Genomic DNA, 115343 nt, shown 5'->3' on the forward strand with positions numbered 1-115343 from the left:
TACCGCGTGATCGCAGCGCCCAAGGTGATCGAGCTGTTCCTCGACGAGGAGAGCCAGCACCTGGCGGGGCTGTCGGATTTCATCGGCAAGCCGATATCGCTGCAGAGCGAAAGCGCGATGGGGCAGGAGCAGTACGACATCGTGCTGCTGTAGGCCGGGGTGGCAACCCCGGCTAGGCGGACAACAACGCCAACGCCTGTGCCGCGACGCGCTCCGGCGAAATTGCCGGCAGGCAATCCGCCCGGCTTTGCCGATGGTCCTCGCAGCCCGCCTTGCCGCACGGCACGCAGTGCAGGTCCGACTGCAGCAGCGTCACCTGGCCCACGGTCTGCGCGAGCGCCTGCCGCTGGAACACCACGGGCTGCTCCGTCGCCGGCCAGGGCGCCCAGCGCTGCGGATTGGTGGGGCCGAAGATCGCCAGCACCGGCACGCCGCAGGCGGCGGCGAGGTGCGACACCGAGGTGTCGGGACCGATGTAGAGCGCCGCGCCGCGCAGCAAGCCCGCCACCTGGTTGAAATCGAGCAGGCCCGCATCGATGGCGGAGCCCGCGAGCGACGCCACCGCGGCCCGGTCGCCGGCGCCGGGTCCGCCGGTCAGCACAACCTGGCGGCCCGCGCGTTCCAGCAGGCCGATCAACTTGCGGAAGTGTTCGATCGGCCACTGCTTGTAGGGCCACATCGAAGGCGCATGCACGACCACGTAGCCCTCGAGCAACTGCCGCTGCAGCGGCTCGGGCAGCGGCCGGCTTGCCGGGCCGACCAGCTGCGGCGCCCCGCCTTCGCCCAGCAAGGCCATCTTTTCGGTGACCACGTGCACGTTTCCGAGGTCGCCGGGGCTGTGGACCACGCGCTGCAGCAGCTTTTCCTTCCACCAGTTGCTGCCGCTGCGTTCGGGCAGCACGCCCACGCGCTCGCGCGCCGCCACCCAGCCGATCAGGTGCGCGCGGTCGCCGGGGTCGGCGACCAGGGCCAGGTCGTAACGGCGCCAGAGCCGCCGCGCCAGGGCCAGCGTGCCGCGCAGCCCGGGCCGGGCCGGCACTTCGATCAGGTCGCTGACGTCCGGATTGCCCCGCAGCATGCCGAGCGTCCCCGAGAAGCCCAGCACGTCGACGCGTGCCTGCGGCCAGCGCCGCCGCACTTCGTGGATCAAGGGCGTGGTCAGCAGCACGTCGCCGATCTGGCGCGTGACGACCACCAGCACGCTGCGCATCGGATCAGGCGCGATCGATGCGGCGCACGAGCAGCCACGCCAGAAGCGTTACGTAGAGGTGGGCTTCTATGAAATCGTACAGCATGGAGTTGAAGGCGGCGCCAACAGCGAAGGCCAGAGCGACGCAGGCTGCGGCGCCCGTCCAAGGTTGTTCGGTGCGCGACGCGCGCTTGCCTAGCCACAGCGGCCAAGCCACCCATCCGAGAAACAACACCAGGGCGGGGAGTCCGCCCGCGCCGAGTTGTAGTAGGTACTCGTTGTGTGGATTATCGGAGTGGGATCCGAGCGCGTCGGGTTCGTTGGGCCGTCGTTCTAACGCCGACTTGCGGAAAGCCTCCGTGTAGCTGGCCCAGCCGGTGCCAAGAAGCCAGTGGTCGTGCGCCACCCCGACGGCGTTTTGGAACATTTCAATCCGGATCTGCGTGGAAACGACGTTACGGCTAGCAACGGGGTTCCCGCTCAATACCGATACCGTCTCGACGACGCGAGTGCGCACGCCGGTCGAGCAGGCGGCCACCAGCAGGGCTGCCACCAGCATCCCTACCGTCGCTGGATAGCGCCACCGCGACGGCGCGGCCCGATAGGCCGCGCAGCAGGCCAGCACCAGCAAGGTTAGCTGGCCGGTACGCCCCTCGCTAGCGAACAGCACCGTCAAGGCCAAGTAGCTTGCCAGTGCATAACCGGCTCGCGCTGGAATGCGCCCCATGCGCGCATGCTCTACCAAGAGGTATGCGCAGATTGACAGGCCGAAGCCGAGTGAGATGCGGCGGATGTCGATCGAGTGGTCCAGGCGCAATTGCAGCCAGGCGAAGAAAGGCGGCGACTTCGGCAGTAGCTGCAACGATGAGATCCAGATGCCCAGTGAGGCCACGACTGCCCCCGCCAGGAGTGCGATGATGAAGACGTGAGGCCTGCGGGCGACGCGAAACACCGCCCATGCGACTGGAAATACCAGTAGCTCGTGGTACGCATTGAACGCCCGACCTCCGCTAGCGGGCGATCCGTCGCCGATAAAGGAACGTAGGGTGACATAGGCGAGAAAGAGCAAGCCCCAGCCCACGAACGGCTCGCGCCAAGGCAGTGCTTCCACGATCCGGCGAGGAGCCAGGCAGCACGCCAGCAAGACCAGGAACATCGAGATGTAGACCCCGGCCGTGGCGAATAGCGCGAAGAATCCCAGGCTGGCGAGGCTGAAAGTCATCAGCCCCCGCGAGGCGCGTTGGTTCCAAGCCTCCTGGGGCAAGGAAAGCTTGTCCATTACTGCAGTCAAGGCTGTGCTCCTTCGAGCTCGTAGTCGGTGCGTGCGGCCCGGTCGTCTCGGTAGACCCGCCGCACCAGCAGCCAGGCCATGACTGCCACATAGAAATGGGCCTCCGTGAAATCACGCAGGACCGAGTTGAAGAGCGCGCTGACGGCGAAGGCCAGCGACACGCAGCCCACCGCGCCGGCCCACGGGCCTTCGCTGCCGCGCTCGCGGATGGCGCGCCACATCGGCCAGGCCAGCCACAGCCCGAACAGGATGAGGCCGACGATGCCGCCGGCGCCGAGTTGCAGCACGTATTCGTTGTGCGGATTCACCGCGCCCCCGCCCACGCCCGGCTGGCCCTGCGCTTCGTGGCGCTCGACCGAGGTCTCGCTGAACACGCGCGGGTAGCGCGCCCAGCCGGTGCCCAGCACCCAGTGCTCGCGCACCACCTCCAGGCCGGTGCGCAGCAGCTCCGTGCGCGACTCCGGCGCAGCCTGCGCGCCGCTGCCGCCGGCCTTCATCTCCGACCAGGTCTCGCCCATCCGCGAGCGGATGGAACCGGAGCTGAAGCCCACCATCAATCCGGCCGCCAGCGTGGCGGCGAGCACCGCCAGTCGCAGCCGCGGCGGCGCCGCGCGGAAGGCGGCGCACAGCGCCAGCACCAGCAGCACCACGTGGCCGGTGCGGCCGTTGGTGGCGAAGAGCAGGGTCAGCGCGATGAAGCCGGCCAGGCCGTAGCCCGCGCGCGGCGGCAGCCGGCCCAGGCGCGCATGCTCGAACAGCAGGAAGGCGCACACCGCCAGGCCGAAGCCGCCGGAGATGCGGCGGTAGTGCAGGAAGGTTTCCAGCTCCGGCGACAGGGGCGCGAGCCAATGCGCCGCGGCCAGCACCACCGCACCGAGCATCAGGCCGTTGACCAGCGCATTGGGCCGCCGCACCGAGCGCAGGATGGCCCACAGCAGCGGCAGCAGCAGCAGCTCGCGATAGCGGTTGACGGCGTCGAAGGTCTCGCTGGACAGGCCGCTGTCGGCCAGCGTGCGCACGGCCACCCACGCCAGCAGCACCAGTCCGATCACGCCGACCGGCTCGCGCCAGGCCGCGCGCTCCAGCACGCGGCGCGGCCGCAGCAGGCACAGCAGCAGCAGCACGCCCAGCGCGATGTTGATGCCGGCCGTGGAGAACAGCACGAAGAAGCCCAGGCAGGCCAGCGCCGCCGAGAGGGCCGCCTGGTAGAGGCGCTCGCCCCTGGCCGGCGACAGGTCGATTCCGCCCGCGACGCCGGCCAGCCTCAAGGCAGGGCTCCGTCGGACTGGTGCAGCGCATGCAGCCGGGCGTAGAGGCCGCCGCGGGCGATGAGTTCGGCATGCGTGCCCAGTTCGGCCACGCGGCCCTGGTCCAGCACCGCCACGCGGTCGGCGTGTTCGATGGTGGACAGGCGGTGGGCGATGATCAGCGTGGTGCGACCGGCCATCAGGCGGCGCAGCGCGTCCTGCACCATGCGCTCGGACTCGTTGTCCAGCGCCGAGGTGGCTTCGTCGAGGATCAGGATGGGCGCGTCCTTGTACAGGGCGCGGGCGATGGCCAGGCGCTGGCGCTGCCCGCCCGACAGCGAAGTGGCGTTGTGGCCCACCTGCGTGTCCATGCCCTGGGGCAGCTGCGACAGCAGTTCGCCGAGGTTGGCCGATTCCAGCGCGTGCTGCACGCGCTCGCGATCCACGGCCTGGCCCAGCGCCACGTTGGCCGCCAGCGTGTCGTTGAACATCACCACGTCCTGGCTGACCATCGCGAACTGGCCGCGCAGCGCGCGCAGGTCCCAGTCGCGCAGGTCGTGGCCATCGAGCAGCATGGCGCCGCTGCCGATGTCGACGAAGCGGGGCAGCAGGTTGGCGAGCGTGGTCTTGCCGGAGCCCGAAGGGCCGACCAGCGCGATCACTTCACCGGGCGAGATTTCCAGCCACACGTCCTGCAATGCGGCGCGGCTGGCATCGCGGTAGCGCACCGTCACGCCGCGCAGCTCCAGGTGGCCTTGCGCCCGCTCGGGCGCGTAGGTGCCGCCGCTTTCCGGCTCGGTGTGCTCCACCAGGTCGAAGGAGCGCTCCAGCGCCGCCAGCGCCCGCATGATGGGGCTGGCCGCCTCCGACAGGCGCTTCACCGGCGAGATCAGCATCATCATCGCGGCGACGAAGGCCGCGAAGCCGCCGACCGTCATGTTCTCGCCGGTCTGCCACAGGGCGATGCAGATCACGCCCGAGAGCGCCGCGGCCGCCAGCATGTGCATGGTCGGCGTGATGGCCGCATTGGCGACGGCGGACTTCATGGCCAGGCGCCGCAGCGAATTGCTCAGGGCCTGGAAGCGCTGCGCCTGCGCGGGCTGCGCGTCGTGCAGGCGCACCACGCGGTTGGCCAGCACGTTCTCCTCCACCGCGTAGGTGAGCTCGATGGTGGCGGCCTGGCTGCCCTTGGCCAGGCGGTAGAGGCGCTTGGATGCGGTGCGCATCACCCAGGCCACCGCCGGGCCCATGATGCCGACGATCAGGGTCAGCTGCCAGTTCAGGTACAGCAGGTAGCCGAGCAGGGCGACCAGCGCGAGGCTGTCCTTGACCAGGCCGGTCAGCGCGTTCACCAGCAGGCTGAAGCCGTTCTGCACTTCCGCCACGATGGCGTTCGAGAGCGAACTCGCCGATTCGCTCTTGAACAGGTCCATGCGCGCATCGAGCAGCCGCGCGAACAGGGCGCGGCGCAGCGAGAACATGCCTTCGTTGGCGATCTTGGCCAGGGCAATGTCGGCGATGAAGCCGGCCGCGCCCCGGATGGCGAACAGGCCCAGCAGCGCGGCGGGCACCATCCACGGGTTGAAGGTGTTGCGGTTGAAGCCGTGATCCAGCAGCGGCTTCATCAGCGCCGGCATGGCGGGCTCGGTGGCGGCACCGACGATGGTGGCCACGAGCACGACCAGCCAGAGCCGGCGCACGTGCGCGATGTAGGGAAAGACGCGGCGGATGCGCTGGATGAGGCTGGCTTCGGGAGCGGCGGGAGCCGCGGGCGCGGGCTGCGCCAGGACGGTCTCAGGCACGGCGGAGGGCGCGGGCATAATTGGAAGCCATGTGCGAATTATCCCGCAAACGATGACGCGCCTTTCGGTGGTCATCGTCGCCAAGAACGAGGCGGCCAACATCGTGGATTGCGTTCGCTCCTGCCGCTTCGCCGACGAAGTCATCGTCGTCGATTCGGGCAGCACCGACGGCACGCCGGACCTGGCGCGCGCCGAGGGCGCCCGGGTCCTGGTCACGCCCGACTGGCCCGGCTACGGCCCGCAGAACAACCGCGGCATCGACCTCGCCACCGGCGACTGGTTCTTCTCGCTCGATGCCGACGAGCGCATCAGCGAGGCGCTGGCCGCGGAGATCCGCGCCGCCATCGCCGACACGAGATGCAACGGCTTCCGCGTGCCGCGCAGCTCCATGTACGTGGGCCGCTTCATCAAGCATTCCGGCTGGACGCCCGACTACACGCGCCGGCTGGCCAGGCGCGGCCTGGGGCGCTTTACCGAGCACTACCTGCATGCGAACCTGCAGGTGCAGGGCGAGCTGGGCACGCTAAAGAACCCGATCATCCACTACAGCTTCCGCGACCTCGAGGCTGTGCTGGAGAAGCTCAATCGCTATTCCAGCGCCAATGCGCGCGACATGGTCACGGCCGGCCGCAGCGGCTCGATGTCGCGCGCGGTCGCCAGCGGCCTCTGGGCCTTCATCCGCACCTACTTCCTGCAGCTGGGCTTCCTCGACGGCCGCTGGGGCTTCATGCTGGCGGTGTCCAACGCCGAAGGCACCTACTACCGCTACCTCAAGCTCTGGCTGCTGCAAAGCCAGGAGGCGGGCAGGTGACCGGATGAGGACGGCCTTCGTCGTCCTCACCTACAACCGCGCCGACGCGGCCCTGGCCGTGTTGCGTGCGCTGGCGCCGCAGTGCACGCCGGAGCACCGCGTGGTGGTCGCCGACGACGGGTCGCGCGCCGAGAACGTGCAGGCGCTGCGCGACGGCCTGCCGCGGTTCGCCTGCAGCGTGCAGCACGTCTGGCATCCCGACGTCGGCTTCACCGCTTCGCGCGCCCGCAACCTGGGCGCGGCCACCGCCGCTGCTGCCGGCGCCGACTACCTGGTGTTCCTGGATGGCGACTGCGTGCCCAATCCGCGCTTCGTGCTGCACCACGCGCGGCTGGCCGAGGCCGGCCACTTCGTCAACGGCAGCCGCGTGCTGCTGAGCCCCGCGCTCACGCAAAAGGTGGTCGCCGGCGAAATCGATTTGTCCCAATGCGATACTGCCGCCTGGCTGCGCCTGCGCATGGCGGGCGACGTTAACAAATTGACGCATCTTCTGCAGTGGCCCGGAGCCCCGTTTCGCGTCCAGCCGCGTTTCAGGTGGAAGGGCATCCGCAGCTGCAACTTCGGCGTGGCCTGGGGCGATTACCAAAGGGTGAATGGATTCGACGAGACCTTCGCAGGCTGGGGACACGAGGACGCCGACCTGGTCCTGCGGCTGCACAACGCCGGCCTGCGGCGCAAGAACGGCTTCCTGGGCACCGAGGTCTGGCACCTGTGGCACCGGGAGCAGAGCCGGGCGGACGAGGGCGGCAACCGGGCGCGCGTCACGGCGCGCACGGAAAGCGGCATCATCCGGGCGGAGCGCGGGCTGGCCGAAGCACTTCACCAGCCGGACACCATCGTCACTGAACTGAACCGATGAAGAACGAACCAAGCAGCATGAACCTGACCAAGCAATGGCGCCGCCGCGACCTGGGCGGCCTTCTTGCCGCCGCCACCGCGGGGCTGGCCGCCGGGCCGGCGCTGGCCCAGTTCCGGGTGGAAGTGACCGGCGTCGGCCTGACGCAGTTGCCGATCGCGATCGCGCCTTTCCGCGGCGACGCCGACGCGCCGCAGAAGATCGCCGCCATCGTGCAGGCCGACCTCGAGCGCAGCGGACAGTTCCGCGCCATCGACGGCAGCGGCGCGGCGCTGGATGAAACCAGCCGGCCGGACGTGAGTCCGTGGCGGCAGAAGGGCGCCGATTCGCTGGTGGTCGGCAGCACCGCGCGCCTGGCCGACGGCCGCTACGACGTGCGCTTCCGGCTCTGGGACACGGTGCGCGCGCAGAGCGTCGCCGCCGACGGCGTGATGGTGGTGACGGCGGACCTGCGCCTGGCCGCGCACCGCATCGCCGACATGATCTACGAGAAGCTCACCGGCGAGAAAGGCGTGTTCTCCACGCGCATCGCCTACGTCACCAAGGCCGGCAACCGCTTCAACCTGTGGGTGGCCGATTCCGACGGCGAGAACGCGCAGTCCGCGCTGGCCAGTCCCGAGCCGATCATCTCGCCGGCCTGGTCGGCCAACGGCCAGCAGCTCGCCTATGTGTCGTTCGAGTCGCGCAAGCCCGTGGTCTACGTGCACGACGTGCCCACCGGCCGCCGGCGCCTCATCGCCAATTTCCGCGGCTCCAACAGCGCGCCGGCCTGGTCGCCCGATGGCCGCACGCTCGCCGTGACGCTCACGCGCGACGGGGGCTCGCAGCTTTACACGATCCCGGCGGCGGGCGGCGAGCCCAAGCGGCTCACGCAATCGAGCAGCATCGACACCGAGCCGCTGTATTCGGCCGACGGCCGCACCCTCTACTTCGTGAGCGACCGCGGCGGCGCGCCGCAGATCTACCGCATGCCCGCCAATGGCGGCGAGCCGCAGCGCGTCACCTTTACAGGGAATTACAACATTTCGCCCGCGTTGAGCCCGGACGGAAAGTGGCTGGCCTACATTTCCCGCGTCGGCGGCGCATTCAAGCTGCAGGTGATGGAGCTTGCGAGCGGCAACGTGCAATCGGTGACGGACACCGTCTCCGACGAAAGCCCGAGCTTCGCCCCGAACGGCCGGCAGATCATCTATGCCACGCGCCAGAACGGCCGCGAAGCCCTGATGACCACCACCCTCGACGGCAAGATCAAGGCCAGCCTTCCCGGGCGCAGCGGAGACATCCGCGAGCCGGACTGGGGCCCCTTCCAACGTTGATGACGAATTCTGTGCAGGAGGTTTTTGGAATGAACAAGCGTGTGTTGCTGGCGGCCGCGATGGCCGCGCTGCTGACGGCGTGCTCCAGCGGCGTGAAGCTGGACGACGTGCCGGTCGAGGACCGCAACAAGGCCGGCGTGGTTGCGCCCGAAGGCGCCACCGGCCCGGGCAGCCAGCGGGGCGTGGAGCAGGTGCGCGTCGACCCGCTGGCGGGTGACCGCGCGGGCCCGCAGAACGTGGCCCGCATCATCTACTTCGACTACGACAGCAACGAGATCAAGCCGCAGTTCCAGCAGCTGATCGAGGCGCATGCGCGCTACCTGAAGGCGAGCGGCGCGCGCCACGTCGTGATCGAAGGCCACACCGACGAGCGCGGCGGCAGCGAATACAACCTGGCCCTCGGCCAGCGCCGCGCCGAAGCCGTGCGCCGCGCGCTGGGCCTGCTGGGCGTGGGCGACGCGCAGGTCGAAGCCGTGAGCATGGGCAAGGAGAAACCGGCCATCGAAGGCCACGACGAATCGGCCTGGCAGCAGAACCGCCGCGCCGAAATCGCCTACCGCTAAATGAGCAGCACGATGAAACGCACTGCACTGGCCGCCGCGCTGGCTGCCGCCTCGCTATTCACCGGCGGCGCGCAAGCCGCGCTGTTCGAGGACGACGAGGCCCGCCGCGCCATCCTCGAGCTGCGCCAGCGCGTCGAGCAGCAGCGCCTGACGCTGTCCGACGAACTGCGCCGCTCCAACGACGAGAACGCCTCGCTGCGGCGCAGCCTGCTGGAGCTGCAGAACCAGATCGAAGGCCTGCGCGCCGAGCTGGCCCGGCTGCGCGGCAACGACGAATCGCTCGCGCGCGACGTGGCGGACCTGCAGCGGCGGCAGAAGGACATCGCGCAGGGCGTGGACGAGCGCCTGCGCAAGTTCGAGCCGGTGCAGGTGACGGTGGACGGGCGTGAGTTCGCGGCCGACCCGGCGGAGCAGCGTGACTTCGAGGGCGCGCTCGCGGCCTTCCGCAAGGGCGAGTTCCCGGCGGCGCAGGCGGCGTTCACCGAGTTCCTGAAGAAGTACCCCGGCAGCGGCTACAAGCCGACGGCGCTGTTCTGGCTGGGCAACGCCCAGTACGCGAACCGCGACTACCGCGGCGCCATCGCGAACTTCCGCGCGCTGCTGCAGCAGTCGCCCGACCATCCGCGTGCGCCCGAGGCCGTGCTGTCGATCGCCAACTGCCAGATCGAGCTGAAGGACAGCGCCAGCGCGCGCCGCACGCTCGACGACCTGGTGAAGGCGTATCCGCAGAGCGAAGCGGCGAGCGCCGCGCGCGAGCGGCTGGCTAGGCTACGCTAGGCTTCGCCTAGCTCGCAGGGGCTGGGTTTTAGAGGCTGGAGGCTAGGGGAAGGCAGCAAAGCCCGTCCCTAGAACCTAGCCTCCAGCACCTAGCCCCTAGAATTCCCCCATGCCCGAGCTGAATGCCCTGGCCGCGAAGGTTCTCCTCGCGGCCTTTTTCCTGTCCTTCGTCTTCGGCGCGATCGCCCAGCGCACCCACTTCTGCACCATGGGCGCGCTCAGCGACGCCTACAACATGGGTGACACCATGCGGCTGCGGCAATGGGCGCTGGCCGCGGGCATCGCCATCCTCGGCTTCTGGGCGCTCGCTGCGGCCGGCCAGATCGACCCGGCGAAGACCTTGTACAGCGGCAACCGCTGGATCTGGCTGTCGGCCGTCGTCGGCGGCGCGCTGTTCGGCTTCGGCATGGTGCTGGCGTCGGGCTGCGGCAGCAAGAACCTGATCCGCCTGGGCAGCGGCAACCTCAAGGCGCTGGTGGTGTTCCTCGTGCTGGGCATCTCGGCCTTCGCGACGCTCAAGGGCATCACGGCGGTGCTGCGCGTGAACACGGTCGACCGCGTCGCCGTCGATTTCGCGGCACCCGCCTTGCTGCCGGTCGGCCTGGCGAGCGTGGCCGGCCTGTCGCTGCCGACCGCCAGCCTGGTCGCGGCGCTGGTCTTCGGCGGCGGACTCGCCTTGTGGGCCCTGCTGGGCCGCGGCTTCCGGACCTTCGACAACCTGCTGGCTGGCCTTGGCATCGGCGCCGTGATCGTCGGCGCCTGGTGGGTCTCGGCGCACCTGGGCCACGTCGCCGAGCATCCCCAGACGCTGGAAGAAGCCTTCCTGGCCACGAACTCGGGCCGCGCCGAAGCCCTGAGCTTCGTCTCGCCGATCGCCTACACGCTCGACTGGCTGATGTTCTTCAGCGACAAGAGCAAGCTGCTCACGGTCGGCATCGTGTCGGTGGCCGGCGTGGTCGCCGGCTCGTTCGTGATGGCGCTGGTGGGCCGCGACTTCCGCTGGGAAGGCTTCGGCGGCACCGAAGACGTCGCCAACCACCTCGCCGGTGGACTGCTCATGGGCGTGGGCGGCGTCACCGCCATGGGCTGCACCATCGGCCAGGGCCTGAGCGGCATCTCGACGCTGAGCGCCACCAGCTTCGTGGCCGTGGCCGGCATCGTGCTCGGGGCGCTCGCGGCCTTCCGCTACCAGATCTGGCGCATCGAGCGCACGGCATGACGCATCTCGACGAGGAAGCCGACCTGCAGCGCCGCTTCGGCGGGCTGGAGCGGCTGTACGGCATGGATGGCGCCGCCGCCATCCGCCGCGCGCACGTGGCGGTCATCGGCATCGGCGGCGTCGGCTCCTGGGCGGCGGAGGCGCTGGCGCGCAGCGGCGTCGGCGCGCTGACGCTCGTCGACCTCGACCACGTGGCCGAATCCAACATCAACCGCCAGATCCATGCGCTGGCCAGCACCATCGGCCAGGCCAAGGTGCAGGCCATGCGCGAGCGCATCGCGCAGATCAACCCGCGCTGCACCGTGCACGAGGTCGAGGAATTCGTCGAGCCGCTCAACTGGCCGCAGCTGCTGCCGGCCGGTGTCGACGCCGTCATCGACGCCTGCGACCAGGTCCAGGCCAAGGCGGCCATGGCGGCCTGGGCGCGCGACACCAAGGCCTTGTTCATTGCCTGCGGCGCGGCGGGCGGCAAGCGCCTGGCGCACCAGGTGGACATCGACGACCTGGCGGCCACCACGCACGATCCGCTGCTGGCGCAGCTGCGCTACCGGTTGCGCAAATTCCACCGCGCGCCGAAGGAAGGCAAGAAAATCGGCGTGGCCTGCGTGTTCAGCCGCGAGCCGGTGGCGCCGCCCGATCCGTCCTGCGCCATCGAGGGCGACGGTTCGCTCAACTGCCATGGCTACGGCTCGGTGGTGAGCGTGACCGCCACGTTCGGCCAGTGCGCCGCGGGCTGGGTGCTCGATCGCATCGCGACCGGCCGGAAACCCGCAAAACTCCCGCTATAATCGTGGGCTTTGCTGCTGCGAAAACAGCGGTGAAGGCGTGGGACGTTAGCTCAGTTGGTAGAGCAGCGGACTTTTAATCCGTTGGTCGCAGGTTCGAATCCTGCACGTCCTACCAAGGTTCGAAGGACCGGTCAGAAATGGCCGGTCCTTTTTTGTTTCCGTCATCCCCGCGGAGGCGGGGACCCAGGGCTTGCGCATTCCGTACGCGTCATCCGGAGCGGGGCAGACCCGCCAGCCTGTCGATAATGACAGCTGCATGATTCCAAGCAGTACCCTCCCTCCCGGCTTCATGGTGGTCCACGGCAACCACCCCGAGGCGCTGCGCGACCTGATGGTGGCCTGGATGGACCGGCACCCGCTCGCGCCGCTGGAAAACGAGGTGGTGCTGGTGCAGAGCAACGGCGTCGCGCAATGGCTCAAGCTGTCGCTGGCGGCGAATCGCGACGAAGGCGGCATCGGCATCGCCGCCGCCTTGCAGACGCAGCTGCCTTCGCAGTTCACGTGGCAGGCGTATCGCGCGGTGCTGGGGAACGAACTCCCGGCTGCGTCGCCGTTCGACAAGGCGCAGCTGGTGTGGCGCCTCATGCGCCTGCTGCCTTCGCTGCTGGACCGGCGCGACTTCGCGCCGCTGCGGCGCTTCCTCGAGCGCGACACCGATGCCCGCAAGCTGTACCAGCTGGCCGAGCGCATCGCCGACCTGTTCGACCAGTACCAGGTCTACCGGGCCGACTGGCTGGCCGAATGGGCGGCCGGCTACGACTTCATCGATACCAGCCGCAAGGGCCGCATTCTCGTGCCGGCCGAACAGGTCTGGCAGCCGCAGCTGTGGCGCGCCCTGTTGAAGGACGTGGGGGCCGAGGGCGCCGCCACGAGCCGCGCCGAGGTGCACCGCCGCTTCCTGTCCGTGGCGGCCAAGGGCGGCGAGCGGCCGGCGGGCCTGCCGCGGCGCGTGAGCGTCTTCGGCGTGTCCTCGCTGCCGCAGCAAGGCCTGGAGGTGCTGGCCGCCCTGGCCAACTGGACGCAGGTCCTGCTGTGCGTGCACAACCCCTGCGAGCACGACTGGTCGCACATCGTCGCCGACCAGGACCTGCTGCGCAGCACCCGCGTGCGCCAGCAGCGCCGGCCCGGCACGCGCGGAGAAGTCGCGGAAGAAGCGCTGCACCTGCACGCGCAGCCCTTGCTGGCGGCCTGGGGCAAGCAGGGCCGCGACTTCATCCGGCTGCTGGATGCGCACGACGACCGCGAGAGCTACGCGCCGCGCTTCGCTGCCATCGGCCGCCGCATCGACGTGTTCGAGCGCAACGGCGGCGACTCGCTGCTGCGCCAGCTGCAGGACGACATCCGCGACCTGCGGCCGCTCGCCGAGACCCGCGAGACCTGGCCGGAGGTCGACCCGCAGCGCGATCGCTCGCTCGCCTTCCACGTGGCCCACGGCCCCCAGCGCGAAGTGGAAGTCCTGCACGACCAGTTGCTGGCCGCCTTTGCCGCCGATCCCAGCCTGCGCCCGCGCGATGTCATCGTGATGGTGCCGGACATCGCAACCTATGCGGCGCACGTGCAGGCGGTGTTCGGCCTGGTGGAGCGCAACGACCCGCGCCACATTCCCTTCACCCTGGCCGACCGCGGCCAGCGCCAGCACGATCCGCTGCTGGGTGCCCTGGAGAAGCTGCTGGGCCTGCCGCAGTCGCGCCTCGCCGTGAGCGACGTGCTGGACCTGCTGGAAGTGCCGGCCTTGCGCCGACGCTTCGGCATTGCCGAAAGCCAGCTGCCGCTGCTGCACCGCTGGATCGCCGCCGCGCGCATCCGCTGGGGCCTGCATGCGCAGCACCGGCACAGCCTGGACCTGCCCGACGGCCTGGAACAGAACTCCTGGGCCTTCGGCCTGCGCCGCATGTTGCTGGGTTATGCGGTCGGCGCGGGCGACCTGTGGGAAGGCATCGCGCCGATGGACGAGATCGGCGGCCTCGACGCCGCGCTGCTCGGCCCGCTGGTGCGGCTGCTGGACGCGCTCGAGGCGCACTGGCGCCTGCTGGCCAGCGCCGCTGCGCCGGCCGAATGGGGCCAGCGCCTGCGTGGCGTGCTGCACGATTTCTTCGAGGGCGAAGACGGCAGCGACGAGGGCTTCACGCTGCTGCGCCTGGAGCAGGCCTTGCAGGAGTGGCAGGAGGCCTGCGCCGACGCCGCGCTGGCCGAGCCGCTGCCGCTGGCCGTCGTGCGCGAGCACTGGCTGGCGCGCATGGAGCAGGGCGGCCTGAACCAGCCTTTCTTCGGAGGCGGCGTCACCTTCGCCTCGCTGATGCCGATGCGCGCCATTCCCTTCCGCTGGATCGCGCTGCTGGGGATGAACGACGGCGACTATCCGCGCAGCCGCGTGACCATGGATTTCGACCTGATGGGACAGGACTACCGCCCGGGCGACCGCTCGCGGCGCGAGGACGACCGCTACCTGTTCCTCGAGGCGCTGCTGTCGGCGCGCGAGCACCTGCACATCAGCTGGGTCGGCCGCAGCATCCGCGACAACGAGGAGCGGCCGTCTTCGGTGCTGGTGGCGCAGTTGCGCGACCACGTCGCGGCGGGCTGGCGCGCGGCCGACGACGGCGACTTGCTGAAAGCGCTGACCGTGCAACACCGGCTGCAGCCTTTCCATCCTTCCTATTTCGACGGCGCCTCGCCGCGCCACTTCAGCTACGCCAACGAGTGGCGCTCCACCGTCGTGGCACCGGAGGAGGGAGCGCGCGGCCTCGAAGTCGGCGCGCAGGTGCCGCTGCCGCCCCTGCAGCGCAACACCTCGCTCACCCTGAAGCTGCTGTCGCAATTCCTGAAAGACCCGATCCGCGCCTTCTTCCAGCAACGCTTGGCCGTGCGCTTCGACGAGGACGACCCGGTCAGCAAGGACCAGGAGCCCTTCATCTTCGACGGCCTGGAGAACTGGCAGCTGCAGGACGCGCTGATCCAGGCGCAGAAGGCGGCGGTGGATGCGGGCGCGGAGCGCGAGCCGGCGCTGCAGGCGCAGCTCACGCGCCTCGCCGCGCAAGGCGAACTGCCGCTGGGCGATTTCGCCGAGAGCGCGCGGCTGGCGCTGGTCGAGCCGATGGACAAGCTGTTCCGCGAGTACGGCGATGCCTTGCGCGCGTGGCCGCAGGCGCTGCCCGACGCGCCGCTCGACTACCTGCCGCCGGGCGCCGAAGCCGCGCAACGGCTGGAGGACTGGCTCGGTGGCCTGCGCGGCGACGGCGCCGGCGCCCGTGCGCGCCTGGTGCTGGAGTCCAGCAGCCTCATCGCGCTGAACCGGTGGCGGCACGACCGGCTGCTGCCGCACTGGGTGGCGCACGTCGCCGGCCACCTGCAGGGCGAGCCGCTGGCCACGGTCGTCGTCAGCAAGGCGGGCACGGCGCGGCTCGCGCCCTTGACGGTCCAAGCCGCGCGTGACTACTGGGACCGGCTGCTCGAAGCCTGGGAGCAGGGCATGCGGCAGCCGCTGCCTTTCTCGGTGCAGCCGGCTTCCGCCTGGCTGCGCAAGGGCGAACGCGAGGCGGCGCAGCAAGCCCACGAGGAACAGCGCGAGCGCAATGCCTACCTGGCCCGCGCCTTTCCGCGTTTCGACGCGATGCTGGCCGACGACGGCCTGGAACACTGGGCCGAGGCCTTGCTGCGGCCGCTGGTCGATGCGCTGGGCGCGCCGCCCCGCAGCGAGGGCGAAGCATGACGACGCCCCGCCTGCTCGATCCCCTGGCCTTTCCGCTGCGTGGCAGCGCGCTCATCGAGGCCAGCGCCGGCACCGGCAAGACCTTCACCATCGCGGCGCTGTACCTGCGGCTGGTGCTGGGCCACGGCGGCGACGCGGCCTTTGCGCGCCCGCTGGTGCCGCCGCAGATCCTGGTGGTGACCTTCACCGAAGCGGCGACCAAGGAACTGCGCGACCGCATCCGCGCCCGCCTGACCGAGGCCGAAGCGTATTTCCGCGAGGACCCGGTGCGCGAGGACGACCTGCTGCACGCGCTGCGCGGCAGCTATGACCCCGACCAGTGGCCCCAATGCGCGCAGGCCCTGCGCCTGGCTGCCGAATGGATGGACGAGGCGGCGGTCTCCACCATCCACGGCTGGTGCCACCGCATGCTGCGCGAGCATGCCTTCGACAGCGGCAGCCTGTTCACGCAGACGCTGGAAACCGACCAGGACGAACTGCTGGCCGAGGCGGTGCGCGACTACTGGCGCACCTTCTTCTATCCGCTGCCGGCGCCGGACGTCGCCACGGTGGCGGACTGGTGGCCCGCGCCCGCCGCGCTCGCCGAGGCCGTGCGCAAGCTGCTGGAGCATCGCGACGCCCTGGAGCCGGGCCAGGAGCCGGCCGGCGCGCTGGCGCACGCGCGCGAGCATTGCGCGCGCGAACTGGCCGAACTGAAGGCGCCGTGGGCGCGCTGGGTGGACGAACTCGAGCAGCACCTCGATGCCGCCGTGGCCGGCCAGCGGGTCGACCGCCGCAAGCTGCAGGCGCGCTACTACCAGCCCTGGCTGCGGCAGCTGCGCGAATGGGCTGCCGGCGAGGCGACCTGGCCGCTGGAACCCAAGAGCACGGCGTGGACCCGACTCACGACCGAAGGCATCGCCGAGATCTGGAAGATCCCGCCGCCCCTGCAGCACGACGCACTGGAAGCGATGCACACCTTGCGCGAACGCCTGCAGTGCCTGCCGACGGCGCATGCCGGCATCCTCGCGCACGCCACGCACTGGATCGCCGGCCGCCTCGCGCTGGAGCAGGAGCGCCGCGCCGAAATGGGCTTCGACGACCTGCTCACGCGCCTGGACGCGGCCTTGCAGGGACCCAACGGCGCGCGGCTGGCGGCCCTGATCCGCGAGCAGTTCCCGGTCGCCCTGATCGACGAATTCCAGGACACCGACCCGCTGCAGTACCGCATCTTCGACGCCGTCTACGGCATCGCGCGCAACGCGCAGGACAGCGCGGTGGTGCTGATCGGCGACCCGAAGCAGGCGATCTACGCCTTCCGCGGCGCCGACATCTACACCTACCTTGCCGCAAGACGCGCCACCGAGGGCCGGCACGCCACGCTGGGCACCAACTTCCGTTCGACGCGCGAACTGGTCGAAGGCGTGAACCGCTTCTTCCTGCAGGCCGAGGAGCGTGCGCAGGGACGCGGCGCCTTCCTCTTCCGCGGTGGCGACGACAACCCCTTGCCCTTCATCGCCGTGGGTGCGCATGGGCGCGAGCAGCAGTGGCTGGTGGACGGTGCGCCCGCGCCGGCGCTGACCTGCTGGTGGCGCGGCGAGGGCGGGAACTACACGCAGGCCATGGCGGCGTCCTGCGCCGGCGAAGTGGTGCGGCTGCTGCAACTGGGGCAGCAGGGCTGCGCGGGCTTCGCCGAGCCGGGCCAGCCCTTGCAGCCACTGAAGCCCGGCGACATCGCGATCCTCGTCAATACCGGCCGCGAGGCGCGGGCCATGCGCGTGGCGCTCGACGAACGCGGCGTGCGCAGCGTCTACCTCTCGGACCAGGACTCCGTGTTCGCCAGCCCGGTGGCCGGCGACCTGCAGCGCCTGCTGCAAGCTTGCGCCGAGCCCGATGACGACCACGTGCTGCGCGCCGCGCTGGCCACCGCCCTGCTGGGCCTGCCGTGGGCCGAACTGGACGACCTGAACCAGGACGACGAGCGCTGGGAAATGCGTGTGCTGCAGTTCCGCCGCTACCGCGACCAGTGGCGCAGCCAGGGCGTGCTGCCCATGCTGCGCCGCCTGCTGCACGACTTCGCGGTGCCGCAGCGGCTGCTGGCCGCGGGCGACGAACGCGGCCTGACCGACGTGCTGCACCTGGCCGAACTGCTGCAGGAGGCCAGCGCGCTGCTGGAGGGCGAACATGCCCTGGTGCGCCACCTGGCCGAGCAGCGCCGCGACATCACGGTGGGCAATGAAAGCCGGCTGGTGCGGCTGGAAAGCGATGCCGACCTGCTGAAGGTCGTCACGGTGCACAAGTCCAAGGGCCTGGAGTACCCGCTGGTGTTCCTGCCGTTCGCCTGCGCGGCCCGGCCGGCGCGTGCCGAAGACCTGCCCTTGAAGTGGCATGACGCGGAAGGCGCGCTGCGGCTTTCCCTGACCGCGGACGACCAGGCGCTGGCGCGCGCGGACGAAGAGCGTTTGGGCGAGGACCTGCGCAAGCTCTACGTGGCCCTGACCCGCGCCCGCTACGCGACCTGGATCGGCGTGGCGCCGGTGAAGGAGTTCGAGCGCACCGCGGTGGGCTACCTGCTGCAAGGCGGCGCGCCGCTGGCGGACACCCTGCAGGCGCGGCTGGGGAACGGTCCCGCGGTCGCCGTCGTGGCGGCGCCCGAACCCACCGACGCGCGCTACCGGCCGCCGGGCCGCGACGTGGTGCTGGCCGCCGAACGCGTGCCGCCGCGCGCCGCGCGCGAGCACTGGTGGATCGCCAGCTACTCCGGCTTGCGCGTGGGCGAAGAGATCGTGGCCGACTCGCTGGTCGAAGCGGAAGTGGCGGCGCTCGCTGCGCCCGAATCGGCGATCGAGGCAACCTACCTGGAAAGCCGGGCCGACACCGGCGAAGAGGAGGCCCCGCCCGCGAGCGGCGGCCTGCACGACTTTCCACGCGGACCCAGCCCCGGCAGCTTCCTGCACGCGCTGCTCGAATGGGCCGGCCGCCAGGGGTTTGCCACTGCCGCGGCCGCGCCGCGTGAACTCGCCGCCTTCATTGCCCGGCGCTGCCAGGCGCGCGACTGGGGCGAGTGGGCGCAGCCCTTGTCGCAGTGGCTGCAGCAATGGCTGGTCGCGCCGCTGGACCTCACGGCACTCGGCGGCCGGCCGGTCAGCCCCGCGCAGCTGCACGTTCAGCAGGTGGAGATGGAGTTCTGGTTTGCCGCCAGCCACGTCGACGCCCGGGCGCTGGATGGCCTGGTGCGCAGGCACACGCTGGGTGGCGCCGCGCGCCCCGCGCTCCTGCCGCAGCAGTTGAACGGCATGCTCAAGGGCTTCATCGACCTGGTGTTCGAGCACGAGGGCCGCTACTACGTGGCCGACTACAAGTCGAACCGGCTCGGTCCGGCGGATGGCGACTACACGCCGGCCGCGATGCGCGCCGAGGTGCTGAAGCACCGCTATGAACTGCAGTACACGCTCTACCTGTTCGCGCTGCACCGGCTGCTGCGCGCACGCCTGCCGGACTACGACTACGAACGCGATGTCGGCGGGGCGGTGTACCTGTTCCTGCGCGGGCACGCGGCCCCGGGTGGCGGCCTGCATCTGGAGAAGCCGCCGCTTGCGCTGATGGAAGCGCTGGACCGCCTGTTCAGCGGCGCGGAGATGGCCGCATGAAGGCGATGCTGGAACAACTCGCGCGCTGGGTCGAGGCCGGCTGGCTGCGCGACCTCGACCAGGCCTTTGCCGCTTTCCTGGCGCGCGAAGCGCCCGATGCCGATCCCTTGCTGCTGCTGGCCGCGGCGCTCGCGAGCCACCAATTGGGGCGCGGCCATGCCTGCCTGGAACTGGCGGCGACGCTGGCCGATGCGGCTGCCACGCTTGCCTTGCCGCCGGAGGACAGCGAGTCGATCGAGCCGACCCCGGCCGACCTGCTGGCCAAGGTCTCGCTCAAGAAATGGCAGCAGGCGCTTGCGCATCCGCGCCTCGTCGGCGCCGGCGCGGGCAACACGCCGCTGGTGCTGGAAGGCACGCGCTTCTACCTGCGCCGCTACTGGCAGCACGAGCGCACCGTGCAGGAGGCGATCGCGCTGCGTTTGTCCCAGGTGCAGAAGGCGGCACCGGACGGCCGCGCGCTGCGCGCCGCACTGGACGCCTTGTTCCGGCCCGTGGCGAACGGCGAGACCGACTGGCAGAAGGTCGCCTGCGCGCTCGCTGCGCGGCAAGGGTTCAGCATCGTCACCGGCGGTCCGGGCACCGGCAAGACGACCACGGTGGTGAAGCTCCTGGCCGTGCTGCAACACCTGGCGCTGGGCGAGGGCGGTGGCCGCCTGCGCATCCGGCTGGCCGCGCCCACGGGCAAGGCGGCCGCGCGCCTCAATGCCTCGATCGCAGGGACGGTGCAGGGCCTGCCCCTCGCCGGCCTGCCGGACGCGGAGACCCTGCGCGCCGCCATTCCCACCGAGGTGACGACGGTCCACCGTCTCCTCGGCAGCCGCCCCGATACGCGCCACTTCCGCCACGACGCGCGCAACCCGCTGCCGGTCGACGTGCTGGTGCTGGACGAAGCCTCGATGGTGGACCTGGAGATGATGGCGGCCGTGCTGCTGGCCTTGCCGGCGCAGGCGCGGCTGGTGCTGTTGGGCGACAAGGACCAGCTCGCCTCCGTCGAAGCCGGGGCGGTGCTGGGCGCGCTTTGCCGCCGCGCCGATGCCGGCCACTACACGCAGGTGACGCGCGACTGGGTGCTGGCGGCGACGGGCGAACGCATCCCCGACGCCCTGCTGGACGCGGACGGCGCTCCGCTGGACCAGGCGGTCACCAAGCTGCGCAAGAGCCATCGCTTCACCACGGCGAGCGGCATCGGACGGCTGGCCGATGCGGTCAATGCGGGGGACATCGCCGGCGTGCGCAAGCTCGAACGCGACCCGCCCGCCGACATCGCCTTCGCCACGCTGGGCAGCGACGATGCCGCCTTGCGCCGGCTCGTGCTGGAGGGTCCGCAAAGCTACCGCCACTACCTGGAGGTCATGGGCGCGCAGCAGCCGCCCTTGAACGCGCAGCGGCCGGCTTTCGACGCGTGGGCCGCGCAGGTGCTGGCCGCCTATGGCGCGTTCCAGCTGCTGTGCGCCGTGCGCAAGGGGCCGCAGGGCGTAGAGCGCCTCAACCAGCGCGTCGCGGCGATGCTGCACCACGCGGGTCTGCTGCGCGCCGCCGGCGGCTGGACGCTGGGCCGCCCCGTGATGGTGACGCGCAACGACTACGCCCTCGGCCTCATGAACGGCGATGTCGGCATCACGCTGGCCTTGCCGCAGGAAGTGGACGGCGTGGTGGACTGGAAGCTGCGCGTGGCCTTCGCGGCCAGTGACGGCAGCGCCGGCATCCGCTGGGTGCTCCCGAGCCGCCTGCAGGCCGTGGAGACGGTGTTTGCGATGACGGTGCACAAGTCGCAGGGTTCCGAGTTCGCGCATGCGGCGCTCGTGCTGCCCGATCGCATGAGCCGCGTGCTGACGCGGGAGCTGGTCTACACCGGCATCACGCGGGCGAAGCAGCGCTTCACGCTGGCGCAGGCCGGCGATGCGGCGGTGCTGGAAGAGGCCGTCACGCGGCGGATGGAGCGCGCGGGCGGATTGCTGGCCTGACGCGCCTCTCGCGATTTCGTGAAATGCTCGTCACTTGTAACGGCGAGCGGCATGGCAACATTCGGGTTAAGTACAAAACCCTAAAAGCCTTGCATGAAAGAGTTCGATCCCGCGGACCTCGAAGTCCGCATTGCCGACCTGCTCGTGGCCACCGCCGACGGGGCCGATGAAGACCTCGATGCGCCCGTGCAGGACGTGCTGAAGCTCCTGCGCAGCAACCTGCAGATGGACGTCGAGGTGGAGCAGGCCGGCCAGCTGATCACCGTGGGTGCGTCCGATGAACTGGAAGCGTCCTGGTGCCAGCGCGTCGTCGACGGGCGCCTGCCCCAGTACATCGAAGATGGCGCGAAGTACCAGGCCGAGGGCCAGGCGCCGGCCACGCCCTTTCCGGTCGGCACGCACCTGAGCGTGCCCATCGTGCTGAGCAGCGGCGAGATCTACGGCACGCTGTGCTGCTTCAGTCACCACGTGAACGGGCGGGTGAACCACCAGGACCTGCGCACGCTGGGGTACACGGCACAGCTCGCCGCCGATCGGATCGAGCAGGCGCGCGAGCGGGACGAGTAGCAGGCAGCCGCGGTTCGCCTGCGGGTCACCACGGCCTACGGAGCGCGCGCGGAGAGCCGGGGTTGCCACCCCGGCCTACGAAACGACGGATCGCGCGGTCGCGCCAACGACGGTCCCCGTCGGGCGTAGGCCGGGGTGGCAACCCCGGCTGCCCCGTTGCGCCCGTAGGCCGTGGTGAGCGGCGAAGCCCGAACCGCGGCTTCGCCGCCCGAAATCAGCCCCCCGCCTCGGCCGCCTCGATCTGCCCGCTCACCGCCAGCCAGCGCTCTTCCAGCGCCGCCAGTTCGTCGGTGATGGCTTTCAGCCGCTTGCCCGCTTCGGCGATCTGAGCCGGCGACAAGGGCGTCGCCATCCGCGCTTCGATGCCGGCCTTCTCCTGCTCCAGGCTGACCATGCTGCGTTCGGCGGCTTCCAGGTCCTTCTTCAGCGGCTTGAGGCGCGCGGCGAGCTGCTGCCGCTGCTGCGCCGACTGCTGCCGCTGTTCCTGCGAATTCGCGCGCACGGCCGGCGCGGGCGCCGGCACGGGGGCGGCCACCACCGGCGCAGGCGCCGGTGCCGAAGCCGCCGGCTTGGCCCTGGCTTCGTCGCGGATGCGCTTGGCTTCGTCCAGCAGGTACTTCTGGTAATCGTCCAGGTCGCCGTCGAAAGGCGCGATGCCGCCGCGGCCGACCAGCCAGAACTCGTCGCACACCGAGCGCAGCAGCGCGCGGTCGTGGCTCACCAGCATCACGGTGCCTTCGAACTCATTCAGCGCCATCGCCAGTGCCTCGCGCGTCGCCAGGTCCAGGTGGTTGGTCGGCTCGTCCAGCAGCAGCAGGTTGGGCCGCTGCCACACGATCATGCACAGCACCAGCCGCGCCTTCTCGCCGCCGCTCATGGAGCCGACGGTCTGCTTGACCATGTCGCCGTTGAACAGGAACTGGCCGAGGAAGTTGCGCAGGTCCTGCTCGCGGTCCGACAGGCCCAGCCCGGGGCCGAGCTCGCGCGCCAGCCGCGTCATGTGCTCCAGCGGCGTGTCCTGCGGGCGCAGCACGTCCAGCTCCTGCTGCGCGAAGTAGCCGATCGCCAGGCCCTTGCCCTCGGTGATCTTGCCGGCCAGCGGCGGCATGGTGCGCGCGATGGTCTTCACCAGTGTCGACTTGCCCTGGCCGTTGGCGCCCAGGATGCCGATGCGCTGGCCGGCCATGACGGAGCGGCTGACGTTGCGCAGGATGACCTTGGGCGGCGCGCCTTCTTCACCGGCGTAGCCGAAGGACGCATCCGTGATCGCCAGCATCGGGTTCGGCAGGTTGGCCGGTTCCTTGAACTCGAAGGTGAACTCCGCGTCCGCCAGCACCGGCGCGATCTTCTCCATGCGCTCCAGCGCCTTGACGCGGCTTTGCGCCTGCTTGGCCTTGCTGGCTTTCGCCTTGAAGCGGTCGATGAACTTCTGCAGGTGGGCGATCTTTTCCTTCTGCTTGGAGAAGGCGGCCTGCTGCTGTTCGAGCTGCTGCGCGCGCAGCGTCTCGAAGCCGCTGTAGTTGCTGCCGTAGCGCGTGAGCTGCTGGTTCTCGATGTGCAGCGTGACGTTGGTCACCGCATCGAGGAATTCGCGGTCGTGGCTGATCACCACCAGCGTGCCCGCATAGCGCTGCAGCCAGCCTTCCAGCCAGACCAGGGCGTCCAGGTCCAGGTGGTTGGTCGGCTCGTCCAGCAGCAGCAGGTCGGAGGGGCACATCAGCGCGCGCGCCAGCTGCAGGCGCATGCGCCAGCCGCCGGAGAAGCTGTTCACGGGCCGATCCAGTTCGTCGACGCGGAAGCCCAGGCCGAGAATCAGCGCCTGCGCGCGTGGCACGGCATCGTGCTCGCCGGCATCCGCCATGTCCGAGTGCGCGTGGGCGATCGCCATGCCGTCTTCGCTGGCCTCGGCGCGCGCGAGCGCCTCGCGCAGCGCCATCAGGCGGACGTCGCCGCCCAGCACGAAGTCGGTGGCGGGCTCGTCGGTCTCGGGCATGTTCTGCGCCACCTGCGCCAGCTGCCATTGCGGCGGCACGAAGAAGTCGCCGCCGTCCTCGTGCAGGCTGCCATTGAGCAGGGCGAAGAGGGTCGACTTGCCGGCACCGTTGCGGCCCACCAGGCCCACTTTCTCGCCGGGATTGATGGTGACGCTGACGCGATCGAGCAGGACCTTGGCGCCGCGGCGCAGGACGACGTTGCGGAGGGTGATCACTTCTTGGTCAACTTCGCAAAAGCCTGCTCGAAGTCGGCCACGAGGTCGGCGGTCGCCTCGATGCCCAGCGAAACGCGGATCAGCGACTCCGCGATGTCCATGCTTTGCCGCATCTCCTGTCCCATCTCCCAGAAGATGGTGCGCGCCGCGGGCAGGGCCAGCGTGCGGTTGTCGCCGAGGTGGCTGGACTTGATCACCAGCTGCAGGGCGTCGAGCACGTCGTTGGGATCGCAGCCGTCGACCGTCTCGAAACTGAGCAGGCCGCCGAAGCCGCCGAACAGCTTGCCGGCACGCTCATGCTGCGCATGGCTTGCGAGGCCTGGATAGTGCACCTTGGAAACCAGCGGCTGCTTCTCCAGGCATTGCGCCACCGCCAGCGCATTGGCGCAGGTGCGGTCCATGCGCAGCGTCAGGGTCTCGGCGCCGGTGGCGATCCGGTGCCCATGCTCCGCCGACAGCGTGCCGCCCAGGTCGCGCAGGCCCTTCTTGCGGATCTGCAGCAGGCCCCAGGCAGTGGGCGGGCCCTTGCGGTACACCGGCAGCAGGTTGGGGTACTTGTCCCAGTCGAACAGGCCGGTGTCGGACACTGAGCCGCCCAGCGCGTTGCCGTGGCCGCAGATGCCCTTGGAGAGCGAATGGATCACCAGCGAGGCGCCGACCGCCTTGGGGCGGAACAGGTGCGGCGTGGTCAGCGTGTTGTCGACGATGTAGACGATGCCGCGCGGCGTGCAGAGCTTGCCGATGCCTTCCAGGTCGGCGACCTGGGTGCGCGGGTTGGCGATGGTTTCGGTGAACACCATGCGCGTGTTGGGGCGCAGCGCCTGTTCCACGTTCTTCGCGTCGGTGGCATCGACCAGCGTCGCTTCGCAGCCCATTTGCTGCAGCGTGTTGAACCAGCTCGCGGTGTTGCCGAACAGGAAGCGGCTGGCCACCACGTGGTCGCCGGCCTTCAGCAGCGCCATCATGGTGGAGACGATCGCGGCCATGCCGGTGGCGAAGCTCACCGTGCCGACGGCTTCTTCCATCAGCGTGACCTTGGCTTCCAGGGCGGCGGTGGTGGGGTTGCCCTGGCGGCCGTAGACGTAGCCGCTCTTTTCGCCCTGGAACACCGACACCAGGTCGGCCGTGCGCTCGTAGCCGTAGCCGGTGGCGACGTGCAGGGGCTTGTGGGTGGCACCGTGCTCGATGCCGGCGGCGCGGTCGGCGTGGAGGATGCGGGTGGAGAGGTCGCGGGTCATAGACCCGTATTTTCGCACCGCAGCAATGAAGGGGTCAGGCCAGGGCTTCTTTCGTGAGCAGCAGCACCTGGTCCTCGCCGGCGCTCGTCTCCAGCCAGACCGCTTCCAGCCTGGGAAAAGCCTGCTCGAAATTCGCCCGCTCGTTGCCGATCTCCAGCACCAGCACCCCGTGCTCGCTCAGGCGGCTGGCGGCCTGCTGCAGCAGCGTGCGGATGAAGTCCATGCCGTCGGCGCCGCCATGCAGCGCGAGCTCGGGCTCGGCGCGGTACTCCGCCGGCAGTGCCGCCATGCTCTGCGCATTGACGTAAGGCGGGTTGCACAGGATCAGGTCGTAGGGCCCGGGCAGGGCGCTCAAGCCGTCCGACTGCAGCAGCTTCACGCGCGCCTGCAGGCCATGCTTTTCGACATTGATGCCGGCCACGGCCAGCGCGTCCTCGGAGATGTCCGCGCCGTCCACCTCCACGTCGGGATAGCACATGGCCGCCAGCACCGCCAGGCTGCCGTTGCCGGTGCACAGGTCCAGCACGCGCTCGGTGCGGTCGCTGAGCCAGGGGTCGAGGATGCCTTCGGCCAGCAGCTCCGCGATGAAGCTGCGCGGCACGATGGCGCGCTCGTCGACGTAGAAGGGCACGCCTTGCAGCCAGGCCTCGCGCGTCAGGTAGGCGGCGGGCTTGCGCGTCGCGATGCGCTGGCGCAGCAGGTCGCGCGCCGCCGCCTCTTCGTGCGGCAGCAGCACGCGCTCGGCATGCGTGTCGAGTTCGTCGAGCGGCAGGCCCAGGTGCCACAGCACCAGCCAGACCGCTTCGTCGAAGGCATTGGTGGTGCCGTGGCCGAAGCTCACGCCGGCGGCGTCGAGCTCGCCCGCCAGCTGTTCGACCAGCGTGATGAGCTTCATGCGCGGTCCAGGTTCTCGATGACGCGCCGGTAGATGGCCGTCAGCGGCTCGAGGTCCGCCACACGCACGTGCTCGTCGATCTTGTGGATGCTGGCGTTGATGGGACCGAACTCGATCACCTGCGGGCAGATGCGCGAGATGAAGCGGCCGTCGCTGGTGCCGCCGGTGGTGGAGAGCTCCGTCTCCAGCCCGGTCTCGGCGCGGATCGCCTGCTGCACGGCGCCCACCAGTTCGCCGGGCGTGGTGAGGAAGGGCTGGCCGCCGACCACCCACTTCAGCTCGTAATCCAGGCCGTGCTTGTCGAGGACGGCATGCACGCGCCGCTGCAGGTCTTCCGCCTTGCTGACGCTGGCGAAGCGGAAGTTGAAGTCGATCACCACCGAGTTGGGGATGATGTTGGTCGCGCCGGTGCCGCCATGGATGTTGCTGACCTGGAAGCTGGTGGGCGGGAAGAAGTCGTTGCCGCGGTCCCATTCGGTGCGGGCCAGTTCATCGAGCGCCGGCATGGCCTTGTGGATCGGGTTCAGGCCCAGTTGCGGATAGGCGATGTGGGCCTGGATGCCCTTGACCGTGAGCTTGCCGCTCAGGCTGCCGCGGCGGCCGTTCTTGATCATGTCGCCCAGCTTCTCGACCGAGGTGGGCTCGCCGACGATGCAGAAGTCCAGCTTCTCGCCGCGCTTTTCCAGCTGTTCGCAGACGACCACGGTGCCGTCGACGCTCGGACCTTCTTCGTCACTCGTGACCAGGAAGGCAATGCCGATGTCCGGATCGGGGTTGCGCGCCAGGAATTCCTCCACCGCCACGGTGAAGGCCGCAATCGAGGTCTTCATGTCGGCGGCGCCGCGGCCATAGAGGAAGCCGTTGCGGTGGCTGGGCACGAAGGGATCGCTGGTCCATTGCTCCAGCGGGCCGGTGGGCACGACGTCGGTGTGGCCGGCAAAGACCAGGGTGCGGCCGCTGCGGCCGGGCCGCTTCGCCCAGAGATTGGTGACGCGGAAGTCGGCCGGGCCGCTGGTGATGGTCTCGCAGTGGAAGCCCAGCGGCTTCAGGCGGGCAGCGAGGATGGGTTGGCACTGCCCGTCCTCGGGCGTGACGGAGCGCTGCGCGATGAGCTGCTCGGCCAGGTGGAGCGTCTTGGACATCCCGCAAGTGTACGGGCGGCCCTGCGCGCCCTCAGTGCTTCACGTCGAGCGTGATCTCCGTGAACGACGGTTCGTCGTCCAGGTCCGCTTCGCTGTCGCCGTCGTTGCCGGTGTTTTCCGCGCCGGCCGAGGTGTTCTGCAGCCGCCATTGCAGGTTGGTCGGCGAGTCGGCGTAGGCCAGGCCTTCCTTCTTGTCGACGCTGCCGTCCATGATCAGGCGGGCGATGTCCATCTCGAAGGTCTGCGAGCCCTCGGCCATGGACTTTTCCATGGCTTCCTTCACGCCGGAGAAGTCGCCCTTCTCGATCAGCTCGGACACCAGCTTGCTGTTCAGCATCACTTCCACCGCCGGCGCGCGGCCGCCGCTCACGGTGCGCAGCAGGCGCTGCGAGACGATGGCCTTCAGGGCCGCCGCCAGGTCGCCGAGCATGGTCGGGCGCACTTCCACCGGGTAGAAGGACAGGATCCGGTTCAGCGCCTGGTAGCTGTTGTTGGCGTGCATGGTCGCCAGGCACAGGTGGCCCGACTGCGCGTAGGCAATCGCGGCCGACATGGTCTCGCGGTCGCGGATCTCGCCGATCAGGATGACGTCGGGCGCCTGCCGCAGCGCGTTCTTCAGCGCGGTCTGCAGCGACTGCGTGTCGCTGCCCACCTCGCGCTGGTTCACCACCGACTTCTTGTTCTGGAAGATGAATTCGACCGGGTCCTCGATGGTGAGGATGTGGCCGGTGACGCTGGCATTGCGGTGGTCCATCATCGCCGCCAGGGTAGTGCTCTTGCCGGCGCCGGTGGAGCCCACCATCAGCAGCAGGCCGCGCTTTTCCATGATCAGGTCGCCCAGGATCATCGGCACCGAGAGCGACGCCAGCGGCGGGATCTCGGTGGCGATGTAGCGGATCACCGCGGCGATCGAGCCGCGCTGGCGCATGGCGGAGAAGCGGAAGTTGCCGGCGCCTTCCACGGCGTAGGCCATGTTCAGCTCGCCGGTCTGGTCCAGTTCCTCCATGCGGTGGGCCGGCAGCACCTCGGCCAGCAGCGAACGGGTGGCGTCCGGCGGCAGCAGCTGGTTGTTGATCGGCAGCGCCTGGCCGTTGATCTTGATCATCGCCGGCGCGTTGGCCGAGAGGTAGACGTCGGACGCCTTCTTCTCGGACATCAAGCGCAGGATCCGCTCCATCGTTCCCATGGCCATGGCACTTCCTCCCTGGTAGTTAGTCGCGCAGCAGGTCGTTCAGGCTGGTGGAGGCGCGCGTCTTGGCATCCACCGTCTTGACGATGATCGCCGCGTAGGTGTTGTAGGCGGTGCCGTCGGCCGTCTTCTTGGGCATGCTGCCGCTGATCACCACGCTGCCGCTGGGCACGCGGCCGTAGATCATTTCGCCGGTTTCGCGGTTGAAGATGGGCGTGCTCTTGCCGATGTACACGCCCATGCCGATCACCGAGTTCTCTTCGACGATCACGCCTTCGACGACCTCCGAGCGGGCGCCGACGAAGCAGTTGTCCTCGATGATGGTCGGGTTCGCCTGCAGCGGCTCCAGCACCCCGCCCAGGCCCACGCCACCGGACAGGTGCACGTTCTTGCCGACCTGCGCGCAGGAACCCACGGTGGCCCAGGTGTCGACCATGGTTCCTTCGTCCACGTAGGCGCCGATGTTGACGTAGCTGGGCATCAGGATCGCGCCCTTGGCGATGAAGCTGCCGCGGCGGGCCACGGCGGGCGGCACCACGCGGACGCCGGTGGCCGCCATTTCCTCGGGCGACAGGTGCGAGAACTTGGTCGGCACCTTGTCGAAGAAGGCCAGTTCGCCGGCCTTCATGATCACGTTGTCGTTCAGGCGGAAGGACAGCAGCACCGCCTTCTTGATCCACTGGTGCACCGTCCATTGGCCCACGCCTTCGCGGGTGGCCACGCGCAGTTTGCCGATGTTGAGGTCAGCGATCACGTGTTCCACGGCTTCGCTGATTTCCTTGGAGGCGGAGCCGGCCGAGAGGGTGGCGCGGTTTTCCCACGCGGAGTCGATGATCTGCTGGAGCTGCTGGGTCATTGGAGTCTTCTTAACGCTTGCTTTGGACGAATTGCACGATGCGCTGCGCGGCTTCCAGGCATTCGGCGGTGTCGGCCACCAGGGCCATCCGCACCCGCCCGGCGCCGGGGTTCACCCCGCCGGCTTCGCGCGCCAGGTAGCTGCCCGGCAGCACGGTCACATTGTATTGAGCCAGCAGGTCGCGGGCGAAATCGGTGTCGCTTCCACGCACCCCGGCCCACAGGTAGAAGCTGGCATCGGGCAGCTTCACGTCCAGCACCTTGGCCAGCACCGGTTCCACCTCGGCGAACTTGCGGCGGTACTGCTCGCGGTTGTCGACGACGTGGGCCTCGTCGTTCCAGGCCGCCACGCTGGCGGATTGCACGATCGGGCTCATCGCGCTGCCATGGTAGGTGCGATAGAGCAGGAAGGCCTGGATGATCGCTGCATCGCCGGCCACGAAGCCGCTGCGCATGCCGGGCACGTTGCTGCGCTTGGACAGGCTGGTGAAGGCCACCAGCTTGCGGAAATCCGTGCGACCCAGCTGCGCCGCCGCTTCCAGCCCACCGAGCGGCGGCTCCTCGCGGAAATAGATCTCGCTGTAGCACTCGTCCGACGCGATCGTGAAGCCGTACCGGTCCTGCAGCGCGAACAGTTTTTTCCATTCCTCCAGCGGCATCACCGCGCCGGTGGGGTTGCCGGGCGAGCAGACGAAGATCAGTTGCGTCTTCTCCCAGGTGGACGCGGGCACGCTGTCCCAGTCGACGGCGAAGTTGCGCTTGGGGTCGCTCGGCGCGTAGTACGGCTCGGCGCCTGCCAGCAGGGCCGCGCCTTCGTAGATTTGATAGAACGGGTTGGGGCAAACGACCACCGCAGGCCGGGTCGGGTCGATCACGGTCTGGGCAAAGGCGAACAGGGCCTCGCGCGAGCCGTTCACCGGCAGGACCTGCCTTGCCGGATCGACCTGCAGGCCGTAGCGCCGCTGCAGCCAGCCCGCGCAAGCCTGGCGCAGTTCCGGCGTGCCGGCCGTGGGCGGGTAGCCGGACAGGTCGTGGCCGGGCGTGTCCATGGCCTTCGCCAGGGCATCCTTGATGAAGCGCGGCGTGGGGTGCTTGGGCTCGCCGATCCCCAGGCTGATGGGCCGGTAGGCGGGATTGGGCGTGACGCCGGCAAACAGCTGCCGCAGCCGCTCGAAGGGGTAGGGCTGCAGGCGGGACAACAAGGGGTTCATGGGGCGATTATCCCCGGGCCGGGTTCCGGTATCGCATCACGATACTCTTCGTAGCCACCGGCGCTTCCGCTGCGCAATTGCGCTACGCGGGCCGGCCCGCGACGGCACATTCGCGGCACAGGCATGTGCCTGGGTCACCTGGATTCCCATGAAGCTCCTTCTTCCCGCCGCCCTGCTGGCCGGCGCCGCGCTGGCAGGCTGCTACGTGGTTCCCATGGCGCCGGCCACGTCGGTTCCCGGGCCCACGGCGGTGGTGCCGATGGCGCCACCGGCGCCCATCACCTTCGCGGCGCGCCTCTACCCCGCCAACGACCAGGCCGCGCAGTACGGCATGGTGACGGCGGTGGTCAACAACGACCTGAACGGCCGCGGCTACTTCAGCACCAACATCGGCGGCGAAGCCTTCGCCGGCGAGGCCACCCGCGCCGCGGGATCGCAGAAGGACGGGGTGGCGAACGGCAGCGGCAACCGCGGGGGCTACATCAACTGCCGCTACACGATGAACACGCCGTCGCTGGGCACCGGCAACTGCCGCCTGAACAACGGCGCGGTGTTCACCATGCACGTGGGCGGAGGCTAAACCGGCGGCGCCTCGAACTTGAGGTGCCCGACGTAGACCAGCGCCTGCAGGCTGCGCACCGAGGGCACGTCGCCCTCGCGCATGTGCAGCAGGTCGGCGGGGCTGAGGAAGCGCGGGTCGGTCTCCGTCAGCGGCAGGCCGGCCCGCCGGTAGGCTTCCAGCACGAACTGCGAGCAGAAGAAGCGGTCGCTGCGCCCCAGCCCCAATTGCACGGCGCCCACGCCCTGCATGCAGTACTCGCGCACAAGCGCGGGCGTCAGGGGCAGTTCGCACAGGCGCCGCTCGATCGAGAAGGGCGCCTGCAGCATCACGCCCACCAGGTTGTAGTGCGTTCCCACGGTTTCCTGGACGAAGGCATGCATCCTCTCGACGTGCTCGGGGCGCACGCCGGGGTGGCGGAAGGCCACGACGGTCGATTCCTCGGCCAGCAGCGCGGGCAGGGCGCGCCTGCGGATGCCTTCGCCCACGGCCTCGGCGACCTGGCCATCGCCGACATAGAGCGAAGCATGGCTCACCGGCGACAGCGTCAGCAGGCGGATGCCCACCGAGGTGAAGGCGTTGGCCGAGGACAGCAGGATGTCGCCCGGCTGCAGCAGCTGCGCATCGACCGCCACCCCGCCGTTGGAAGGATTCAGTCCCGGGTGCTGCACCTGCAGCCGCGGCCTGGTGTCGGGCAGGTCGTCGGCGTAGAAGCGGGTGGCGCAGCCGGCCAGCAGGCAGAGGGGAGCGGCGGCGAGCAAGCGACGGCGAGAGGGCATGGGATTCATTCTAGGGAGGCTTGAAGCCGCGGCCGCAGTGGCTATTCTTCCTGGTCCGATCGACCAAGGAGAACGTCATGCAGCTGTCGCAAGCCAGGGTCACCACCATGCTGCCGGTCAAGGACATGGACCGGGCACGGGCCTTCTACGAGGGCAAGCTCGGGTTCCGCCCGGACGGCGGGCCCAGGGTGGACGGCCGGTACCAGTACGTGCTGGCCGACGGCGCCACCATCGCGCTGATCCCCCGCGAGGGCGGCACCAAGGCCGAACACACGGCCCTGAGCTTCCAGGTGCGCGACATCCGCGACGGCATCCGCACGCTGGAGCAGGCGGGCGTGGTGTTCGAGGACTACGACCTGCCCGGCCTGAAGACCGTGGAGCACGTCTGCGTGCTCGGCTCCGAAAAGGCCGCCTGGTTCCGCGACACCGAGGGAAATTACCTGTGCCTGCACGAGGATACTGCCTGAACAGGCAGGAGGACTTCGTTACTACCGGCGACGGGGGCGGGGCCGGGGCGCACGGTATCATCCCCGCTTCCATCGGAAGTCAGCGGGCAGAGGGTTCGTGCGTCTCACATCGATCAAGCTTTCCGGGTTCAAGTCCTTTGCCGAACCCACGAATTTCATGTTGCCCGGCCAGCTGGTCGGCGTGGTGGGCCCCAACGGCTGCGGCAAGTCCAACATCATGGACGCCGTGCGCTGGGTGCTGGGCGAGTCCAAGGCGAGCGAACTGCGCGGCGAGTCGATGCAGGACGTCATCTTCAACGGCACCACGCACCGCAAGCCGGCCTCGCGTTCGTCGGTCGAGCTGGTGTTCGACAACGCCGACCACCGCGCCGGCGGCCAGTGGTCGCAGTTCGCCGAGATCGCCGTCAAGCGCGTGCTGACGCGCGACGGCACCAGCAGCTACTACATCAACAACCAGCCGGTGCGCCGGCGCGACGTGCAGGACGTGTTCCTGGGCACCGGCCTGGGCCCGCGCGCCTACGCCATCATCGGCCAGGGCACGATCAGCCGGATCATCGAGTCCAAGCCGGAAGAACTGCGCCTCTTCCTGGAAGAGGCCGCGGGCGTGTCGAAGTACAAGGAGCGCCGCCGCGAGACCGAGAACCGGCTGCACGACACGCGCGAGAACCTCACCCGCGTGCAGGACATCCTGCGGGAACTGAACGCCAACCTGGACAAGCTGGAGAAGCAGGCCGAGGTGGCCGCGCGGTACAACCAGCTGCAGGCGGACGTCACGCTGAAGCAGCACCAGCTGTGGTACCTGAAGCGCGCCGAGGCCGAGGCCGACCAGGCCAAGATCAAGGCCGACGCCGACAAGGCCATCAACGACCTCGAGTCGCGCGTGGCCGACCTGCGCCGCATCGAGAGCGAGCTCGAGACCGTGCGCCAGGCGCACTACGCCGCCGGCGACCAGGTGAACCAGGCGCAGGGCCAGCTCTACGAAGCCAGCGCCGAAGTCGGCCGCCTGGAAGCCGAGATCCGCTTCGTGGTGGAAGGCCGCCAGCGCGCCGAACAGCGCCTGGTGCAGTTGAAGGAACAGACCGCCCAGTGGGCCGCCCGCAAGGAAGAAGCCGAAGCCGAGACCGAGAACCTGGCCGCGCTGGCCATGCAGGGCGAGGAGATGGCGACCACGCTCGCCGCGCAGGTGGAAGAGCAGGGCATGCAGCTGCCCGACCTGGAAGAGGCGCTGCGCCAGGCCCAGGCCCGCTCGCTGGAGCAGCGCGGCGCCGTCACCCAGGTGCAGCAGCAGATCCAGGTGCTGGCCGCCGACCAGCGCAACATCGAGGAGCAGTCGCGCCAGCTGAACCAGCGGCGCGAACGGCTGGTGACCGACCGCAACGCGCTGGCCGCGCCCGACGAGCAGCGCCTGGTCAACCTGCAGCAGCAGCTGGGCGCGGCGCAGGAAGCATCCGAGACCGCGGCCGCCCGCCTGCACGAATTGCAGGAGCAGGTGCCGCAGCTGGATGAAGACCGGCGTGGCCGCCAGCAGGACGTGAACACCCAGGGTGCGCGCCAGTCCGATCTGTCGGCGCGCATGGAAGCGCTCAAGGCGCTGCAGGAAAAGGTCCGTACCGACGGCAAGCTGCAGCCTTGGCTGGCCAAGCATGGCCTGAACGGCCTGCAAGGGCTGTGGACGAAGATCCACATCGAGCAGGGCTGGGAAAACGCGCTCGAAGCAGCGCTGCGCGAGCGCATGAACTCGCTGGAGGTCTCGCGCCTGGACATGGTGCGCGCCTTCGCCAACGATGCGCCGCCCGCCAAGCTGGCCTTCTATCACGCGCCGGCCGCCGCCGCCCCCGAGGGCGCCAGCGCGCTGCCGCGCCTGGCCGACCTGCTGCGCCTGAACGACGCGGGCCAGAAGGCGCTGCTGTCCGACTGGCTGCATGGCTGCTATACCGCCGCGACGCTGGAAGACGCGCTGGCCGCGCGCGACAAGCTGCAGCCCGGCGAATCCATCTACGTGAAGTCGGGCCACGCGGTCACGGCGCACAGCGTGAGCTTCTACGCGCAGGACTCCGAGCAGGCCGGCCTGCTGGCGCGCCAGCAGGAGATCGAGAACCTCGAGAAGCAGCTGCGCGCGCAGGTGCTGATCGCCGAGGAGTCGCGTTCCGCCCTGGTGCGGGCCGAGGCCGCCTACAGCGACGCCTCCCAGCGCCTGCTGACGGCGCGGCGCGAAGCCACCGAAACCCAGGGCCGCGCGCACGAGCTGCAGGTCGAGACGCTGCGCCTCACGCAACTGGCCGAGCAGACCCGCGCCCGCAGTGAACAGATCGCCGGCGACCTGGCGGAAGTCGATGCGCTGCTGGAGGAACTGCAGGAGCGCCGCGTGTCCGCCGAAGGCCGCTTCGAGGAACTGGACATGCAGCTGGCCGACAGCCAGGAGCGCCATGCCCAGCTCGACGAGCGCGTGATCGAGGCCGAGCGCAAGCTCGCGGAAGCGCGCGAGCAGCACCGCAGCCTGGAGCGGCAGGCGCAGGAAGCGACCTTCTCGCAACGCGCGCTGGAAGCGCGCAAGGGCGAGCTGCAGCGGGCGATCGAGACGGCCACGCAGCAGGCGGCCGCGATTGCCGGCGAGCAGGAGCGGGCGCAAAGCGAGCTGTCGCGCCTCACCGATGCCGCGGCGCAGGCGGGACTGCAAGGCGCCCTGCAGGTCAAGATGGAGCGCGAGCAGGCGCTGGGCGCCAAGCGCAGCGAATACGACGACCTCACCCTGAAGCTGCGCGCGAGCGACGAGCGCCGCCTGCAGCTGGAGCGCGAGCTCGACCCGCTGCGCCAGCGCATCGTCGACATGCAGCTGAAGGAACAGGCGGCGCGCCTGGGCCTGGAGCAGTACACGACGCTGCTGACCGACGCGCAGGCCGACCTCGAGGCCGTGGGCAAGTCGATCGAGGAAAAGAACGTGCGCCTCTCGGGCCTGCAGTCCGAGATCGACCGCCTGCACCGCGAAGTGGCGGCGCTGGGCGCGGTGAACCTCGCGGCGCTGGAAGAGCTTTCGACCGCGCGCGAGCGCAAGCAGTTCCTGGACGCCCAGTCGGCCGACCTGAACGAAGCGATGGTCACGCTGGAAGACGCCATCAAGAAGATCGACGGCGAGACCCGTGAACTCCTGGGCAGCACCTTCCAGACCGTCAACGAGCACTTCGGCCGCATGTTCCCCGAGCTGTTCGGCGGCGGCAACGCGAGGCTGGTGATGACGGGCGAGGAGATCCTCGACTCCGGCGTGCAGGTGATGGCGCAGCCGCCCGGCAAGAAGAACCAGACCATCCACCTGCTCTCGGGCGGCGAGAAGGCGCTGACGGCCATCGCGCTGGTGTTCGCCATCTTCCAGCTGAACCCCGCGCCTTTCTGCCTGCTGGACGAGGTGGATGCGCCGCTGGACGATGCCAACACCGAGCGCTACGCCAAGCTGGTGAGCGCGATGAGCAAGGGCACCCAGTTCCTGTTCATCAGCCACAACAAGATCGCGATGGAAATGGCCGAACAGCTGATCGGCGTGACCATGCAGGAGCAGGGCGTCTCGCGCATCGTGGCGGTGGACATGGAGTCCGCCGTGTCGATGGTCGAAGCAGCATGAGCGGATTCACCGTCGGCCTCGCCATCATCGGCGGGCTGGTGCTCGCCGCGCTGGTGGCCTGGAACGCCTGGGTCACGCGGCGCAACACGCCGCGCCAGCCGGACCTGCCGACCACCATCCAGGCGACGATGCCCATGGACCGGCCCGACGGCCCGATCGAGCCGACCCTGGACGCGGAAGAGGAAGAAGGCCCGCTCGGCGCGCTGCCCCTGCCGGAGAAGAAGCCGGGGCTCGACAACCTGATCGACGTGCTGGCCGGCATTGCCGTCGACGCGGCCGTGGCCGGCGAAGCCGCGCTGGCCGCGCTGCCGCCCACGCGCCGCGCCGGCAGCAAGCCCTTTGCCATCGAAGGCCGCAACGAAGTGACCCAGGAATGGGAAACGCCGCGCGCCGGCGAGCGCTACACCGCCTTCCAGGCCGGCGTGCAGATGGCCAACCGCAACGGCGCGCTGAACGACATCGAGTACTCCGAGTTCGTGATGAAGGCGCAGGCCTTTGCCGATGCGATCAACGGCTCGCCCGAATTCCCGGAGATGCGCGACGAGGTGGCGCGGGCGCGCGAGCTGGACCAGTTCGCCAGCTCGCACGATGCCCAGCTCAGTTTCACGCTGCGGGCGCGCAATGCCGCCTGGAGCCCGGGCTACGTCAACCAGCATGCCGCACGCCAGGGCTTCGTCGCCGGCGTGATTCCGGGCCGCATGGTGCTGCCCGCCAGCGCGCCGGGCGGGCCGGCGGTGCTGGGGCTGTCGTTCTCGACGGCGGCCGCGCTGGCGGACGACCCCGCGCAGTCCGCGATCCGCGAACTGACCCTGAGCCTGGACGTGCCGCAGGTGCCGCGCAGCGAGCAGCCTTTCGTGCGGATGCGCGATGCGGCGATCGCCCTGGCCGCCGCGATGGACGGACTCATCACCGACGACGACGGCCGCGTGATCCCGGCCGAGGCGCTCGACGTGATCGGCAACGACCTCGAGCAGCTGTACGACACGCTGGATGCGCGGGATCTCTCCGCAGGTTCGCCGCAGGCGCGGCGCCTCTTTTCCTGACCATGGCGATTCCGGCCGGAGACCAGGAGCGCGCCGACGCCTTGCGCGAGCTGCTGCACCACCACGCCCACCAGTACTACGTGCTCGACGCGCCGTCGATTCCGGACGCCGAATACGACAAGCTGTTCCGCGAGCTGCAGGCGCTGGAGGAGAAGTACCCCGAGCTGCTGACGCCCGACTCGCCGACCCAGCGCGTCGGCGGCGCCATCCTCGAGGGCTTCGCCAAGGTGCGACACCAGGTGGCCATGCTGTCCATCCGCACCGAGACCGACATCGAGGCCAGCGGCGCGCAGAACTTCGACCTGCGGGTGCGGCGCGAACTGGGCTTGAAGGAAGGCGACCCGCCGGTCGAATACGTCGCCGAGCTGAAGTTCGATGGCCTGGCGATGAACCTCCGCTACGAGGACGGCCGGCTGGTGCAGGCGGCGACGCGCGGCGACGGCGAGATCGGCGAAGACGTCACGCAGAACATCCGCACGGTTGGCCAGGTTCCGCTGAAGCTGCACGGCAAGGACATCCCGCCCGTTCTCGAGGTTCGCGGCGAGGTCTACATGCGCCGCGACGACTTCGAGAAGCTCAACGAGCTGCAGCGCGAGAAGATCGCCAGGGGCGCGAAGAACGAGAAGACCTTCGTCAATCCGCGCAATGCCGCGGCCGGGGCGGTGCGGCAGCTCGATCCGGCCATCGCGCGCCAGCGGCCCTTGAGCTTCTACGCCTACGGCTGGGGCCAGATCGAAGGCGGGCCGACCTTCGAGACCCATTACGAACTGCTGCAGGCGCTCAAGGCCTGGGGCCTGCCGGTCTCGGAGCGTACCGTGCTCGCGAACGGTGCCGACGACCTCATCGCCTACCACCAGGCGGTGGGACGCGACCGCGACGGCCTGCCCTTCGACATCGACGGCGTGGTCTACAAGGTGAATTCGCTGGCCTTGCAGAAGCAATTGGGCTTCGTCACGCGCGAGCCGCGCTGGGCGGTCGCCCACAAGTTCCCGGCGCAGGAGCAGCTGACGACCGTGGAAGCGATCGACATCTACGTCGGCCGCACCGGCAAGCTCACACCGGTCGCGCGGCTGCAGCCGGTGTTCGTCGGCGGCGTCACGGTGACCAACGCCACGCTGCACAACGAAGACGAGGCGCGGCGCAAGGACGTGCGCGTCGGCGACACGGTGATCGTGCGGCGCGCGGGCGACGTCATTCCCGAAGTGGTTTCCGTCGTTGCCGAGAAGCGCGTGCCGGGCGCGGCGCAGTTCACCATGCCGCATACGTGCCCGGTCTGCGGCTCCGCAGCCGTGCGCGAAGAGGGCGAGGCCGACTACCGCTGCACGGGGGGGCTTTTCTGCGGCGCGCAGCGCAAACAGGCGATCCTGCATTTCGCGCAGCGCCGCGCGCTGGATGTCGAAGGCCTGGGCGAGAAGCTGGTCGACCAGATGGTGGAGGCCGGCGTCATCCGCACCTTGCCGGACCTGTACCGGCTGGGGCTGGCCAACCTCGTGGCCCTGGAGCGCATGGGCGAGAAGTCCGCGCAAAACCTGCTGGCGGGCCTGGAGCAGTCGAAGAGCACGACGCTGCCGCGCTTCCTCTACGGGCTGGGCATCCGCCACGTCGGCGAATCGACCGCGCGCGACCTGGCGCGGCATTTCGGCAAGCTCGACGCGATCATGGAAGCCGGGGTGGAGCGCCTGCTCGAGGTGCCCGACGTAGGCCCCATCGTGGCGGAAAGCGTGCATGCCTTCTTCCAGCAGCCGCACAACGTCGAAGTGATCGAGCAGCTGCGCGCCTGCGGCGTGCATTGGGAAGAAAGCGAGCCGGTGGCCCAGGCGCCCAAGCCCCTCACGGGCAAGACGGTGGTCCTCACCGGGACCTTGCCCACGCTGTCGCGCGACGAGGCCAAGGAAATGCTGGAAGCCGCCGGCGCCAAGGTGGCCGGGTCGGTCAGCAAGAAGACCGATTACGTGGTCGCGGGCGCGGAAGCAGGCAGCAAGCTGGAGAAGGCGCAGGCGCTCGGGGTGGCGGTGCTGGACGAAGAGGGACTGCGGAAGCTGCTGGCCGGGGCGGCCTGAGCAGCTAGATCGTCGGCGGCCGGTGTTCGGGCCGCCGCCACAGCCAGTACAGCAGCGCCGCCATCGCGGCCACCAGCCCGATGGCCGCCAGCATCCACTTCTGCGGCGCCACCATCAGCAGCGTCGCGGCGCTGGCGGACATCATCACGGTGGCGATCCACTTGCCCGAACGCGGCACCACGCCGAACTCTTCCCAGTCCAGCAGCAGGTGGCCGAAGCGCGGATGCGTGTGCAGCCAGCGGTGCAGCCGCGGCGAGCTGCGGGAAGCCGCCCAGGCCGCCACCAGCAGGAAAGGCACCGTGGGCATCACCGGCAGCACGATGCCGATGACTCCGAGCAGGATGCAGACCCCGGCCAGCGCCAGCAGCAGCCAGCGCGCGGGGCCGCTGAGCGTGCGGGTGTTGGCAGAGGGTTCGTTGGCCATGGAAGCAAGATAGCAGCAGCCCCGGGTACGCGTGGTGCGCAATCGCACATGCCCATAAGGAAAGGCGGAAATGTGGAATGCGTCCGGCCGAGCTGGGCAGTCGTGGGGTCGGTCCGGGATCAGGGGCCGCGCCGGGCCACAGTTGCGTCCGGCCTTCGATGGAGTGCAAACTGGGCGAAAACGGCGGAGGAACTCATGACCTTGCTGGATCTTCGTGCCTTGCGCAAGCATCGTGGACTCAGCCAGGCATCGCTGGCGAAGGCGATCGGTCTTTCGCAGAAGCGGGTGTCGGCAATGGAACTTCGCCCAGGTTCCATCACTGCCGCTCAACTCGAGCGCGTGCTCGAAGCGCTTGGTTTTGCCTTCCACTTGAAGGCTCTGGAGGAGTGGGTGCCGTCCAGGGGATTGGGGGATGGCAGCGGATCCGCGGTATACGTGCTACCCCATAAAGTGCTGCCCGTCTTGAAAATCGGCAAGGCGAATGATGTCCTGCTGCGCGCCGACCTACTCGAAGGCGCCGACGTGCTGCGAGGGCGCCAGTTGCTGGTGGATTCGGAGGCCGCGGCTTACAACCTCGAGAGCGTTCTGCACCGCGCATTCCGTCCCTGGCGATTGACGGCTTATGAAGCTGCAAGGCTTGGTGTCGGGGCAAGCGGCGCGACGGAGTGGTTCCGGGCGGACTGCACGGAAAAGGTCATGAGCTTCCTGGCGGCGAACGGCGCGATTCTTGGTTTCGCGATAGCGCCGGTGGCGCCGGATCCCGCCGCTGACCCGGAGTCCAAAGTCCTGTTGGGAATATTTGACTGAAATTCCCATAGAGAATAAACTCAAACTATTCCCGAAAGGAATAGCGTGCAACACGTCCTCTTGACGGCTTCCCAAGTCGGCCACTATTTGCAGTCGGCCCGCAAAGCGGCGGGCCTGTCGCAGGCGGAGCTCGCTCTGCGCATCGGCCTGGGGCAATCGCGGCTCTCCAAGCTGGAGCAAGACCCCGCCAGCTTGACCGTGGACCAACTATTGCGGATTTGCGGCGCGCTTCGGCTCGACCTCAGTGTGGCTCCCAAGCCTGACGGTCCCCTCGCAACCGGCAGCGAGTGGTAGGCATGGCGGGCCGCCGCTCCCACGCACGCGCCCTATCCATCTGGTCCAACGGGGAGCGGGTGGGAACCTGGCGATTGCCTGGACGGGACGACGCTGAATTGCACTACGACCCGGCCTGGCGGGCTTCCCCCGCCGGCCGCCCGCTTTCGCTGTCCCTGCCGTTTGCCATCGACGACGCCCCTTTGCGGGGACGGCGCGTCACCAGCTACTTCGAGAACCTGTTGCCGGACAGCGCAGAGATTCGCAGGCGGCTGGTCCGGCAAACCAAGGCGGCTTCCGATCAAGCCTTCGACCTGTTGCAGGCGATCGGCCGCGATTGTGTCGGCGCCGTGCAACTGCTTCCGGAAGGTTCCGTTCCCTCGGGCGTGGATCGCATCGAAGGCACGGAGCTTTCGGAGGAGGACGTTGCGCGCTACCTGGAACGCGTGACCGAGCCGCCCGGTCTGGCTGGCCTGGAGGCCGGCGAGGACGATTTCCGCCTGTCGCTGGCCGGGGCCCAGGAGAAGACCGCATTGCTCTGGCACCAAGGGAAGTGGCTGCGGCCGCACGGTGCGACGCCGACGACGCACATCTTCAAGCTGCCCCTCGGCCTGGTCGGCAACCGGAAAGTCGACCTGTCGACATCGGTCGAAAACGAGTGGCTGTGCCTCAACCTGATGCGCGAACTGGGTTTGCCGGTGCCGAACTGCGCCATTCTCCGATTCGGCGACCACCGCGTGCTGGCGGTGGAGCGTTTCGATCGCGCGTTGCATTCCTCCGGGCGCTGGTGGCTGCGCCTGCCGCAGGAAGACTTCTGCCAGGCACTCGGCTTGCCTCCTGAACGCAAGTATGAAGCCGACGGTGGCCCTGGCTTGCGCGACCTGGCGCGTGTCCTCGCGCAGTCCGAGAACTCGCGCGAAGACACTTCCACGTTGCTGGCGGCCCACGCCTTCTACTGGATGCTGGCCGCCCCGGACGGACACGCCAAGAACTTCAGCCTGCGCTTGTTGCCGGGCGGCCGCTATCGCCTCTGCCCGCTGTATGACGTCGTCTCCATCTGGCCGGTCGTAGGTGCAGCCGACAACCAGTGGTCATGGCACAAGGCCAGGATGGCGATGGCGCTGCTCGGCCAGAACAAGCACTATCACTTCAAGAACGTCGTGCGCCGCCACTTCGATACCACTGCGTTTCAATGCGGCCATGGGCGCGACGCAGCTTCCATCCTCGAGCCCTTGCTGGCCCGCCTGGAGACTGCAATCGACGCTGTCGGCGCCCGGCTGCCCGCTGGATTTCCGCAGCGCGTATCGGACGCGATATTCACCGGCCTGCGCCGGAGCTCGGCGTCGCTGGCCGCAGCCGCTATGCTCCCTCCATGACCGTCCGAGAAATCCTGAAGATGGGCGACGAGCGCCTGCTGCGCGTCGCCCCGCCGGTGCAGAAGTTCGGCACGCCCGAGCTGCGCGCGCTGATCGCCGACATGGAAGACACGATGAAGGCCGCCAACGGCGCCGGCCTGGCCGCGCCGCAGATCGGCGTCGACCTGCAGCTGGTGATCTTCGGCACCGACACCGTCAACCCGCGCTACCCCGACGCACCGCCCGTGCCACGCACCGTGCTGCTCAATCCGGTGATCACGCCACTGGGCGGCGAGGAAGAAGAGGGCTGGGAAGGCTGCCTGTCGGTGCCCGGCCTGCGCGCGATGGTGCCGCGCTACACGCGCATCCGCTACACCGGCTTCGACGAGAAGGGCCAACCGATCGACCGCGTGGCGGAAGGCTTTCATGCTCGCGTGGTCCAGCACGAGTGCGACCACCTCGTCGGCAAGCTCTACCCGATGCGGGTGCGCGACTTCACGAAGTTCGGCTTCACCGAAGTGCTGTTCCCGGGGCTGGACGCCGAACAGGACGACTGAATGGAGCCGGCTCGCAAGGCACGCGCGGTGACGGTTCTGTGCGTGCTGCTGGCCGCCGCCGCGGCGCAGGCCGCGGACTGGCCGCGCCAGCGCGGACGCGGCGGCCCCGCCTGCGAGCAGGCGATGCAGCTTGCCACGGCGCAGTTCCGTTCCCCGATCTTCCATCTGTATGCCCCGCCGGCCCTGCCGTCCGGATTCGGCAGCACCCCGATCCTGGGGATCACGGACATCGACATCTCCGGCGGGGATGCCATCGTCCACGATGCGGAGCTGTTCAACAAGCTGGCCCAGGTCGGTGACGAAGCGGGCCGCAGCGTCTACTGGCAGCGCACGCCGGGCAATGCGCCCCGCCTGGTCCTGCAGGAGTCCTCCTTCGGCTGGCGCGGCGACCAGTATTCCCTCTACGCCTTGCCGGCCGCGGTCGCGCCCGAAGCCTTTCTGGCGGCCACCGGCACGCGCACCGGGAGCCCGTCGTATCCCGCCGTCGTCGCCGGCACCTGGCGGCCGCCTCTGCTGTTCCGCCACGGCGCCGGCGCGTCGCTGTGGCTGCTGCATCCGGGCGAGCCCTACGCCTTCCTGGCGCCCTGGCGCGTGTGGACCGTCACCCCGGGCGGGGTGCAGCAGGAGTGCGAGATCGAGTTCCGCCCTCCGGTGCGCGCAGCCACGCAGCTCCTGCCCGCCCCCGTGCGTCGTCTTGCGGCGCTGCTCGACGCGGCGCTGGGCCCGGGCAACAACGAAGGGACGCTGCAGCCGACGGCCAGGTTGCGGGTCGAGATGGAGCACCTCTGGGCCAATGCGGCCATGCGGCCATGGGTCGTGGCCGAGCCTTACAACACCCGCGAGCAGGTGGATGCCGCGCTGGCGGCCTGGGCCCGGAGCGGCCGCAGCTATGGCCAGCTGCACCAGCGCATCCGGCAGCAGCTCCTGCCCGCGCAGGACGCCCTGGCGGCCTACTACGCAGCCAAGCTCGGCGGTTCGCGTGAAGAGGCTTCGGCGCTGGCTGCGCGCGTGGTGGACGGCGCTTACCGCTACAGCTTCGTCTTTCCCAGGTAGGCCTCGCGGCCGGGGGGCTGGCCGCGGCCGCCGTCCGGGTGAACAATGGCGGCGTCCCCCGAAAGGAGCCCTGCCATGGCCAACCTCGTGATCTGCTGCGACGGCACCTGGAACACGCCCGACGAACGCGACCGCGGCGTGCCCGTGCCGACCAACGTCGTGCGCATCTTCAACGCCGTGGCGCAGCGCGATGGGCGCGGCGCGGAGCAACAGCGCTACTACCACCCCGGCGTGGGCACCAATGGCAGCTGGTTCGACCGCATCGCCGGCGGCAGCACGGGCGCGGGCCTGGACCGCAACATCATGAGCGCCTACCGCGAGCTGTGCGACCGCTACCAGCCCGGCGACGCCATCTACCTGTTCGGCTTCAGCCGCGGCGCCTACACCGTGCGCAGCCTGGCCGGCTTCATCGGCCGCTGCGGCCTGCTCGCCACGCGCGGCCGGGCCGAATCGGCGATCTGGCAGGACATCGAACGCCTCTTCCAGCAAGGCTATCGCCGCCGCGTCGAGTCGCGCGACCAGCAGTCCTGGAAGAACCTCGCCTTCCACGAAGGCGGCGCGGCCGTGCCCATCCGCTTCCTGGGCGTATGGGACACCGTCGGCGCGCTGGGCATTCCCGACGACATGGCCTTGCTGAACCTGCTGGACAACCTGGACGACCACACCTTCCACGACACCATGCTGGGCACGCACATCCAGGTGGCGCGCCATGCGGTGGCGCTCGACGAGATGCGCGCCACCTTCCAGCCGACGCTGTGGTCGGTGCGGGCGGGGCAGGACGCGAAGCAGGTCTGGTTCCCGGGCGTGCACAGCGACGTCGGCGGCGGTTACCGCGAGACCGGCCTCTCCGACGGCGCGCTGGCGTGGATGATCGGAGAGGCGCGCCGCACGGGCCTGGCCTTCGACGATCGCATGGTGGAACAGATCCGGCCCTCGCACCTGGACGTGCTGCACGATTCCTGCGACGGCCCGTTCCTGCTGCTGCCCACGCAGCCGCGCTGTGCTCCGCTGCTGTCCGCATCCGACGCGCCCTTGCATCCGTCGGTGATCGCGCGGCAGAAGTCGCCGCCCATCCACCAGTGTCCGTACCGCGAAGACCGCACGATCGCGCATCTGGTGCCGGCTGACGTGAAGGTGTTCGCCGCGCAGCCCTGGAACGCAACGGGCCTCTGGCTCGAGGCCGGCCGGCGCTACCGGTTCCGGGCGGACGGCGAGTGGATGGATGCGTCCATCAAGTGCGGGCCGGACGGCAGCGGCGACGGCCATTTCCAGCTGGGCAAGCTGGCGCAGCTGGGCGGCACGGCGCTGGGGCTGGCGGAGGAAGCGTGGAAGAAGGCGACGGGCAACCGCGCCGCCGACTTCAAGTTCACGCGTAGGCACGAGAACATGCCCTGGTTCTGCCTGGTGGGCGCGATCGCCAACGGCGGCGGGGTCGACGAGCGCCAGCACCTGGCGCCGCACGAGAGCTTCGCGATCGGCAAGGGCTGCGACTACACGCCGCAGAAGTCAGGCTACTTCTACGCCTATGCCAACGATGCCTGGAACTACTACGGCAACAACCGCGGGCGGGTGAACCTCGCGGTGGCCTGAAACATGGTCATCCCGGCCTCGAGCCGGGATCCACCTCCCGTGGCTCCATCGGCCGCGGGAGATGGATTGCGGGTCAAGCCCGCAATCACACGCTGCGCTTATTCCGCCTTGATGCCGCGCATGATGATCACGCCGCCGAGCAGGGCGGTGTCGGCCTTGATGCGGTTGGCCAGGCCTTCGGCGTTGGTGCCCGCCACCTGCCAGCCTTGCTGGAACAGCTTGGAGCGCACTTCCGGCGAGCGCGCGATGTCGGCGATCAGCTGCGAGAGCTTGGCGACGATCGGCTTGGGCATGGACTGGGGCGCGGCGGCGGCCGTCCAGATCTCCAGCTGGAAGCCGCGGATGCCCTGCTCGTTCAGGCTGGGGTACTGGGGCACCAGCGGGCTGCGGCTGGTGGAGGTCACGCCCACGGCCTTCAGCTTGCCGGCCTTGATCTGGGCATCGGCCAGCGCGGGCGGCAGCAGGGCCAGCTGGATCTGCCCGCTGATCATGGCGTTGATCACCTGCGGGTTGCCCGGGTAGGGCACGTGCACGGGGTCGATGTTGGTCTTGGTCTTCAGCAGTTCCATGCCGATGTGGCCCACGGTGCCGACCCCGGGCGAGCCGTAGCTCCACTTGGTGCCGCCGTTGCGCGCCGCCAGGAAGAACTCCTGCGCGTCCTTGAAGTTGGCGGTGGCGGGCGCGGTCAGCAGCAGCGGCGCGGTGCCGATCAGGCTGATCGGCTGGAAGGCCTTCAGAGGATCGTAGGGCACCGCCGGGTTCAGCATCTTGGCGATGGTCATGTTGCCGTTGATCATCACGCCGATGGTGTGGTCGTCGTTCGCCTTGGCGATGAAGTCGGCGGCGATGTTGCCGCCCGCGCCGACCTTGTTGTCGACGATGACCGGCTGGCCCAGCGCCTTCGACAGCGGCTCGGCGATCGTGCGCGCCACCAGGTCGGGGGTGGAGCCGCCGGGGAAGCCGACGACGATGTGCACGGGCTTGGTGGGCCAGTTGGCGGCGGTGGCCTTCGACTGGGCGAACGAGGCGCCGGCGGCGGCGACGAGGGCCAGCAGCACGAAGCCGCGGCGGGCGGAAGTCTTCAACATCATCGGTCCTTGAGAAGCAAGCGGCCCTAGAACGGGCCGAACCGCCGATGGTAGCGCGGGAGAAAAGGGTCGCCGGCCGGGGCTTTAGGAATATTCCGTAAGCGCCCCGCGGCCGTCAGGCAGCCATCAGGCGGAGATCGCCTCCAGCAGCTCCGTCTCGATCTCGATCTGCCGCTTGTTCTGCTGCAGCTCGGGGCCGTCGATCAGGAAGGTGTCTTCCACGCGTTCGCCCAGCGTGCTCACCTTGGCGAGCTGCAGGTTGATCTTGTGCCGCGCCAGCACCCGCGCGATGGAATAGAGCAGGCCGACGCGGTCGCTGGCCGAGATCGACAGCAGCCAGTGCTGCGCCTTCTCGTCCGGCCGCAGGTCGATGCGCGGCTTGACCGGGAAGCTGCGCACGCGGCGCGACACGCGGCCGCGGCTGGGCGCCGGCAGCGGGCCGGCCTCGGCGATGACGCTGGCCAGTTCGACCTCGGCCATCGAGCACAGCTCGCGGTAGTGGTCGGGCATCATCGAAGTCACCACCTGGAAGGTGTCGAGCGCATAGCCGTTGCTGGCGGTGTGGATCTTGGCGTCCAGGATGCTGAAGCCGGCCTGGTCGAAGTAGCCGCAGATGCGCGCGAAGAGGTCGGGCTGGTCCGGCGTGTAGACCAGGATCTGCAGGCCTTCGCCCACCGGCGACAGCCGCGCGCGCACGATGGCCTTGGTGCTGCCCACGTGGCGCGAGAGGTGCCGGGTGTGCCAGGCGATGTCGCCGGCCTCGTGGCGCATGAAGTAGCCCACGTCCAGCGTGTCCCACAGCTTCTTGTGCGCCTCGAAGGGCAGGGCGTGCAGCTGCAGCTGCACCAGCGCCTCGCGCTTGCGCGCTTCCACCTCCGCCTGCGGATCGGGGGCGCGGCCGCCCAGCACGCGCAGCGTGTAGCGGTACAGGTCCTCCAGCAGCTTGCCCTTCCAGGCGTTCCACACCTTGGGGCTGGTGCCGCGGATGTCGGCCACCGTCAGCAGGTACAGCGCGGTCAGGTAGCGCTCGTTGCCCACGCGCTGCGCGAAAGCGGCGATCACGTCCGGGTCGCCCAGGTCTTCCTTCTGCGCGACGCGGCTCATCGCCAGGTGGTTCGCGACGAGGAACTCGACCAGCTTGCAGTCTTCGACCGGAATTGCGTGCTGCTTGCAGAAACGTCGCACTTCGCGCGCGCCCAGCTCGGAATGGTCGCCGCCGCGGCCCTTGGCGATGTCGTGGAACAGCGCGGCGGTGTAGAGGATCCAGGGCTTGTCCCAGCCGGCCGCCAGCTGCGAGCAGAACGGATATTCGTGCGCGTGCTCCGCCATGAAGAAGCGGCGCACGTTGCGCAGCACCATCAGGATGTGCTGGTCCACGGTGTAGACGTGGAACAGGTCGTGCTGCATCTGGCCGACGATGCGGCGGAACACCCACAGGTAGCGCCCCAGCACCGAGGTCTGGTTCATCAGCCGCATCGCATGCGTGATGCCCTGCGGCTGCATCAGGATGGCGCGGAAGGTGGCGTGGTTGGCCGGGTCGTTGCGGAAGTCCGAATCCATCACCTTGCGCGCGTTGTACAGCGCCCGCAGGGTGCGCGCCGACAGGCCCTTGACGCCGGGCGTCGTCTGGTACAGCAGGAAGGTCTCGAGGATCGCGTGCGGGTGGCGCAGGTAGAGGTCGTCGCTCGCCACTTCGATGAGGCCGGCCTTTTCCAGGAAGCGCTCGTTGATCGGACGCGCCTGCGCGCCGGCGGGGTTGAGCCGCTCCTCGATGTTCAGCAGCAGGATCTGGTTCAGCTGCGCCACCGCCTTGGCGGCCCAGTAGAAGCGCTTCATCAGCCGCTCGCTGGCGCGCTCGAGGGGGCGGCCGTCGGGCCGCATCACGGTCTTGTAGCCGAAGGCTTCGGCCACCGCGTTCTGCAGGTCGAACACCAGCCGGTCCTCGCGCCGGTTCGCCACAAGGTGCAGGCGCGCACGGATCAGGCTCAGCAGCGCCTCGTTGCGCTTGATCTGCCGCGCCTCGAAGCCGGTCGCCAGGCCGTTGCGCGCCAGCTCGTCCCAGCTGCGGCCGAAGCCCGCGGCATTGGCCACCCACAGGATGACCTGCAGGTCGCGCAGGCCGCCGGGCGACTCCTTGCAGTTCGGCTCCAGCGAATAAGGCGTGTTCTCGAACTTGTTGTGCCGCTGGCGCATCTCCAGCGTCTTGGCGACGAAGAAGGCGCGCGGGTCGAGCCCGGCGCGAAAGCGCTCCTGGAAGGCGGCGAAGAGCTTGCGCGAGCCGGTGATCAGGCGCGACTCCAGCAGGCTGGTCTGCACCGTGACGTCCGCGGCCGCCACGGCGACGCATTCCTCCAGCGTGCGTACGCTGGAGCCGATCTCCAGCCCCGCGTCCCAGCAGCTGCCGATGAACTCCTCGACGCGGCGCTTGAGCACCGGGTCGTGCTCGGGCGAGATGCCGTCGGGCATCAGCAGCAGGACGTCGACGTCGGAATGCGGAAAGAGTTCGCCGCGGCCGAAGCCGCCGACGGCCACCAGCGCAACGCCGGCGGGCAGGCCCGCGCGGGCCCAGAGCTTCTTAAGTGCTTCGTCGGCCAGCGCGGTGAAGGCCTGCAGCAGGCCCTTGATGGCGCGCGTCGAGCCGGCTTCGGACTGCAGCGTCGCCAGCAGGCCGGCCTTGCCGGCCTTGTAGGCCTCGCGGATGGCAGCGACTTCTGCTCCCGCGACGGCGGGCGACGCGGCTGGAAGGTTCATCCCTTGACGAAAGCGGGCGGCGGCGGGCTGCCTTCCGAAAGGGTCATGACTTCATAGCCCGTCTCGGTGACCAGCACGGTGTGTTCCCATTGCGCCGACAGCGAATGGTCCTTGGTGACGATGGTCCAGCCGTCGTTGCCGAGTTCCTTCACGTCGCGGCGGCCGGCGTTGATCATCGGCTCGATCGTGAAGGTCATGCCGGGCTGCAGTTCCTCCAGCGTGCCGGGCTTGCCGTAGTGCAGCACCTGCGGCTCTTCGTGGAAGTTGCGGCCGATGCCGTGGCCGCAGAATTCGCGCACCACGCTGAAGCCCTGCGACTCGGCGAACTTCTGGATCGCGAAGCCGATGTCGCCCAGGCGCGCGCCCGGCTTCACCAGCATGATGCCGTGCCACATCGCGTCGTAGGTGACGGCCACGAGCCGCTTGGCCGCGATGGACGCTTCGCCGACGATGAACATGCGGCTGGTGTCGCCGTACCAGCCGTCCTTGATGACGGTGACGTCGACGTTGACGATGTCGCCCTTCTTCAGCGGCTTGTCGTTCGGGATGCCGTGGCAGACGACGTGGTTGACCGAGGTGCACAGCGAGGCCGGGTAGGGCGGGTAGCCGGAAGGCTGGTAGCCCAGGGTGGCGGAGATGCTGCCCTGCTTCTTCATGTGCTCGGCGGCCAGCCGGTCGATGTCCTTGGTGGTGATGCCGGGCTTGATGTGGGGCGTGAGGTGGTCCAGCACCTCGGCGGCCAGCCGGCCGGCGGTGCGCATGCCTTCGATGCCTGCTTGGTCTTTGTACGTGATGCCCATGGGGAGCGATTATCCCAGAGCCGGTAAAATCCCGGGTTCCCCTCCCGCGGCATTCCCCTACCAGGCTCCACACAGTGTCCCTGCACATCACCGAGTACGAGGGCGGCCAAGCCCTCAGCGACTTCCGGATCCAGCAACTCCTGCCGCGCCTGCAAGCGGTGCACCCCAAGATCGCCGGCGTCGCCGCGCGCTACGTGCACCTGGTGGCCAGCGACCATCCTTTCACCCCCGCGGAAAGCGAGCGGCTCGCGGCCCTGCTGACCTACGGCGAGCCCCATGCCGGTGCATCGGAAGGCGCGCTGGTGATCGTCACGCCGCGCCTGGGCACCGTATCGCCCTGGGCGTCCAAGGCTACCGACATCGCCCACAACTGCGGGCTGGCCATCCGCCGCATCGAGCGCGTCGTCGAGTACCGGCTGCAGATGGAGCGCGGCTGGCTGGGCCAGGGCAAGCTCGATGGCCGGCAGCTGGGCGCCGTCGCCGCGCTGCTGCACGACCGGATGACCGAGAGCGTGGTGGCCGAGCGCGGGGAAGCGCGCCGCCTGTTCACCGAGCTCGATGCCCAGCCGATGGAGCACGTGCCGGTGCTGGCCGGCGGCCGCGCCGCCCTGGAAGGGGCCAACACCCGCTTCGGCCTGGCCCTGGCCGACGACGAGATCGACTACCTGGTGACCGCTTTCCAGCGCCTCGGCCGTGACCCGACCGACGTGGAGCTGATGATGTTCGCGCAGGCGAACAGCGAGCACTGCCGCCACAAGATCTTCAATGCCAGCTTCGCCATCGACGGCGTGGCGCAGGACAAGAGCCTGTTCGGCATGATCCGCAACACCCACCAGCTGAATCCGCAGCACACGGTGGTCGCCTATTCGGACAACGCCGCCATCATGGAAGGCCATGCGGTGGAGCGCTTCGTGCCCGCGGACGGCGGCGTCTACGGCAAGACGGCGGCGACCCACCACGTGCTGATGAAGGTGGAGACGCACAACCACCCGACGGCGATCTCGCCATTCCCGGGCGCATCCACCGGCGCCGGCGGCGAGATCCGCGACGAGGGCGCCACCGGCCGCGGTTCGCGGCCCAAGGCGGGCCTGACCGGCTTCACGGTCTCGAAGCTGTGGGACGGCAAGTTCGGCAAGCCCGAGCACATCGCCAGCCCGCTGCAGATCATGACCGAGGGCCCGCTGGGCGGCGCCGCCTTCAACAACGAATTCGGCCGGCCCAACCTGCTGGGCTATTTCCGCGAGTACGAGCAGGAAGTGGCGGGCGTGGCCCGCGGCTACCACAAGCCGATCATGATCGCCGGCGGCCTGGGCTTCATCGATGCCGGCCTCACGCACAAGATTCCCTTCCCGGCCGGCACCTTGCTGGTGCAGGTGGGCGGGCCCGGCATGCGCATCGGCATGGGCGGTGGCGCGGCCTCGTCGATGGCCACCGGCACCAACACGGCCGAACTCGATTTCGACTCGGTGCAGCGCGGCAACCCGGAGATCGAGCGGCGCGCGCAGGAAGTCATCAACCGCTGCTGGCAGCTCGGGGACAAGAACCCGGTGCTCGCCATCCACGACGTCGGCGCGGGCGGCCTGTCGAACGCCTTCCCGGAGCTGAGCAACGACGCCGGCCGTGGCGCGCGCTTCGACCTGCGCCGGGTGCCGGTGGAAGAGTCGGGCCTGGCGCCCAAGGAAATCTGGTGCAACGAGAGCCAGGAGCGCTACGTGCTGGCCATCGCACCGGAATCGCTGGAGCTGTTCCGCGGCTTCTGCGAGCGCGAGCGCTGCCCGTTCGCCGTCGTCGGCGTGGCCACCGAGGACCGCAAGCTGGTCGTGGCCGACGAGGGCGCGGACACGCCGGTCGACATGCCGATGGAAGTGCTGCTCGGCAAGCCGCCCAAGATGCACCGCGATGCGCGCAGCGTCGCGCGTGAAGTCGCGCCGCTGGACCTGACCGGCGTCGCGCTGCAGGATGCCGCGATCCAGGTCCTGAGCCATCCGACCGTCGCCTCCAAGCGCTTCCTGGTCACCATCGGCGACCGCACCGTGGGCGGCCTCACGCACCGCGACCAGATGGTCGGGCCGTGGCAGGTGCCGGTGGCGGACGTCGCCGTCACGCTGGCCGATTACCGCGGCTTCGCCGGCGAGGCGATGAGCATGGGCGAGCGTTCGCCGCTGGCCGCGGTCGATGCGCCGGCTTCCGGCCGGATGGCGGTGGCCGAGGCCATCACCAACCTGCTGGCCGCGCCGATCGAGCTGCCGCGCGTGAAGCTGTCGGCCAACTGGATGGCCGCCTGCGGGGAGCCGGGCGAAGACGCCGCGCTGTACGAAACCGTGCGCGCGGTCGGCATGGAGCTGTGCCCGCAGCTGGGCGTGTCGATCCCCGTCGGCAAGGACAGCCTGTCGATGCGCACGCAGTGGAGCGCGGACGGCGCGACGAAGAAGGTGACCTCGCCGGTCAGCCTGGTCGTCACCGCCTTCGCCAGCCTGGCCGACGTGCGCGGCACGCTCACGCCGCAGCTGCAGGCCACCGAAGACACCACGCTGGTGCTCGTCGACCTGGGCCGGGGGCGCAACCGCATGGGCGGCAGCATCCTGGCGCAGGCGCTGGAGCAGCCGGGCGGCGCGGTGCCGGACCTGGACGATCCCCAGGACCTGGTGGCCCTGGTCGCCGCCGTCAACGAACTGCGCGCGCAGGGCCGCATCCTGGCCTACCACGACCGCAGCGATGGCGGCCTCTTTGCCGCGGCATGCGAGATGGCTTTTGCCGGCCACGTGGGCGTGGCGCTCAACGTCGACCTGCTGGTCACCGAGGGCGACGGCATCACCGACAGCCGGGCCGAATACGGCGACGCGAAGAACTGGGCGGGCCAAGTGAGTGCGCGGCGCGAGGAGCTGACGCTCAAGGCGCTGTTCAACGAGGAACTGGGCGTGCTGCTGCAGGTGCCCACCGCGCAGCGCAACGAGGTGATGCAGGTACTGCGCGCGCACGGCCTGTCCAGGCACAGCCACTTCGTCGGCAAGACGCGGCCGGCCGGCTCGGAAATCGCCGTCGGCGTGGGCGAGGTGCAGGTCTGGCGTGACACCAAGAGCGTCTTCAGCGCCAGGCTGGCCGATCTGCACCAGGTGTGGGACAGCGTGAGCTGGAAGATCTGCCAGCAGCGCGACAACCCGGCCTGCGCGGACAGCGAGCATGCGGCGGCTGGCGACCCGGCGGATCCGGGCCTGCATGTCTTCCTGCCGCAGGGCTTTGGCGCGGCGCCCGCCGTTCACACGTCGCGGCCCCGCGTGGCCATCCTGCGCGAGCAGGGCGTCAACTCGCACGTCGAGATGGCCTATGCCTTCACCGAGGCCGGCTTCGAAGCCGTCGACGTGCACATGACCGACCTGCAGTCCGGCCGCCATGCGCTGAAGGACTTCCGGGGCGTGGTCGCCTGCGGCGGCTTCAGCTACGGCGACACGCTGGGCGCCGGCATCGGCTGGGCGCGCAGCATCACCTTTAACCCGGTGCTGGCGCAGCAGTTCCAGGCCTTCTTCGGGCGTCCCGACACCTTCGGCCTGGGCGTCTGCAACGGCTGCCAGATGTTCGCCGAACTGGCCGAAATCATCCCGGGCGCCGAGGCCTGGCCGCGCTTCACCACCAACCGCAGCGAGCGCTTCGAGGCGCGGCTGGCGATGGTGGAGGTGCTGGACTCGCCCAGCCTGTTCTTCCAGGGCATGGCCGGCGCGCGCCTGCCGATCGCGGTGGCGCATGGCGAGGGCTATCCGAATTTCGCGCACCGCGGCGATGCGAGCAAGGCGATCGCGGCGATGCGCTTCGTCGACAACCATGGGCAGCCGACCGAGCGCTACCCCTTCAACCCCAACGGCGGGGCGGGCGGATTGACGGCGGTGACGACGGCGGACGGGCGCTTCACCGCGCTGATGCCGCACCCGGAGCGGGTGTTCCGCAATGTCCAGATGTCCTGGACCAGCGGCGATCCGTCGGCCCACAGTCCGTGGATGCAGATCTGGCGCAATGCCAGGAAGTGGGTGGGTTGACGACCCCGGCGTTGTCATCCCGGGCTCGACCCGGGATCCATCTCCTGCGGCTGATCCGGCGACCGGAGATGGATTGCGGGTCAAGCCCGCAATGACATGCGCGCTCAATCAGGCCGCCGGCCGCGTCTTGTAGAACTTCAGCGGCGCCGCCTGCACCTGGTTCAGCACCGCCTTCTTCATCTTCCCCACCACGTGCATCTCGCACGGCTTGCAGTCGAAGCGCAGCGTGAGCTTCTCGCTGCCGTTGATCAATTGCAGCGGTTCGGCCTTGATGGTGCCCTTCACGCCCACCACGCCCTTGGCCTGCTTGGGACACAGGCTCATGGTCCAGCGCACGCAGTGCTTGGTGATCATCAGGCTGACTTCGCCTTCCTCCTCGTGGCTCTCGTAGGCCGCGGCGATCACCTTGACGCCGTGCTTCGCATAGAAGTCGCGCGCCTTGTGGTTGAACACGTTGGCCAGGTAGGTCAGCGTGTCTTCGGGATAGATCGCCGGCGGCTCGACCGGTTGGCCCCGCTGCGGCCGCTCGTAGCCGGCCGCGCGCGCCGCTTCCAGTGCAGCGATCGCATCGCGGCGCAGCGTGTTGACCAGCGAGGGCGGCACGAACCACGAGCCGGATAGCTCCAGCTGGATGTCCAGCGCCGAGAAGATCGTGTTGCCGAAGCGGCCCAGGTGTTCACGCAGGGCGGCGTCCGCATGCGCCGCATCGCGCGCCGGCTGCTTGCCGAATGGCGCGCTGGCTTCACCCAGGTAACCATCCTCGTCGGTCAGGCGCAGCGCGAAGCCGTCCGCCGTTTCGCCGAAGGTCGCCCACACGCCGATGCGGCGGTCGCTCGACTTCTTCTCCAGCACGCGCACCCAGTCCATGTCGCGGTTGCGATTGAGCTGCGTTCCCTTGCGCAGGTCCTTCATGCCGGCGATCGGATCCTTCGGGAACACCCGCCACGCGCCCAGCTTCTGCAGCGGCTCCGCGCGGTTGATCGCCACGCCGACCAGTTCCTTCTGCAGGTCGAAGTAGCAGAGGCCGTCGCCGTTGTGCAGCAGCTTGCTCGCGTCCTGCAGTTCCAGTTCGATGGAGTCGGCGTTGACCTTCGTCACCCAGCCGATCGCCTGGCCGGGATTCTTCGGCGAGTCGAGCGCGGCGATGTCGTCCTGCCGCCCGTTGACGAAGTAGTCGGTGAACTCGCGGTTGAAGTTCTGGTTGGGATCGGGCGTGAAGGTGAACGTGGTGCGGCCGCTGGAGGCGCGCGCCACCGGGAAGCCCGAAGCCTCGCGGTCCTCGATCAGTTCGTCGAACAGCTTGCGGTAGTGGGCCGTGATGTTCTTCACGTAGCCCATGTCCTTGTAGCGGCCCTCGATCTTGAAGCTGCGCACGCCGGCGTCGACCAGCGCGGCCAGGTTGGCGCTCTGGTTGTTGTCCTTCATGGACAGCACGTGCTTGTCGTGGGCCACGAAGCGGCCCTGGCCGTCCACCACCTGGTAGGGCAGGCGGCAGGCCTGGGAACAGTCGCCGCGGTTGGCGCTGCGGCCGGTGTGGGCGTGGCTGATGAAGCACTGGCCGCTGTAGGCGACGCAGAGCGCGCCGTGGATGAAGAACTCCACCTTGCAGCGCTCCGGATCCAGGGCTTCATGGATCTCGCGGATCTGCTCCAGCGTCAGCTCGCGCGCGAGCACCATCTGCGAGAAGCCCACGTCCTGCAGGAACTTCGCCTTCTCCACGGTGCGGATGTCGGTCTGCGTGCTGGCGTGCAGCTGGATCGGCGGCAGGTCCAGTTCCAGCAGGCCCATGTCCTGGATGATCAGCACGTCGGCGCCGGCGTGGTACACATCCCAGGCCATCCTGCGCGCGGCTTCCAGCTCGTCGTCGCGCAGGATGGTGTTGTGCGTGACGAAGATGCGGCTGCCGAAGCGATGCGCGTGCCTGGCCAGGCGTTCGATGTCCTGCACCGAGTTGCTGGCCGAGACGCGCGCGCCGAAATCCGGGCCGCCGATGTAGACGGCGTCGGCGCCGTGGTTGATCGCTTCGATGCCGATGTCGGCATCACGGGCGGGAGCGAGCAGCTCCAGCTGGTGGTACAGGAGGGACATGGGAAGGGGGCCGGAGGGAGCCCCCGATTTTACCGAGCCGCTCCCGGCGGCGCCACCGCCGCGCCTTCGATCCCGTGCCGCTTGAGGGCTTCCGCCACGAAGCCGGAAGCCTTCTGTTCCTCGATGTAGCTGCTGAGCCAGGCCTGCGCCGCCTTACGGCCCTTGGGCACGCCCATGGCCTGCTCGATCACCATGAAGCGGCCCGGCAGCAGGCGCACGCCGCCCACCCGTTTCGCATCCATCTCCAGCTGCTGCTTCACGCCGGCCGCGACTTCCAGGTTCTGCGCCAGGAAGGCGTCCACGACTTCCGGCGAGGTCGGCGTGCGCACCAGCGTCGCCGCCTTGATCTCGCGCGTGAGGAACAGGTCGTAGGCGCTGCCGCGGCCTACCGCGATGCGGGTGCCGGCGCGGTCCACCTCCTCGTTGCGCTGCAGCGGCGAGGCGCTGCGCACCGCATAGGCGCCTTCGATGATGACGTAGGGCGCGGTGTAGTCCATGTCGGCGGCGCGCACCGGGTCGATGGCGACGAAGGCCAGGTCGACCTTGCCCGCCTTCATGGCCTCCACCGTGTTGCCGGCCGAAGTGAAGGTGACGAGTTCGACCGGCAGGCCCAGGCGGCGCCCGGCTTCACGCGCGAGGTCCACCGAGAGCCCGCGCGGCTGGCCGTCCGGCCCGCGGTTGGCGAGGATGGGATTGCCGTAGTTGATCGCGGCGCGCAGCTTGCCGGTGGCCCCGAGTTCCGCCACGGCGGCGGCGGGAGGAGAGGAAGGCGTGGCGGCGCAAGCCGCCAGCAGTGCCGCGGCAGCCGCGGCGCAGAAGTGTCGGCGGGCCAGCATCAGAGGGGGTGAAGTTTGGTCATCGGCGGATTGGAGCGGCCGCGCCGGCCCGCGTCAACGGGGTAACCCAGCCCACTACACTTGCGCCCCAATGCCCCGCAACCGCTACGACCGCATCGACGCCTTGCGTGGCGTCGCCATCGTCTGGATGACGGCCTTCCATTTCTGCTTCGACCTCAGCTACTTCGGCTGGCTCCGGCAGGACTTCTACCGCGACCCGTTCTGGACCTGGCAGCGCACGTGCATCGTGAGCCTGTTCCTGTTCTGCGCGGGCCTCGGGCAGGCGGTGGCGCACGTGCAGGGGCAAGGCTGGCCGCGCTTCTGGCGGCGCTGGGCGCAGGTGGCCGGCTGCGCGGTGCTGGTGAGCATCGGTTCCTGGCTGGTGTTCAAGGACCGCTTCATCCACTTCGGCGTGCTGCACGGCATCGCGCTGATGCTGGTCATCGTGCGCCTCACCGCCGGCTGGGGTCGCATGCTGTGGCTCGCGGGAGCGGTGGCCATCGCGCTGCCGCTCCTGGCACCGCCGCCGCCCTGGGACGTGTTCGATGCGCGCGCGTTGAACTGGCTCGGCTGGATCACGCGCAAGCCGGCGACCGAAGACTACGTGCCGCTGCTGCCCTGGCTGGGCGTGATGTGGTGGGGCATGGCGGCGGGTGGCTGGCTGCTGCAAGCGCGGCCGCAATGGGTGCAAGGGGCCCTGCCGCGCATCGCAGCTCCGCTGGCCTGGCTCGGCCGCTGGAGCCTCAGCTGGTACATGCTGCACCAGCCCTTGCTCTTCGGCGCATTGCTATTGGTGCGATAGCCGTCCCCCGGGCCGCTGTCGGCATCGGACTACAGGGCGCAGGCTCGCGCGCGCCTACCGTGGGCCTTCGGCCACTTTGCCGTGACATCCAGCCCGAGCTCCCATGCCCAAGAACACCAAAGCCGGCGGACCCGCCCAGAAGGTCGCCGCCAAATCAGCCGCCCGCAACACCGACAGCGCGCCCGGCCGCGTGGCGCCCGTCGCCCCGGACGACCTGCCGGCGCGCAGGGCCGCCGAGACCCAGGCACTGGCGGCCGCGATGCCCGCCAACCCCAACAAGGCGGCCGAACACGGCTTCGCCAACGGCTTGCAGCCGCCGGTGGGCGCCACGGTGGAAGCTCCCTCGCGCCTGCCCACCGGCAGCACCTTGTCGGAGGAGAATGGCTCGGAGAAGACCGGCAGCACCGCCGTCGAAGGCCTGAACGCCACCATCGAGCCGCTCGACCGCGTGCGGGTGGACTCCGGCGGCCGCGTGCTCACGACCAACCAGGGCGTGCCCATCGCCGACAACCAGAACTCGCTGAAGTACGGCGTGCGCGGTCCCGCGCTGCTGGAAGACTTCATCCTGCGCGAGAAGATCACGCACTTCGACCACGAGCGCATTCCCGAGCGCATCGTGCACGCGCGCGGCTCCGGCGCGCACGGCTTCTTCGAGTGCCTGGACCCGGCCACCGACATCACGCGTGCCGCGCCTTTCCAGGAGGCCGGCAAGGTGACGCCGGTGTTCGTGCGCTTCTCCACCGTGGCCGGCGAACGCGGCTCCAAGGACACGGCGCGCGACGTGCGCGGTTTCGCCGTCAAGTTCTACACCGACGAAGGCAACTGGGACCTGGTGGGCAACAACATGCCGGTGTTCTTCATCCAGGACGCGATGAAGTTCCCGGACCTCGTGCACGCCGTCAAGCCGGAGCCGCACCATGCGATGCCGCAGGCGGCCAGCGCCCACGATACCTTCTGGGACTTCGTCTCGCTGATGCCCGAGTCGACCCACATGCTGATGTGGGCGATGTCGGACCGCGCCATCCCGCGCAGCTACGCCACCATGGAAGGCTTCGGCGTCCACACCTACCGCATGGTGAACGAGGCCGGTGAGTCGGTGTTCGTCAAGTTCCACTGGAAGCCGAAGTACGGCACCCATTCGCTGGTCTGGGACGAGGCGGTGAAGATCTCCGGCGCCGATCCCGACTTCCACCGGCGCGACCTGTGGGAGCGCATCGAGGGCGGCGCCTTCCCGGAATGGGAACTGGGGCTGCAGGTGTTCACCGAGGAGCAGGCCGACCAGTTCAGCTTCGACATCCTCGATGCCACCAAGATCGTGCCCGAGGAGCTGGTGCCGGTGCGCATCGTCGGCCGCATGGTGCTGAACCGCAACCCGGACAACTTCTTCGCCGAGACCGAGCAGGTGGCCTTCTGCGTCGCCCACGTCATTCCCGGCATCGACTTCAGCAACGACCCGCTGCTGGCCGGCCGCATCCACTCGTACGTCGACACCCAGATCTCGCGCCTGGGCGGGCCAAACTTCCACGAGATCCCGATCAACGCGCCGATCGCGCCGGTGCACAACAACCAGCGCGACGGCATGCACCGCCAGGCGATCCATCGCGGCCGCGTTTCCTACGAACCGAACTCGCTGGGTGGCGGCTGCCCGTTCCAGGCCGGCGCGGCGCAGGGCTTCGTCTCGGTGCCGGCCCGCATCCAGGCCAAGGAGGAACAGGGCAAGGTGCGCGCGAAGCCGGAGAAATTCGCGGACCACTACACGCAGGCGCGGCTCTTCTACGAAAGCCAGACGCCTCCCGAGCAGGCCCATATCGCGGCGGCCTTCCGCTTCGAGTTGTCCAAGCTCACGGTGCCGGCGATCCGCGAGCGCATGGTGGCCTCGCTGCGCAACGCCTCGGAAGACCTGGCGAAGAAGGTGGCCGAGGGACTGGGCATGGAGCTGCCGGCGCCGCTGCCGCTAGCGCTGCCCAAGCCAGCGAAGCCGGAAGTGACGAACTCCCCCGCGCTGTCGCTCATGGCGCGGCCGGGCGAGGGCGGCGTCCGTGGCCGCAAGGTGGCGATCGTGGTCGCCGCGGGGGTCGATGCCGCGGCTGTCGCCGCGATCCAATCCGCGCTAATGGAGCAAGGGGCGGTGGGGCGCATCGTCGCACCGCGCATCGGCCCGGTCGCGGCCCGCGGGGGCAAGCTGGACGCCGACGTCTCGCTCGAGAACGAGCCCGGCTTCCTCTACGACGCGCTGGTGGTGACCGATGGCGAAGGCACGGCCAGCCAGCTGGCGCAGGACGGCCACATGATGGAGTTCCTGAAGGACCACTATCGGCACTGCAAGCCGATGCTGCTGCTGGGCGGGGCCAAGGCCTTGCTGGCGAAGGCCGGCGTGCCGATGACGCTGCCGGACGGCAGCGAGGACAAGGCGCTGCTGCTCGGCGACGCGAGCCGCGTCGGCGCATTCATCGAGGCGCTGGGCAGCCCGCGCGACTTCGCGCGGGAGACCGATCCGCCGCGGGTCTGAGCCCCATGAAAAAACGGCCCTCGCGGGCCGTTTTGCTGGATCCCCGCCTGCGCGGGGATCGAATGACAGGCGCTGCCAGGCAGCGCTTCGTCATTCGATCTTGGCGCTGTTGCGCAGGCCTTCCTGGTAGGCCTGCAGCTTCTGCTGCTGCAGCTGCTGCGCGATCTGCGGGCGCACGTCTTCCAGCTTGGGCAGCTGTGCGTTGCGGATGTCGTCGACGCGGATCACGTGCCAGCCGAACTGCGACTTCACCGGGACGTCGGTGGTCTGGCCCTTGTTCAGCTTCTGCAGCGCGCCGGCGAACTCGGGCACGTAGCTGTTGGGGCTGGCCCAGTCGAGGTCGCCGCCGTTGGCGCCGGATCCCGGGTCCTTGGACTGCTTCTTGGCGATGTCCTCGAACTTCCCGCCCTTCTTCAGGTCGGCGATGATCTTCTTGGCGTCCTCTTCCTTTTCGACCAGGATGTGGCGCGCCTTGTATTCCTTGCCGCCGTTGGCCGCGGCGAACTTGTCGTATTCGGCCTTGACCTCGGCGTCGGTCACCGGGTTGTTCTTCTGCCAGTCGGCGAACAGCTCGCGGATCAGGATGGTCTGGCGGGCCAGCTCGATCTGCGCCTTGTAGTCTTCGCTGGCGTCGAGGCCGCGCTTCTGCGCTTCCTGCAGGAAGATCTCGCGGGCGATGACTTCGTCCTTCAGCTGGCCGGCCATCTCGGGCGACACCGGGCGGCCGGCCTTGGCCAGCTGCTGCTGCAGCATGTCCACGCGCGACATCGGAACCGGCTTGCCGTTGACGATGGCGACGTTCTGCGCCGCGGCGGGCAGGGCGATGCCGATGATGGCCGCGGCGACCGCGGTCAGGAGCACTTGTTTCATGGGAGAGGTCCGTTCGGAAGGGGTCAGATTAAAGCGTCTCGATCGCCAGGGCGTGCAGTCCGCCGTCGAGAAAATCGCGCAGGGCATCATACACAAGCCGATGGGCTGCCACTTTGGGCCGGCCGGTGAAGAAAGGTGAAGCGATCCGCACGCGGAAATGCGTGCCGGCGCCGGTGCCGTCCTGGCCCGCGTGGCCCAGGTGCGCGGCGCTTTCGTCCAGCACTTCGAGCTGCGTCGGCGCCAGCTTTTCTTCGAGCCGGGCCCGCAGGGCTTCGGCGGTGATTCCCGTGCTCACGGCTTTTCGACCGGGACTTCCTTGCCGTCCTTCACGTAGCGGCCCAGGTACAGCGCCTGGCCGATCACGAAGACGGCCATCAGGCCGAGGCCGCCGAACAGCTTGAAGTTCACCCACGTGGCGGTGTCGAAGTGGAAGGCGACCCACAGGTTCAGCACCCCCATCACCGCGAAGAACAGCACCCAGCTCCAGGTCATGGCGCGCCAGGCGGTTTCGGGCAGTTCCAGTTGCGCGCCCATCACCGACTTGAGCAGGTTCTTCCGGAACCCGAGCAGGCCGATGGCCAGCGCGCCGCCCATCAGCCAGTACAGCACCGTGGGCTTCCATTTGATGAAGGTCTCGTCGTGCGCGAGGATGGTCGCGCCGCCGAACACCACGATGATGCCCAGGCTCAGCCACTGCATCGGTTCCACCTTGCCGGTGGAGTAGCGCAGCCAGGCGATCTGGGCGACGGTGGCGGCGATGGCGACCCCGGTGGCGACATAGATGCCCCAGAGCTTGAACGCCACGAAGAACAGGACGATCGGGAAGAAGTCGAGCAGCAGCTTCAATTCAGGCTTTCTTGAAATCGAGCGAGGCGGAGTTCATGCAGTAGCGCAGGCCGGTGTCGGTGGGGCCGTCCGGAAAGACGTGGCCCAGGTGGCAGCCGCATTGCGCGCAGACCGTTTCGGTGCGGACCATGCCGTGGCTGGTGTCGCGGATCTCCTTGATCGCGCCGGGCACGGCCTGCGAGAAGCTCGGCCAGCCGCAGCCGGCGTCGAACTTGGTCGTGGAGTCGAACAGCTTGTTGCCGCAGCAGATGCAGTGGTAGCTGCCGTCGGCCCACACGCGCTCGTACTTGCCGGTGAAGGGCCGCTCGGTGGCGGCCTGGCGGGTCACCTGGTAGGCGCCGGGCTCCGCGCCCTTCCCGGCCAGCAGGGCCTTCCATTCGGCGTCGGTTTTCTGGATCGGGTAGTCGTTGTTCATGAAGAGCAGCTGATCTCGATGTGGGCCGCCCAGTCGGGCGGGAAGCCGGCCTTGTCCTCGTGCGCCGGATGTTCGTCGAACGGGGACTGCACCAGGCGCAGCAGGGCTTCGACCTCGGACATGTCCATTAGTTTCGCCTGGCGGATGGCCAGTTCGCACAAGTGGTTGCGCAGCACGTATTTCGGGTTGGTCCGCAGCATCGCCCGGCCGGCAGTGGGGCGGTCGTCCGGCAGGCGCTCTTCGTACTGTCGGAGCCAGCCGTCAAATCCTTCACGGTCGGGGAAGAGGTCGCGCACCGGCTCCACCGACGCGCCCGCCACGAACCGGGACAGCCGCCGCCAGAAGATCGGGTAGTCGACCCGGCCGGCCGCCAGCTGCTGCAGGATGCCCTCGACCAGCTCACGGTCGCCTTCGCGTTCGCCCACGACGCCCAGCTTGTCGCGCATGCGGCCTTCGAGCTCGCGCGGGAAGACCGTCTTGTACGACTCCAGCGCGGCCAGGGCCAGCTCCTGGTCGCCGATCAGCGGCAACAGGGCCTGTCCCAGGCAATAGAGGTTCCAGTACGCCACGTTCGGCTGGCGGTTGAAGGCGTAGCGGCCGGATTCGTCGCTGTGGTTGCAGATGTGGCCGGGCACGAAGGCGTCCAGGAACTGGAAGGGCCCGTAGTCAATGGTGAGCCCCAGGATGCTCATGTTGTCGGTATTCATCACGCCGTGGCAGAAGCCCACGGCCTGCCACTGCGCCACCATGGCGGCGGTGCGTTCGCTGACCTGTTCCAGGAAAGCGGCGTAGCGGTTGCCGGCCAGGCGCTCCGTGGCCAGGCATTCCGGGTAGAAGCGGGTGATGACGTAATCGGCCAGCTCGCGCAATTCGCCCAGCTGCTCGCGCGCGGCGAAGTGCTCGAAGTGGCCGAAGCGGATGAAGCTCGGCGCCGTGCGCAGGACGACGGCGGCCGTCTCGATCTCCTCGCGCCGCACCGGCTGCGGCGAACCGACGACGGACAGGGCGCGGGTCGTGGGGATGCCCAGCCCCTGCATCGCCTCGGAGCCCAGGTACTCGCGGATGCTCGAACGCAGCACGGCGCGGCCGTCGCCCATGCGCGAGTAGGGCGTGCGCCCGGCGCCCTTGAGCTGCAGTTCCTGCGGTCCCAGGGGCGTCTCCAGTTCGCCGAGCAGGATCGCGCGGCCGTCGCCCAGCTGACCGGCCCAGACGCCGAACTGGTGGCCGCTGTAGACGGTGGCCACCGGTCGGCTGCCGGCAAAGGGAAGGCTGCCCGCGAGCGCCTGCACCCCGGCATCCCCGGCGAGCTGCGCCGCGTCGAGGCCCAAGGCTGTGACCAAGGGTGTATTGAGCGACACGGGGTAGGGCGCCGCCAGCGGCGTGGGGGCGAGCTCCGTGTAGAACGCGGCGCCCAGCGCCGCAAATCCGGTCTCCCAGCGGCGGCCCAGTTCCACGGCGGGCGGCGATTCGACAGCTGATTCCATGCCCCATTGTCCCTTGCGGGACGCAGCCGGGTTGGCTTAGGGGATTCGCTTACTGGTCGGGCTTCCCGTTTGTTACGCATAATTGCCCGCAGCAGAGCTCGCGGTCTGGGCTCCATCCGCTAAGCAAGGGTAGTAAAGAAATGAGTGATTTCTCGCCGCAGGAACAGTCCTTCGCCTTGATGCCCGCCATGCCGGTGGACATGATGCCGCTGCTGGACGCCCCGCCGGTGCTGGAGCTGCCCGCTTCCACCGACGTCCAGCCGCACGAAGTCACGTTCCGGCAGCTGCGCGGCCACGAGATCGGCCGCATCCTGCACCTGCGCGAAGAAATCCGCCTGCCAGCGGCCGCCCGCTCGGACGGCAGCTTTGCCACCCGCGAAAAAAAAGAGACCAGAACGGCATCGTCGGTGCCTTCCTGCGCTACGGCGAATACATCGGCACGCTCCGCGTGCTGCCAATGAGGCAGGGGCTGGCGCCCTGCGACAAGCTGGTCGAACAACACGGTCTGATTGACGAGAGGCTGGAACGCAGCTGGGAAGTCGGCCGCCTGGTGCTGGATCCGCGGTTCCGCGCCGGCCCGGAGCTGCTGCGCCGCTGCCTGTTCCTGACCATGGTGCACACGCTGGAGAACTACGAGCTGGACAACCTGTACGCATCCTGCTCGCCGGTGCTGGGGCGCCTGTACCGCCGCTTCGGCTTCAAGGTGCTGGTGAAGGAAGCCAGCCACGATGCCGACGGCTCCTACTCCCTGATCCACGGCACCGTCCCCGACGTGCTGCGCGCGCTGGCCGGCAACGACGCCGAACGCGAGCTGGCCGAAGAGATCCTGCTCGAACGCGAGTCCGTCGGGATGCTGCAATGACGAAATACCTGCGCAACCTGTACCGCCTCTACGAGGACTACCACGCCTACGGCCCACCGCGGCTGAAGGTGATGGGCATCCTGGGGGCCGCCGCCTACGCGGCCTTCTACCTGCTGCGCTTCACGCGGCCGAACGACCCGCTGCTGCTGGAGGACGTGCCCTACCGCCTGTTCGCGGTGTTCCTGTTCGTCCTGATGGCGCTGCGCGACCAGTGGCCGGAGAGGCTCAAGCCTCTCTACATCCGCTATTCGTATTTCGTCCTGCTTTACTGCCTGCCGTTCTTCAACGTGCTGATCGGCCTGCAGCGCGGCGGCGGGGTCGCGTCGATCTCCAACACATTCATCATGATGTGTTTCCTGGTGCTGCTGACCGACTGGCGCAACACCATGGTGATGCTGCTGACCGGCACGGCCCTGGCCTCCGGCATCTACGTGCTGACGTCGGACAACCCGCGCGTGCCGATGGACCTGGTGGCGCAGCTTCCTGCCTTCGCGATGGTGGTGATCGGCGGCAACCTGTTCAAGTCGAACACCGACAAGATCGACGCGGAACGCAAGCTGCGCGCGACGCAGGCGCTCGCGGGCTCGATCGCGCACGAGATGCGGCATCCGCTGGCGCAGCTGAAGCACAGCCTGGAAGGCATGCAGGAAGTGCTGCCGGCGCCGGGGGCGACGCGCCAGACCGCCAAGCTCGACGCACTGCAGGTGCAGTCGCTGTACCGCCACCTCGCGCGCGGCGAGCAGGCCGTGCAGCGCGGGCTGCAGGTCATTTCGATGACGCTCGACGAGGTGAGCGCGCGGCCGCTGGACGCGAGCACCTTCCGCTACCTGTCGGCCGCCGAAGTGGTGCAGCAGGCGATCGAGGAATACAGCTACGACAGCGATACCGCGCGCTGCAAGGTCAGCGTCACGGTGGCGGCCGACTTCACCTTCAAGGGTGACGAGACGGCCTACCTGTTCGTGCTGTTCAACCTGATCAAGAACGCGCTGTACTACCTGACGCCGTATCCCGACACCTGCGTGACCATCACCGTGGGCGACCAGGAAGTGGTGGTGCGCGACAACGGGCCGGGCATCGCCCCCGACGTCCTGAAAGGCCTGTTCGAACCGTTCCGCTCGGTCGGCAAGTCCGGCGGCACCGGCCTGGGGCTCGCCTATTGCAAGCGCGTGATGCAGGCCTTCGGCGGCACCATCCGCTGCCATTCGGTGCCCGGCCAGTTCACCGAATTCACCATGCGCTTCCCCGCGATCAGCGAGGAGGAGCGCGAGCAGCACCGGCTGGCCGAGGTGGCCCAGGCGCGCACGCTGCTGGCCGGCAAGCGCCTGCTGATCGTGGAAGACGATCCCGTCCAGCGCATGGCCACGCGCCACAAGCTGGGCCCGCTGGCCCTGACAGCCGAACTCGACGAGGCCGCCGACGGCCACGTGGCCCTGGGCCTGCTGGCCCGCCACAGCTACGACATCGTGCTGCTCGACCTGCAGATGCCCGGCCTGGACGGCTACGCGGTGGCCGACAAGATCCGGCGCGAGCCCGGCCCCAACCAGGACGTGCGCATCATTGCCTACACCAGCGAGCCGGCGCACTTCGCGCGCGCCAAGGCACTCAAGGGCGGCATGGACGGCTTCGTCAGCAAGCCCTGCGCCCAGCTGCCGCTGCTGGCGGCGCTGACCCAGATGGTGCAGGCCCCGCGGGGCGGCGCCCTCAGCGCGCCGGGCCGGCTGGCCGGACGCCGCATCCTGCTGGCCGACGACAACGCCTTCAACCGCAAGGCCGTCGCCGCCTATTTGCGCAATGCCGCCGCCAGCGTGATCGAAGTCGACCACGGCCAGGCGGTGCTGGACCAGCTGCGTTCGCACGAGGAAGGCTTCGACGCGGTGATCGTCGACCTGCACATGCCCGGCAAGGATGGCCTTGAGACGGCCCAGGAGATCCGCGCCGCCGCCGAGCCTTGGTCCGCGGTACCGGTGGTCGCGCTGACGGCGCACTCCGACGAGCCGGCCGTGGCCGCCGCGCGTGCCGCCGGCATGGACGGCTTCCTGGTCAAGCCGGTCGACGCCGGCCTGCTCTACGAAACCCTGGTGCGGCTGGTGGCCGGCACGGGCCGCGCCGCGGCCTCCGGGCCGGCGCCCACGCTGGTCGCGCCGACGCCGCCCGCTCCGGCAGCGGCCGACGGCCTGCTGAACGTGCAGCGCCTGGAGAGCTACCAGCGCCTGGGCATGCTGGAAGAGCTGCTGACCGATTACCTGCCGGAAATGGCCCGGCTGATCGGCGTGCTGCGCGAAGCGTCGGACGCCGGCGACCAGGTGGCCAGCCTGGACGCGCTGCATTCGCTGCTGGGCATGAGCGGCGAGGCGGGCGCCCAGGCGCTCTACCAGCAGGTGCGGCGCGTGTACGTTCCGCTGCTGGAGCATGGCGAGTGGCCGGCGGCGCCGGGCTGGATGCCGCAGATGCAGGACCTGGCCGTCCAGACGGAACACGCGCTCAAAGCCTACTGCGCCGCCGAGTCGCACAAGCCCGCCGCCTGATAATCCAGGCATGCAGGCCCACGACCTGGCGGGCGAAGCCCCGTCCATCCTGTTCGTCGACGACGAACCGACCTCGCGCAAGTGGTTTGCCCGCGAATTCGGGGATGAATTCAAGGTCGCCACCGCGGGCGGCGTCGACGAGGCGCTGGCCATCCTGGGCGAGCGCAGCCACGAGTTCGGCGTGCTGGTCACCGACTACCGCATGCCCCAGCGCGATGGCATGAAGCTGCTGCGGGCGGTGCAGCGCGACTACCGCCACGTCGTGCGCCTGCTCGCCACCGCCTATGCCGAGAAGGACGTGGCGATCGCCGCGGTCAACCAGGGCAAGGTGCTGCGCATCCTGGAGAAGCCGCTCGATGGCGCCGCGACGCGCGAGGCGCTGCGCGAAGCCATCGCCATGTTCCGCAGCCAGGCGCTGGAACGCATGCTGAACGAGGGCCGCGTGGCGGCGCTGCGCGAGGCCATCGGCTTCCTGGCGCACGAACTGAACACCCCCCTGGCCACGGTGCGGGGCTACGTCAGCACGGTGGCGGCGCGGCACGTCCCGCCCACGGCCGACTCGCCGCCGGGCCTGGCGCAGTTCACCGAGGACCATCCGGGCGAGATCGTGGCGGCGCTGGAACGGGCCGAGCGGCGCGCGCTGTACGCGCAGTCGCTGGTGTCCACCTTCGTGCAGTCGGCGCGCGACGCCTATCCGGGCGCGCTGCCGCAGTCGATCACGGCCAGCAGCCTGGTGGGCGCGCTGCTCGACGAATTTCCCTTCGAAGGCAACGAGCGTGCGATCGTCACCAGCGACGTGCAGCGCGATTTCTCGCTGCCGGGACGGCGCGACTTGCTGTACCTGGTGCTGTGCACGCTGACCAAGAACGCGCTGCTGGCCCTGCGCGGGCAGTCCGCCCCGCAGCTGCGGCTGGAGGTGAACTGCGACCCGCAAGGCCTCCACGGCCGGCGCGCCTGGATCCAGTTCAAGGACAACGGCCCGGGCATCCCGCCGGCGGTGCTGGCCAAGCTGACGCGCGAGCCGGTCACCACGCGCGGCGAGAGCGGCGGCAACGGCATGGGCCTCATGTTCTGCAACCGCGTGATGCAGGCCATCAGCGGGTCGATCGACGTGCAGTCGGAGCTGGGGCAGGGGACGGCCGTGACGCTGTATTTCCGGCCGGTGGACGAAAGGGCGCCTTAGCAAGGCCGCGCGGCCGGGTTAGCATCCGCTCCACAAGACATCGCATGGAGACTGGAATGCTGGGCCTGATGCAAAGCCAACCGCTGCTGATTTCGTCGCTGATCACGCATGCGGAACGCCACCACGGCGACGCCGAGATCGTGTCGCGCCGGGTCGAGGGCGACATCCACCGCTACCAGTGGCGCGACGTCGCCCGCCGGGCGAAGCAGGTGGCGCATGCGCTGGACGGCATGCAGCTGCTGTTCTCCGACCGCGTGGCCACGCTGGCCTGGAACGGCTACCGCCACCTGGAGCTGTACTTCGGCGTCAGCGGCTCGGGCCGCGTGCTGCACACGCTCAACCCGCGCCTGCATCCGGAGCAGATCGCCTGGATCGCCAACCACGCCGAAGACCAGGTCCTGTGCTTCGACATGACCTTCCTGCCGCTGGTGCAGGCCATCCACGCCAAGTGCCCCGGCATCCGCCAGTACGTGGCGCTGTGCGAGGCCGACAAGCTGCCCAGGGACAGCGGCGTGCCCAACCTGGTCGCCTACGAGGACTGGATCGGCGCCCAGCCCACCAGCTACGACTGGCCGACCTTCGACGAGAACTCGGCCTCCAGCATGTGCTACACGAGCGGCACCACGGGCAACCCGAAGGCGGCGCTCTACAGCCATCGCTCGACCATCCTGCATGCCTACGCCGCAGCGCTGCCGGACGTCATGAGCCTGTCGGCGCGCGACTCGGTGCTGCCGGTGGTGCCGATGTTCCACGTCAACGCCTGGGGCATCCCGTATTCGGCGGCGCTCACCGGCTGCAAGCTGGTGTTCCCCGGCCCGGCGCTGGACGGCAAGTCGGTGTACGAGCTGATGGAGGCCGAAAAGGTCACATACGCGGCCGGCGTGCCGACCGTGTGGCAGATGCTGCTGTCGCACATGAAACCCAACGGCCTGAAGTTCAGCACCCTGAAGCGCACCGTGATCGGCGGCTCCGCCTGCCCGCCCGCGATGATCGACGCCTTCCGCGAGGACTACGGCGTGGAGGTGCTGCATGCCTGGGGCATGACCGAGATGAGCCCGCTGGGCACGCTGTGCACCTTGAAGAACAAGCACCTCACGCAGCCGCCGGCGGACCAGATGAAGATCCGCCTGAAGCAGGGCCGCGCGATCTACGGCGTCGACATGAAGATCGTGGACGACAACGGCGAGGAACTGGGCTGGGACGGCAAGGCCTTCGGCGACCTCTACGTGAAAGGCCCCTGGGTGGTGCGCGAGTACTTCAAGGGCGAGGGCGGCAACCCGCTGGTGGACGGCTGGTTCCCCACCGGCGACGTCGCCACCATCGACCCCGACGGCTACATGCAGATCACCGACCGCAGCAAGGACGTGATCAAGTCCGGCGGCGAGTGGATCAGCTCGATCGACGTGGAGAACATCGCGATGGCGCACCCGGCGGTGCAGATGGCCGCCTGCATCGGCATGCGGCACCCCAAGTGGGACGAGCGGCCCATCGTCGCCGTGGTGAAGAAGCCGGGCATGGACGTCAGCCGCGAGGAGCTGCTGAAGTTCTACGAAGGCAAGATCGCCAAGTGGCAGGTGCCCGACGACGTGGTGTTCGTCGAAGCGATCCCGTTGGGCGCGACGGGCAAGATGCTCAAGACGCGGCTGCGCGAGCAGTTGAAGGACTATCGCCTGCCGACGGCGTGAGCAGCATGTCGCGTTCGCGATAGCTGCGGCCCCTGCTTACGGGCAATCCCTGACCGCAGCGCTGCAACTTCCCTAGTACTCTGCGGCCTGTCACAGACCACAGGAGACAGGCCCCATGAAGTACCAGCTGAAGATCGTCGCCGCCGCCGCCGCCATGGCGCTGGCCGGCACTGCGTTCGCGCAGAAAGGCGAGACCGTCAAGATCGCCTTCATGGACCCGCTGTCCGGCCCCTTCGCCAACGTCGGCCAGAACCAGCTGAAGAGCTGGCAGTTCGCCGCCGAGAAGCTCTCGGGCAAGAATCCGGCGGGCGTGAAGTTCGAAGTCACCGGCTTCGACAACAAGGGCTCGCCGCAGGAGAGCCTGAACACGCTGAAGGCCGCCATCGACCAGGGCTTCCGCTACATCACCCAGGGCAACGGCTCGGGCGCCGGCCTGGCGCTGGAGGACGCGGTTTCCAAGTACAACGAGCGCAACCCCGGCAAGGAAGTCATCTACCTGAATTACGCCGCGGTCGACCCCTCCATGACCAACGAGAAGTGCGACTACTGGCACTTCCGCCTGGACGCCGACACCTCGATGAAGATGGAGGCGCTGACCACCTTCATGAAGGACCAGCCCAAGGTCAAGAAGGTCTACGTCATCGGCCAGAACTACTCGCACGGCCAGCAGGTCGCCAAGTACTTCAAGGACGCCATCGGCCGCAAGCGCCCCGACGTGCAGATCGTCGGCGAGGACCTGCACCCGATCGGCCAGGTCAAGGACTTCGCGCCCTACGTCGCCAAGATCAAGCAGTCGGGCGCCGACAGCGTGCTGACCGGCAACTGGGGCCAGGACCTCACGCTGCTGGTCAAGGCGATGAACGACGCCGGCCTGAAGATCCCGATGTACACCTACTACGCCGGCGTGACCGGCACGCCCACGGCGCTGGCCGCCGGCGGCGACAGCGAGGTCTACGTCGTGGCCTACGGCCACGCCAACCACGGCGGCGAGCTGGGCCAGATCGGCGCCGAGTTCAACAAGAAGTTCGACGACGACTACTACACCTACGCCACCTACAACGGCATCAACCTGCTGGGCGCGGCCATGGCGAAGGCCAAGAGCACCAACCCGGTGGCGGTGGCCAAGGCGATGGAAGGCCTGACGGTCAAGAGCTTCGGCGGCGACGTCACCATGCGCGCGTCCGACCACCAGCTGCAGCAGGCGATGTACATCACCAAGTGGCAGAAAGCGAAGAAGGGCGAGTACAGCGTCGAGAAGACCGGCTACACCTTCGTGCCGATCAAGCAGATGGACCCGTACGTGTCCAGCACGCCCACCAGCTGCCAGATGAAGCGTCCCGCGGGCTGACGCGCAAGCGACGAAAACAGCCGGGACCCGGACGTCCCGGCTTTTTTTTGTGCAGCGCAACCTGCACAATGCAGGCGGGCCCCTAACGAAGAAAAGAAACGAAAGCGGATGGAGTTCTTCACGATCTCGCTCCTGAACGGCATCAGCTACGGGCTGCTGCTGTTCATGCTCAGTTCCGGCCTCACGCTGATCTTCAGCATGATGGGCGTCCTGAATTTCGCGCACGCCAGCTTCTACATGCTGGGCGCCTATTTCGCATACAGCACCACGCAGCTGCTCGGGTTCTGGCCGGCGCTGGTGATCGCGCCGCTGCTGGTGGCGGGCATAGGCGCGCTGTTCGAGAAGTACGCGCTGCGCCGCGTCCACAAGTACGGCCACGTGGCGGAGCTGCTCATCACCTTCGGGCTGTCCTTCATCATCCTCGAGATGGTGCAGCTGGTGTGGGGCACGAGCTCGGTCGACTACCGCGTGCCGCCGCTGCTGGCGGGCCCCCTGTTCACGCTGTACGGCACGCAGTTCCCGCTGTACCGCGGCTTCATGATGCTGGTGGCGCTGCTGATGCTGGTGGCGATCTGGCTGCTGCTCACCCGCACCCGCATCGGCCTGGTGATCCAGGCGGCGCTGACGCATCCCGAGACGGTGGAGGCGCTGGGCCACAACGTGCCGCGCGTCTTCATGCTGGTGTTCGGCGGCGGCTGCGCGCTGGCGGCGCTGGCGGGCGTGATCGGCGGCAACGCCTTCGTCACCGAGCCCGGCATGGCGGCCACGGTGGGCTCGGTGATCTTCGTCGTGGTGGTGGTCGGCGGCATGGGCTCGCTGGCCGGCGCCTTCGTCGCCTCGCTGCTGATCGGCATCATCCAGACCTACGCGGTGGGCATCGACGCTTCGCTGATGGGCGCCGCGCACACACTGGGCCTGAACGTCACGCCGGCGACCTTCGGCTACGCCGTGTGGAAGCTGAAGATCTCGCAGATCGCGCCCATCCTGCCCTACATGTTCCTGGTGCTGATCCTGATCTTCCGGCCCAAGGGCCTCCTCGGCACGCGGGAGGGCTGAAGACGTGGCCAAGGACTTCTACGAATTCAAGCCCTACAACGTCGGCCGCTGGCTGGTGTGGGGCGGCTACGCCCTGATCCTGGCGGCGGCGCCCATGCTGTTTACCAGCAGCCTGGCCCACACGATGCTGTCGCAGATGGGTATCGCGATCATCGTCTGCCTCTCGTACAACATGCTGCTGGGACAGGGCGGCATGCTCAGTTTCGGCCACGCGGTGTATTCGGGCCTGGGCTCCTTCCTCGCCATCCACACGCTGAACCTGGTGGGCAAGGGCCAGTGGCCCATCCCGGTGAGCCTGGTGCCCATCGTCGGCGGCCTCGCCTCGGCGGTGTTCGCCGTGCTGTTCGGGTACGTGACCACCAAGAAGGCGGCGACGCCCTTCGCGATGATCACGCTGGGCATCGGCGAGCTGGTCTGGGCCTCGTCGCTGATGTTCCCCGAGTTCTTCGGGGGCGAAGGCGGCATCTCCAGCAACCGCGTCGCCGGTCCCAGGCCGCTGGGCATCACCTTCGGCCCGCAGATCCAGCTGTACTACCTGATCGCGGTCTACACCTTCGTCTGCACCGGGCTGATGTTCGCCTTCACGCGCACGCCGCTCGGTCGCATGATCAACGCGGTGCGCGACAACCCCGAGCGGGTGGAGTTCGTCGGCTACGACACGCAGAAGGTGCGCTACATCGTCTTCATCATCGCGGCCTTCTTTGCCGGCATCTCCGGCGGCCTGGCGGCACTCAACTTCGAGATCGTGACGTCGGAAGTGGTGAGCGGCTACCGCTCGGGCGCCTACCTGCTCTTCACCTTCCTCGGCGGCGCGACCTTCTTCTTCGGCCCCATCATCGGCGGCGTGCTGATGGTGCTGGCCTTCGTGCTGCTGTCGGAGTTCACCAAGGCCTGGCTGCTGTACCTCGGGCTGGTCTTCCTGTTCATGGTGATGTACGCGCCCGGTGGCATCGCCAGCCTGATCATGATGAACCTGCGGGTGGCGTCCTTCGGGCGCCTGAAGGACCTGTGGGTCAGCTACCTGGCGCTCGCGGTGACGGCGCTGATCGCGCTGCTGGGCGCCGGCGTGATGATCGAGATGGTCTACCACCTGCAGCTGAATGCGGCGCTCGGCCCGAAGCTGAACTTCATGGGCGCCTCGTTGAACGCCAAGGGCGCGGACAGCTGGTTCGGCGCCGCCTTCGTGATGCTCACCGGCATCGGCCTGTTCGAGGTCGCGCGCCGCCAGTACAGCCGCCAGTGGGGCGAGATCCAGGAATTCATCGAAAAAGAAGTGAAGCGGAGGGAGACGCTTTGACCGCCCCGGCATTGGAGTTGCGCGACCTGCGCAAGAGTTTCGGCAAGACCGAGATCATCCGCGGCTGCAGCCTGCAGGTGCAGCCGGGCGAACGCGTCGCCGTGATCGGCCCCAACGGCGCCGGCAAGTCGACGCTGTTCAACCTGATCAGCGGCCGCTTCGCCCCTTCCGGCGGCGAGGTGCTGCTGAACGGCACCCGCATCGACGGCAAGAAGCCCTTCGAGATCAACCGGCTGGGCCTGTCGCGCAGCTTCCAGATCACGAACATCTTCCCCAAGCTGTCGGTGTTCGAGAACCTGCGCTGCGGCGTGCTCTGGAGCCTGGGCTACCGCTACACCTTCCTCAAGTTCCTGGCCGACCTGGACGACGCCAACGAGCGCGCCGAGGAGCTGATGGAGCGCATCCGGCTGCACAAGAAGCGCGACGTGCTGGCCGTGAACCTCACCTATGCGGAGCAGCGCGCGCTGGAAGTCGGCATCACCATTGCCGGCGGCGCCAACGTGATCCTGCTGGACGAACCGACGGCGGGCATGAGCCGCGAGGAGACGCGCCGCTTCATCGCGCTGATCAAGGAAGTGACGGTGGGCAAGACCCTGTTGACGGTGGAGCACGACATGGGCGTGGTGTTCGGCCTGGCCGACAAGATCGCGGTGGTGGTCTACGGCGAGATCATCGCCTTCGACACGCCGGAGGCCGTGCGCGCCAACCAGAAGGTGCAGGAGGCCTACCTCGGGTCTTCCGTGGCCGACCAGCAGGCGGGAGCGCACTGATGCTCAAGGTCGCCAACCTGCATGCCTTCTACGGCAAGAGCCACGTCCTGCATGGCGTGGAGTTCGACGTGGGCGAGGGCGAGATCGTCGCCCTGCTGGGACGCAACGGCTCGGGCCGGTCCACCACCGCCAAGGCCATCATGGGCATGGTGGAAGCGCACGGGGACGTCGTGTTCAAGGGCCAGGCCATCCAGGGCCGCAAGCCCTACGAGATCGCGCACCTGGGCCTGGGCTACGTGCCCGAGAACCGCGACATCTTCCCCAAGCTCACGGTGCACCAGAACCTGATGCTCGGGCAGAAATCGGCGAAACAGGCCGGCCGCTGGAGCTTCGACGACATGTACGGCATGTTCCCGCGCCTGAAGGAACGGCAGCACACCGAAGCCGGCGTGTTGTCCGGCGGCGAGCAGCAGATGCTGACGCTGTGCCGCACCCTGATGGGCGACCCGGAACTGATCATCATCGACGAGCCGACCGAGGGCCTGGCCCCCAAGATTGTCGAGCTGGTCGGCGAGTACCTGAAGACCCTGAAATCCCGCGGCGTGTCGGTGCTGCTCATCGAGCAGAAGCTGACCATCGCCATGGCGATTTCCGATCGGGCGCTGGTGATGGGCCACGGCAGCATCGTGTTCCAGGGCACCCCGGACACGCTGCGCGCGGACGCCTATATCCGCAAGGAGTGGCTGGAGGTATAACCTCCCGCAAGCCCCGTGTCCCTCATCGGACACGAGCAGGTTGCAGCGCAACATCGCCCCACTACAATCCAAAAAAAGAACGACCGTTCTTTTATCTAGTTCTCCTCCAACCAAGGAAGCAGCATGACGGCTGAATACAAGGTCCACGGCGACGTCGCCGTGGTCACGATGAACAATCCGCCCGTCAACGGGCTGGGCCATGCCACCCGTGTCGCGATCACGCAGGGCCTCGACCAGGCCAACGCGGATCCCGCCGTCAAGGCCATCGTCGTCACCGGCGCCGGCAAGGCCTTCTCCGGCGGCGCCGACATCAAGGAATTCGGCTCGATGAAGGCGACGCAGGACCCGAACCTGCTGTCCGTCATCCTGGCGCTGGAGAATTCCGCCAAGCCCACCGTCGCCGCCATGCACTCGGTCGCCATGGGCGGCGGCCTCGAGCTCGCGCTCGGCTGCCACTACCGCATCGCCGCACCCGGCACCAGCATCGCCCTGCCGGAAGTGAAGCTGGGCCTGATTCCCGGCGCCGGCGGCACGCAGCGCCTGCCGCGCGTGCTGGGCGTCGAACCCGCGCTGAACATGATCGTCAGTGGCGAGCCGGTCAAGGCCGAAATGCTGGCGCAGCTGCCCGGCCAGAAGCTGTTCGACAAGATGGCCGCCTCGCCCGAGTCGCTGCTGGAAGAAGCGCTGGCCTTCGCCCGTTCCGTCGCCGACACGCGGCCGCTGCCGCTGGTGCGCAACCTGCCGTCCAGGCATCCCATGGGCGACGCCTACTTCCAGTTCGCGCGCAACATGGTCAAGGGCATGGCGAAGAACTTCCCCGCGCCGGCCAAGTGCGTCGACGCGGTCGAAGCCTCCACCAAGAAGAAGTTCGACGAAGGCATGGCCTACGAGCGCGAGATCTTCACCGCGCTGATGTTCACGCCCGAGTCCAGGGCCCTGCGCCACCTGTTCATGGCGGAGCGCGCGGCCAGCAAGATCGCCGACGTGCCGGAAGACACGCCCAAGCGCGCCATCGAGAAGGTCGCCGTTATCGGCGCCGGCACCATGGGCGGCGGCATCGCCATGAACTTCCTGAACGCCGGCGTCCCGGTGACCATCCTCGAGATGAAGCAGGAAGCCATCGACCGCGGCCTGGCCACCATCCGCAAGAACTACGAGGGCCAGGTCAAGAAGGGCAAGCTGAAGCAGGACAAGTACGAGCAGCGCATGGCGCTGCTGAAGCCCACGCTTTCCTACGACGACATCGGCGACGCCGACCTCGTGATCGAGGCCGTGTTCGAGGAGATGGGCGTCAAGCAGAAGGTCTTCGAGCAGCTGGACAAGACCATGAAGAAGGGCGCCATCCTCGCGTCCAACACTTCCACGCTGGACGTCGACAAGATCGCGGCCTTCACCAAGCGGCCCGAAGACGTCGTCGGCCTGCACTTCTTCAGCCCGGCCAACGTGATGAAGCTGCTGGAAGTGGTGCGCGGCGCCAAGACCGGCAAGGACGTGATGGCCACGACCATGGCCCTCGCGAAGAAGATCAAGAAGACGGCGGTGGTGTCGGGCGTGACCGACGGCTTCATCGGCAACCGCATGATCGAGCAGTACAGCCGCCAGGCCGGCTTCCTGCTGGACGAAGGCGCCACGCCCGCGCAGGTGGACAAGGCCGTCGAGAAGTTCGGCTTCGCGATGGGACCGTTCCGCATGGGCGACCTGGCCGGCAACGACATCGGCTGGGCCATTCGCAAGCGCCGCGCGCAGGAGCGGCCGAACATGCTCTACAGCCGCACCGCCGACAAGCTGTGCGAGCTGGGCCGCTTCGGCCAGAAGACGGGCGCCGGCTGGTACGACTACGAAGCGGGCAAGCGCGACGCGATCCCGTCCAAGTTGGTCGAGAAGATGATCGAGGACCACCGCAAGGAACTGGGCATCACGCCGCGCAAGATCTCCGACGAGGAGATCGTGCAGCGCCTGGTGTTCGCGCTGGTCAACGAAGGCGCGCGCATCGTGGAAGAGGGCATCGCCGCCCGCGCCAGCGACGTCGACATGGTCTACATCACCGGCTACGGCTTCCCGATCCATCGCGGCGGCCCCATGAACTACGCCGACCAGGTCGGCCTGTTCAACGTGGTGCAGGCGATGAAGCGCTTCCAGAAGAACCCGCGCGACGACGCGAAGTTCTGGGAGCCCGCGCCGCTGCTGGCGAAGCTGGCCGCCGAAGGCAAGACCTTCTCCTGAACGCGCCCATGGTGAAACGCATCCTGCTGGTGCTTGCCGCCTTGTTGCTGCTGCTGGTGGCGGTCCTGGCCGTCAACACGCTGCGCCAGGGCTCGCGCCAGCTCGATGTGCCCCCGGCGCCGCCGCTGGCCCTCGACGAGAAGGCGCTGGCGGACAAGCTGGGTGCAGCCATCCGCCTGCAGACGGTGTCCAGCCTCGAGGATCCCACCGCCAACGCGGCCGAATTCCGCAAGCTGCACGCGCTGCTGCAGGAGCGCTTCCCGCGCGTGCATGCCACGTTGCAGCGCGATCTGGTCAACGACCTGAGCCTGCTCTACACGTGGAAGGGCACGGACCCGAACGCGAAGCCGGTCGCCTTCATCGCGCACCAGGACGTCGTCCCCATTGCCCCGGGCACCGAAAGCAAGTGGCAGGTGGCGCCCTTCTCCGGCGAGGTGAAGGACGGTTACGTGTGGGGCCGAGGCGCCTGGGACGACAAGGGCAACCTCATCGCGCAGCTGGAGGCGGTGGAGATGCTGCTGGCGGCCGGCTTCCAGCCGCGCCAGACGATCTACCTCATTGCCGGCGCCGACGAGGAAGTGGGCGGCCCACGTGGCGCGGTCGCCATCGCCAAGATGCTGCGCGAGCGCAAGGTGCGGCTGGACTTCGTGATCGACGAAGGCCTGGTGCTCACCGAAGGCATCCTGCCCGGCGTGAAGGCGCCGGCGGCGCTGGTGGGCATGGCGGAGAAGGGCTACATCACGGTGCAGATCACCGCGAACGCGCCCCCAGGGCATGCGTCGATGCCGCCCCCGCCCGGCACGACGGCGATCGCCAAGGTCGGCGATGCGCTCAAGCGGCTGGACGAGGAGCAGTTCCCGCCCAAGCTGCAGGGCGTGGCGCGCGAGCTGTTCCAGACGCTGGCCCCCGAGATGGGCGGCATCCAGCGCGTGGCGCTTTCCAACCTGTGGCTGTTCGGCCCGCTGCTCGAGAAGCAGCTCGCGAAAGGCGCCAGCACCAATGCGATGCTGCGCACGACCACGGCGCTGACCATCGTGAATGCCGGCAACAAGTCGAACGTGATCCCCGGCCAGGCCGACGCCACGCTGGACTACCGCATCCTGCCGGGCGACAGCACCGAGAAGGTTCTCGCGCACGTGCGCTCCAAGGTCGGCGAGGGCGTCGAGGTCAAGTCCCTGGGCGGCAGCACGGAACCCACGCCGGTGAGTTCCACCGCCGCGCCTTCCTACTACCAGCTGCAGCGCACGCTGCGCGCCGTGTTCCCCGGCACGCTGGTGGCGCCGGCGCTCTACGTCGCCGGCTCCGATTCGCACCATTTCGTGGACCTGGCCGACAGCATCTACCGCTTCTCGCCCGTGCGCGTGAAGCCGGAAGACGTCGCCCGGCTGCACGGCACCAACGAGCGCATCGCCGTCGCCAACCTGGGCGAGCTGGTGCGCTTCTACCATCAACTCCTGCGCAACCTGAACGCGCCGGCCCCCTGACACGACTCCCCTGAAAGGCAACACACCATGACCAAGGCCGTCATCGTCTCCACCGCCCGCACCCCGCTCACCAAGAGCTGGAAGGGCGCGTTCAACATGACGCACGGCGCCACCCTGGGCGGCCATGCGGTGAAGCATGCCGTGCAGCGCGCCGGCATCGACCCCGGCGCCATCGAGGACGTCCTCATGGGCTGCGCCAATCCCGAAGGCGCCACCGGCGCCAACATCGCGCGCCAGATCGCGCTGATGGCCGACCTGCCGGTGACGGTGTCCGGTGCCACCGTGAACCGCTTCTGCTCCTCGGGCCTGCAGACCATCGCCATGGCTTCGCAGCGCATCATCGCGGGCGAAGGCGACGTCTACGTCGCCGGCGGCGTGGAAAGCATCTCCTGCGTGCAGCAGGAAATGAACACGCACATGCTGCGCGACCTGGCGCTGGACAAGAAGAAGCCCGAGATCTACTGGACGATGCTGCAGACCGCGGAGCAGGTCGCCAAGCGCTACGACATCGGCCGCGACCGCATGGACGAATACGGCGCCGCCTCGCAGCAGAAGGCCTGCGCCGCGCAGGCGGCCGGCAAGTTCAACGACGAGATCGCGCCCATCACGGTGAAGGCCGGCGTGGCCGATGCGGTCATGGGCCTGATCACCAAGGAAGTGACGGTCAGCAAGGACGAGGGCCTGCGCGAAGGCACGACCAAGGAAGGCATCAGCGGCATCAAGCCGGCACTGCCGGGCGGCGTGATCACCGCCGGCAATGCCAGCCAGTTCTCCGACGGCGCCGGCGCCTGCGTGGTGGTGAGCGAGGAGTACGCCGCGCGCAACAACCTCAAGCCCATGGGTCGCTTCCTCGGCTTCGCGGTCGCGGGCTGCGAGCCGGACGAGATGGGCATCGGCCCCGTGTTCGCCGTGCCGAAGGTGCTCAAGAAGCTGGGCCTGACGGTGCAGGACATCGACCTGTGGGAGCTGAACGAAGCTTTTGCGGTGCAGGTGCTGTACTGCCGCGACAAGCTGGGCATCCCGGCGGACCGCCTGAACGTCAACGGCGGCGCCATCGCCGTCGGCCACCCGTACGGTGTGTCGGGCCAGCGCCTGACCGGCCATGCGCTGATCGAAGGCAAGCGGCGCGGGGCGAAGCGCGTGGTCGTCACGATGTGCATCGGCGGCGGCATGGGGGCTGCGGGCGTCTTCGAAGTGCTGTAAGAGCGGGGAAGGCATGTCTTCCCTGCGTCCCACCCTCGACTTCCTCCTCTACGACTGGCTGCACGCCGGGCGGCTGGGCGAGCGCGAGCGCTTCGCCGACCATTCGCGCGAGACCTTCGACGCGGTGTTCGACACCTGCGAGCGCATCGCGCGCGAGAAGTACGCGCCGTTCAACCGCCTGGTCGACACCGAGGAGCCGCGCTTCGACGGCGAAAAGGTGATCCTGCCGCAGGCGACGCACGAGGCGCACCGCGCCTACGTGGCGTCCGGCATGGTCAGCGCCGCCCAGGACTACGAGGAGGGCGGCATGCAGCTGCCCTACACGATCGAGGCCGCGGCCAACACCTTCTTCGCGCTGGCTTCGGTCAGCATGGGCTCCAGCCTGCTCACCAAGGGCAACGCCAACCTGTTGCTGGTGCACGGCACCGAGGCGCAGAAGGCCGTGTTCGCGCGCAACGAGTTCGGCGGCCGCTTCACCGGCACCATGTGCCTGTCGGAGCCGCAGGCCGGCTCCTCGCTGTCCGACGTCGCCACGCGCGCCACGTCCGACGGCGCGGATTTCGAAAGCGATCCGCTCGGCCCGCGCTACCGCCTCAAGGGCAACAAGATGTGGATCTCGGCCGGCGAACACGAGCTGGCCGAGAACATCATCCACCTCGTGCTGGCCAAGATCCCGGGACCCGACGGCAAGCTGGTGCCGGGCACGCGCGGCATCTCGCTGTTCATCCTGCCCAAGAAGCTGGTCGACACCGAAGGGCGGTTGACCGGTGAGCGCAACGACGTCGCGCTCGCGGGCCTCAACCACAAGCTGGGGTGGCGCGGCACGACGAACACGCTGCTAAATTTCGGCGAAGGCAAATATCCCGTGCGCGGTGGCGCGGGTGCCATCGGCTATCTCGTGGGCAAGCCGGGCGAAGGCCTGCGCTGCATGTTCCACATGATGAACGAGGCGCGCATCGGCATCGGCCTGGCGGCCACGGCACTGGGCCTGGCCGGCTACTACGCTTCGCTGGAATACGCGAAGAACCGTCCCCAAGGCCGCCCTGTCGGCCCAGCGGGCAAGGACGCCGCGCAGCCGCAGGTCCGCATCATCGAACACGCCGACGTCAAGCGCATGCTGCTCGCGCAGAAGTCCTACGGCGAGGGCGCGCTGGCCCTGCTGCTGTATTGCGCCCGCCTGGTCGACGAGCAGCACACCGGCACGCCGGAGGCCGCGGAAGAAGCGCGCCTGCTGCTGGAGGTGCTGACGCCGGTGGCCAAGAGCTGGCCCAGCGAGTTCTGCCTGGAAGCGAATTCGCTGGCGATCCAGGTCCACGGCGGCTACGGCTACACGCGCGACTTCCCGGTGGAGCAGTACTGGCGCGACAACCGCCTGAACATGATCCACGAAGGCACGCACGGCATCCAGGCCGCCGACCTGCTGGGGCGCAAGGTGGTGATGGAAGGCGGCAAGGGCCTCATGCTGCTCGCAGGCCGCATCAACGCGACGATCGAGCGGGCGATCCAGCAACCCGCGCTGGCCGAGCACGCCAATACGCTGGGGCAGGCCCTGCAGAAGGTCGGCGCCGCCACCAAGGCCGCCTGGGCCACCGGCAATCCTTCCGATGCGCTCGCCAACGCGGTGCCCTACATGCAGGCCTTCGGCCACCTGGTGGTCGCCTGGACCTGGCTCGACGTGCTGCTGGCCGTGCCCGCCGACAGCACGCGGCCCGAGCACGAAGGCCGGCGCCGCGCCGCCCGTTATTTCTTCCATTACGAGCTGCCCAAGATCCCCGGCTGGCTGCGCGTGGTGGAAACTCGGGACTCCACCTGTTCCACCATGCCCGAGGAAGCTTTCTGACGATGGCCACGCCGCGAACCCTTGCCCGCCTCGACACCCTGATCTGGTCGCTGATCTTCGGCGGCCTGCTGGTGCTGGTGCTGGGCATCGCCTCCCACGACGAAACCGCGATCGGCGGCTGGAGCCTGTCGGTGCTGGGCTCCGTTGCCGCGCTGGCCGGCTTCGTCCTGATCGTCGTGCGCTCGCGCCTGCGCGAGGATGCCGAGCCCGGCGCACAATCGACCCCATCCCGAACCGGAGACAGCCCACGATGACCCGCACCATCCAGCAATTGTTCGACCTGGAGGGCAAGGTCGCCCTCGTCACCGGCGGCTCGCGCGGCCTGGGCCTGCAGCTCGCGCATGCGCTGGGCGAGGCCGGCGCGCGCATCATGCTCAGCGCCCGCAAGGAAGGCGAACTGGAGGAAGCCGTGGCCGACCTGCAGGCCGCCGGCATCGACGCGCGCTGGGTCGCCGCCGACTGCGCGAAGGAAGAGGAGATCCGCAAGCTCTCCGACCAGACCTTCGAACGCATGGGCAACGTCGACATCCTGGTGAACAACGCCGGCGCCGCCTGGGGCGCGCCGGCCGAGGACCATCCCGTGGAAGCCTGGGACAAGGTCATGAACCTCAACGTCCGCGGCTATTTCCTGCTGGCCCAGCAGGTCGCGAAGCGGGGCATGATCCCGCGCAAGTCGGGGCGCATCATCAACGTCGCCTCCATCGCCGGCCTGGGCGGCAACCCCGCCGACATGAACACGCTGGCCTACAACACGTCCAAGGGCGCGGTCATCACCTTCACCCAGGCGCTGGCTTGCGAGTGGGGCAAGTACGGCATCAACGTCAACGCCATCTGCCCGGGCTTCTTCCCGAGCAAGATGACCAAGGGCACGCTGGAGCGCATCGGCGTCGACAAGCTGGCCGAGAACGCGCCGCTGCGCCGCCTGGGCGACGACGAGGACCTGAAGGGCACGGCGCTGCTGTTCGCGTCCGACGCCGGCAAGCACATCACCGGCCAGTGGCTGGCGGTGGACGGCGGCGTCAGCGTGGTGACGGGGGGCTGAGCACGTGGCTTCGCCCAAGCTGTTCGGCGTCGAGATTCCCTTCGTCCACCACCTCGGCTTCGAGCTGGTGAGGATGGAAGGCGGCGCGTCGGAGCTGAAGTTCGCGCCGAAACCGGAGCACCTGAACTCCTTCCAGGTCACGCACGGCGGCGCCGTCATGACCTTGCTGGACGTGACCATGGCCACGGCGGCGCGCAGCGTCGACCTGGAGATCGGCGTCGTCACCATCGAGATGAAGACGAGCTTCATGCGGCCTTGCGTGGGCGTGCTCACCGGCAAGGGAAGGCTGATGCACAGGACGCGCTCCATGGCCTTCACCGAAGCAACGATCTACGACGCCGACGACATTGCCTGCGCGCATGCCACCGGCACCTTCAAGTACGTGCCGCGCAAGCAGGCCGCGATTTCCACCGACTGAACGAGAGGAGGCTTCCATGCCCGCCAACAAGCAGCTCCTGCTGGACAACCGCCCCGAGGGCGAAGCCAAGGCCAGCAACTTCAAGCTGGTGACCGCCGACACGCCGGCGCTGAAGGACGGCGAGGTGCTGGTCAAGCACCACTTCCTGAGCCTCGACCCTTACATGCGCGGCCGCATGAACGACGCCAAGAGCTACGCCCAGCCGCAGCCGCTGGGCCAGGTGATGCAAGGCGGCACGGTCGGCGAGGTGGTCGAGAGCCGCAACGCCAAGTACGCCGTGGGCGACAAGGTGGTGGGCTTCGGCGGCTGGCAGCAGTACAGCGTCGTGGCCGCGGACCAGCCCGGTGCGCTGCGCAAGGTGGACACCACCCACGTGCCGCTGTCGCACTACCTGGGCGCGGTGGGCATGCCGGGCGTGACGGCCTGGTACGGGCTGGTGAAGATCATCGAAGCCAAGCAGGGCCAGACCATCGTGGTCAGCGCGGCAAGCGGCGCGGTGGGCAGCGCACTGGGCGCGCTGGCGAAGGCACGCGGCTGCCGCGCCGTCGGCATTGCCGGCGGCCCCGACAAGTGCCGCTACGTGACGGAAGAACTCGGCTTCGACGCCTGCATCGACTACAAGCAGCACAAGGACGCCGGCTCGCTGTCGAAGGCGATCAAGGAAGCCTGCCCCAACGGCATCGACGGCTACTTCGAGAACGTCGGCGGCATGGTGATGGACGCGGTGCTGCTGCGCATGAACGCGCACGGCCGCATCGCGCTGTGCGGGATGATCGCCGGCTACGACGGCCAGCCGATCCCGATGGCCTATCCGCAACTGCTGCTGACCAACCGCCTGCTGATCCAGGGCTTCATCGTCAGCGAGCACATGGAAGTGTGGCCCGAGGCGCTGAAGGAACTGGGCATGCTGGTCGGCAGCGGCAAGCTGAAGCCGCGCGAGTCGGTGGCGCAAGGGCTGGAAGCGGCCCCGGACGCCTTCCTCGGCATGCTCAAGGGCAAGAACTTCGGCAAGCAGCTGGTCAAGCTGGTCTGATGCGCGGTTCGCGGGCCGGGATCCGGACATGAGCGACTACGCCACGCACGAAGTCTTCAACCAGCCCGAGCCGCTGGTGGGCTACAACCTGTTCGAAGGCAACCAGGCCTTGCGCGACGCGCTGCGCTTCAACGCGCCGCAACTGGACGTGGCGCCGCTCGCGCAACTGGGCCAGCTGGCCGGCAGCGCGGAGATGCAGGAGCATGCGCGCCTCGCCAACACGCGCACGCCCGAGCTGCACACGCACGACCGCTTCGGCCGCCGCGTCGACGAAGTCGAGTTCCACCCCAGCTACCACGCGCTGATGACGGCCGCGGTGCAGGCCGGCCTGCACGGCACGCCCTGGGCGGGCGAGGGCGCGAGCCCGCACGTGCTGCGCGCGGCCGGCTTCATGCTCTTCACCGAGCTGGAGCCTTCCATCCTGTGCCCGGTCTCGATGACCTACGCGGTCACGCCGGCGCTGCGCAGCAATGCGGCGATCTACGCCGAGTGGGGGCCCAAGCTCACCAGCCGCAGTTACGACCCCGCGCTCAAGCCCGCCGCCAACAAGTTCGGCGTGACCATGGGCATGGGCATGACGGAGAAGCAGGGCGGCTCGGACGTGCGCGCCAACACGACCCGCGCCGAGCCCGATGGCACCGACGACTGGGGGGCGCGTTACCGCGTCACCGGCCACAAGTGGTTCTTCTCGGCGCCGATGTGCGACGCCTTCCTGGTGCTCGCGCAGACGGCGTCCGGCCTGTCCTGCCTGTTCCTGCCGCGCGTGCTGCCGGACGGCAGCCGCAACGCCATCCGCATCCAGCGCCTGAAGGACAAGCTGGGCAATAAGGCCAACGCCAGCTCGGAGGTGGAATTCCAGGGCGCGACGGCCTGGCTGGTCGGCGACGAAGGACGCGGCGTACCGCAGATCCTGGAGATGGGCACCATGACGCGCCTCGATTGCGCGCTGGGCACCAGCGGGCTGATGCGGCAGGCCTTGTCCATCGCGCTGAACCACACGGCGCAGCGCGCGGCCTTCGGCAAGAAGCTGGTCGAACAGCCGCTGATGCGCAACGTGCTGGCCGACCTCGCGCTGGAAAGCGAGGCCGCGACGCAGCTGGCCATGCGCCTCGCGCGCGCCTTCGACAAGCGCAACGACGCGCACGAAGCGGCCATGGCGCGCCTGCTGACGCCGATCGCCAAGTTCTGGATCTGCAAGCGCGGGAGCCACTTCGCGCAGGAAGCGATGGAGTGCCTGGGCGGCAACGGCTACGTGGAAGAGGGCGGGCAGGGCATCATGGCCCGCATCTACCGCGAGATGCCGCTCAATTCGATCTGGGAAGGCGCCGGCAACATCATGGCGCTGGACCTGCTGCGCGCTCTGCGCAAGGCCGACGCGGCCGCTGCCCTGGCGCAGGAACTCGCGCCGGCCACGGGCGCGCACCCGGCCCTCGACAAGCTGGCGGCGAGCCTGCCCACGCGCGTCGAGGAAATGGCCACCGAGATCGAGGCGCGGCGCCTGGCCCAGGATGTCGCGCTGGCGGTGCAGGCGGCGCTGCTGTTCCAGGCGGCGCCCACGCCGGTGTTCGCGGCATTCTGCGATTCACGGCTGGCGGGCAACTGGGGCCAGGCCTTCGGCACGCTTTCCGCAGCAACCGATTTCGACGCTATCCTGCGGCGAGCGCAGCCCCGTTGAACCCGCCATGAACGACCTGATCCTGCACCACTACCACCGCTCGCCGTTTTCGGAGAAGCTGCGCCTGGTCCTCGGCTACAAGAAGCTGCCCTGGAAGTCGGTGCTGATCCCGGCCATCATGCCCAAGCCGGACCTCGTCGCGCTGACCGGCGGCTACCGCCGCACGCCGGTGCTGCAGGTCGGCGCCGACATCTACTGCGACACCGCGCTGATCTGCGACGTGCTGGAACACGTGCGGCCCGAGCCCACGCTGTACCCGCACCACCTGAAGGGCGTGTGCCGCATCTTCGCGCAGTGGGCCGACTCGACCCTGTTCTGGGCGGCGATGGGCTACAACCTGCAGCCCAAGGGCGCCGCGCACGTCTTCGCCGGTGCGCCGCCCGAAGCTGCGAAGGCCTTCGGGGAAGACCGCAAGGCGATGAGCGCGAACCTGGTGCGCCTGCGTCCCGGGGACGCTACCTCGGCCTACCGCTCCTACCTGCGCCGCATCGCCAACATGGCCGACGAGCACGACTTCCTGTTCGGCATGGAGCCCTGCGTGGCCGACTTCGCGGCCTACCACGGCATCTGGTACACGCGGCAGCAGGTGCCGCCGCTGGCGGACATCCTGAACGCCACGCCTTCGGTGATCGAATGGGCGCAGCGCGTGGCCGCGATCGGCCATGGCGCCTCGACGCACCTGGCTTCCGACGACGCCGTGGCGCTGGCCAAGGCGGCCGAACCCGCGCCGCCCGGCTCCAACCTGCTGATCGACAGCGCCTTCCAGGACGACCACGGCATTCCCCTGGGCAGCCGCGTGACGATCACGCCGGAGACCTTCGGCGTGGAGCCCACGGAAGGCGAACTGATCGCCGCCACGCGCACGCACTACAGCCTGCGCCGCGAGGATGCGCGCGCCGGTGCGGTGCACGTGCACTTCCCGCGCATCGGCTACGTGCTGCGCGCCGCCTGAGCGCCATGGAAGCGCCGCGCGCGCTCGGCTGCTGCCTGTTCGACACGGCCATCGGTGCGTGCGGCATTGCCTGGACCGAGGACGCGCTGGCGGCCGTGCAGTTGCCTGAGACGACGCGCGCGGGCAGCCTGGCCAGGATGCGGCGCCGCTTCGGCGAAGCGGTCCCAGAGGCCGATCCGCCCGCGTTCGTGCAAGCCGCGATCACGCGCGTACGGAAGCTGCTGGAAGGCGAGAAAGACGACCTGTGCGACCTGCCGCTGCAGCTGGAGGCCGTGCCGGATTTCCACCGGCGCGTCTACGAAGTGGCGCGCGCGATCCCGCCGGGCGAAGTGCTGACCTATGGCGAAGTCGCGAAGATTCTGGGGGACCCGGGTGCGGCACGGGCGGTGGGGCAGGCACTCGGTGCGAACCCCTTCGCGCCGGTGGTGCCCTGCCACCGGGTGCTGGCCGCCGGCGGAAGGTCGGGTGGATTTTCCGCCGAGGGCGGGGCGATCACCAAGCTAAAGATGCTGGAGATCGAGAAGGCGCGCCTGGGCGGCGAGCCCGGATTGTTCGACTAGGGACCGGGCTCAGAACCACTTGCGCCAGCCGGACTCCGGCGGACGCTCGGTGGACACGACCTTCTCCTCGCGCCGCAGCTCGAGGTCCTGCTCCTGGCGCAGTTGCGCCTCGCGCAGGCGCGCGTCGCGGGCCTCGGCCTGGCGCAGCTGCTCCATGCGATCGTCGGCGCGCGCCAGCGGCGCGGTGTCGACCACCGGCGCGCTGCCGCCCAGGCGGTGATCCATCTCGTTCAGGCGCGCGGCCAGCGTGCGGTTCATCTGTTCCAGCTGCGTGCGCAGCTCGCGCTGGCTGTTGACCATGGCCTTCTGGAATTCGGTCGCGGCGATGGCGTCGCGCTCGCGCAGTTCGCGCAGCTGGTTGTCCAGGTGGGTGCGCAGGTCGGTGAAACGCGAGGCTTCGGCCTTGTCGGCCAGGGTGCGCTGCGCTTCCAGGGTCTTGTGGTGGGTGCGCGAGTCGACCAGCGCCTGCGTGCGGATCGCCGCACTGGACAGGGCGAAGGCCACCGCGGCCGCGGCCAGCAAGGCCAGCAGGATGGCGCCCAGCGGCGCGTTCATCACGAAGAAACCGAAGGACAGGGGAACGGACCGCGCGATCTCGCTCCAGTTCAGCGCCGCGAATGCGGCCACCAGCAGGATGGCCACGACGAAAAGAATGCCACGGGTACGCATGAAAAGTCTCCTTTGAGGGCTTAAGTCATTCTCTGCAGTTGCAGGGCCGCTACTGTCAGCCGGACGCCCGTCTGGCTGTACGGAGCGTGTGGCAAACTCGCGCGCATTCCCGTTGTTCCCCAGCAGTTACAGAATGCAAAAGATCCTGCGGCAGATTGCCGCTGAACTCCGGGTGCAGGAGGGGCAGGTGCGCGCGGCCGTCGAGTTGCTCGACGGGGGCGCCAGCGTGCCGTTCATTGCCCGCTACCGGAAGGAGGCCACCGGCGGCCTCGACGACAACCACCTGCGCGAACTCGAGGCCCGGCTGGCCTACCTGCGCGAGCTCGAGGAGCGGCGCGAGGCGGTGCTCAAGAGCATCGACGAGCAGGGCAAGCTCACCCCCGAACTGCGCGCCGCCATCGAAGCGGCGCCCACCAAGCAGGAGCTGGAAGACCTCTACCTGCCCTACAAGCCGCGCCGCCGCACCAAGGGCCAGATCGCCCGCGAGGCCGGCATCGAGCCCCTGGCCGACCTGCTGTGGGCCGATCCCACGCGGGACCCGGCCGCCGAGGCCAGCGCTTTCGTCAAGAAGGAAAAAGGCGAGGGCGGCGAAGACTTCACCACCGTGCCGGCGGTGCTCGACGGCGTGCGCGACATCCTGTCCGAGCGCTGGGCCGAGGACGCGGTGCTGGTGCAGTCGCTGCGCGAATGGCTGTGGAGCGAAGGCCTGCTCAAGTCCAAGCTGGCCGCCGGCAAGGACGAAAACAATCCCGACGTCGCCAAGTTCCGCGACTACTTCGACTACGACGAGCCGGTCGGCCGCGTGCCGTCGCACCGCGCGCTGGCCGTGTTCCGCGGCCGCGCGCTCGAGGTCCTCGAAGCCAAGCTGGCCTTGCCGGTCGAGCCCGAGCCGGGCAAGCCTTCGATCGCCGAAGGCAAGATCGCTCTGCACCTGGGCTGGAGCCACGCGGCGCGCAAGGCCGACGACCTGCTGCGCAAGTGCGTCGCCTGGACGTGGCGCGTGAAGCTGTCGCTCTCGACCGAGCGCGACTTGTTCGCCCGCCTGCGCGAGGAAGCCGAGAAGGTCGCGATCAAGGTCTTCGCCGAGAACCTGCGCGACCTGCTGCTGGCCGCGCCGGCCGGCCCGCGTGTCGTGATGGGCCTGGACCCGGGCATCCGCACCGGCGTCAAGGTGGCGGTGGTCGATGCGACCGGCAAGCTGGTCGACACGGCGACCGTGTACCCGCACGAGCCGCGCAAGGACTGGGAGGGCTCGCTGCACACGCTGGGCCAACTGGCCCGCAAGCACGGCGTGAACCTGATCGCCATCGGCAACGGCACCGCCAGCCGCGAGACCGACAAGCTGGCGGCGGATCTCACCAAGCGCCTCGAGGGCGACATCCAGCGCGTGGTGGTGAGCGAGGCCGGCGCCTCGGTCTACTCCGCGAGCGAATACGCCTCGCAGGAAATGCCCACGGTGGACGTGAGCCTGCGCGGCGCCGCCAGCATCGCGCGCCGCCTGCAGGACCCGCTGGCCGAGCTGGTGAAGATCGAGCCCAAGGCGATCGGCGTCGGCCAGTACCAGCACGACGTGAACCAGAGCGAACTGGCCCGCATGCTGGACGCGGTGGTCGAGGATTGCGTGAACAAGGTCGGCGTCGACCTGAACACCGCCAGCGCACCGCTGCTCTCGCGCGTGTCGGGCCTGTCGACGACGGTGGCCAAGTCGGTCGTGCAATGGCGCGAATCGAACGGCGCTTTCAGGAGCCGCCAGCAGCTGCTGCAGGTGACGGGCCTGGGCCCCAAGACCTTCGAGCAGAGCGCGGGCTTCCTGCGCATCCGCGGCGGCGAGAACCCGCTGGACATGACCGGCGTGCACCCCGAGACCTATCCGGTGGTCGAGAAGATCCTCGAGACCGTGAAGAAGCCGGTGCAGGAAGTCATAGGCCGCGCCGACATGCTCAAGACGCTCAAGCCCGAGCTGTTCGCCAACGAGAAGTTCGGCGTCATCACGGTCAAGGACATCCTGGGCGAGCTGGAGAAGCCGGGCCGCGATCCGCGCCCCGACTTCAAGGTGGCGCGCTTCAACGACGGCGTCGACGACATCAAGGACCTGCAGCCCGGCATGGAGCTGGAAGGCACGGTCAGCAACGTGGCGGCCTTCGGCGCCTTCGTCGACCTGGGCGTGCACCAGGACGGCCTGGTGCACGTGAGCCAGCTCTCGCACAAGTTCGTCACCGACGCGCGCGAGGTGGTGAAGACCGGCGACATCGTCAAGGTGAAGGTGCTCGAGGTGGACGCCGCCCGCAAGCGCATCAGCCTGACCATGAAGCTGGGCACGCCGACCGAACGTGGAAGGGGACCGGGCGGCCCGCGCGACAACCGCTTCGAGGGCGCGGCCCGCGGCCAGCGCGCGCCGGCCAATCCGCAGATCAACGGCGCGATGCAGGGCGCATTCGCCAAGCTGCAAGGGCTGCGAAAATAAACGCCATGGCCATCCCGGTGCCGGCAAGCGTGCTGTTCCTGCGGCTGCGCGCTTTCCACGAGCAGCCGGTGGCCGAGCAGGCACGCCGGCGCGAGGCCCTGCAGGCCGCCGCGCGGCAGGCGCTCGCGCCCTGGCGCGACGACCAGCGCGTGGTGCTCGAGGCACCCGACGGCCTGGCCATCGTGGGCCGGGGCGACCCGGCACTGGCCCTGCAGGCCGCGCAGCAGGCTGCCGAGGCCTGCCGCGACGAGGACGTGGCGATCGGCCTGCATTACGGGCCGGTGAAGGCCGAGGCCGACGCGGTCGGCGGCGCGCGGCTGGCCGGCGAAGGCCTGCAGACCGCGGCGGAAGTGGCCGCTTTCGCCAACGAACATCCTTTGCTGGCGTCGTTCCCGTTCCGCGAAGCGCTGGCGGCCGGTTCGCCGCGGCGCGCGCGAGCCTTGCGGTCCGCGGGGGACTTCGTCGACGAACGCATGCGTTCGCAGCGGCTCTATGCCTTCGATCCGGCGGCCGCGCGGCGGCGTGCCGTGTGGCGCTCCTTGTTCGGCATCGCCGGCGTCGCACTGGTGCTGGGCGCGGGCTACGTGGGCCGCACGCTGCGCCTGGAAATGGAAGCGGCGGCACGGCCCGCCATCATCACCATCGAGATCAAGCCGGTCGGCGAGGTGTACGTCGACGGCGAGCTCAAGGGAACGGCGCCGCCGCTGGCACGCCTGTCGATTCCCGCGGGCCCGCACTCGATCGAGCTGCGCAGCGGCCGCCTGAAGCCGGTCACCATGGACGTCAACCTGCTGCCCGGCGAGGAACTGGAGCTGAAGCACACCTTCGTCGCCCCGGTGGCGCCGCCCGCGCCGCGCCGCACCTCGCCCCCGCCGCCGCAGACCGCGCAGGCCAAGGCGATCGACAAGGTGAAGTCCTGGCTGGACAAGCTCAAATGAACCCGCCTCCGTTTACCCATTTCGGCCGCTACCGCCTGCTCGAGGAGCTGGGGCGCGGTGCCATGGGCATCGTGTACCTGGCGGAGGACGAATCGCTGCAGCGGCAGGTGGCCGTCAAGGCGATGCTGCTGCCGGCCGACTCCGCCGACCGCGCGGAGCACGAAGGCCGCTTCCGCCAGGAAGCCAAGGCCGCCGGCGGCCTGAGCCATCCCAACGTCATCACGATCTACGACCTCGGCCGCGAAGGCGACTGGCTGTACATCGCCATGGAGGTGCTGCGCGGCACCGAACTGCGCACGCTGATGTCCGCCGGCCTGCTGCCTCCGCCGCTTGCGCTCGACATCGCGGCGCAGGTGGCCGAGGGCCTGGCTGCGGCCCATGCGCGCGGCGTGGTCCACCGGGACATCAAGCCGTCCAACATCATGGTGCTGGACGGGCGGCACGCGAAGATCATGGACTTCGGCGTCGCACGCGTGCAGGCCTCGGAGGTGCGCACGCGCAGCGGCGTGATGCTCGGCTCGCCCAAGTACATGTCGCCGGAGCAGGTGGCGGGCCACGCGGTGGACCCGCGCAGCGACATCTTCTCGCTCGGCTCGATGCTCTACGAGATGGTCACGGGCCAGCCAGCCTTCGGCGGCGCGGAGCTGGCCAACCTGCTGTACGACATCCTCCACACCACGGCGACGCCGGCCACGCGGCTGAATCCTGCCTTGCCGCCCTTGCTGGACCTGGTGCTGGCCCGCGCGATGCAGAAGAACCCCGCCGCGCGCTACCAGGACGCGCGGGAGATGGCGCGCGACCTCGAGGCATGCCGCACCGGCGTGGTGCCACCGGCGCCCGTGCAGCCGCTGGCGACCACCGGCGGCGTCGGGGAAGCCACCATCCTCTCGGCGACGGTGCGCAGCGACGCGCCGGCGGTTTCCCAAGCCAGCTGGCTGCCGGCGCGCGAGTTCGATTCGCGCGAGGCCATCCAGGGGCTGCTGGAGGCGACCGAAGCGGGCCAGCCGCCGGGCGGCGCCTGGCTGCAGGCGCTGGTCTGGCCGCTGGTGTACGTGGCGGCGCTGGCGGGCGCCGTGGCGATCGCCCTGGCCTGATCCTTATTCGGCGATGCCGCCGACCACGTGGCTGAAGCCACCGTCGACGTACGTGATCTCCGCCGTCACGCCGCCGGCCAGGTCGGACAGCAGGAAGGCCGCCACGTTGCCCACGTCCTCGATCGTCACGTTGCGGCGGATCGGCGAGGTCTCGGCCACCACCGACAGGATCTTGCCGAAGCCCTTGATGCCGCTGGCCGCCAGCGTCTTGATGGGGCCGGCGCTGATGCCGTTGACGCGGATGCCCTTGGGGCCCAGCGAGTCCGCCAGGTAGCGCACCGAGGCTTCCAGCGAGGCCTTGGCCAGGCCCATGGTGTTGTAGTTCGGCACGGTGCGGATCGCGCCCAGGTAGGTCAGGGTGAGCAGCGCCGACTGCGGATTGAGGTAGGGCAGGGCCGCCTTGGCCATCGCCGGGAAGCTGTAGGCACTGATGTCGTGCGCGATCTTGAAGCCCTCGCGCGACAGGCCGTCCAGGAAGTCGCCGGCGATCGCCTCGCGCGGGGCGAAGCCGATGGCATGCACGAAGCCGTCGAATTTCGGCCAGGTGGCCGACAGGTCGGCGAACAGCTTCTCGATCTGGGCGTCGTCGCCGACGTCGCAGTCGAACACCAGCTTCGAGTCGAAATCGGCCGCGAATTCGGTGATGCGGTCCTTGAAGCGCTCGCCGACGTAGCTGAAGGCCAGCTCGGCGCCTTGCGCGTGGCAGGCCTTGGCGATGCCATAGGCGATGGACCGGTTCGACAGCACGCCGGTGATCAGCAGTTTCTTGCCCTTCAGGAAGCTCATGGTTTTCTCTTTGTCAGGATAGGCACGATTTTCGCACGTGGTCGTCCACGGGGGGCTCAGGCGACATTGACGTGAATTGCTCGACGGGAGTTGGGGTTACTCCTTAGGATTACCCGGGAAACCCCCCCCTCGAGCCGCCTATACTGCCGCCCGGGCCGGCGTTCACCACCAAGGACGCCGGCCTTTCTTTGTCGAGCGACCGATCTCGCTCCAGCACCACGGATAGAAGGACCTATGTTTCTGATCAGCCATCTTCGCGCCGTCCTGGGCGCAGCGCTTGTCGCCCTGAGCGTCGCCGGTTCCCCCCTCGCCCAAGCCCAGACCCCCGCCCCGGCCGCCTCCGCGCCCGCCGCAGCCGCTCCCGCCGCTGCCCCGGCCGCCGTCGCCCCCGCCGCCCCGGTCGCCTCCGCCGCCGCCCCGAAGAATGGCGAAGCCCTCGACAACCCCTACGGCATCGAAGCCCTGTGGAAGGGTTCCGACCTGATCGCCCGCTCCGTGCTGGTCCTGCTGGCCATCATGAGCGTCGGCTCCTGGTACATCCTGGTGGTCAAGCTGCTGGAGCAGACCAAGATGACCCGCCAGGCCCGCACGGTCGAAAAGAAATTCTGGGACGCCAAGTCGGTGCGCGAAGCCGCCAACTCGCTGGAGAAGAACAGCGCCTACCGCTTCATCGCCGAAGCCGGCGCCAATGCGACCACCGACCACGGCGGCCTGAAGACGCACATCCCGATGAACGAGTGGATCCCGATGAGCATCACGGCCGCCGTCGACCGCGTGCAGGCGTCCACCCAGAAGGGCCTGGCCTTCCTGGCCACCGTCGGTTCCACCTCCCCCTTCGTCGGCCTGTTCGGCACGGTGTGGGGCATCTACCACGCGCTGACCGCCATCGGCATCTCCGGCCAGGCCTCGATCGACAAGGTCGCCGGCCCCGTGGGTGAAGCGCTGATCATGACCGCCATCGGCCTGGCCGTCGCCATTCCCGCCGTGCTCGCCTACAACTGGCTGGCCCGCCGCAACAAGGCGATCATGGACGAAGTGCGCGAGTTCAGCGAAGAGCTCAACGCAGTGATGGTCGGCTCCGCCGGCCGCGCCGCCTAAACCTGCCGCCGCAGCCGGAGCAATCCCATGGCGATGGCAGTCGGTTCATCCGACGACGATTCCGTCATTTCCGCCATCAACACCACGCCCCTCGTGGACGTGATGCTGGTGCTGCTCATCATCTTCCTGATCACGATTCCCGTGGTCACCACGTCGATCCCGGTGCAGCTGCCCAAGGAACGCGTGGAAGTGCGTGAGACCAAGCCCGAGAACATCGTGATCTCGGTCGACAAGGCGGGCAACATCTTCTGGTACGACGCGAAAGTCGGCGACGTCGAGTCGCTGGTCGTCAAGCTGAAGAAGGTGTCGGCCATGAAGCCGCAGCCCGAGGTGCAGATCCGCGGCGACAGCAACGGCCGCTACGAAGGCGTGGGGAAGATCCTCTACGCGTGCCAGCGCGCCGGCATCACCAAGGTCGCATTCATCACCGAGCCGCCGCCCCTGGGCGGCTGACGTTCCCCGGAGAATTCAACATGGGACTCAAATCCCGCAGGGGGACCGATCCTGAGGTCATGATGGACATCAACACGACGCCGCTGATCGACGTCATGCTGGTGCTCCTCGTGATGCTGATCATCACCATCCCCATCCAGCTTCACGCGGTGAACCTGGAGATGCCGGTCGGCACGCCGCCGGAAAACGCGATCAAGCCCGAGAAGGTGCAGATCGACATCGACGAGAAGAGCGTCGTCTACTGGCAGGGCCTGCCGGTGACCGCCGCTGAACTCGACCAGAAAATGTCCGAGGTCGGCCAGCTTCCGAGCCAGCCGGAAATCCACCTGCGCCCCAACAAGGACTGCCAGTACGCGGTGTTCGCGAACGTGCTGTCCTCGTCCAAGCGCAAGGGCCTCACCAAGATGGCCGTGATCGGCAGCGAGCAGTTCGTCAAATGACCGACCACATCTCCCATCGACGCTCCTACGGCGGGGGCAACCCCCGCCGCCGCGCGATCGGCTGGCTGGCCGTCATCGTGCTGCACGCGATCATCCTCTGGGCCCTGGTCACGGGCACCGCCCGCAAGGGCCTGGAATTGATCAAGAAGCCGCTGGAAGCGGTGGTGATCCAGGAAGTGATCATCCCGCCGCCTCCGCCTCCGCCGCCGCCGCCCCCGAAGAAGATCGAGAAGGTCGAACCGCGGGTGGAGAAAGCGCCGCCGCCGCCCTTCGTGCCGCCGCCGGAGGTGACGCCTCCAGCCCAGACGAACGCGCCGGTGATCCAGTCGGTGCAGACGCCGCCGCCGGCCCCGCCGGTGATCGCTCCGCCGCCGCCGCCGGCCCCGCCGGCGCCGGTGGGCCCGAAGCGTATCGACGTGGCCATCGCGTGCTCCAACATCAATCCGCCCGAGATGCCGCGCGCGGCGACGCGCGACAAGATCGAGGGCCTGGTGAAGGCGCAGATCACGCTGAAGGACGGCGCGATCACGGACGTGACCATCCTGTCCGGGCCGCGCGTGTTCCACAGCGTCGTGCGTGAAACCATCATGCAATACAAGTGCCAGTCGCAAGGCGACGGCATCGCGATCCAAGAGTTCAACTTCAAGTTCTAGTCCGCCCAAATCCAGGGCACGACGGACCCCGTGATGACGCATGGCGCACAGCCAGGCGGCATCGCGCGGGTCCGCTTGCTTTTGGTGCCTTTGGTACGCCGATGTTTCGACGCCACAAAACGGTCATACAGGGTCAATTACCAAGTGACCCGCTGTGAAGCCTGTGCCAGAGTGTGTCCCCAGCCGGCATGACTCGGATAAAGGGTCGTGCCGTGCCAACCCCGAGGGCGTCCCGTGCCAGAAGCGCAGGGCGGCTTGAAAACGTCAGCAGGAGAGTTCATGAATTCCGACAATAGAAACTTCAGAAGGACCGTGGTCGCCCACGCGGCCCTCGTCGCGATCTGCGGATCCGCGGCCATGGTGGCGCCCCAGGTGGTGTTTGCCCAGCAAACGCTGCAACGCGTGGAGGTGACGGGTTCCAGCATCCGCCGCTCCGACGCCGAGACCGCTTCGCCGGTCCAGGTGATCAGCAAGGATGAAATCGACCAGTCCGGCAAGGCTACGGTCGGCGAATACCTGCAGACGCTCACCGCCGACAGCCAGGGTTCGGTGCCGTTCACGTATGGCCGCGGCTTCGCCGGCGCCACCGCGTCGGGCATCTCGCTGCGTGGCCTGGGCGCGAACGCGACCCTGGTCCTGATCAACGGCCGCCGTGTCGCTTCGTCGGTGCTCGCCGATGACGCCCAGCGCGCGTTCGTCGACCTGAACCAGATCCCGATGGAAGCCGTCGAGCGCGTCGAAGTCCTGAAGGACGGCGCCTCCGCCATCTACGGCTCCGACGCCGTCGCCGGCGTGGTCAACATCATCCTGAAGAAGAACTACGTCGGTACGGTCGTCAAGGCCACCGGCGGCATCGCCGAAGAGGGCGACGGCTCCGAAGGCCGCCTGTCGCTGACCCACGGCATGGGCGACATCGAGAAGGACGGCTGGAACCTGATCCTGAACGCCGAAATCTCGAAGAAGAACGCGATCTACTACAAGGACCGCACCGGCCGCAATTCCGTCGGCGTGTCCGCCATCGGCACCCAGGGCTTCGACCCGAACGGCGGCCCCGGCAACAACATCAACCGCTACGGCGGCAACGGCTGGATCCCGTCGGTCGGCGGCGTGCGCCAGAACAACAGCGCGAGCCAGTCCCTGATCGGCAACGTGCGCAACCCGGTGACGCTGGACTACTACAGCCGCCAGGATCCGGCAGGCGTGGGCTTCACCCGCACCATGCCGAACGCGGCCGCCTTCTGCGCTTCGCACGCGAACATCCCGCAGAACAACCCGAACGGCGCCTGCATCAACGACATGTGGCAGCAGTTCGGCCAGGTCCAGCCGGACATGAACTCGGGCAGCTTCTTCGGCCGCTTCACCAAGGCGATCAACGCGCAGACCGAAGGCTTCGTCGAGCTGGGCTACTACCAGATGCACTCGCGCATCCAGAACACGCCCCTGGTCCCGAGCGGCACGATCTTCACCCCCGCCGGTGACGTGATCTCCAACACCGCGGCCACCCAGCTGGGCGCTGCGCACCCGGACAACCCGTACTTCGGCACCGCCGCGCGCCTGTCGTACAACCCCGGCTTCGAGATCGGCCCCAACATCAACAGCTCCGACAGCCACACCGTGCGCGTCGTTGCCGGCGTGAAGGGTTCCGTTTCGAACTGGGACTACGACACCGCCCTGAGCTACTCCGAAGTCAAGCAGACGGACACGTCCGAGAAGCGGATCAACTGGCGCGTTTCCAACGCCCTGCTGAACCCGACCGCGGCCAACGTCGCTGCCGCCACCGCCAACAGCGCCGCCTACGCCGCGCTGCCGGCCGGCACCTTCTGGCGCATCGGCGAGAACGCCTGGATGAACTCGCCGGCGATGTACAACGCGCTGCTGGCCGACCAGTCCCGTTCGGGCTTCTCGAAGCAGTACGGCATCGACTTCAAGGCTTCGACCGAACTCGGCAAGCTCGATGGCGGCGCCATCGGCCTGGCGATCGGCGGCGAAGTCCGCCACGAAGCCAACAACCTGCCGTTCTACTCGGGCCTGGGCGACTACATCGGCGTTTCCCTCACCAAGTACAGCGGCGACCGCAACATCTACGCGCTGTTCACGGAAGCCCTGTTCCCGGTCACCAAGCGCCTGGAGCTGAGCGCCGCCCTGCGTGCCGACCACTACTCCGACGCCGGCAGCGCGTTCACGCCGAAGGTCGGCGCGAAGTGGCGCCCGATCGACAACCTGGCCCTGCGCGGCACGTACGCCGAAGGCTTCCGGGCCCCCGGCTTCGCGGAGAACAGCACGTCCTCCATCGCCGCCTTCGGTGGCGCCGTGGTCAACGACAACGTGCGTTGCGCCGCCGGCGTGCCGAACTCGCAGTGCCTGAACGTCGCCCCGACGTTCGTGCAGCGCGGCAACCCGGACCTGGAGCCGGAAAAGTCGAAGAGCTTCACGCTGGGCGCGGTGTGGGACATCACCCCCAAGACCAGCCTGACGGCCGACCTGTGGGAAATCCGCCGCACCGGCCTGCCGGTGATCCAGGACCCGCAGCAAGCCGTGGACAACGGCCAGTACACGCGTGATCCGGCCACCGCCGTCACCCCGACGGACCCGGGGGCGATCCTGACCGGCTTCGTGTCGTTCGAGAACTCGGCTTCCAGCAAGACGAACGGCCTCGACGTCGAACTGAAGCACCGCTGGGACCTCGGCGACGGCATGGGCCGCCTGAACGGCACCCTGACCTGGACGCACCTGTTCACGCAGCGCGTGGTGGACAGCACCGGCGTCGCCCACGACTACGCGGGCACGCACGGCGACTGCAACATCACCAACTGCATGGGCACGCCGAAGGACCGCATCCAGTTCGTCGGCAGCTGGGACTGGAACCAGTGGCGCCTGGGCGCGATCGTGAACTATCGCGGCTCGATGTCCAACAAGCTGGAGAAGTCCGACACCGCCTGCGCGCAGACCTTCCTGAACGGCAACGATGCCCCGGACGGCTGCAAGGTGAAGTCCTTCACCACCCTGGACCTGTCCGTGCTGTACCGCCTGGGCAAGAACACCGAGATCTTCGGTTCCGTCCAGAACGTGTTCGACTCCAAGCCGCCGTCTGACTACGAGACCTACGGCGCGATCGGCTACAACCCGCTCGACTACTCGGGCGCCATCGGCCGCTTCTGGCGCGTGGGCATGAAGCACAAGTTCTGATCGGGACTTGAGCGGCCCGGCGCGAGCCGGGCTTCTTGCACACCAAGGAAATCCACCGCTTCGGCGGTGGATTTTTTTTTGGGCGGGTCGTTGGTCATCCCGGCCTCGAGCCGGGATCCAGGGAAGGCAGTTGATCGGCCGCGGGGCTGGATTGCGGGTCAAGCCCGCAATGACAAGATGCTCAGTGCGGCGCGGGCTCGGGCAGCACGCGCAAGCCGCGCAGCATGGTCCAGCGCAGCCCTACCAAGGCCAACAGAAGCGCGCCGGCGCCCGCGGCGGCCAGCGACCAGCGCAGGCCCAGGTGCTCGCCCAGCGTGCCCCCCAGCAGCGCGCCGGGCAGGGCCGGCAGCAGGATCAGCCAGCGCATGGTGCTGGTCATGCGCCCCAGCAAGGGCACGGGCGTGACGGCCTGGCGCAGGGCCAGGAAGTTGATGAACATCAGCACCGCCCCGAAGCCGAAGCAGGTGAGCATCCCCACGAAGGAAGCGACGCCCCACGCATTGGCGGGCGCGAAAGCCAGCTGCAGCCAGCCGGCGCCGCAGATCGCAAAACCCAGCAGCAACGTGGGCCCGACGCCCAGGCGGCGCGAGATCCGGTTGCCGAAGGCGCTGCCGGCCACCGTGCCCAGCCCGACGCCGATGTAGCACAGGCCGACCTGGCGCTCGTTCAAGCCGAGCTCGCGCGTCGCGAAGAGGATCTGCACCACCATCGCGGCATGGTGGCAAAGCTGCCAGGCGCCCACCAGCAGCGCCATCACGACCAGCAGGTGGGTGTGCCGCACGAAGCGCAGGCCGGCCTTCAGCGCCCCGCCAAAGGGCGCAGGCGCACCTTCCAGGGGCGGCTCCACCACCGGCAGCTTGCGCAGGATGGTGACGCTGGCCAGCAGCATGAAGGCATCGGCCAGCAAGGCCGCCGGCGCGCCCACCAGGCGGATCAGCGCACCCGCCAGGCCGGGGCCGGCGACGTCGGCCGCGGAACTCGCCAGCGCGTTGCGGGCGTGCGCCTCCACCAGGCGGCTGCGCGGCACGATCTGCGTGAGCACGATCTGCGCGGCCGTGCCGGCGCAGACGACCACGCAGCCGATCACGAAGGCCACGAAGTACATGTAGGGCAGGCCCAGCCAGCCCAGCATCCAGGCGAGCGGCACCGTGGCCAGCGTGCCGGCCACGAGCAGTTCGCCGCTGATGTACACCGGCAGCTTGCGCACGCGATCGAGCCAGACGCCGGCCGGCAGCGAGAACAGCGCGAAGGGCAGCAGCTCCATCGCCGTGAGGTAGCCCATCTGCGAAGGCGTGGCGTGCAGCAGCACCGCCGCCGTCAGCGGGATCGCCAGCATGGTCACCTGCGCCCCGAAGGAGCTGATCAGGATCGACAGCCAGAGGCGCCGGTAGACCGCGTCGCGCAGGAGGTCGGTGCTGGGCAGCGCGAGGCGCGCGGCGCGCTCGGCGAGCCAGGAGCGGGCCTGCGCGTCGCTGTCCATCAATACAGCCAGCAGGCCGCTTCGTCGCCGGCGGCCACGGTCTTCAGGGGCGGGACCTCCACCGCGCAGCGGTCGAAGGCATGCGGGCAGCGCGTGCGGAACACGCAGCCGCTCGGCGGCGCGATGGGCGAGGGGATGTCGCCCTTGAGCAGCTGGACCTGCTTGTGGCGCTCCAGGCGCGGATCGGGCACCGGCACCGCGGCCTGCAGTGCCTGCGTGTAAGGATGCTTGGGGTCGGCGTAGAGCGCGGCCTTTTCGCCCAGCTCCATCGTCCGCCCCAGGTACATCACCAGCACGCGCTGGCTGACGTGCTTGACCACCGCCAGGTCGTGCGCGATGAAGAGCAGCGCCAGGCCCATCTCGCGCTGCAGGTCCTGCAGCAGGTTGACGATCTGGGCCTGGATCGACACGTCGAGCGCCGACAGGGGTTCGTCGCACACCAGCACGCGCGGGCGCAGGATCAGCGCGCGGGCGATGCCGATGCGCTGGCACTGGCCGCCGGAAAACTCGTGCGGATAGCGATACAGGTGCGTGTCGTTCAGGCCCACGCGGTGCAGCATCGCCTTGACGCGCGCCAGCACCTCGGCGGCCGGCAGCTCCGGCTCGTGGGTGCGCAGCGGCTCGCCGACGATCTGCGCGATGTTCATGCGCGGGTTCAGCGAAGCCAGCGGGTCCTGGAACACCACCTGCACCTGCTTGCGCACTTTCTGCCAGGCGTCGTGGTCCGCGCCCACCATTTCGGTGCCGAACCACTTCACGCTGCCGCTGGTGGCCGGCACCAGGTTCAGCACCGCGCGTGCCAGGGTCGACTTGCCGCAGCCGGACTCGCCGACCAGCCCGAGCGTCTCGCCCGGGAACAGGTCGAAGCCCACGCCGTTGACGGCGCGCAGGGCCGAGGGCTTGCTCCAGGGCAGGGCGCTGGTCGCCTTGACCTTGAAGTCCACGTGCAGGTCACGCACGGACAGCAAAGGCACGGCGCTCATGCGGCCTCCTTCACCTGCGGGCGGAACGCAATGACATCGGCCGGATCGCGGTGGCAGGCGCGCAGCACGGCGCCGGACGGCACCAGCGGCGGCATCTGCGATGCGCACTGCGGCAGCACCCATTCGCAGCGTTCGGTGAACGGGCAGCCCTTGGGCAGGTGCAGCATGTTGGGCGGCTGGCCGGGAATGGCCACCAACGGCGCGCCGCCCTGGTCCAGGCGCGGCACCGCTTCCAGCAGCCCGCGCGTGTAAGGATGCGTCGGGTGGTAGAAGATGTTGTCGGCGCTGCCTTCTTCCATGATGCGGCCGCCGTACATCACCATCACCTGGTCGCACAGGCCGGCGACCACGCCGAGGTCGTGCGTGATGAGGATGATCGCGGTGCCGTATTCGCGCTGCAGGTCGCGCATCAGCTGCATGGTCTGGGCCTGCACCGTCACGTCGAGCGCGGTGGTCGGCTCGTCGGCGATCAGCAGGTCGGGCTGGCACAGCAGCGCCATCGCGATCATGATCCGCTGGCGCATGCCGCCGGAGAACTCGTGCGGGTACATCGTGATGCGGCGCGCCGCGTCGGGGATGCTCACGGACTCGAGCGTCTGGATCGCCAGCGTGCGGGCGCTGCGGCGCGTCAGGCCCTTGTGCAGCTCCAGCACCTCGGTCATCTGGCGTTCCACCGTCAGGTAGGGGTTCAGCGCCGTCATCGGGTCCTGGAAGATCATCGCGATGCGGTTGCCGCGGATCTTGTTCAGCTTCTGCGGCGTGAGCGCGAGGAGGTCCTCGCCCTGGTACCAGGCGTGGCCGCCCGCGCGGCCGTTGCCCGAGAGCAGGCCCATGAGCGCCAGCATGGTCTGGCTCTTGCCGGAACCGCTTTCGCCGACGATGCCGAAGGTCTGGCCCTTCTCCAGGGTGAAGCTGATGCCGTTGACGGCGTTGACTTCGCCCTCGGGCACCTGGAAGCGGACGCTCAGGTCGTCCACCCGCAGCAGGGGGGTGTTGGGAGCGGCTGCCATCAGCGTTCCTTGGGGTCGAAGGCGTCGCGCAGACCGTCGCCGATGAAGTTGAAGCAGTAGAGCGTGATCGACAGCATGGCGCCGGGGAACAGCAGCATCCAGGGCACCTCTTCCATCACGTTCGTCCCGTCGTGGATCAGCACGCCCCAGCTGGTCATGGGCTCCTGGATGCCCAGGCCCAGGAAGGACAGCACCGACTCGGTCAGGATCACGCCGGGCACGGTGACGGTGGTGTAGATCACCACCACGCCCAGCAGGTTGGGCACCACGTGGCCGAAGATGATGCGCGGCGTGCTGACGCCGATGGCGCGCGCCGCCTGGACGAACTCCATGGAGCGCAGCGAGAGCGTCTGGCCGCGCACGACACGCGCCATGTCCATCCAGGAGAAGGCCGTGATCGCGATCACCACCAGGTAGAACTCGCGGCCCAGCACCGTCACCAGCAGGATGGCGATCAGCAGGTAGGGGATGGCGTACATCATGTCGACGAAGCGCATCATGAAAGCGTCCGTGCGCCCGCCGATGAAGCCGGCCGTCGCGCCCCAGGCAATGCCCACGGCCACCGAGGCGAGGGTGGCGAGCAAGCCCACCATCAGCGAGATGCGGCCGCCGACCAGGCAGCGCACCAGCAGGTCGCGGCCCGATTCGTCGGTGCCCCACCAGTGCATGTTGTGCAGCGTGGGCGGCAGTTTCATGGCGTCCCAGTCGGTGCTGTCGAAGGCGTTCGGCAGGATCGTCGGCCCGACGGCGCAGAGCAGCGTGATCAGCAGCAGCACCGCCAGGCTGGCGACCGCGGCCTTGTTGTGCAGGAAGCGGCGGCGCGCGTCGGCCCAGGGGCTGCGCCGGCCCGGCCCGACCGGCAGCGCGGCAAGTTCTTCGACGAGGGCGTCGCGGCGGAAGGAAAAGAGCATGTTCAGTAGCGGATCTTCGGGTCGAGCGCGGCGTACGCGAGGTCCACCAGCAAGTTGAGCGTGACCGCGATCACCGTGATCAGCACGACGAGGCCCAGCACCAGCGTGTAGTCGCGGTTGCCGGCGCCGTTGACGATCAGCTTGCCGATGCCGGGCAGCGAGAACACCGTCTCGGTCACCAGGGCGGCGGTGATGGAGGAGATCGCCAGCGGGCTCAGCACCGACACCACCGGCAGCAGCGCGGGCTTGAGCGCGTGGCGCAGCACCACGGTGCGCGTGGGCAGGCCCTTGGCGCGGGCGGTGCGGATGAAGTTGCTCTTCATCACCTCGATCAGGCTGCCGCGCATCACGCGGCCGATGGTGGCCACGTTGATCAGCGTCAGCAGGGCGATCGGCATGGCCATGTAGCGCCAGTCGAAGTTCTCCCAGCCGCCGGCGGGCAGCCAGCGCAGCCAGAGCGCGAACACCAGCACCATCACCGGGCCGATCACGAAGGACGGGATCACGCTGCCGATGTTGGCCAGCAGCATGACGATGAAGTCGGCAAAGCTGTTCTGGCGCAGCGCCGCGACGATGCCCAGCGTGATGCCCACCAGCAGCGACACCAGCATGGCAATGCCGCCGATCGCCAGCGACACCGGCAGCGCCTTGGCTACCAGCTCGTTGACCGACCAGTCGGCGTAGCGGAACGACGCGCCCAGGTCACCGTGCAGCAGGTTGTTCAGGTACAGCAGGTACTGCTTCCACAGGGGCAGGTCGAGGTGGTACTTGGCCTGCAGGTTGGCGAGCACGGCCGCCGAGACCTGCTTTTCCGAATCGAAGGGGCCGCCCGGGGCCGCGTGCAGCAGCAGGTAGCTGGCGGTGATGACCGCCAGCAGGGTGGGAATGGTCGCCAGCAGGCGACGCAGGACATAGGACCACATGGGTGGGGGCCTCTTTCGCAAAACAGCCCCGCGGGGTCGCCGCGGGGCTGCCGATGACTCTGTCCGGTGGGACGGTCAGTGCTTGATGATGTACAGGTCCTTGCTGCGGAAACGGTCTTGCGCGTTTTCCAGCGAGTACCCGCCGACGTACGATTTTACCAGCCGCGGCAGGCTGTACTGCACCAGCGGGATGATCGGGTAGTCTTCCATGATCATCTTGGTGGCCTGGGTCAGGAGCTGCTTGCGCTTGGCGGCGTCGGTCTGCGACGTGCCCTCGATGATCAGCTTCTCGGCCTGGCGGTTGCAGTTGAAGTTGTTGTTCTGGTCCGAGTCGCAGCGCACCAGGGCCAGGAAGTTGGTGGCATCGTTGTAGTCGGCGATGAAGCCGTTGCGGGCGATCTCGAAGGCGCCGTCATGGCGCTTCTTCAGCAGCACCTTGAACTCCATCGCCTCCAGTTCGATGTTGATGCCCAGCTTGGACTTCCACTCGGACTGGGCGAAGATGGCCATCTTCTTGTGGTACTCGCTCGTGTTGTACGAGAAGGTGTACTTGGTGCCGGGCTTGACGCCGGCGGCTTCCAGCAGCTTCTTCGCCTCGGCGACCTTCTGCGCCATCGGCCACCTGGCCCAGTCGTAGTCGCTGTTGTCGGCGCCTTCCATGCCCTTGACGATCAGGCCATAGGCGGGGCTCTGGCCGTCGGCCGTGACCTTCTGCGACAGGATGTCGCGGTCGATCACCATCGACAGCGCCTTGCGCACGCGGATGTCCTTGAAGGCGGGGCTCTGGGTCTGGAAGGAGTAGTAGCGCAGGCCCAGCATCGGGGCGTTGCGCACGTCCTTGGGGAACTGCTTCTTCGCCGATTCGTAGGTGCCGGGCGGCAGCTGGTAGACCCATTCGTTCTGGCCGCTTTCGAACAGCTTGACGTCGGCGTTGCCGTCTTCCACCGGCAGGTAGGTCACGCGCGTGAGCTGCACGTTGGCCGCGTCCCAGTACTGCGGATTCTTCTCGATCACCACCTTGGAGTTGACCTGCCACTCCTTGAGCACGTAGGCGCCGTTGCTCACCAGGTTGCCGGGCTTGGTCCAGTCCTTGCCGAACTTCTCGACGCTCGCCTGGTGCAGCGCGCCCAGGTTGTTGTTGGACATCAGGCCGGGCAGGAAGGTCACGGGCTGCGAGGTCTTCACTTCCAGCGTGAGCTTGTCGAGCGCCTTCACGCCGACTTCGGAGGTCGGCTTCTTGCCGGCGGCGGCTTCGGCGCCATTGAGCAGGAACACGCCGTAGGTGGAGGCGTAGTTGGAGGCCGTCTTCGGGTCCAGGAAGCGGCGGATGCCGTAGACGAAGTCCTGCGCCGTCACCTGCTCGCCGTTGGACCACTTGGCGTTGGGACGCAGCTTGAAGACCCAGGTGGTGGGGTTGATCTGCTTCCAGCTCTCGGCCACGCCCGGGACGATCTTGCCGTCGGCGTCGTTGGCAGTCAGGCCCTCGAACAGGTCGCGCGTGATGTTGTTCGCGCCCACCGATTCGGCGATGGCCGGATCGAGCGACTCCGGCTCGGAGCCGTTGTTGCGGATCAGGGTCTGGGTGGCATGCAGCTGCGTGCCGGCGGGGACGACGGCGGCAGCCGCGGGGTAGGCGAGGGCGACCAGGGCCGCCAGCAAGCCCATGCGGGCGATGGTGTTCAGTTTCATCGTTTTCCTCTCTCTTCCTCTGGAATCAATGGGGCAGGCGCGCGGTGTCGATGTCCACGTAGGACCAGAATTCGCGGGCGAAGGGATGGCGCTTGTAGCCGACCAGCCAGGGCTGCATCAGGTCGGTGCCGATGCGGTGCACGCGCAGCTTGATCGGCATGTAGGCCACCAGGATGCGCACCGCGTCGCGGATCACCGCGTCGCGCTCGGGGCCGTCCGGCATGATGGCCTGCTTCTCGTACAGCGCGTCGAACTTCGCATTCTTGAAGCGCGAGTGGTTCTGCTGGCCGGCCGACGGGCCGTAGGCGAGTTCCAGCACGGAGCCGCTGTTCGGCGAGCCGGCGGACAGGCCGTAGCCCCACATCATCAGCTTGCCGGAGCGCGAGGCCCGCAGCTGCTCGGGCCACTTGCCGATGCGGTAGCTGATCTTCACGCCGATCGCGTCGAAGTTCTTCTTCATCAGCTCGTCGCGCTCGCGGTAGTCCTCGGTGCCCAGCGTGTCGTACTCCAGCACCAGCGGCTTGCCGTCGGGCAGGTCGCGCCAGCCGTCGCCGTCGCGGTCGACGTAGCCGTACATGTCCAGCAGGGCGATGGCGCGGGCGCGGTCGAAGGTGCCCATCTCGGAGCGGAACTTCGGGTCGAAGCTCATGGTGTTGGGCATCACGAAGCTGTTGGCCACCATCGCCTGGTTGCGGCGCGCCAGCCGCACTTCCTCGTCGCTGTTGACCGCCAGGGCGAGGGCGCGGCGCAACGCCACCTTCTCGGGCGTGTAGCCGCCGACCACCGGGTGGTTCATGTTGAAGTAGAACATCGTGATGTCCGACAGCGGCGTCTGCGCGACCTGGATGCCCCGCTTGGCGAGGTTGGGCGCGAGCTTGTTGTTCGGCACCGCCTGCAGGGCGAAGTTCTCCTGCAGCCGCTCCATGAAGTCCTGCTCGTTGTTCAGGAAGGAGAGCCAGCGCGGCTGCTGCTGGTCGATGATGGTCACCACCACCTTGTCGACCATCGGCAGCTTGCGGCCCTTCATCTGCGCGTAGATCTTCTGCGCCTCGGCGTCGTCGGCGGGCGGCTCCGCCTCATAGAGCTTCTCGCGGTAGCTCGGGTTGCGCACCAGCGTGATCTTGGAGGAGCGCTTCCATTCCTGCAGGATGAAGGGGCCGGTGCCGACCGGGTGCTCCATGATGTGTTCGCCGTACTTCTCGACGACTTCGCGCGCCACCAGGCCCAGCACGCCGGGGTCGGCCAGGGTGAGCACGAAGCGCGGACGGGTTTCCTTCAGCTTGACCTGCACCGTGTAGCGGTCCAGCGCCTTCAGGCCTTCGACCTCGGTGTCGTAGTCGAACTTGCCCGTGGCCTCCGCCTTCTTGCGCAGTTCCTCCAGGCCCAGGATGCCTTCCTCGGCCAGGCTGGAATAGCGCGGGCTCTTGTTCTTGGGATCGTAGTAGCGCTTGTAGCTGTAGACGAAATCGGCCGCCGTGGCTTCGCGCTTCTTGCCGTTGAAGGCAGGGTCGTCGGTGAAGTAGATGCCCTTCTTCAGCCGGAAGGTGAAGGTGCGGAAATCCGACGACACCTCCGGCATCGCCTCCGCCAGGTTGGGCTTCACCTTGGCCGGGCGCGCCAGGTAGTCGTACTCGTAGGGCGCATCCAGCAGGTTCGCCAGCAGGATGGCGGAATAGAGGTCGCTGATCTGCGCCGGATCGAACCCGGTCTCGGCGACGGGGAACGAATAGCGGAAGATCTTCTCGGACTGCGGGGCGGGGGAGGAAGGCTGGGCGTCTGACGGGGTTGTGACAGCTGCCAACGCCAGGCACAGGCTCGTGACCCACGCCCAGGTTTTGGGATTCATGCTTGGAAACACCAATACTGGAACGGTAAACCCGCAAGCATAATCCGCGCCTTGCGTGCCGCCATGAGCGGTTTTCCCTAGAAGCGTGCCAAAAGCGCGTTCACAGGCACTTTCCGGACCCCTATGTTGTCGTATCTCTTGCGGCGGATCCTGCAGATGATCCCCACGCTGGCGGGCGTGATCCTGCTGGTGTTCTTCCTCTTCCATTACTTCGGGGACGATCCGGCCGAGATCCTCGGCGGCCTCCAGGCCACGCCGGAGCAGATCGCCTCCATCCGCAAGCAGCTCGGGCTGGACCTGCCGGTCTGGACGCAGCTTTGGATGTTCGTCTCTAAAGTGCTGACCTTCGACTGGGGCAGCAGCTGGGCGACCAAGGAGACCATCTCCAACATCTTCGCCACCCGCCTGCCGGCCACACTGACCATCATGATCCCGATCCTGGTGCTCGAGGTGGGGCTGGCCATCGTCTGCGGGCTCGCCGTCGCCTACGTGCGCGGCAGCCTGACCGACCGCGCCGTGATGATGATCACCACCGTGGCGCTCTCCATCAGCTTCCTGGTCTACGTGATCGTCGGCCAGTACCTGTTCGCCTTCCGCCTCGGCTGGTTCCCGGTGCAGGGCTGGAGCAACAGCGTGTGGACCAACCTGGCGGTCTACGCGCCGCTGCCGGTGCTGCTGGCGGTGCTGGTCAGCCTGGCGCCGCAGACGCGCCTGTACCGCAGCTTCTTCCTCGACGAGATCGGCCACGACTACGTGCGCACCGCGCGCGCCAAGGGCGTGAGCGAGAACGCGATCCTGTTCAAGCACGTGCTGCGCAACGCCATGATCCCGATCCTGACCAACGTGGCGACGCAGCTGCCCGGTGTCTTCATCGGCTCCTTCCTGATCGAGGTGTTCTTCTCCATCCCGGGCCTGGGCCGCGAGGTCTACGGCGCGGTCAGCCGCGGTGACTACCCGGTGATCCAGGCCGTCACCATCTACCTGGCGGCGCTGACCATGGTGATCAACCTCCTGACCGACGTGATGTACAAGTGGGTCGACCCCCGGGTGGTGCTGAAATGAGCGCGGTCCTTTCCGAAGTCGAAGTGGCCGCGCCCGCGCTGCCCGAAGCGCTGCCGCATTCGCCCAGCGTCTGGACCCAGGCCTGGCGGCGCCTGCGCGCCGACCGCGTCGGCATGGCGTCGCTGTGGGTCGTGCTGGCCTTCCTGGTGATGGTGCTGCTCGCGCAGGTCGGCCTGCTGGGCGCCAACTGGAACCGCGAGATGGCCGTGCCGTTCGCGCCGCCGTCCTTCGTGGGCGCCGACCCGCAGCAGGTGGCCGCGGTCAACGCGCCGCGGCCGCCCAACGTCGACATCAGCGACATCGACCCGCTGGCCCCGCGCTACGCCGAATGGAACGAGCGGGCCGGCAAGGTCAAGACGGACAGCAGCGTGAAGGCGACGACGCTCGCCTTCGGCGCCGACCGCATCGGCCGCGACGTGCTCGCCAAGGCCATCAAGGGCGCGCAGATCTCCATCCTGGTGGGCATCTTCGCGGCCTTCGTCGCCACCTTGATCGGCACGGTGCTGGGGGCCTTTGCCGGCTACTTCGGCGGCCGCTTCGACGACTTCCTCGAGTGGGTCTACAACGTCTTCACCTCGGTGCCCTACATCCTGCTGATCTTCGCGCTGGCCGCGTTGTTCAAGTCGGGGCCATTGGCCAAGCACTTCTCCAGCGGCATCGTGCCGGTGGTGCTGATCCTCGGCGTGGTCGGCTGGACCGGCATCTACCGCCTCGTGCGCGCCGAGTACATGAAGCACCGCTCGCGCGAATACGTGCGGGCGGCCGAGGCGATCGGCGCCGGCCACCGCGCGCGCATGTTCGGCCACATCCTGCCGAACGTCAGCCACGTGGTGCTGGTGCAATTGAGCCTGCACGTCGTTTCCTTCATCAAGGCCGAGGTCATCCTCTCCTTCCTGGGGCTGGGCGTGCCGATCGACATGGTCAGCTGGGGCACCATGCTGGCCGAGGCGCAGTCCGAGCTGGTGCTCGGCAAGTGGTGGCAGCTCGTCGCCGCGACGGCCTTCATGGCCACCTTCGTCACCGCCTTCGCGCTGCTCACCGATGCGCTGCGCGACGCGATGGACCCGAAACTGCGCTGAGCCGAATCCCATGACTCCTTTGATCGAAGTTCGCGACCTGCGGGTCGCCTTCCGCGTCGGCAAGAACGAGCGCACCGAAGCCGTGCGCGGCGTCAGCTTCGCGGTTCCCGCCAACAGCACCGTGGCCCTGGTCGGCGAGTCCGGCAGCGGCAAGAGCGTGAGCGCCATGAGCATCGTGCGCCTCCTGCCGGCCAATGCCGAAGTCGCGCCGCAAAGCCAGATCGTGTACGAAGGCCGCGACCTGCTGCACGTGCCCGAGGAAGAGATGCGGCGCCTGCGCGGCAAGGACATCTCGGTGGTGTTCCAGGAGCCCATGAGCTCGCTCAACCCGGTGTTCACCGTGGGCGAGCAGATCGCCGAGACCCTGCGCATCCACATGGGCATGAGCGCGCGCCAGGCGCGCGAACGCGCCCTGGAACTGCTCAACGAAGTGGGCATCCCCGAGCCGCGCGCCCGCCTGAACGCTTATCCGCACGAGCTCTCGGGTGGCCAGCAGCAGCGCGTGATGATCGCCATGGCGATCGCCTGCGAGCCCAAGCTGCTGATCGCCGACGAGCCGACCACCGCGCTCGACGTCACCGTGCAGCGCCAGATCGTCGACCTGCTGGCCCGCCTGCAGGAGCGCAAGAAGATGAGCGTGCTGTTCATCAGCCACGACCTGGGCCTGGTGGGCGAGTTCGCCGACCAGGTGGTGGTGATGCGCCACGGCGAGGTGCGTGAGCGCGGCACCACCGAGCAGGTGTTCCGCGCGCCGCAGGACGCCTACACCAAGGCCTTGATGGCCTGCCGCCCGCGCCTGGATGCCAGGCCGCGCCGCCTGCCGGTGATCGACGACATGGTGAACGGCCGCGTGCCGCAGGGGGGCGACCGCGTCGCGGCGCCCGCCGGCAGCGCGCCGCTGATCGCGGTGGCGGGCCTGCAGAAGGCCTATTCGCTCAAGGAAGGCCTGTTCAAGCGCAAGACGGTGCATGCGGTGAAGCAGGCCGACTTCGCGCTCTACAAGGGCCGCACGCTGGGCGTGGTGGGCGAGTCGGGCTCCGGCAAGACCACCATCGGCATGCTGCTCACGCGCCTGACCGATCCCACCGCCGGCAGCATCCACTTCGAGGGCACGGACCTCGCCAAGCTGGATGCCAAGGCGATGCGCGACTGGCGCCGGAAGATCCAGATCATCTTCCAGAACCCGTACGCCAGCCTGAACCCGCGCTTCACGGTCGGCCAGATCCTGATGGAGCCGATGCGCATCCATGGCATCGGCAAGGACGACGACGAGCGCGCCCGGCTGGCCCTGGGCTGGCTGCAGAAGGTAGGCCTGCCGGCCACGGCCTTCGGCAAGTACCCGCACGAGTTCTCCGGGGGCCAGCGCCAGCGCATCGCCATCGCCCGCTGCCTGACGCTGCGGCCCGAGGTGATCATCTGCGACGAGAGCGTCAGCGCGCTGGACGTGAGCGTCCAGGCCACGGTGCTCAACCTGCTGCTGGACCTGCAGGACGAATTCGGCCTGACCTACCTGTTCATCTCGCACGACCTGGCGGTGGTGAAGTACATGGCCGACGACATCCTGGTCATGAACCAGGGCGAGATCGTGGAGCAGGGCAGCGCCCAGGCCATCTACGAAAAGCCGCAGCATCCGTACACGCTGCAGCTGCTGGCAGCCATCCCGCACGGCCTGGAAAGCCGCCGGGCGCCCGTCGCCGCGTAGAAAACCGTGGTTTTCGCGCACCAGGGGCGGCCGGCCAACCCCGCTTTCCAGCGCTTCGTCGCGCCGGAATGCAGCCTGTCGCATCCCGGCTGCGCTGGCGGCGGGCGCTGCCTACATTCCTCTCCACGGGCCGCGGTGGCCCGCTGGAGAAGGAACGATGAACAAGTTCGACACCCCGCTGCTGCCCACCTGGCTGGATGGCGGACTGCAAGGTGCCGTGCTGGTCGCGGCCACCACGCTGGTCCTGGCCTGCTGGCTGACCGGCGAGCCCCTGGACAAGACGGGCAAGCTGCGCGCCGCCGAAGCGGCCGAAGCCGCCGAGCGCACCCTGGCGAACAGCTTCACGCTGCCGCCGGTGCTGGTCGTCGCCCGCGCCGACGGCTTCCTGCCCGTGACCACCGCGCTGGCTTCGGCCAGCCGCACCGACTGTGCCGCCGGTTCGCCGGCTGCTAACCTGCACCAATGACGGAACCGCAAGCGAAAATCCGTGGCACCTCCCTGCTGAGCTGGTTGCGCCAGGCCAACGCCCAGGTGGCCGAGTGGGCGGCTTCGCTGTCCTGGTGGCGCCTCTCCCTGCTGTTCCTGCTGGTCATCATTGCCGGCAACCTGGTCGTCGAGACGCTCAACCTCAAGCACGACCGCATCGTGCGTTCGGCCAGCAACAAGGAACCGGTGGTCGTCACCATCGGCGGCCCGAACGGCATCACGGTCACCCAGCGCGGCCACCGCCGGACGGACACGGCGCCCGGGCCGAAGATCGGCGCCGACGGCAAGCCCGAAGCGGACAACGAGGACACCGGGCCGAATCCCAACCCGAACCCGAATCCGAATCCGAATCCGAATCCCAATGCGGACGACGACGAGGACACCGACATCGTCGCCCGCAAGATCTACACCTTCCGCGGTTTCCTCGGCGACCTCGGCACCACCGCGATGATCGTGCTGTTCGCCTATCTCGCCGCCGCGAAGATCGTGGTGCGGCGGGTCGCGCAGGCCGACGCCAAGGTGCGGTCGGCGCAGGACGTCGCCAGCCGCGAGGCCATGGAGCGCCAGCTGGTGCAGGCCCGCCTGCAGGTGCTGCAGGCGCAGGTGGAGCCGCATTTCCTGTTCAACACGCTGGCTGCCGTGGACTACCTGATCGAGACCGATCCGCCGCGCGCCAGCCAGATGCAGAAGAAGCTGATCACCTACCTGCGCGGCGCGTTGCCGCAGATGCGGCAGGAGTCGTCCACGCTGGGCCGCGAGCTGCGGCTGGTGCGCTCCTACCTGGACCTGATCAAGATGCGCATCGAGGAGCGGCTGGAGATCGCGGTGGAGGTGCCGTCCGAACTGGAGGCCGCCGACTTCCCGCCCATGATGCTGCAGTCGCTGGTGGAAAACGCCGTCAAGCACGGCATCGAGCCCAAACCGGAGGGCGGCAGGATCACGATCAGCGCCCGCCAGCAGCGCGGCATGCTGTGGGTGGAAGTGCGCGACACCGGCGTGGGCCTGATCGACCACGAGCAGCTGGTCGAACCGCGGCCGGGCACCGGCATCGGCCTGCAGAACATCCGCGAGCGCCTGGCGATGCTGTATCCGGGCAAGGGCCGCCTGACGCTGGTGAGCGACGAGGGCGAGAGCACCGCCGTCACCATCGGCGTGCCCTACAAGCCGGGCGCCGCCGCCGAGGAAGCCGGCAAGGCCGAGCCGCGGGAGCAGGCGGCGTGACGGCACCGCGGGCGGTGATCGCCGACGACGAGCGCCTGCTGCGCGAGCAGCTGCGCTCGCGCCTGGGCCAGGTCTGGCCGGAGCTGGAGATCGTCGGCGAGGCGCGCGACGGCCGCGAGGCGCTTGCGCTCGCCGAGGAGCTGCGTCCCGACGTGATCTTCCTGGACATCCGCATGCCGGGCATGACCGGCATCGAGGCTGCCAGCGAGATCCTCGCGCTGCCGGACTGGCAGGGCGAGATCGTCTTCGTGACGGCTTACGACGAATACGCGGTGGAGGCGTTCGAGCAGGGCGCCATCGACTACCTGCTGAAACCCGCCGAGGCGCAGCGGCTGGCGCAGACCGTGCAGCGCGTGAAGGCGCGGCTGGCGGCGCCGCCGGCCCCGGCGAGCGAGCCGGCGCTGGACGCGCTGCTGGAGAGGCTGGCGAAGCTGCAGCGCGGCATCGACACGCCGGCGTCGGTGCAGCCGCTGCGCTGGGTGCGCTGCACGGCCGGCTCGACCACGCGGATGTTCGACATCAACGACATCCTGTTCTTCCGCTCGGACGAGAAGTACACCCGCGTGCAGACCCGCACCCAGGAAGGCTTCATCCGCACGCCGATCCGCGAGCTGCTGCCGCAGCTGGACCCCAACCAGTTCTGCCAGGTGCATCGCTCCGCGGTCGTGAATCTCGCGGCGGTGGAGGCGGTGACGCGCGACGACGACGGCCGCCAGCGGGTGCACCTGCGCGACTTCCCCGAGGTGCTGGAGGTCAGCCGCAGCTTCGCGCATTTGTTCCGTTCGAGCTGATTGCGGGAAAGCCCGACGGGCCCGCGACTGAAAAGCCGCAAAAACTCGGCACAATCGCCGTCCATGCGATTCCTGTTCCTAGGGGCCCTGCTGCTTGCCGGGCCCGCCGCGTGGGGAGCCCACGGCTACGGCGTATGGGGGGACCTGAAGTACCCGCCCGATTTCAAGGCCTTTGCGTACGTCAACCCCGACGCCCCCAAGGGCGGCGAGCTGAAGATGGTGGCCGGCTCGCGCATCTCCACCTTCGACAAGTACAACCCGTACACGCTGCGGGGCAACGCGCCGTCCTTCGTCGCCGACCTGCTGTTCGAAAGCCTGCTCACGGGCGCGATGGACGAGGTCGGCGCCGGCTACGGCCTGCTGGCCGAGGACGTGACGGTGCCCCCCGACCTGCTGTCGGCCACCTTCCGCCTGCGGCCCGAGGCGCGCTTCCACAACGGCGACCCGGTCAAGGCGTCCGACGTGAAGTACAGCTACGAGACGCTGATCTCCAAGTACGCCACGCCCTCGTATGCGACCCTGCTGGCCGACGTCGCCGGCGCCGACGTGGTCGATGAACGCACGATCCGCTTCCGCTTCAAGAAGCCGGACCGCCAGCTGCCGCTCACGGTTGGCGGCCTGCCGGTCTTCTCCCCGAAGTGGGGCATGGAGAACGGCAAGACCAAGCAGTTCGACCAGATCGTGATGGAAACGCCCATCGCCACCGGCCCCTACAAGATCGGCCCGGTGCGCTTCGGCAAGGACGTGACCTTCGTGCGCGACCCCAACTACTGGGGCCGCAACCTGCCGGCGCGGCGGGGCATGAACAACTTCGACAAGATCACGATCAAGATCTACCGCGACAACACGGCGCAGCTGGAAGCGCTGAAGGCGGGCGAGTTCGACCTGATGCAGTTCTTCTCCGCCGGCGACTGGAGCCGGCGCCTCACCGGCAAGCGGATCGAGAGCGGCGAGCTGGTCAAGATGA

General features: G+C 68.7%; 94 protein-coding genes and 1 tRNA gene (2 of these 95 running past the window's edge). 63 read left to right on the forward strand and 32 right to left on the reverse strand.

The features are described 5' to 3' along the window. A protein-coding gene (gene rng / locus LZ009_RS11620) for a ribonuclease G (RefSeq protein WP_275698088.1) crosses the window boundary here: on the forward strand, positions 1-153 show its end. It extends 1323 nt beyond the left edge of the window; only the last 153 of its 1476 coding nucleotides appear in the window; its start codon lies beyond the left edge, outside the window; its stop codon occupies positions 151-153. 19 nt (positions 154-172) lie between these two features. On the opposite strand, the gene LZ009_RS11625 is transcribed toward rng, so the two are convergent. Genes LZ009_RS11625 through msbA form a run of 4 tightly spaced genes read right to left on the reverse strand, consistent with a single transcriptional unit; the run spans position 173 to position 5547 of the window. After that, a complete protein-coding gene (locus LZ009_RS11625) occupies positions 173-1210 on the reverse strand; it encodes a glycosyltransferase family 9 protein (protein ID WP_275698089.1) in 1038 nt (345 codons plus the stop codon). Between the two features lie 4 nt (positions 1211-1214). Then, a complete protein-coding gene (locus tag LZ009_RS11630) occupies positions 1215-2468 on the reverse strand; it encodes an O-antigen ligase family protein (RefSeq protein ID WP_275698090.1) in 1254 nt (417 codons plus the stop codon). Positions 2469-2476: 8 nt separating this feature from the next. Beyond that, complete coding sequence (locus LZ009_RS11635) at positions 2477-3748, reverse strand: O-antigen ligase family protein (protein WP_275698091.1); 1272 nt, start codon at positions 3746-3748, stop codon at positions 2477-2479. Continuing rightward, entirely contained in the window at positions 3745-5547 is a 1803-nt protein-coding gene (msbA, locus tag LZ009_RS11640) for a lipid A export permease/ATP-binding protein MsbA (RefSeq protein WP_430300286.1), read from the reverse strand. Before msbA ends, LZ009_RS11635 begins: the two co-directional genes overlap by 4 nt. 34 nt (positions 5548-5581) lie before the next feature. On the opposite strand from msbA, the gene LZ009_RS11645 reads away from it, so the two are divergent. From LZ009_RS11645 to LZ009_RS11700, 12 genes are all read left to right on the forward strand, one after another. Next, entirely contained in the window at positions 5582-6340 is a 759-nt protein-coding gene (locus tag LZ009_RS11645) for a glycosyltransferase family 2 protein (protein ID WP_275698093.1), read from the forward strand. Between the two features lie 4 nt (positions 6341-6344). Beyond that, on the forward strand, positions 6345-7199 hold the full coding sequence (locus LZ009_RS11650; protein WP_275698094.1) for a glycosyltransferase: 855 nt from the start codon (positions 6345-6347) through the stop codon (positions 7197-7199). Positions 7200-7216: 17 nt separating this feature from the next. Beyond that, positions 7217-8512, forward strand: coding sequence for a Tol-Pal system beta propeller repeat protein TolB (tolB, locus tag LZ009_RS11655; protein ID WP_275698471.1), 1296 nt, complete (start codon positions 7217-7219; stop codon positions 8510-8512). 29 nt (positions 8513-8541) lie between these two features. After that, on the forward strand, positions 8542-9075 hold the full coding sequence (gene pal, locus LZ009_RS11660) for a peptidoglycan-associated lipoprotein Pal (protein ID WP_275698095.1): 534 nt from the start codon (positions 8542-8544) through the stop codon (positions 9073-9075). A gap of 12 nt (positions 9076-9087) precedes the next feature. After that, positions 9088-9852: a tol-pal system protein YbgF gene (gene ybgF / locus LZ009_RS11665; protein WP_275698096.1), complete on the forward strand. Its 765-nt coding sequence runs from the start codon at positions 9088-9090 to the stop codon at positions 9850-9852. A gap of 109 nt (positions 9853-9961) precedes the next feature. Beyond that, entirely contained in the window at positions 9962-11071 is a 1110-nt protein-coding gene (locus LZ009_RS11670) for a YeeE/YedE family protein (protein WP_275698097.1), read from the forward strand. Continuing rightward, a complete protein-coding gene (locus tag LZ009_RS11675) occupies positions 11068-11859 on the forward strand; it encodes a tRNA threonylcarbamoyladenosine dehydratase (RefSeq protein WP_275698098.1) in 792 nt (263 codons plus the stop codon). The genes LZ009_RS11670 and LZ009_RS11675 overlap by 4 nt, the downstream gene beginning before the upstream one ends. 39 nt (positions 11860-11898) lie before the next feature. Continuing rightward, positions 11899-11974, forward strand: a tRNA-Lys gene (locus tag LZ009_RS11680). A 141-nt stretch (positions 11975-12115) separates the two neighbouring features. Beyond that, on the forward strand, positions 12116-15565 hold the full coding sequence (recC, locus tag LZ009_RS11685; protein ID WP_275698099.1) for an exodeoxyribonuclease V subunit gamma: 3450 nt from the start codon (positions 12116-12118) through the stop codon (positions 15563-15565). After that, positions 15562-19194, forward strand: a complete 3633-nt coding sequence (recB, locus tag LZ009_RS11690; protein ID WP_275698100.1) for an exodeoxyribonuclease V subunit beta — start codon at positions 15562-15564, stop codon at positions 19192-19194. Before recC ends, recB begins: the two co-directional genes overlap by 4 nt. Further along, positions 19191-21158 (forward strand): exodeoxyribonuclease V subunit alpha, encoded by a 1968-nt coding sequence (gene recD / locus LZ009_RS11695; RefSeq protein ID WP_275698101.1) that lies wholly within the window; start codon positions 19191-19193, stop codon positions 21156-21158. The genes recB and recD overlap by 4 nt, the downstream gene beginning before the upstream one ends. Positions 21159-21251: 93 nt before the next feature. Then, positions 21252-21725, forward strand: a complete 474-nt coding sequence (locus LZ009_RS11700; protein ID WP_275698102.1) for a GAF domain-containing protein — start codon at positions 21252-21254, stop codon at positions 21723-21725. 214 nt (positions 21726-21939) lie between these two features. On the opposite strand, the gene LZ009_RS11705 is transcribed toward LZ009_RS11700, so the two are convergent. Genes LZ009_RS11705 through dapC form a run of 7 tightly spaced genes read right to left on the reverse strand, consistent with a single transcriptional unit; the run spans position 21940 to position 30464 of the window. After that, positions 21940-23934, reverse strand: coding sequence for an ABC-F family ATP-binding cassette domain-containing protein (locus LZ009_RS11705; protein ID WP_275698103.1), 1995 nt, complete (start codon positions 23932-23934; stop codon positions 21940-21942). Next, positions 23931-25172: a cystathionine gamma-synthase family protein gene (locus LZ009_RS11710; protein ID WP_275698104.1), complete on the reverse strand. Its 1242-nt coding sequence runs from the start codon at positions 25170-25172 to the stop codon at positions 23931-23933. The genes LZ009_RS11705 and LZ009_RS11710 overlap by 4 nt, the downstream gene beginning before the upstream one ends. A gap of 34 nt (positions 25173-25206) precedes the next feature. Then, entirely contained in the window at positions 25207-26067 is an 861-nt protein-coding gene (gene prmB / locus LZ009_RS11715) for a 50S ribosomal protein L3 N(5)-glutamine methyltransferase (RefSeq protein ID WP_275698105.1), read from the reverse strand. Next, positions 26064-27209 (reverse strand): succinyl-diaminopimelate desuccinylase, encoded by a 1146-nt coding sequence (gene dapE / locus LZ009_RS11720; RefSeq protein ID WP_275698106.1) that lies wholly within the window; start codon positions 27207-27209, stop codon positions 26064-26066. The genes prmB and dapE overlap by 4 nt, the downstream gene beginning before the upstream one ends. Before the next feature lie 31 nt (positions 27210-27240). Beyond that, positions 27241-28395 (reverse strand): PilT/PilU family type 4a pilus ATPase, encoded by a 1155-nt coding sequence (locus LZ009_RS11725; RefSeq protein WP_275698472.1) that lies wholly within the window; start codon positions 28393-28395, stop codon positions 27241-27243. 25 nt (positions 28396-28420) lie between these two features. After that, on the reverse strand, positions 28421-29254 hold the full coding sequence (gene dapD, locus LZ009_RS11730) for a 2,3,4,5-tetrahydropyridine-2,6-dicarboxylate N-succinyltransferase (protein WP_275698107.1): 834 nt from the start codon (positions 29252-29254) through the stop codon (positions 28421-28423). A 10-nt stretch (positions 29255-29264) separates the two neighbouring features. Next, positions 29265-30464, reverse strand: coding sequence for a succinyldiaminopimelate transaminase (dapC, locus tag LZ009_RS11735; RefSeq protein WP_275698108.1), 1200 nt, complete (start codon positions 30462-30464; stop codon positions 29265-29267). Positions 30465-30612: 148 nt separating this feature from the next. Between dapC and LZ009_RS11740 the strand changes: the two genes are divergently transcribed. Then, complete coding sequence (locus LZ009_RS11740) at positions 30613-31044, forward strand: hypothetical protein (RefSeq protein WP_275698109.1); 432 nt, start codon at positions 30613-30615, stop codon at positions 31042-31044. On the opposite strand, the gene LZ009_RS11745 is transcribed toward LZ009_RS11740, so the two are convergent. Beyond that, a complete protein-coding gene (locus tag LZ009_RS11745) occupies positions 31041-31802 on the reverse strand; it encodes a C40 family peptidase (protein WP_275698110.1) in 762 nt (253 codons plus the stop codon). The genes LZ009_RS11740 and LZ009_RS11745 overlap by 4 nt on opposite strands. Before the next feature lie 77 nt (positions 31803-31879). Between LZ009_RS11745 and LZ009_RS11750 the strand changes: the two genes are divergently transcribed. From LZ009_RS11750 to ligA, 4 genes are all read left to right on the forward strand, one after another. Beyond that, positions 31880-32269 carry a VOC family protein gene (locus LZ009_RS11750; RefSeq protein WP_275698111.1) on the forward strand — a complete coding sequence of 130 codons (390 nt, stop codon included), beginning with the start codon at positions 31880-31882 and terminating at the stop codon, positions 32267-32269. Positions 32270-32366: 97 nt separating this feature from the next. Next, complete coding sequence (smc, locus tag LZ009_RS11755; RefSeq protein WP_275698112.1) at positions 32367-35882, forward strand: chromosome segregation protein SMC; 3516 nt, start codon at positions 32367-32369, stop codon at positions 35880-35882. After that, positions 35879-36925 carry a cell division protein FtsZ gene (locus LZ009_RS11760; RefSeq protein WP_275698113.1) on the forward strand — a complete coding sequence of 349 codons (1047 nt, stop codon included), beginning with the start codon at positions 35879-35881 and terminating at the stop codon, positions 36923-36925. Before smc ends, LZ009_RS11760 begins: the two co-directional genes overlap by 4 nt. 2 nt (positions 36926-36927) lie before the next feature. After that, positions 36928-38985, forward strand: coding sequence for an NAD-dependent DNA ligase LigA (gene ligA, locus LZ009_RS11765; RefSeq protein ID WP_275698114.1), 2058 nt, complete (start codon positions 36928-36930; stop codon positions 38983-38985). Between the two features lie 4 nt (positions 38986-38989). Here ligA and LZ009_RS11770 read toward each other — a convergent pair whose 3' ends face one another. Next, the gene (locus LZ009_RS11770) at positions 38990-39409 is read right to left on the reverse strand and encodes a YbaN family protein (protein ID WP_275698115.1); all 420 of its coding nucleotides are present in this window, start codon (positions 39407-39409) and stop codon (positions 38990-38992) included. A gap of 195 nt (positions 39410-39604) precedes the next feature. Here LZ009_RS11770 and LZ009_RS11775 point away from each other — a divergent pair, with 195 nt between their 5' ends. The 6 genes from LZ009_RS11775 (at position 39605) to LZ009_RS11800 (ending at position 45044) form a co-directional block, all read left to right on the forward strand. Beyond that, positions 39605-40216, forward strand: a complete 612-nt coding sequence (locus tag LZ009_RS11775) for a helix-turn-helix domain-containing protein (protein ID WP_275698116.1) — start codon at positions 39605-39607, stop codon at positions 40214-40216. A 45-nt stretch (positions 40217-40261) separates the two neighbouring features. Further along, positions 40262-40510, forward strand: coding sequence for a helix-turn-helix domain-containing protein (locus tag LZ009_RS11780; RefSeq protein ID WP_275698117.1), 249 nt, complete (start codon positions 40262-40264; stop codon positions 40508-40510). Between the two features lie 2 nt (positions 40511-40512). Then, the gene (locus LZ009_RS11785; protein ID WP_275698118.1) at positions 40513-41865 is read left to right on the forward strand and encodes a type II toxin-antitoxin system HipA family toxin; all 1353 of its coding nucleotides are present in this window, start codon (positions 40513-40515) and stop codon (positions 41863-41865) included. Further along, positions 41862-42401, forward strand: coding sequence for a peptide deformylase (gene def, locus LZ009_RS11790; protein ID WP_275698119.1), 540 nt, complete (start codon positions 41862-41864; stop codon positions 42399-42401). Before LZ009_RS11785 ends, def begins: the two co-directional genes overlap by 4 nt. Next, the gene (locus tag LZ009_RS11795) at positions 42402-43454 is read left to right on the forward strand and encodes a hypothetical protein (protein ID WP_275698120.1); all 1053 of its coding nucleotides are present in this window, start codon (positions 42402-42404) and stop codon (positions 43452-43454) included. It begins immediately after the preceding gene. Positions 43455-43529: 75 nt separating this feature from the next. Continuing rightward, the gene (locus tag LZ009_RS11800; RefSeq protein WP_275698121.1) at positions 43530-45044 is read left to right on the forward strand and encodes a T6SS phospholipase effector Tle1-like catalytic domain-containing protein; all 1515 of its coding nucleotides are present in this window, start codon (positions 43530-43532) and stop codon (positions 45042-45044) included. 98 nt (positions 45045-45142) lie between these two features. Here LZ009_RS11800 and LZ009_RS11805 read toward each other — a convergent pair whose 3' ends face one another. The 3 genes from LZ009_RS11805 to map form a co-directional block, all read right to left on the reverse strand. Further along, on the reverse strand, positions 45143-46132 hold the full coding sequence (locus LZ009_RS11805; protein WP_430300292.1) for a Bug family tripartite tricarboxylate transporter substrate binding protein: 990 nt from the start codon (positions 46130-46132) through the stop codon (positions 45143-45145). Positions 46133-46258: 126 nt separating this feature from the next. Next, complete coding sequence (locus tag LZ009_RS11810; protein ID WP_275698123.1) at positions 46259-48883, reverse strand: [protein-PII] uridylyltransferase; 2625 nt, start codon at positions 48881-48883, stop codon at positions 46259-46261. After that, a complete protein-coding gene (gene map / locus LZ009_RS11815) occupies positions 48880-49683 on the reverse strand; it encodes a type I methionyl aminopeptidase (protein WP_275698124.1) in 804 nt (267 codons plus the stop codon). Before map ends, LZ009_RS11810 begins: the two co-directional genes overlap by 4 nt. 74 nt (positions 49684-49757) lie before the next feature. Between map and purL the strand changes: the two genes are divergently transcribed. Beyond that, positions 49758-53711, forward strand: coding sequence for a phosphoribosylformylglycinamidine synthase (gene purL / locus LZ009_RS11820; protein WP_275698125.1), 3954 nt, complete (start codon positions 49758-49760; stop codon positions 53709-53711). A gap of 108 nt (positions 53712-53819) precedes the next feature. Here the strand turns inward: purL and LZ009_RS11825 are convergent, their stop codons facing one another. Together LZ009_RS11825 and LZ009_RS11830 are read right to left on the reverse strand one after the other, a co-directional pair. Continuing rightward, the gene (locus LZ009_RS11825; protein WP_275698126.1) at positions 53820-55799 is read right to left on the reverse strand and encodes a peptidase U32 family protein; all 1980 of its coding nucleotides are present in this window, start codon (positions 55797-55799) and stop codon (positions 53820-53822) included. 29 nt (positions 55800-55828) lie between these two features. Beyond that, positions 55829-56635 (reverse strand): ABC transporter substrate-binding protein, encoded by an 807-nt coding sequence (locus LZ009_RS11830; RefSeq protein ID WP_275698127.1) that lies wholly within the window; start codon positions 56633-56635, stop codon positions 55829-55831. A 91-nt stretch (positions 56636-56726) separates the two neighbouring features. On the opposite strand from LZ009_RS11830, the gene LZ009_RS11835 reads away from it, so the two are divergent. After that, complete coding sequence (locus tag LZ009_RS11835) at positions 56727-57437, forward strand: heparan-alpha-glucosaminide N-acetyltransferase (RefSeq protein WP_275698128.1); 711 nt, start codon at positions 56727-56729, stop codon at positions 57435-57437. Between the two features lie 103 nt (positions 57438-57540). After that, positions 57541-59946 (forward strand): catalase, encoded by a 2406-nt coding sequence (locus tag LZ009_RS11840; RefSeq protein WP_275698129.1) that lies wholly within the window; start codon positions 57541-57543, stop codon positions 59944-59946. Between the two features lie 90 nt (positions 59947-60036). On the opposite strand, the gene LZ009_RS11845 is transcribed toward LZ009_RS11840, so the two are convergent. The 5 genes from LZ009_RS11845 to LZ009_RS11865 are packed head-to-tail and all read right to left on the reverse strand — an operon-like array spanning position 60037 to position 63561. Beyond that, the gene (locus LZ009_RS11845) at positions 60037-60816 is read right to left on the reverse strand and encodes a peptidylprolyl isomerase (RefSeq protein WP_275698130.1); all 780 of its coding nucleotides are present in this window, start codon (positions 60814-60816) and stop codon (positions 60037-60039) included. 28 nt (positions 60817-60844) lie between these two features. Further along, positions 60845-61111: a BolA family protein gene (locus tag LZ009_RS11850; protein ID WP_275698131.1), complete on the reverse strand. Its 267-nt coding sequence runs from the start codon at positions 61109-61111 to the stop codon at positions 60845-60847. After that, on the reverse strand, positions 61108-61662 hold the full coding sequence (locus LZ009_RS11855; protein WP_275698132.1) for a septation protein A: 555 nt from the start codon (positions 61660-61662) through the stop codon (positions 61108-61110). Before LZ009_RS11855 ends, LZ009_RS11850 begins: the two co-directional genes overlap by 4 nt. A 1-nt stretch (position 61663) precedes the next feature. Further along, a complete protein-coding gene (msrB, locus tag LZ009_RS11860; RefSeq protein ID WP_275698133.1) occupies positions 61664-62077 on the reverse strand; it encodes a peptide-methionine (R)-S-oxide reductase MsrB in 414 nt (137 codons plus the stop codon). Then, positions 62074-63561 (reverse strand): protein adenylyltransferase SelO, encoded by a 1488-nt coding sequence (locus tag LZ009_RS11865; RefSeq protein WP_275698134.1) that lies wholly within the window; start codon positions 63559-63561, stop codon positions 62074-62076. The genes msrB and LZ009_RS11865 overlap by 4 nt, the downstream gene beginning before the upstream one ends. 140 nt (positions 63562-63701) lie before the next feature. On the opposite strand from LZ009_RS11865, the gene LZ009_RS11870 reads away from it, so the two are divergent. The 21 genes from LZ009_RS11870 (at position 63702) to LZ009_RS11970 (ending at position 87412) form a co-directional block, all read left to right on the forward strand. Then, positions 63702-64022, forward strand: a complete 321-nt coding sequence (locus LZ009_RS11870) for a hypothetical protein (protein WP_275698135.1) — start codon at positions 63702-63704, stop codon at positions 64020-64022. Next, positions 64019-64423, forward strand: a complete 405-nt coding sequence (locus tag LZ009_RS11875) for an N-acetyltransferase (protein ID WP_275698136.1) — start codon at positions 64019-64021, stop codon at positions 64421-64423. Before LZ009_RS11870 ends, LZ009_RS11875 begins: the two co-directional genes overlap by 4 nt. Continuing rightward, positions 64420-66948, forward strand: coding sequence for an ATP-binding response regulator (locus LZ009_RS11880; RefSeq protein WP_275698137.1), 2529 nt, complete (start codon positions 64420-64422; stop codon positions 66946-66948). The genes LZ009_RS11875 and LZ009_RS11880 overlap by 4 nt, the downstream gene beginning before the upstream one ends. A gap of 10 nt (positions 66949-66958) precedes the next feature. After that, positions 66959-68131, forward strand: a complete 1173-nt coding sequence (locus tag LZ009_RS11885; RefSeq protein WP_275698138.1) for a hybrid sensor histidine kinase/response regulator — start codon at positions 66959-66961, stop codon at positions 68129-68131. 56 nt (positions 68132-68187) lie between these two features. Beyond that, a complete protein-coding gene (locus LZ009_RS11890; RefSeq protein ID WP_275698139.1) occupies positions 68188-69816 on the forward strand; it encodes a 3-(methylthio)propionyl-CoA ligase in 1629 nt (542 codons plus the stop codon). A 115-nt stretch (positions 69817-69931) separates the two neighbouring features. Continuing rightward, positions 69932-71164: a branched-chain amino acid ABC transporter substrate-binding protein gene (locus LZ009_RS11895; RefSeq protein WP_275698140.1), complete on the forward strand. Its 1233-nt coding sequence runs from the start codon at positions 69932-69934 to the stop codon at positions 71162-71164. Between the two features lie 108 nt (positions 71165-71272). Further along, positions 71273-72220: a branched-chain amino acid ABC transporter permease gene (locus tag LZ009_RS11900; protein WP_275698141.1), complete on the forward strand. Its 948-nt coding sequence runs from the start codon at positions 71273-71275 to the stop codon at positions 72218-72220. A gap of 4 nt (positions 72221-72224) precedes the next feature. Next, positions 72225-73517, forward strand: a complete 1293-nt coding sequence (locus tag LZ009_RS11905) for a branched-chain amino acid ABC transporter permease (protein WP_275698142.1) — start codon at positions 72225-72227, stop codon at positions 73515-73517. After that, the gene (locus tag LZ009_RS11910) at positions 73514-74287 is read left to right on the forward strand and encodes an ABC transporter ATP-binding protein (protein WP_275698143.1); all 774 of its coding nucleotides are present in this window, start codon (positions 73514-73516) and stop codon (positions 74285-74287) included. The genes LZ009_RS11905 and LZ009_RS11910 overlap by 4 nt, the downstream gene beginning before the upstream one ends. Beyond that, the gene (locus LZ009_RS11915; protein ID WP_275698144.1) at positions 74287-74982 is read left to right on the forward strand and encodes an ABC transporter ATP-binding protein; all 696 of its coding nucleotides are present in this window, start codon (positions 74287-74289) and stop codon (positions 74980-74982) included. The genes LZ009_RS11910 and LZ009_RS11915 overlap by 1 nt, the downstream gene beginning before the upstream one ends. 123 nt (positions 74983-75105) lie before the next feature. Beyond that, complete coding sequence (locus LZ009_RS11920; RefSeq protein WP_275698145.1) at positions 75106-77205, forward strand: 3-hydroxyacyl-CoA dehydrogenase NAD-binding domain-containing protein; 2100 nt, start codon at positions 75106-75108, stop codon at positions 77203-77205. 8 nt (positions 77206-77213) lie between these two features. Continuing rightward, positions 77214-78689, forward strand: a complete 1476-nt coding sequence (locus tag LZ009_RS11925; RefSeq protein ID WP_275698146.1) for a M20 family peptidase — start codon at positions 77214-77216, stop codon at positions 78687-78689. 27 nt (positions 78690-78716) lie between these two features. Next, positions 78717-79892, forward strand: a complete 1176-nt coding sequence (locus LZ009_RS11930; protein WP_275698147.1) for an acetyl-CoA C-acyltransferase — start codon at positions 78717-78719, stop codon at positions 79890-79892. 13 nt (positions 79893-79905) lie between these two features. Beyond that, positions 79906-81732: an acyl-CoA dehydrogenase gene (locus LZ009_RS11935; protein WP_275698148.1), complete on the forward strand. Its 1827-nt coding sequence runs from the start codon at positions 79906-79908 to the stop codon at positions 81730-81732. Between the two features lie 2 nt (positions 81733-81734). Next, entirely contained in the window at positions 81735-81986 is a 252-nt protein-coding gene (locus LZ009_RS11940; RefSeq protein WP_275698149.1) for a hypothetical protein, read from the forward strand. Next, a complete protein-coding gene (locus LZ009_RS11945; RefSeq protein WP_275698150.1) occupies positions 81983-82774 on the forward strand; it encodes an SDR family oxidoreductase in 792 nt (263 codons plus the stop codon). Before LZ009_RS11940 ends, LZ009_RS11945 begins: the two co-directional genes overlap by 4 nt. Before the next feature lie 4 nt (positions 82775-82778). After that, positions 82779-83192: a PaaI family thioesterase gene (locus LZ009_RS11950; protein ID WP_275698151.1), complete on the forward strand. Its 414-nt coding sequence runs from the start codon at positions 82779-82781 to the stop codon at positions 83190-83192. A 16-nt stretch (positions 83193-83208) separates the two neighbouring features. After that, positions 83209-84225 (forward strand): NADP-dependent oxidoreductase, encoded by a 1017-nt coding sequence (locus LZ009_RS11955; RefSeq protein ID WP_275698152.1) that lies wholly within the window; start codon positions 83209-83211, stop codon positions 84223-84225. Between the two features lie 28 nt (positions 84226-84253). Then, complete coding sequence (locus LZ009_RS11960) at positions 84254-85900, forward strand: isovaleryl-CoA dehydrogenase (protein WP_275698153.1); 1647 nt, start codon at positions 84254-84256, stop codon at positions 85898-85900. A 7-nt stretch (positions 85901-85907) separates the two neighbouring features. Further along, positions 85908-86852, forward strand: coding sequence for a glutathione S-transferase family protein (locus LZ009_RS11965; protein WP_275698154.1), 945 nt, complete (start codon positions 85908-85910; stop codon positions 86850-86852). Positions 86853-86857: 5 nt separating this feature from the next. Beyond that, positions 86858-87412, forward strand: coding sequence for a methylated-DNA--[protein]-cysteine S-methyltransferase (locus LZ009_RS11970; RefSeq protein ID WP_275698155.1), 555 nt, complete (start codon positions 86858-86860; stop codon positions 87410-87412). 9 nt (positions 87413-87421) lie between these two features. Here the strand turns inward: LZ009_RS11970 and LZ009_RS11975 are convergent, their stop codons facing one another. After that, complete coding sequence (locus LZ009_RS11975; RefSeq protein ID WP_275698156.1) at positions 87422-88081, reverse strand: hypothetical protein; 660 nt, start codon at positions 88079-88081, stop codon at positions 87422-87424. Between the two features lie 133 nt (positions 88082-88214). Between LZ009_RS11975 and LZ009_RS11980 the strand changes: the two genes are divergently transcribed. From LZ009_RS11980 to LZ009_RS11990, 3 genes are read left to right on the forward strand one after another with little or no spacing between them, the layout of a single operon-like run. Next, positions 88215-90545 (forward strand): Tex family protein, encoded by a 2331-nt coding sequence (locus LZ009_RS11980; protein WP_275698157.1) that lies wholly within the window; start codon positions 88215-88217, stop codon positions 90543-90545. A gap of 5 nt (positions 90546-90550) precedes the next feature. Further along, positions 90551-91483, forward strand: coding sequence for a PEGA domain-containing protein (locus tag LZ009_RS11985; RefSeq protein ID WP_275698158.1), 933 nt, complete (start codon positions 90551-90553; stop codon positions 91481-91483). Further along, positions 91480-92577 carry a serine/threonine-protein kinase gene (locus tag LZ009_RS11990; RefSeq protein WP_275698159.1) on the forward strand — a complete coding sequence of 366 codons (1098 nt, stop codon included), beginning with the start codon at positions 91480-91482 and terminating at the stop codon, positions 92575-92577. Before LZ009_RS11985 ends, LZ009_RS11990 begins: the two co-directional genes overlap by 4 nt. Positions 92578-92580: 3 nt before the next feature. Here the strand turns inward: LZ009_RS11990 and fabI are convergent, their stop codons facing one another. After that, complete coding sequence (fabI, locus tag LZ009_RS11995) at positions 92581-93363, reverse strand: enoyl-ACP reductase FabI (protein ID WP_275698160.1); 783 nt, start codon at positions 93361-93363, stop codon at positions 92581-92583. A 234-nt stretch (positions 93364-93597) separates the two neighbouring features. Here fabI and LZ009_RS12000 point away from each other — a divergent pair, with 234 nt between their 5' ends. The 5 genes from LZ009_RS12000 to LZ009_RS12020 all read left to right on the forward strand — a co-directional run bounded on the left by LZ009_RS12000 (position 93598) and on the right by LZ009_RS12020 (position 99193). Continuing rightward, on the forward strand, positions 93598-94461 hold the full coding sequence (locus LZ009_RS12000) for a MotA/TolQ/ExbB proton channel family protein (RefSeq protein WP_275698161.1): 864 nt from the start codon (positions 93598-93600) through the stop codon (positions 94459-94461). 27 nt (positions 94462-94488) lie between these two features. Further along, entirely contained in the window at positions 94489-94914 is a 426-nt protein-coding gene (locus LZ009_RS12005) for an ExbD/TolR family protein (protein ID WP_275698162.1), read from the forward strand. A gap of 20 nt (positions 94915-94934) precedes the next feature. Continuing rightward, a complete protein-coding gene (locus LZ009_RS12010; protein WP_275698163.1) occupies positions 94935-95354 on the forward strand; it encodes an ExbD/TolR family protein in 420 nt (139 codons plus the stop codon). Continuing rightward, a complete protein-coding gene (locus LZ009_RS12015) occupies positions 95351-96007 on the forward strand; it encodes an energy transducer TonB (RefSeq protein ID WP_275698164.1) in 657 nt (218 codons plus the stop codon). Before LZ009_RS12010 ends, LZ009_RS12015 begins: the two co-directional genes overlap by 4 nt. Positions 96008-96286: 279 nt before the next feature. Further along, positions 96287-99193: a TonB-dependent receptor gene (locus LZ009_RS12020; RefSeq protein WP_275698165.1), complete on the forward strand. Its 2907-nt coding sequence runs from the start codon at positions 96287-96289 to the stop codon at positions 99191-99193. A gap of 181 nt (positions 99194-99374) precedes the next feature. On the opposite strand, the gene LZ009_RS12025 is transcribed toward LZ009_RS12020, so the two are convergent. The 7 genes from LZ009_RS12025 to LZ009_RS12055 all read right to left on the reverse strand — a co-directional run bounded on the left by LZ009_RS12025 (position 99375) and on the right by LZ009_RS12055 (position 108035). Then, positions 99375-100673, reverse strand: coding sequence for an MFS transporter (locus tag LZ009_RS12025; RefSeq protein WP_275698166.1), 1299 nt, complete (start codon positions 100671-100673; stop codon positions 99375-99377). Next, positions 100673-101656: an oligopeptide/dipeptide ABC transporter ATP-binding protein gene (locus tag LZ009_RS12030; protein ID WP_275698167.1), complete on the reverse strand. Its 984-nt coding sequence runs from the start codon at positions 101654-101656 to the stop codon at positions 100673-100675. Before LZ009_RS12030 ends, LZ009_RS12025 begins: the two co-directional genes overlap by 1 nt. Next, positions 101653-102666 (reverse strand): ABC transporter ATP-binding protein, encoded by a 1014-nt coding sequence (locus LZ009_RS12035; RefSeq protein ID WP_275698168.1) that lies wholly within the window; start codon positions 102664-102666, stop codon positions 101653-101655. Before LZ009_RS12035 ends, LZ009_RS12030 begins: the two co-directional genes overlap by 4 nt. After that, the gene (locus LZ009_RS12040) at positions 102666-103577 is read right to left on the reverse strand and encodes an ABC transporter permease (protein ID WP_275698169.1); all 912 of its coding nucleotides are present in this window, start codon (positions 103575-103577) and stop codon (positions 102666-102668) included. Before LZ009_RS12040 ends, LZ009_RS12035 begins: the two co-directional genes overlap by 1 nt. Positions 103578-103579: 2 nt before the next feature. After that, positions 103580-104500, reverse strand: a complete 921-nt coding sequence (gene oppB, locus LZ009_RS12045; protein WP_275698170.1) for an oligopeptide ABC transporter permease OppB — start codon at positions 104498-104500, stop codon at positions 103580-103582. Between the two features lie 75 nt (positions 104501-104575). Further along, positions 104576-106189: a peptide ABC transporter substrate-binding protein gene (locus LZ009_RS12050; protein WP_275698171.1), complete on the reverse strand. Its 1614-nt coding sequence runs from the start codon at positions 106187-106189 to the stop codon at positions 104576-104578. Between the two features lie 25 nt (positions 106190-106214). Continuing rightward, positions 106215-108035 (reverse strand): ABC transporter substrate-binding protein, encoded by a 1821-nt coding sequence (locus LZ009_RS12055; RefSeq protein ID WP_275698172.1) that lies wholly within the window; start codon positions 108033-108035, stop codon positions 106215-106217. Positions 108036-108158: 123 nt separating this feature from the next. Here LZ009_RS12055 and LZ009_RS12060 point away from each other — a divergent pair, with 123 nt between their 5' ends. From LZ009_RS12060 to LZ009_RS12090, 7 genes are all read left to right on the forward strand, one after another. Then, positions 108159-109097: an ABC transporter permease gene (locus LZ009_RS12060; RefSeq protein ID WP_275698173.1), complete on the forward strand. Its 939-nt coding sequence runs from the start codon at positions 108159-108161 to the stop codon at positions 109095-109097. Beyond that, positions 109094-110176: an ABC transporter permease gene (locus tag LZ009_RS12065; RefSeq protein ID WP_275698174.1), complete on the forward strand. Its 1083-nt coding sequence runs from the start codon at positions 109094-109096 to the stop codon at positions 110174-110176. Before LZ009_RS12060 ends, LZ009_RS12065 begins: the two co-directional genes overlap by 4 nt. 10 nt (positions 110177-110186) lie before the next feature. Continuing rightward, a complete protein-coding gene (locus tag LZ009_RS12070; protein WP_275698175.1) occupies positions 110187-111878 on the forward strand; it encodes an ABC transporter ATP-binding protein in 1692 nt (563 codons plus the stop codon). A gap of 157 nt (positions 111879-112035) precedes the next feature. Then, entirely contained in the window at positions 112036-112344 is a 309-nt protein-coding gene (locus tag LZ009_RS12075; RefSeq protein WP_275698176.1) for a hypothetical protein, read from the forward strand. Next, on the forward strand, positions 112341-113585 hold the full coding sequence (locus LZ009_RS12080) for a sensor histidine kinase (protein WP_275698177.1): 1245 nt from the start codon (positions 112341-112343) through the stop codon (positions 113583-113585). The genes LZ009_RS12075 and LZ009_RS12080 overlap by 4 nt, the downstream gene beginning before the upstream one ends. Further along, positions 113582-114376, forward strand: a complete 795-nt coding sequence (locus tag LZ009_RS12085; RefSeq protein WP_275698178.1) for a LytR/AlgR family response regulator transcription factor — start codon at positions 113582-113584, stop codon at positions 114374-114376. Before LZ009_RS12080 ends, LZ009_RS12085 begins: the two co-directional genes overlap by 4 nt. Positions 114377-114439: 63 nt before the next feature. Further along, positions 114440-115343, forward strand: the 5' end (the start) of a protein-coding gene (locus LZ009_RS12090) for an extracellular solute-binding protein (protein WP_275698179.1). Its footprint extends 929 nt past the window's final position; 904 of the gene's 1833 nt are visible here — the first part of the coding sequence; its start codon is at positions 114440-114442; its stop codon lies beyond the right edge, outside the window.

The organism is Ramlibacter paludis, from assembly GCF_022012305.1.
In the GTDB taxonomy this organism is placed as follows: domain Bacteria; phylum Pseudomonadota; class Gammaproteobacteria; order Burkholderiales; family Burkholderiaceae_C; genus Ramlibacter; species Ramlibacter paludis.

Coding starts and splice junctions, on each gene's coding strand:
- LZ009_RS11700 (WP_275698102.1), top strand. CDS start 21,252: ATGAAAGAGTTCGATCCCGCGGACCTCGAAGTCCGCATTGCCGACCTG.
- LZ009_RS11795 (WP_275698120.1), top strand. CDS start 42,402: ATGGAGCCGGCTCGCAAGGCACGCGCGGTGACGGTTCTGTGCGTGCTG.
- LZ009_RS11900 (WP_275698141.1), top strand. CDS start 71,273: ATGGAGTTCTTCACGATCTCGCTCCTGAACGGCATCAGCTACGGGCTG.
- ybgF (WP_275698096.1), top strand. CDS start 9,088: ATGAAACGCACTGCACTGGCCGCCGCGCTGGCTGCCGCCTCGCTATTC.
- LZ009_RS12060 (WP_275698173.1), top strand. CDS start 108,159: ATGTTGTCGTATCTCTTGCGGCGGATCCTGCAGATGATCCCCACGCTG.
- msrB (WP_275698133.1), bottom strand. CDS start 62,077: ATGAACAACGACTACCCGATCCAGAAAACCGACGCCGAATGGAAGGCC.
- LZ009_RS11670 (WP_275698097.1), top strand. CDS start 9,962: ATGCCCGAGCTGAATGCCCTGGCCGCGAAGGTTCTCCTCGCGGCCTTT.
- LZ009_RS11945 (WP_275698150.1), top strand. CDS start 81,983: ATGACCCGCACCATCCAGCAATTGTTCGACCTGGAGGGCAAGGTCGCC.
- LZ009_RS11915 (WP_275698144.1), top strand. CDS start 74,287: ATGCTCAAGGTCGCCAACCTGCATGCCTTCTACGGCAAGAGCCACGTC.
- LZ009_RS11955 (WP_275698152.1), top strand. CDS start 83,209: ATGCCCGCCAACAAGCAGCTCCTGCTGGACAACCGCCCCGAGGGCGAA.
- tolB (WP_275698471.1), top strand. CDS start 7,217: ATGAACCTGACCAAGCAATGGCGCCGCCGCGACCTGGGCGGCCTTCTT.
- LZ009_RS11895 (WP_275698140.1), top strand. CDS start 69,932: ATGAAGTACCAGCTGAAGATCGTCGCCGCCGCCGCCGCCATGGCGCTG.
- LZ009_RS11990 (WP_275698159.1), top strand. CDS start 91,480: ATGAACCCGCCTCCGTTTACCCATTTCGGCCGCTACCGCCTGCTCGAG.
- dapE (WP_275698106.1), bottom strand. CDS start 27,209: ATGTCCAAGACGCTCCACCTGGCCGAGCAGCTCATCGCGCAGCGCTCC.
- LZ009_RS11770 (WP_275698115.1), bottom strand. CDS start 39,409: ATGGCCAACGAACCCTCTGCCAACACCCGCACGCTCAGCGGCCCCGCG.
- LZ009_RS12050 (WP_275698171.1), bottom strand. CDS start 106,189: ATGAAACTGAACACCATCGCCCGCATGGGCTTGCTGGCGGCCCTGGTC.
- LZ009_RS12000 (WP_275698161.1), top strand. CDS start 93,598: ATGTTTCTGATCAGCCATCTTCGCGCCGTCCTGGGCGCAGCGCTTGTC.
- LZ009_RS12020 (WP_275698165.1), top strand. CDS start 96,287: ATGAATTCCGACAATAGAAACTTCAGAAGGACCGTGGTCGCCCACGCG.
- recC (WP_275698099.1), top strand. CDS start 12,116: ATGATTCCAAGCAGTACCCTCCCTCCCGGCTTCATGGTGGTCCACGGC.
- LZ009_RS11830 (WP_275698127.1), bottom strand. CDS start 56,635: ATGCTGGCCCGCCGACACTTCTGCGCCGCGGCTGCCGCGGCACTGCTG.
- LZ009_RS11845 (WP_275698130.1), bottom strand. CDS start 60,816: ATGAAACAAGTGCTCCTGACCGCGGTCGCCGCGGCCATCATCGGCATC.
- LZ009_RS11925 (WP_275698146.1), top strand. CDS start 77,214: ATGGTGAAACGCATCCTGCTGGTGCTTGCCGCCTTGTTGCTGCTGCTG.
- LZ009_RS11865 (WP_275698134.1), bottom strand. CDS start 63,561: ATGGAATCAGCTGTCGAATCGCCGCCCGCCGTGGAACTGGGCCGCCGC.
- def (WP_275698119.1), top strand. CDS start 41,862: ATGACCGTCCGAGAAATCCTGAAGATGGGCGACGAGCGCCTGCTGCGC.
- LZ009_RS11630 (WP_275698090.1), bottom strand. CDS start 2,468: ATGGACAAGCTTTCCTTGCCCCAGGAGGCTTGGAACCAACGCGCCTCG.
- LZ009_RS11745 (WP_275698110.1), bottom strand. CDS start 31,802: ATGCCCTCTCGCCGTCGCTTGCTCGCCGCCGCTCCCCTCTGCCTGCTG.
- recD (WP_275698101.1), top strand. CDS start 19,191: ATGAAGGCGATGCTGGAACAACTCGCGCGCTGGGTCGAGGCCGGCTGG.
- LZ009_RS11930 (WP_275698147.1), top strand. CDS start 78,717: ATGACCAAGGCCGTCATCGTCTCCACCGCCCGCACCCCGCTCACCAAG.
- LZ009_RS11710 (WP_275698104.1), bottom strand. CDS start 25,172: ATGACCCGCGACCTCTCCACCCGCATCCTCCACGCCGACCGCGCCGCC.
- LZ009_RS11775 (WP_275698116.1), top strand. CDS start 39,605: ATGACCTTGCTGGATCTTCGTGCCTTGCGCAAGCATCGTGGACTCAGC.
- LZ009_RS11675 (WP_275698098.1), top strand. CDS start 11,068: ATGACGCATCTCGACGAGGAAGCCGACCTGCAGCGCCGCTTCGGCGGG.
- pal (WP_275698095.1), top strand. CDS start 8,542: ATGAACAAGCGTGTGTTGCTGGCGGCCGCGATGGCCGCGCTGCTGACG.
- LZ009_RS11960 (WP_275698153.1), top strand. CDS start 84,254: ATGAGCGACTACGCCACGCACGAAGTCTTCAACCAGCCCGAGCCGCTG.
- LZ009_RS11935 (WP_275698148.1), top strand. CDS start 79,906: ATGTCTTCCCTGCGTCCCACCCTCGACTTCCTCCTCTACGACTGGCTG.
- LZ009_RS11885 (WP_275698138.1), top strand. CDS start 66,959: ATGCAGGCCCACGACCTGGCGGGCGAAGCCCCGTCCATCCTGTTCGTC.
- LZ009_RS11880 (WP_275698137.1), top strand. CDS start 64,420: ATGACGAAATACCTGCGCAACCTGTACCGCCTCTACGAGGACTACCAC.
- fabI (WP_275698160.1), bottom strand. CDS start 93,363: ATGAGCTTCCTGAAGGGCAAGAAACTGCTGATCACCGGCGTGCTGTCG.
- LZ009_RS11645 (WP_275698093.1), top strand. CDS start 5,582: ATGACGCGCCTTTCGGTGGTCATCGTCGCCAAGAACGAGGCGGCCAAC.
- LZ009_RS12015 (WP_275698164.1), top strand. CDS start 95,351: ATGACCGACCACATCTCCCATCGACGCTCCTACGGCGGGGGCAACCCC.
- LZ009_RS11740 (WP_275698109.1), top strand. CDS start 30,613: ATGAAGCTCCTTCTTCCCGCCGCCCTGCTGGCCGGCGCCGCGCTGGCA.
- LZ009_RS11805 (WP_430300292.1), bottom strand. CDS start 46,132: ATGTTGAAGACTTCCGCCCGCCGCGGCTTCGTGCTGCTGGCCCTCGTC.
- LZ009_RS11985 (WP_275698158.1), top strand. CDS start 90,551: ATGGCCATCCCGGTGCCGGCAAGCGTGCTGTTCCTGCGGCTGCGCGCT.
- recB (WP_275698100.1), top strand. CDS start 15,562: ATGACGACGCCCCGCCTGCTCGATCCCCTGGCCTTTCCGCTGCGTGGC.
- LZ009_RS11980 (WP_275698157.1), top strand. CDS start 88,215: ATGCAAAAGATCCTGCGGCAGATTGCCGCTGAACTCCGGGTGCAGGAG.
- LZ009_RS12005 (WP_275698162.1), top strand. CDS start 94,489: ATGGCGATGGCAGTCGGTTCATCCGACGACGATTCCGTCATTTCCGCC.
- LZ009_RS11760 (WP_275698113.1), top strand. CDS start 35,879: ATGAGCGGATTCACCGTCGGCCTCGCCATCATCGGCGGGCTGGTGCTC.
- LZ009_RS11835 (WP_275698128.1), top strand. CDS start 56,727: ATGCCCCGCAACCGCTACGACCGCATCGACGCCTTGCGTGGCGTCGCC.
- LZ009_RS11650 (WP_275698094.1), top strand. CDS start 6,345: ATGAGGACGGCCTTCGTCGTCCTCACCTACAACCGCGCCGACGCGGCC.
- prmB (WP_275698105.1), bottom strand. CDS start 26,067: ATGAAGCTCATCACGCTGGTCGAACAGCTGGCGGGCGAGCTCGACGCC.
- oppB (WP_275698170.1), bottom strand. CDS start 104,500: ATGTGGTCCTATGTCCTGCGTCGCCTGCTGGCGACCATTCCCACCCTG.
- LZ009_RS11725 (WP_275698472.1), bottom strand. CDS start 28,395: ATGGGAACGATGGAGCGGATCCTGCGCTTGATGTCCGAGAAGAAGGCG.
- LZ009_RS12030 (WP_275698167.1), bottom strand. CDS start 101,656: ATGAGCGCCGTGCCTTTGCTGTCCGTGCGTGACCTGCACGTGGACTTC.
- LZ009_RS11810 (WP_275698123.1), bottom strand. CDS start 48,883: ATGAACCTTCCAGCCGCGTCGCCCGCCGTCGCGGGAGCAGAAGTCGCT.
- LZ009_RS11785 (WP_275698118.1), top strand. CDS start 40,513: ATGGCGGGCCGCCGCTCCCACGCACGCGCCCTATCCATCTGGTCCAAC.
- LZ009_RS12010 (WP_275698163.1), top strand. CDS start 94,935: ATGGGACTCAAATCCCGCAGGGGGACCGATCCTGAGGTCATGATGGAC.
- LZ009_RS11965 (WP_275698154.1), top strand. CDS start 85,908: ATGAACGACCTGATCCTGCACCACTACCACCGCTCGCCGTTTTCGGAG.
- LZ009_RS11840 (WP_275698129.1), top strand. CDS start 57,541: ATGCCCAAGAACACCAAAGCCGGCGGACCCGCCCAGAAGGTCGCCGCC.
- LZ009_RS11825 (WP_275698126.1), bottom strand. CDS start 55,799: ATGTCCCTCCTGTACCACCAGCTGGAGCTGCTCGCTCCCGCCCGTGAT.
- LZ009_RS12035 (WP_275698168.1), bottom strand. CDS start 102,666: ATGGCAGCCGCTCCCAACACCCCCCTGCTGCGGGTGGACGACCTGAGC.
- dapD (WP_275698107.1), bottom strand. CDS start 29,254: ATGACCCAGCAGCTCCAGCAGATCATCGACTCCGCGTGGGAAAACCGC.
- LZ009_RS11875 (WP_275698136.1), top strand. CDS start 64,019: ATGAGGCAGGGGCTGGCGCCCTGCGACAAGCTGGTCGAACAACACGGT.
- LZ009_RS12075 (WP_275698176.1), top strand. CDS start 112,036: ATGAACAAGTTCGACACCCCGCTGCTGCCCACCTGGCTGGATGGCGGA.
- LZ009_RS11870 (WP_275698135.1), top strand. CDS start 63,702: ATGAGTGATTTCTCGCCGCAGGAACAGTCCTTCGCCTTGATGCCCGCC.
- dapC (WP_275698108.1), bottom strand. CDS start 30,464: ATGAACCCCTTGTTGTCCCGCCTGCAGCCCTACCCCTTCGAGCGGCTG.
- LZ009_RS12065 (WP_275698174.1), top strand. CDS start 109,094: ATGAGCGCGGTCCTTTCCGAAGTCGAAGTGGCCGCGCCCGCGCTGCCC.
- map (WP_275698124.1), bottom strand. CDS start 49,683: ATGGGCATCACGTACAAAGACCAAGCAGGCATCGAAGGCATGCGCACC.
- LZ009_RS11920 (WP_275698145.1), top strand. CDS start 75,106: ATGACGGCTGAATACAAGGTCCACGGCGACGTCGCCGTGGTCACGATG.
- LZ009_RS12040 (WP_275698169.1), bottom strand. CDS start 103,577: ATGCTCTTTTCCTTCCGCCGCGACGCCCTCGTCGAAGAACTTGCCGCG.
- LZ009_RS11940 (WP_275698149.1), top strand. CDS start 81,735: ATGGCCACGCCGCGAACCCTTGCCCGCCTCGACACCCTGATCTGGTCG.
- LZ009_RS11750 (WP_275698111.1), top strand. CDS start 31,880: ATGCAGCTGTCGCAAGCCAGGGTCACCACCATGCTGCCGGTCAAGGAC.
- LZ009_RS12080 (WP_275698177.1), top strand. CDS start 112,341: ATGACGGAACCGCAAGCGAAAATCCGTGGCACCTCCCTGCTGAGCTGG.
- LZ009_RS11890 (WP_275698139.1), top strand. CDS start 68,188: ATGCTGGGCCTGATGCAAAGCCAACCGCTGCTGATTTCGTCGCTGATC.
- LZ009_RS12070 (WP_275698175.1), top strand. CDS start 110,187: ATGACTCCTTTGATCGAAGTTCGCGACCTGCGGGTCGCCTTCCGCGTC.
- LZ009_RS11975 (WP_275698156.1), bottom strand. CDS start 88,081: ATGCGTACCCGTGGCATTCTTTTCGTCGTGGCCATCCTGCTGGTGGCC.
- LZ009_RS11970 (WP_275698155.1), top strand. CDS start 86,858: ATGGAAGCGCCGCGCGCGCTCGGCTGCTGCCTGTTCGACACGGCCATC.
- LZ009_RS12025 (WP_275698166.1), bottom strand. CDS start 100,673: ATGGACAGCGACGCGCAGGCCCGCTCCTGGCTCGCCGAGCGCGCCGCG.
- LZ009_RS12055 (WP_275698172.1), bottom strand. CDS start 108,035: ATGAATCCCAAAACCTGGGCGTGGGTCACGAGCCTGTGCCTGGCGTTG.
- ligA (WP_275698114.1), top strand. CDS start 36,928: ATGGCGATTCCGGCCGGAGACCAGGAGCGCGCCGACGCCTTGCGCGAG.
- msbA (WP_430300286.1), bottom strand. CDS start 5,547: ATGCCCGCGCCCTCCGCCGTGCCTGAGACCGTCCTGGCGCAGCCCGCG.
- LZ009_RS11800 (WP_275698121.1), top strand. CDS start 43,530: ATGGCCAACCTCGTGATCTGCTGCGACGGCACCTGGAACACGCCCGAC.
- LZ009_RS11625 (WP_275698089.1), bottom strand. CDS start 1,210: ATGCGCAGCGTGCTGGTGGTCGTCACGCGCCAGATCGGCGACGTGCTG.